Raw genomic sequence first — 114008 nt, forward strand, 5'->3', positions numbered from 1 at the left:
CACTCTGGCCCGCGATGCGCGCCGCCATCGCCGGCCGGGTCAGGGAGAAACCGCGCGACGAATGGGCCGAACTGTTCGCTGCGACCGATGCCTGTGTAGCACCCGTGCTGTCGCTGGTCGAAGCCAGGCACCACCCGCACAACCGCGCCAGGCAAAGCTTTGTCAGGTCCGGCCAGCTCGAACGCCCGTCGCCCGCGCCGCGTTTCTCGCAAAGCCCTCAAACGCTTGCCGAAATGCCGACCCCTGCCCATCGCGAGCCCGCAAGCATCTTGACCCGTTTCGGCTTGCGCAAAGACGAAATCGAGACTCTTGCAAAGGCGGGTGTACTCGGCCGATAACCGGAGAATAGAAATCAACTTATCTCGGGTGAGCTCATGACAGGATCGCAAAAGGATGTCATTCGCGACACCGACGCCGAGGCGATCAGGCTGGCGAAAACCTTGATCCGCGCGGCGCGCTTCGGCGCGCTCGCGGTAATCGAGCCCGGCACCGGCGCACCGCTGGCAAGCAGGGTGGGCGTCGCCACCGACATAGACGGTGCGCCGCTGATCCTGATCTCGATGCTGTCCGCGCACACAGGTGCCCTTGTCGCCGATCCGCGTTGCTCGCTGCTGCTCGGCGAACCCGGCAAGGGCGATCCGCTGGCGCATCCGCGCATCAGTCTTGGATGCCGTGCGCTGCGGTTGGAGCGGGGATCGGCCGATCACATCCGCGCCGAACGGCGCTACCTCAACCGCAATCCGAAGGCGAGGCTCTATGCCGGGCTCGGCGACTTCTCGTTCTTCCGACTCGAGCCTGAGCGCGCCAGCCTGAATGGCGGCTTCGGCAAGGCCTATCTTCTCGGCCGCGACGATTTCATCGCCGGCGGTGCCGTTGTCGAGGAGTTAGCCGGCAGCGAACAGGCGGCGCTCGACCACATGAATGCCGACCATCGCGACGCGATTGCCCTTTATGCCCGTTACTTCGGTCGCGCCGAAGGCGACGGCTGGATCGCCACTGGCTTCGACCCCGATGGCATGGATCTCGCCGCCCAGGATGCGACCTGCAGGATTTTCTTTCCCCAGCCTCTGCAAACCGCGCGCGACTTGCGTCCGGTGCTTGTCGACATGGCCAAGGCGGGACGCGCGGCAGAGCAAGAGCGATAGTTGATCGCGCGCCGGCGAAAGCAACGCTTGAGATTTAAACGAAATGATCTACCCTTGTAGTGACGCTGATTCAGCAGCGCCAATCGACATCTGAAAATTGTGGAATCAGGCGCCATTGCCCCCTGGCGCCAGGATGAGCCAGGACCCTTGGGGGATCTATGATCTCAAATAAGCTAATCGCCAATGCGGAATCGGCGGCCGCGTTTCTCGCTCTGATGGGCAACGAAAAGCGTCTGCTGATCGTGGCCCATCTGATCGACGGCGAGATGTCGGTCGGCGCCATTGCCGATAAGGTGCAGCTCAGCCAGTCTGCGCTTTCGCAGCATCTTGCCAAGCTGCGGGGGCTCGACCTCGTCGAAACCCGGCGCGACCGCCAGATGATCTATTATTCCTGCAAGTCCGAGGCGGTGCGCGAATTGCTGCGGATGCTGGAAGGCATTTTCGGCGACGGCGACCTTTCCCAGATGGCCTATCGCTTGCGCCGCGCCGGGGCTTGACCCGCGGCCCCGGTCGCTGGTTGCCTCGCTGCCGATCCGCAGAGCAGTTCCAGGAAACGCATGAGACGGTCGGGCTCGGCGACTTTGCCGTAGCCCTCCGTCCGGAATTGCGTCGAAACAACATGATGGAGCATTTTGCCGTTTCGATGAAACGGTGAAATGCTCTGTCTGGCGAGGCCTGCATGAACTTGATCCCTATCGACGATCACCGGGACCCGCGCGTCGCCGCCTATCTCGACATCCGCGAGCGCGACCTCATTGGCCGGCATGGCCGCTTCGTCGCCGAAGGCAAGGTGGTGCTGGACCTCCTTCTGTCGACCGGGCGCTTCGCCGCCGAATCGGCCCTCATCCTCGAAAACAGACTGGCTGGCCTGCAAGCGATCTTGCGCAAGGCGCCCCCGGATTTTCCAGTCTATGTCGCCGATGGCGAGGTCATGGACCGGATCGCCGGCTTCCACATGCATCGCGGCATCCTGGCGATCGGCGTCCGCGGCGATCCGGCACCCGCCGAGGTTTTGGTGGGAACCTTGCCTCGGCGCGCCTTGGCCATCGTCCTGGTCGGCATATCCAACCACGACAATATGGGGGCGATCTTCCGCAATGCCGCGGCCTTCGGCGCTGACGCGGTGCTGCTCGATCGGACCTGCTGCGATCCGCTTTACCGCAAGGCAATCCGCGTTTCGGTCGGCGCGGCGCTGACAGTTCCCTTCGCGTCCTTCGGCGATACCGGAACTTTCACTGCGACGCTCGATCGGCTTGGCTTCAGCCAGTTCGCTCTCTCGCCACGCGGAAATGTCGACATCCGCGCCGCGGAGCGTTCGGCCCGGCTGGCGCTCTATCTCGGCACCGAAGGCGAAGGCCTGCCGACGGATCTGCTCGCCCGGCTGCACACGCTGCGGATCGGCATGGCTGAAGGCTTCGACAGCCTGAACGTCGCCGCCGCGTCGGCAATTGCGCTACATCACTTTTCGAATTGCTAATGCATGTCGCCCAAAAAGGCGCAGCGGTTTTGGGACAACGACATGCATCAAGCAAATGCTGAAAGCGCGTCGCCTGATTACCTTTCGGAGCGACGCGCTTTGGAGCAATTCCAGGAAAAGTGTGACCCGGTTTTCCGTCCGGAATTTGCGTCAAAACAAAGAGATGGAGCGTTTCGCCGTTTCCGTGAAACGGTGAAATGCGCTAGGCGGTTCAAGGGAAAAGCGGCTTCAGTTGGCCGGGCCGGCTTTCTGCAAGGCCCTCACGCGGTCGGCAAGGCTGATGCCGCGTCCGCCTTGCTGGCCCTCGCTCGCTAAGGCCTTGGCGATAGGTGAATCCGGCCCGTCGAGTCTCATCGTCAGGTTGACGACCTCGGCCGCCAATTCGTTCATTTGTTCCCGAAGGCCGGCGCCGGAGCGTGCGTCACCCGCCGATTCGGCTTTTCCTGCCCCTGAGGCGGCGAGATCGGTTTTCAGCTGCTTGTTCTCGCGTGCCAGCGCCGCGAGCCTCGCCTCCAGCCGTTCCCGGTCGCCCTCGAGCTTGGCGATTGCCTTGTCGACATCGTCCCTTTTCACATCGGCGCCGGCGGCGAGCCGTGCGACGCCGTTGGCGGCGGCGGGCTCCTTCAAACGCTCGCGCAGTCGAGCGAGGTCCTTCTCGCGCCTGTCGAGCTTTTCCTCGCGGTCGGCAAGCGTCGCGAGCAGCCGCTCGACCTTCTTGTCGAGCTCGGCCGTTTTCGTCTTCTCGGCCTTCAATGCTTCGCGCGCGGCCTTGCTTTCCGACGCGATTTCCTGGTTTCGCCTGTCGGCCTCCTTGCGCTGGCTGCGTAACATCGCGATGTCGCTGGCGAGTTTTTCCAATTCCGATTCGCGAGCAACCAGCTCGATCTGGCGATTCGAGGACGAGAAGCTGGCGTCGTCATACATCTGCCCGAGCTTTTGCAGCTCCAGCGCGCGCTTCTCCAACGCCCGCTCCGTCTGCGCCTGCTTTTCCGACAGGCGATGCAGATCCTCCTCGCGTTGCCTGAGCTCCGCATTTTTGGCCTGCAGATCGGCAAGCGCCTGGTTCTTATCCTTCGTTTCGACCGCGAGCCCCTTCAGGGCCTCGCGCCCGCGACCGATCTCGACCATCTGCTCGGCCACCTTCTCCTGCAGGTTCTTGGCGACTATCTCCAACCGGCGCGTCGTCATGGCGTATTCCGCCCGAACCCGGTCCTTGTCCGCCTGGATTTCGGCGGGCGTCAGCGGCAGCGAGGCTTCGAGGCGCCTGCGTGTCAGGACGACAGCACGCCGCCAGACCGCCGGCGCGACCAGCGACACCAGAAAGACGGCGCAAAGGAAACCGAGGACGAAGAACAGGACCGACTGGACCAAGGCGTGCTATCCACTTACGGAGCGGCGATCGCTGGATTGTGTCACCTTGGCATGGCGGAAATTCAACGCCGCGGCAAGGGCGAGCCGCGGCGCGATCAACACTGTCCGAGCGATTGTAGCCGGCAGAATCCTATCAGAACGGGTTCCAGGTCGGTCTTTCGGTGAGCTTCAGATAGCCGAGATTGACGCCGAGACGGGCGCCGACGCCGGTACGGATCGGCACGATCAGCACCCGGTTGCTCTGCAGCACGTTGAAGCCGACGCCGGCAATGACATAGGCGGAGCCGGCGACGCCGCCGAAGCGGTTATAGAGGCTGCTGATGTCGTCGAGGTTATAGACCAGCATCATCACCCGCGATCCCTCGCCACCGAAGTCCCAGCCGAGCGATGGACCTTGCCAGAACACCTTATGGTCGCCGGCATTCTTGGTGTAGAGGGTCCCCTCGCCATAGGTCAGGCCGCCGATCAAGGCGCCGGATCCCTCCTCGCCCAGCAGATAGCCGTTGGGCAGGCCGTAGGAGGCAAATATCTTCTCGACGACGGTGGCCAGGCCGCCGGACGTCTCGCCGAAGAATTTATGACCGGAATCGACGATCTCTTGCGCGGTGTACTGTTGAGCCCGTGACGCCGAGGTCGAAAGGACAAGAGCCCCCAGGAATGCGATTGTCATGGTGAGGACGCGGACGAACGTCCGGTCGTAGTATCGGGAAAACATGCTTCCAAATCTCCGTCAGGGAGCACTTTCGCCGACGCCTCGCACCCCTGCGGCTCTTGGCGGCCGTTCAAGGTGGCTATCACGGGCAAACTATGCCGTAATCCTTTTTCAACCATTAAGCTGTCACAGGAAGATGGCGGTTCGAAGGCTGCGCTTTCGCTCCAGCGCCGGGTTTTCCGCCCGTGAACGCATCATTTTCGCCGTCGACAATTTGGGATTTGTTGATGCGCGCTCGGGCGCTGTGTATTCAGAAAGCCTTGGAAAAGAGCGTGATTCGCGTGGGCAGCGCGAAACGATCGCTCGGCCATGACAACTGACTTGAAGCAGGGATTTCGCCGATGGCCGAGCTCTTTACCCTTTCCGCGCCCGATCTCGCGGCGCTGCTCTGCAGCCGTGTCTGCCACGACATCATTTCGCCGGTCGGCGCAATCAACAACGGCCTCGAACTGCTCGACGAGGGCGGCGCCGACGAAGACGCCATGAAGCTCATTCGCCAGAGCGCCAGGAACGCCTCGGCGCGACTGCAGTTTGCCCGCATCGCCTTCGGTGCCGCGGGTTCCGCCGGCATGATGATCGACACCGGCGATGCCGAGGCGGTGGCCATCGCCTTCCTGAAGAACGAAAAGCCGGAACTGGTGTGGAACGGTCCCCGCGCGCTCTTGCCGAAGAACAAGGTCAAGCTGCTGCTCAACCTCATTCTCGTCGCCAACGCGGCCATACCGCGCGGCGGCAGGCTAGTGGTCACGCTGGAAAGTCTCGAAACCGAGCCGCGTTTTTCACTGTCGGCCAGCGGTCCGATGCTGCGCGTGCCGCCGAAATTCCTCGAACTGCATTCCGGCCACAAGCCGGAGGAGCCGATCGACGCCCATTCGGTCCAGCCTTACTACACGCTGCTCCTGGCGCGTGAGGCCAACATGACCATCTCGATCCACGCGACCGCCGACGAGATCGTGCTGACGGCTGCATAATAGCAAGAAAAAGACAAAGTATCTCTTGCTGCCAATTGTGCGCCAGCAGTGCAGGCGCACAATGCCCGCGTCCACCGCGGGTAACGGCGTCATGGTCCAAAGGGGCGCCACACGCTTCTTTGGAAAAACTTTACCTAACGGCTTTTCGGCTTCTTTACCGGATTGGCCTACGGTGCATTCCGGTTACCCGGATTGCCGGTTCGGCAGATGGCAGAGAGGACCCCGGACATGAAGCGCTGCCTGTTCGTCGATGATTCGAGCGTCATCAGGAAGGTCGCAAAACGCATTCTCGGCGGCTCGGACATGATCGTCGTCGAGGCGTCGACCGGGGTCGAGGCTGCCGAAATCTGCGCCGGCGACATGCCGGATGTGATTGTCATCGATGGCGGCCTTGCCGACATCCAGGCAGTGGACCTCATTCGCCGCATCCGCGCAATCGAGGCCCCCGCCAAGCCGCAGATCCTGGTCTCGCTGGTCGAGGTCGATGTCGCGGCGATCATGCGTGCCAAGCGCGCCGGCGCTCAAGGATATCTGCTGAAGCCCTTCAACCGCGCGCAACTGCTTGAAAGCTTCCGCTTTCTGAAAATAGCCGCCTGATTCGCCGGCAGCGGTTTCATACAAAAAACCCGGCCTGAGCCGGGTTTTCTTCGAAACCGTTTGGATCGCTTACGCGCTGACGCGGATGTCTTCCGGCTCGCGCAGCACATAGCCGCGGCCCCACACCGTCTCGATGTAGTTCTGGCCGCCGGACGCCGCGTCGAGCTTCTTGCGCAGCTTGCAGATGAAGACGTCGATGATCTTCAGTTCCGGCTCGTCCATGCCGCCATAGAGGTGATTGAGGAACATTTCCTTGGTGAGCGTCGTGCCCTTGCGCAGCGAGAGCAGTTCCAGCATCTGGTATTCCTTGCCGGTCAGATGCACGCGCTGGCCGCCGACCTCGACCGTCTTGGCGTCGAGATTGACCACCAGGTCGCCGGTGGTGATGACCGACTGGGCGTGGCCCTTGGAACGGCGCACGATGGCGTGGATGCGCGCCACCAGTTCGTCCTTGTGGAAGGGCTTCGTCATATAATCGTCGGCGCCGAAGCCGAGGCCGCGCACCTTGTCCTCGATGCCGGCCATGCCTGAGAGGATCAGGATCGGCGTCTTGACCTTGGAGAGGCGCAGCGTGCGCAGCACTTCATAGCCCGACATATCGGGGAGATTGAGGTCCAGAAGGATGATGTCGTAGTCGTAGAGCTTGCCGAGGTCGACACCTTCTTCGCCGAGATCGGTCGTATAGACGTTGAAGCTTTCCGATTTCAGCATCAGTTCGATGCTTTGTGCGGTTGCACTGTCATCTTCAATCAGCAGAACACGCATTTCATTCCCCTTTTCTGCTGCCGGACCATTTTCACGACCCGTCCGGGACCGGAGCAGTGATTGCCTGAACAGAAGGTGCCAGCGATTGGTTAACAAATCCTAATTTCGTGTCGTTCACGATACCAGATTTTTTAACCCCTTTCTACACCCACTTGAATCTAATAACGAATCACAGACCAAATCCGCTAATGCGCTACATTAAAAAGTCAGCCTAAGTGACTCTAGAGACTCGCAGGCCGGGCTTCCCACCGCAGCCGGAATTTTTACCCGGCCTTAAGTCCTCGCCCGTATGATTAACAATGCCCGTAAACGAATGGTTACCGCCGGCAAAAATCTTTAGGGCTTTGTTTCCTATAGCCCAGGGAAAACCGGGGGAAACGGGCGGCGCTTGGGTCGTTCCGGGCGGACTGGACGATATGCAGGTGTGCGTTTTGCGGAGTATCGAGTCATGAAGTCACGTGAAAACCTCGTTCGGCTGAAACAGTTTCAGGTGAATGAGAAGCGGCGGCAGCTCTTGCAGCTGGACATGATGATCGCCGAGTTCGAGCGCATGGCCGTCGAGTTGGAAGCGCAGATCATCGCCGAAGAGAAAAAAGCCGGCATCACAGACATCAACCATTTCGCCTATCCGACCTTCGCCAAGGCGGCTCGCCTTCGCCGCGACAACCTCAGAAATTCACAAAGCGACCTCGCCCAGCAGCGAAGCACCGCCGAATCATTACTCGGCGAAGCTGAAGCGGAGCTGTCCAAGGCGGAAATGCTGGAATCGCGGGACACCAAGATCCGCGACGCCGAAACAGGCGGCCGCAGCGCGATGATCGGCTGATCGCCGGCATATTTGCAGCCATTGCCGGCACCATACCGGCATGTTCAGAACAGACGACCGGTCGAATCGGCCTCGCCGCCGGCTTCAGGGGGCCGCCATCTCGCCATGATCAGCCAATGCCCGGGCGCGGGCATCCTTGATTTCCGGCGCATGCTCCTCCGCCCACGACCGGATTTGGCTGAGCAGCCCCGCCAGGTTCTGGCCAAGCTCCGTCAGTTCATACTCCACCCGTGGCGGAATGACCGGAAACACCTCGCGCCGCACAAGACCGTCACGCTCCAGCACACGCAGTGTCTGCGTCAGCATTTTGGGCGTGATGCCTTCCATCTTGCGCGCCAGCTCGCCATTGCGCAGCCGGCCCCGCCGCAACGCGCAGACGGTGAGATAGACCCATTTGCTGGCCAGCATCTCGAGCACGGTATGCGACGGGCAGGTGCGCCGGAACGCATCGTAGCCGAGGGGTGCGCTATCACTATCCATAGGGTGCCTATATATAGAAAATGTACATACTAGACAATAGACTATTACTATCCAAATGATAGCGGCACATCCATCCAACAGGAGACGTTCATGCGTGCCGTTGTCCAGAATTCCGTCGGCGGACCCGACGTCCTTTTCGTCGCCGAACAACCCGACCCCTCGCCCAGGCCCGGTGAAGTGCTGGTCCGTGTCAAGGCGGCGGGCATCAATCCGGTCGATGGCGCGGTGCGCGGCGGGTTCTACCCGCTGCTCGGCGAGCCGCCATTCATTCTCGGCTGGGACATTTCAGGGACCGTCGCGGCGCTCGGCGCCGGCGTGACCGCCTTCAAGGTCGGTGACGACGTGTTCGGCATGCCGCGTTTCCCCAAGCAGGCCGGCGGCTATGCCGAGCTGGCGAGCGCACCGGCGAACGAGCTCGCGGCCAAGCCCGCCGCGATCGATCATGCGCATGCCGCGGCGTTACCGTTGGCCAGCCTGACCGCCTGGCAAGGCCTCGTCCGCCATGGCGGACTGCAAGCGGGACAGCGCGCGCTGATCCATGCCGGCGCCGGCGGCGTCGGCCACCTGGCGGTGCAGATCGCCAAGGCGCGCGGCGCTTATGTCGTCTCGACCGCCAGTCCAAACAAGCTTGGTTTCGTTCGCTCGCTCGGCGCCGACGAAGTCATCGACTACACCAAGGAGGATTTCGCCCAAACGGCCGGTGACTTCGACCTCGTGCTGGAGCCGCTCGGCGGCGACCACGCCGAGGACTCGCTAAGAGTCCTGCGCGACGGCGGCGTACTGGTCTCGCTGCTCGACGTCCGCGACACCACCAAGGCACATGCGAAAGAGCGGAATATCCGTGTCGAGCGCATGTCGGTGGTGCCCGACCGCGAAGGCCTTGTCGAACTCGCCAGGCTGGTCGACGCGAAGAAGCTGTCGCCGCACGTAGCAAAGGCCTTCCCGCTCGATCAGGCGGGCGCCGCCCATGCCTTCCTCGCGACCCGGCCGATCGGCAAGGTCGTGCTCACGGTCTGAGGCTTTTGCGAAAGCGAAAAGGGCGCGGTGTTCCGCGCCCTTCGTTTACGCCTGTTCGGCCTAATGCCGATATTGCTGGATCCGCGTGGTGCGCAGCCCGGCAAGGCCGTATTCGTCGATCGATGCTTGCCAGGACAGAAATTCCTCGGTGGTGAGCTTGTAGCGCTGGCAGGCTTCTTCAAGACTGAGCAGGCCGCCGCGCACCGCAGCGACCACTTCCGCCTTGCGCCGAATAACCCAGCGCCGCGTGTTAGTCGGCGGCAGATCGGCGATCGTAAGAGGGCTGCCGTCGGGCCCAATGACATATTTGACTCTAGGTCTAACCAGATCGGTCATCGTACTCTCTACTAAAAACTCAAAGACCCAATCCCCGCCACAGTACCGCCACAGCTTTAAAAATTGCCTAAGCGAACCCTAATGACTAGGTAAGGATCGTGAACGCCCGGTTAGGATTTCTTTTAGAATTTGAAGCACCGGCCTCCGGGCCCCGATTTTTGCCGATTGACCCGCTCTGGACGGTAAGCTGGCGCACACGTGGCGCTTGACCTATATTCCGGCCATTGGCATTGAGCGCCGCATTGTGAAAGCCACCATGAACAGCCTCGATCTTCCCGGCCGCCCTGAAGCAACCCGCGTCGTCGTCGCGATGTCGGGCGGTGTCGATTCGTCCGTGGTTGCCGGCATCCTGAAGCGCGAAGGCTATGACGTCGTCGGCGTGACGCTGCAGCTTTACGACCACGGCGCGGCCACCCATCGGGCGGGTTCCTGCTGCGCCGGACAGGATATCGACGACGCGCGCCGTGTCTCGGAGACGCTCGGCATTCCCCATTACGTGCTCGACTACGAGGAGCGCTTCCGCAAGGCGGTCATCGATCCCTTCGCCGAGAGCTATGTCGCCGGCGAAACCCCTATCCCCTGCGTTTCCTGCAACCAGACGGTGAAGTTCGCCGATCTTTTGGCGACCGCGCAGGACCTCGGCGCCGACGCTTTGGCCACCGGTCACTATATCCGTTCGCGCGCCAACGGCGCGCATCGTGCGCTCTACCGGCCGGTCGACGCCGACCGCGACCAGAGCTACTTCCTGTTCGCCACCACGCAAGCGCAGATCGACTATCTGCGCTTCCCGCTCGGGGGCCTGTCGAAGCCGCAGGTGCGCGCCATTGCCGAGCAGATGGGGCTCACCGTCGCCGCCAAGCAGGACAGCCAGGACATCTGCTTCGTGCCGCAGGGCAAATATTCCGACATTATCGCCAAGCTGAAGCCTGCGGCCGCCAATCCGGGTGACATTGTCCACATCGACGGTCGCGTGCTCGGCCGCCACGAAGGCATCCTGCGCTACACGATCGGTCAGCGCCGCGGCATCGGCATCGCCTCCGGCGAGCCGCTCTATGTCGTCCATCTCGACGCCGACCGGGCGCGCGTCATCGTCGGCCCGCGCGAGGCGCTGGAGACCCACAAGATCTATCTGCGCAACATGAACTGGCTGGGCGATGCAGCCTTGTCTGACGTGCCGGCCGGCGGGATCGAGCTCTTCGCCAAGGTCCGCTCGACCAGGCCGCCGCGTCCGGCCGTGCTGCATCACCGCAACGGCGTGACCTCCGTAGAGCTGGCCGACGGTGAATCGGGCATCGCGCCCGGACAGGCCTGCGTGCTCTACTCCGACGACGGCAACGAGGCACGCGTCTTCGGCGGCGGCTTCATCGAGCGCTCCGAGCGCGGCGCGGAGGCCGAGGCCATGCTGTCCAGGCTGGCTGCCAGGCCGGCGCAGATCCCGGCCGAATAAAATTCCGCTCAGCCCGGTTTTCAGGCTGCCCGGCCTTTACCGAGCGGTTCCCGCTGCTTCAGGACAGGCTCAGGCGGATGAGCCGGTATGGATCACCGTGCCGGCGGTCAGGATGCGCAGTACCCTGATCGCTTCCTCGCCGTCGGTGCGCGGCTCGGCGCGGGTTTCGATGCATTGCATGAAATGGGCAAGCTCGCGGGTCAGCGGCATGCCTTCGCCGACCGGCACATAGGAAGGCTCGTTGGCCGTGAAGGCCCACTGGCCGCTGTCCTGCCAGACCGCGTGGCGGTAGACGGCAAGCTTGCGCTCCCAGGGCTCGACATCGTCGAACACCGCCATCGCCTTGGTGCCGACCACCGTCAGCCGCCGCTCGCGATAAGGATTGAGGCGCGAGGCGAAGAGGTGGCTGCGCAGGCCGTTCGGAAAGCGCATATGCAGATGCGCGAAGTCGCTGAGATTGTCGAGCAGCGCTGCCCCCTCGCCCCTCACCTCGATCGGCTCGGTGCCGGTGATGGCGAGGATCATCGACAGATCGTGCGGCGCCAGGTCCCAGAGCGCATCGTTCTCGGTATGGAACTTGCCGAGGCCGAGGCGGTGCGAATGGATGTAGCGCACCTCGCCGAGCTCGCCATTGTCGATCAGCGCCTTCAGCGTCTCGAACGCCGGGTGGAAGCGCAACACATGGCCGACCATGAAAACGCGGCCATTGTCCTTTGCCGCCATCACCGCACGCTCGGCGTCTGCGACCGTCAGCGCGATCGGTTTTTCCACCAGCACGTCCTTGCCGCTTTCGACGGCGCGCACCGCGGTGTCGGCATGAAATTGCGGCGGCAAGGCCATGACGATGGCGTCGATGTCGGCGCGGTCGAACAGCTTGTCCGGCTCGATCGCCAGGCAGTCCTGCTCGCTGGCGAACCCCTCTGCCCGAGCGCGGTTGGCGTCGGAGACGGCATGCAGCGCGCCAAGCGCCTTGAGGGTGCGGATATGGTTGCTGCCCCAGTATCCGCAACCGAGGACGGCGATGCGCGGCTTCATTCGCTCAAACTCTAGAATTTCATGGCCGAGACATAGCGACGTGCCCCGCCGAACTCAACCCCGAGGCATGCGCTGAGTGTCTCACCGGCAAAGCTTTTCTGGGATGAGATTGTGCCGGCCAGATTATGCCGACATGTCGCCGCTTCCAAGCTTGACAGGCTCACCCTCGCAACCTTATATCCGCGCGACCTCGGCGAACGCCTCGAAATACCCACGGTTTTTTCGAGCCATTTGCCACCCTGGCGGGGTAGCTCAGTTGGTTAGAGCACGGGAATCATAATCCTGGGGTCGGGGGTTCAAGTCCCTCTCCCGCTACCAAATTTCTCGAAGCCATTGTAATTAAGCGCTAAATTTCAAGGTAAGCCCAAAACAGCCGCCGAGTAACCGTTGTCTTGGTCTGTTCATTCCGTGGGCGACGGCACCAGATCAAGTCGCGGAGAAGGGCTCGCGCCTGCTGTTGCTTGGTCCATTCCAACGAGTGCCGGACGCGTGTAGCGCCGCGAGGGAAGCTCCTAGGAGCGCACGCCGTTCCCGGATGTGGGCAAGATGCTGCCAAAGTTCCTCACGCGCCAAAGCACCCCGCAGGGCATCAAGCCGGTGATGGTGGCTGATTGCGATGAACAGGTCGTCACCAGCTCTGCATTTCTTCGCCTCGCACATCCGGGCAACAACCAGACTGGCTACTCGGTGCTCCCCGCCAAACTCGCGACGCAAGGTCCTGCCAACCGTTGCGGGAATGACCAGCCTGATGCATTCAAGGTCGGCAAGGCCGATGTCCTCGACCACTATCCCCGCGATCCTGCGCCATAGCTTTGCGGGATCGACCTTCAACAGGGTCACGGCGGCTCGGGTAGCCAGATCGACATCACCCCGACGAATGCCCTTCTGCATCGCAGACATAGCGACCCATGGCGACGTGTGCAGTGGCTCGGGAGTTGGGGCTTTGTAGTCGGACGCCAGCATCCGGAAGGCGGGATCGGCGGGGTCAAGCAGCGGTAGGGGTTGCAACATCTCGGTCTCCCAATTTTGAGGGAGGACCACAACCTGTTTCCCACCATTAGGCATGGCAGACTAGCGCCAAGCATGCGAACTAAATCGACCCGTTTTGCAGCTTCCCACTCGCCAGCGTGAAGGACTGGCGACCCGGACTTAGCGACTGCTGGTTAGGCTGTGCTCAAGACTGTTTAGGCTACAGATGCGGATCAGCCATCGTCCGTCGGCTTGCCGCTGGAACACGTTCAGCGAGGTCCCCAAATCCTGCCCGTCTGAGTACTCGGTCAAGCACCAAGCAAGATCGCCTGAAACGCCTGCCTCGACAACTCTGAGTTCCTTGTCCTCGCCGCCGATCTTCACCCATTCTGAGTGGAGAGCCTCAATCGCCGCCCGTCCCCGCGCGGGAGGCGCGTAGGGCGAGAAGGCTTCACTGTCATCGGTGAAGATCACGGCGCAACCGGCAGCGTCTTTCGTGCGATAAGCAGCGGCGTAAGCATCGTAGACGGTTTGCAACTCCTCGCGGATCGACATCGGGTAACCTCACACCAGTGGGCTTCGAGCTTAGCCGATAGATGCTGTCCGTTGGAGCATTGGCCCCATCAGACAGGCACTCCCGCTAGACGAAAGCCGTCAAGGACGAACGCCCTGTCCTCACCAAGAGCACACATCTTTGCGCAGATGTGAGCGTGCACAGCTGTATCAAAAGTCTCCGGTGCCTCCTGTACTATCTGCCGCGCTTCGTCTGTCCTTCCGAGGTGAGCTAGGCAGGTTGCCTCGTTTAGTTTGAAAAAGTAGGGCGCATCGATCAAGGTTCTGTACGCTGCGAGGGCGGCATCCATATCACGCGCTAGGTAGTAGCAGTCCCCGAGGCTGGAAACGAATGCAGGAGGTAGAAGCGGCTCCAGCTTGCATGCTCGCTTGGCGAGTTCCAGCCCCTCTTGGTGCCGACCTGCGAAGGACATGATCCAGCCCCGCGCGAGCAGGACATTGACGTCCCGAGGGCTCATCGCCGCTGCCATGTCGGAGTAACGCATAGCCTCACCGATCTGACCGGCCATCGCAAAACATGAGGCAACGCTGGTGAGGACGTACGGGTCATTCTTGTCGGCTATGATTGCCTGTTTCGCGAACTGTTGGGCCTGCCGATCAAGCTGAGCATCGGTCGATGAGTTAGGCTCGCTAAACCGCCAATAAGCGTACAGCAGGGCGAGCGCAGCATGCGCGGGCGCATAGTGAGGATCGATGCGAATGGCTTCAGTCATGTGTTCGCGAGCAAGCCGCTCATCGCCGTTGCGCCAAGCTGCATGAGACTTGAGCCATGATGTATACGCCGACACGCTCGTCGTGGGATTTTTCGCGCGTTTGGTCCCGGCGGCATCTTGCAAATTGAAAAAGAGCCGACCGAGAACGCAATCGACGATTTCATCTTGCACCGCGAATATGTCGGTCATTTCGCGGTCAAACTTCTCGGCGAAGACGTGAGAGCCGGTTTGCGCATCGATCAGCTGAACGGTGGCGCGCATACGCTGTCCTGCCAGCCGAATACTTCCTTCCACCACGAAATCTACCCCCAATCTGCGGCCCACCTCGGCCAAGTCTATTGAGCTGCCTTTATAGGTAGACGCGGTGTTCCGAGCTACAACGGCTAAGTTCTTGAACCGGCTCAATTCGGTAATGATGTCCTCAGTGATCCCGTCCGCGAAATAGTCTTGTTCGGGGTTACCCGATATATTGACGAACGGCAGAACCGCGACGGTTGTGAATTCCTCGCCGCTGGTTGGCGCAACGGCATGCGTCGCTCCAGCGGGAGTTACCGCGAAGGCCCTGATGGGTGTACCTATGTTCTTAAGTTGCAAGTGGCCGAGGTCTTCCGCAATGACATCAACCTTGCCGCGAATTTCGTTGTACACTTTGTCTGACATGCATATGCCACCGGGGCGAGCTTGGCCCTCCAGCCGTGCTGCGATATTGACGCCGTCGCCATAGATATCGGAACCTTCGCCGATCACATCCCCCAGATTTATGCCGATCCTGAGAGTTACTTGATGCGCTTCCGGCAACGCGACGTTCGCCTCCGCCATTTTCTGCTGAAGCTCAAGCGAACCGGCCACTGCGTTCACGGCGCTGGCGAACTCTATCAGAACGCCGTCACCCATCAGCTTGACTACGCGTCCCCCGTGAGATCGGATCACCGGCTCAAGCACGCTCTTTCGTCGATCCTTGAGGACTTTCAGAGTGCCGACTTCGTCCGCTTCCATCATTCGGGAATAGCCGACTACGTCAGCGACGACGATGGCTGCCAATCTGCGTTGCACCGATCCATCACTCACCTTGGCATCCCCTTGGAGAACACTACTCGTTCTTGGATGGCGAGTTTGGGCCCGCGTAGCCTTTGGTTGGCTGCCGTGTCCAGCGGCCATCCCGCGAGGAAGCGCACCTCGAGCCTTCGGGCAACTATCGCTCAGCATGCGAACTAAATCGACCGAAAAACGGAAGCTTTCGCTCCACAGGGACATTGGATGGCCTGTTCGGGGACACGCTTGCTGCTGAGTATGTCTCTTTCCGATAATCCACCCTGCAGTGCCAACCTGAGGACACCTCGAAATTCTAGGATGTTCAAGTAGCCAACCGGCTGACATGCATAGGCTATCTGTCGAGGCGGGCACATCGAGCGGAGACTTGCGAACGTTGTCTCTATTCTGGGACGACCGTGTCTCGCTATATCCCCGCTTCGTCCCGCGAAACGTGCTGTCTCTAAGCAGCGGCAATGATTTCAAAAGGTATTGGAGGCAGTGTTGCTAACGGAGAGAACGGTCTCCCGCTACCAAATTTCTCGAAGCCATTGTAATTAAGCGCTAAATTTCAAGGTAAGCTCAAACATGCGTTTTTTGGAACATCTAACGATTTGAATTTGCGTATATAATTGTTCGTTGTTTGGCGCTGGCCGTTACCATCTCGGTGGCTGCTTTAATCCGCCCATGGGTCGGCGAGCCGCCGGCGGCCGAGAGGACTGCAGCTATTCGCGTCCAAACGTGACAGGGCGTAGACCAGTCACGCTTAGCCCTCCTTTCAACACAAGCGCTTGCTGGATCAGGCCCCGGAAGGAACGTCCATAGCTCGCCGGCCACGCGTGGCGTCCGCGATCATCGAGCCCTATTGCTCGGTGCAAACAACCAGGGGCATCGTCAAGATCCCTCCGACTGTCTATTCCGCCGCCAGCGCCGCCACTTCCCGTCGGAAAGGCAACGTGTCGCCGATATCGGGTTCGTCCAGTTCGCGGGCGAAGCGGTGGCCTGCATAGGTCGCCCAGGCGATAGGTCCCGGCGCTTCGGCATCGCCGATGACCTTGACCGAACGAATGCCGTTGCCGGCCCATTCGTTTTCGCGCGCCTTGAGATCGCGCCAAACGGCGTCGTCCTGATTGCGTGATGTGACCAGGACGACGGCATCGGCCGTTAACTCCTGTTTCGCGCCGGTATAGACGCAGGCCGTGGTAACGCCGCCCGGGGCGATACTCGTGACGGTCCTGTTGAGGACGATATTCACTCCGAGTTCCGCCAGGCGGCGATGGATCGCCCCTTGCTCCAGCGTGTTGCGGGTCCAGTCGGAGACATAGGCCGATGGCGTCAGCAGGGTCACCTCCGCTCCCCGACGCGCCATCAGCTCGGCGAGAACGCCGCCCATATAGTAATGGTCGTCGTCGAACAGCACGACGTTGCCGGAGGGAATTTCGCCGCCCATCAGATCGTCGGGCGTGTAGACCGGCATGGCGGGATCGATCGGCATCGGCACGACATGGGCGCGCGCGACGCCGTCGCGCCGCCAGGTCGAGCCGGTCGCGACGGCGACGTTCTGGAAGCCGAAGGACAGGATATCGTCCGCCGACAGCCGGCTTTCGAAATAGATGTCGACATTCGGCATCTGGCTGAGCTGGTACTGGCGATAGTCGCGCACCCTGCCCCAGGCCGACAGGCCCGGCAGCAGGCATTCGCGCGCCACGCGGCCGCCGAGCTCACTGCCGGCTTCCGCTATCGCCACCCGGTAGCCGCGTAGGCCGAGCGCGCGGGCGGCCTCCAGTCCGGCAGGTCCGGCGCCGACGATCAGCACGCTGTCGCTGTCGCCCTTTGCCTGCATGCGCTCGGGATGCCAGCCTTTGCGCCATTCCTCCATGAAGGTCGGGTTCTGCGTGCAGCGCGAGATCGACATCGTCATGTCGCCGGTGACGCAGATGTTGCAGCCGATGCATTCGCGGATGTCCTCGATGCGGCCCTCCTCGACCTTCCTCGGCAGGAAGGGATCGGCGATCGACGGGCGCGCGCAGCCGATGAAGTCGAGCGTGCCGGACTTGATCATCCTCACCATCACGTCGGGCGAGGTGAAGCGGCCGACGCCGACGACCGGCTTCGAGGTCAGCTTCTTGATGCCGGAGACCAGGCTTTCCTGCGCCGCCTCTTCCTTGAAGCGCGACGGCCCGGAGCAATCCTCCCAGGCGCCATGGGCGAGATCCCACAGATCCGGCAGATCGGCATGCATCTCGATCATGTCGCGCACCTCGGAATTGGCGAAGCCAAGCTCGCCGATCATCTCGTCCAGCGACAGCCTGAGCGTCAGGCCGCAAGTGTCGCCGATCGCGTCCCGCCCTTCCTCGATCAGCTCGCGCATCAGCCGCGAGCGGTTTTCCAGCGAGCCGCCATATTCGTCGTTGCGCTGGTTGGTGGCGGTCGACAGGAAGTGCTGGATGATGCCGAAGCCGTGCGCGCCATAGAGGCACACCAGGTCGAAACCCACCTGCCTGGCACGCTTGAAGGCGTTGCGGTGCCAGCGGCGCAAATCGCGGATGTCCTGCTTGTCCATGGCGCGCGCCTGCACCGGGTCGTTGGTGAAGGTGCGGATCGGCAGGGCCGACGGCCCGCGCGGGACCTCCTTGGTGTAGAGGTTGGGACCGTTGATACCGGAATAGGCGAGCTGGATGCCGGCCAGCGCCCCGTGCTCGTGCATGGCATTGGCCATCTTGGCCAGCGCTGGAATGTCGGCGTCATCCCAGAGCCGCAGCTCGATGAAGGGCGTGATCTCGGAGGTGTGGTGCATCTCCGTCTGCTCGGTGAAGATGACGCCCCATCCGCCTTCGGACTTCATGCGGCGCATCTCGGCCGCGGCGGAAGGATCGCGATAGCCGCCGCCATTGCAATGCGGAACCTGATAGAAACGGTTCTTGGCGGTCACCGGACCGATCTTCATCGGCTCGAACAGAATGTCGTAGCGTGGGTCGCGCATCAAACTTCCTTCCAGTCGGCTCGGCGCTGCCGATGCTCTGGAGACTACTCATAAGTTGGCGCCGGCGCGGGAAAACTACGGAATTCTTCTGTGCGGATTAGGACGCGCCTAACCGCCGTTGCGCGGATTAGTCTCAAATGAACCGGCGCTGAGCCAAATGCGACTTCAGGCCCGGCGCCGCGTGATGCTACACAGCCTGTGGCGGCAACGAGACAAGAAAATGGACAGCATCAGGATCCTCGAACGGCTGATCGCCTTCCCGACAGTGAGCCGCGACTCGAACCTCGACCTTATCGGCTATGCGGCGGACCTGCTCGGAGCAAACGGCATTGCCTGCCGGATCATCCATAGCGCCGACGGCCACAAGGCCAACCTCTTTGCCACCGTTGGACCGGCCGACAAGCCCGGGATCATGCTGTCCGGCCACACGGACGTCGTTTCCGTCGACGGCCAGAACTGGACGCTGCCGCCATTCGCGATGACGGCGCGCGACGGCAGGCTTTACGGGCGCGGCGCGGCGGACATGAAGGGTTTCGTCGCCTGCGCGCTCGCGGCGGGCCTCATGGCCTCGAAGATGACGCTTCGCACGCCCTTGCACCTGGCGCTCTCCTACGACGAGGAAGTCGGATGTCTCGGCGTGCGCGACCTGATCGAAATGCTGAGCGCGGCGCCGCAACGCCCGCTGCTGTGCATCGTCGGCGAGCCGACCAGCATGCAGGTGGCGACCGGGCACAAGGGCAAGCTCGCCGCTCGCGCCATCTGTAGGGGACGCGAAGGCCATTCGGCGCTGGCTCCGCTGGCGCTCAACGCCATCCATCTCGGCTGCGACTTCGTGCGCGCCTTGCGTGACGAACAGGACCGGCTGGCCAGCGAAGGCGCTCGCGACGGCGACTACGACATTCCCTACACGACCGTGCATGTCGGCAAGATCAACGCCGGCGTGGCGCTCAACATCGTGCCCAACCTTTGCGAGGTCGATTTCGAGATCCGCAACGTTGCCGCCGACGATGCCGCCGGCATTCTCGACAGGCTGCGCATTGCTGCCGCGCGCATTGCCGCCGACGCCGCTTCGATCGCCCCCGAAGCCGCAATCGACATCGACATCAACAACACCTATCCAGGCCTCGACACGCCGCCCGCTTCGGAAGCGGTGGCCTTCGTCAAATCGCTGACCGGCGCCAACAGCACGATGAAAGTCGCTTTCGGCACGGAAGGCGGATTGTTCAGCCGCGATCTCGGTTCCCCCGCCGTCGTCTGCGGACCGGGTTCGATGGCGCAGGGGCACAAACCGGACGAATTCGTCAGCCTGGAACAGCTGCGGCGCTGCGACGAGATGCTGGAAAGACTGCTGTCGCGGCTCGCCGACGGCTGGCCGTGACCGTCCTCATTTGACGATGCGCTCGGTGCCGAAGACACCTTGCTCGACGACGAAGCGGCGACAATGGTCGATGAAGGCCTGCACCGTCAGCGTGCGGTGCTCGGCGTTCGGGAGCGCTATTCCCATCATCAGCGGCCTGAGATCGCCCAGCAGGGGCACGAAGACCAGCAATTTGCCGTCCGGTGACATGGTGTTGAGGGGCCGCATATTGGCGATGCCGTAACCGAAGCCATTGGCGACCATCGAGCGCATCACGGCGATGTCGCCGGTGCGCTCGGCGATCCTGGGCCGCAGGCCCTTGGGTTGGAAAGCAGACAGGAAATACTCCCGGCTGTAGGGAAGATCGAGCAGGACCATCGGCTCATCGACCAGTTCCTCGGGCGTGATGCCCGCCCTTCCCGCCAGGCGATGCGCAGCCGGCAGCATCACATAGGCGGGCAGCTGCATCAGCGGCTCGAAGGTCATGTCCTGCGACAGTTCGAGATCGTAGGTCAGCGCGGCATCAATTTCGCCACGCTGCAGCATCTCGAACAATTGCCCCTGGTTGCGCTCGAACTGCCGGACGCGCACATCCGGATAGGCGTCCTCGAATTTACGGCGCAACGCCGGCAGCACGATCTGCGCGAAGGTGAGCAGGCAGCCGATCGCCAGCGGTCCGCGCACTTTCTCGGCGATATCGCCGGCAATGTCGTGCAGCGCGTCGGCGTCGTTGAGCAGGCGCGCAGCTTCCTTGAGAAACAGGCGACCGCCTGCGGTCAGAGCGAGGGCATGCGAGTGCTTGCGCACGAAGAGTTGGACGCCGAACTCGGCCTCGAGCTGGGCAATCGACGCCGAGATCGACGGCGGCGAGACATTCACCTGCTCGGCCGCTTTGGCGATAGACCCCGCTTCGCCGACGGCGACGAAATACTCGAGTTGTCTGAGCGTGAAGCGGAGCGGCATGGGCGGCTATGATGACCGTTTGATCGCAGCAATCAAGTCGTGGCCGCTCCTCAGTACTTGATCCAGGTGGTCTTCAGCGCGGTGTATTTGTCGAGCGCGTGCAGCGACAGGTCGCGCCCGAAGCCGGACTGCTTGAAGCCGCCGAAGGGCGTCATCGGGCTCAGCGCATCGACGGTGTTCACGGAAACCGTGCCCACCCGAAGCCGCTCGGCGAGGCGATGGGCGCGCGACAGGCTGTCGGTCCACAGCGATGCCGCCAGGCCGTAGATGCTGTCATTGGCAATCCGAAGTGCTTCGTCTTCGCTGTCGAAGGCGATGACCGACAGCACCGGACCGAAGATCTCGTCACGGGCAAGCGGATCGTCGGGCGAGACATTGTCGAAGATGGTGGGCTGCACGAAGCTGCCGCGCCCATCGACGGCAACCCGATCGCCACCGGCAACCAGCCTGGCCGACTTCTTGCCGCCATCGATGAAACGCATCACGGTAGCGGCGTGCCGCGCGTCCACCATCGCGCCCATCCTGGATGCCGGATTGAGCGGGTCGCCGGGTTGCGTCGCCGCCGCGCGCTCCGCCAGTTTCTCCACCAGCGCATCCTTGACGCTGCGCTGCACCAGCAGCCGGGAATTGGCCGAGCAAACCTGTCCCTGGTTGAAGAAGATGCCGAAGGCGGCCATGTCGGCCGCCGCATCCAGATCGCCGCAATCCGCGAACACCAGATTGGGGCTCTTGCCGCCGGTCTCCGGCCAGACCTGCTTCATGTTCGACTGGCCGGAATATTGCAGGAACATCTTGCCGACGGCTGTCGACCCGGTGAAGGCAAGGCAATCGACATCCATATGGCGGCCAAGCGCCTGGCCCGCGGTCTCGCCAAGGCCGGGCACCACATTGAGCACGCCGGCGGGCAGCCCCGCCTCCATGGCAAGCTCCGCCAGCCTGAGCGCCGAGAACGGCGATTGCTCGGCCGGCTTCAACACCACCGAATTGCCCGCCGCCAGCGCCGGCGCGCATTTCCAGGTCGCCATGTCGAGCGGGAAATTCCACGGCACCACGGCGCCGACCACGCCGAGCGGCTCGCGCCGCACCAGAGCGAGGTCGCCCTGGCCCGTCGGCGCCACCTCGTCATAGACCTTGTCGATCGCCTCTGCGTACCACTGGAAGATCGCCGCCGAGCCGGGCACGTCAATGGTTGCGGCGTCCCTGACCAGCTTGCCCATGTCAAGCGATTCCAGCAGAGCAAGCTCCTGCAGGTTCTCGCGCAGCAACTCAGCCAGCCGCAGCAGCACCTGCTTGCGATGCGCGGGGCTCGTTCGCGACCAGACGCCGGCCTCGAAACTGCGCCGCGCCGCAGCGACGGCAAGGTCGATCTCCTCTTCACCGCAGGACGCGACCTCGGCGAGCGTCGCCCCCGTGGCCGGATTGATGCTGGCGAAGGTCCGGCCGGAGCGTGCCGGAACCGCCTTGCCGTCGATGAAGGCCTTGTCGCGGAAACGGATCGCCGACGCCTTGCCGACCCATTCCCTGTGGCTGAGTTCGCTCATGCTGGCTCCAGAACTGGTCGGACTACTCGTCGCCGGGAACGCCGTAGCTCGGCGCGTCGGACGGGTTGAGGGCGCGGGTGACATAGGCATCGAGCTGCGGCTTGTAGATCTCCCACAGCCCTGCCAGCTGCTCGATCGGACAGTCCTCGGTCCAGTCGCAACGCAGGTCGGCGACCGGCCATGACACATCGCGCACCAGCTTCATGCCGGCCGAGCGGACAGGCCCCGCCTCGCCGCCGGCACGAAGCGCGGCGCGCATCGTGGCGATCAGCCGATCACCGAGATCGCCCTCGGAAGCGAGAAAGGCGTCGACCATCGCTTGCGGAACCTTGTCATTGGCAAGCAGGTTGCCGCCGCAGGCGACGTCTTCGCCGCGCGCCTCGGCCCAGATGCCGAGCGCCTTCGGTCCCGAATGGATGGCGCTGCCGCCGCCCATATCGACCGCCAGCACCTGACGGTATTCGCTGAAAGCGGCCGTGCGCTTGATGATCGCGACGGCCTCGGTGGCGGAAGCGCCGCGGCCCATCAATTCCAGCGCGCGCGGCCCGAGCGTCGGGTCGGTGACGTTCTGGCTGGCGACTGCGCCGACGCCGGCCTGCGCGTACGCACAACGGGCGGCGACCGCGGGCGACGACGACGACACCGCTACACCGAACATGCCAGTGCGCCTGCAACGCGCGACGATGGAGAAGGTCATGCCGCTCAATCCGGAATCACGGCGGTGCCGTCGATCTCGACCAGCCATTCCGGCCGCGCCAGGGCCGACACGACCACGCCGGTCGAAACCGGGTGGACGCCCTTGATGTATTCGCCCATCGTCCGGTAGACGGCCTCGCGATGACGGACGTCGGTCAGGTAGACCACCACCTTCACCAGATGCTCCATCGTGCCGCCGCATTCCTCGATGAGCTGCCTGATGTTCTGCATGACCTTGTGGGTCTGCTCGACCGGATCGTGACTGTCGATGGTCCTGGCGGTGTCGAGATCCTGCGGGCACTGGCCACGCAGATAGACGGTCCGACCGCCGCGCGTGACGACCGCCTGGCACAGATCATTGTCGAGCTTCTGCTCGGGATAGGTATCCTTGGTGTTGAATTTGCGAATTCGCGTGTGCGCCATCTTGGTCTCCATCAGGTCTGGCTTGCAGCGGTCGTCAGCTTTGCTCAGGCATCCACGGGTTCGCGCGTCGCGGCGGCGTGGTAGGCCAGATATTTGCGCTGCGTCGAAATACGGTCGGCCACGTGCTTGGCGTCATGCCAGACGCCCCAGATGAAACTCGACCCCCTGCGCGACTGCCAGGGCAGCCCAAGGAAATAGATCCCAGGCTCCGTCGAAACTCCGCGCTGGTGCCTTGGCCGGCCCCTTTCGTCGAAGGCATCGACCTTCAGCCAGCTGTAATCGACGGCAAAGCCCGTCGCCCAGATGATCGCCGTCACCCCGGCCTCGGCCAGATCGAGCTTGGCGATCGGATTGGTCACGCATTCCGGATCCGGGTCGATCCGCCGGGCCTCGGGCTCTTGCGGAAGGTCGAGACCGTTGCGCGCGACATAGGCGTCGGCTTCGTCCAGCAGCGACATCAGGCTGGCGTCGCCGCGGGCAATGTTTTTGGCAAGGTCGGGCGCGAAGCTCATCACGCCGTCCTGATACGTCTTGGTCATGCCGACCAGCGTAAGCCCCTGCGCGGCCAGACGGCGGAAGTCGATCGTTTCGCCGCCGCGTGCGCCGCTGACCGCGATCGTGACGTGCTCCGTGCCGGGTCCCGGGGTTTCGAGATCCCATTTGCCGAGCACGCCCAGCCACCAGCAGAAGTCGCGCCCGCGATAGGCGCGCGGCGGTCGATCGTGCGGACCGACCGAGAGATAGACGCGTTTGCCCGAGCGCTGCAGCTCGTCGGCAATTTGTACGCCCGAGGATCCCGCTCCAACCACCAGCACCGCGCCTTGCGGCAATTGCGCGGGATTGCGGTAGGCGCTGGAATGAATTTGCAGAACTCCCGCATCGCCGGGAACAACGGGCGGAATGACGGGGACCTGGAATGGCCCGGTTGCGGCGACGACGCTGTTTGCCTCGATCACGCCATCCGAGGTTTCGGCGCGAAATCCCGGACGGCCGACATTTCTTTGCACGAGTTTGACCTCGACGCCGCAGCGGATCGGCGCATTGATCTGCTTTGCGTAGGCGACAAAATAGTCGGCGACCTCCTCCTTGGAAGGAAAGCCGTCGGGACCCGTCAGCGGAAATTCCATGCCCGGGAAGCGATCATGCCAGGCCGGGCCATTGGCAACTAGGGAGTCCCACCGTTGCGAGCGCCAGCGCTCGGCAATCCGGCTGCGTTCGAGAACGAGATGAGGCACCCGGCATTTGCTCAGGTGCTCGCTCATAGCCACCCCCGCCTGGCCGCCGCCAACGACAAGCGTGTCTATCTTCTCAACCGACATGCTCAGTCCTCTTCTGACCAATCGACAGCTTCCGCCGCGCAGGATAAAACGATCTCGGGCAGTTGGCGGATGGGAGTCAGGCTGCGCCATCCGACCGCTTCGCTACTAGCGCCCACAAGTAGCAGCACGTGCCGGCGGGCGCCCATAACGAATCTCCGAAGTCACGCGTAACCATTTCCGAATTTCTCGCGCCGATAGACGCACCTAGAGTCCTGCCGGTCGGATCGACAGCGCCGCACGAGGTGGCGAGCGAAGCCGGATATATGTCGGCACGGCGGGGTTTCGGTGCAGCGATGCGCCTTCGCGGCGGCCCGTTCCGCCATGCCTCGGACGCCGGCATCATCGAAGGGCTGGGCATGAAGACTGAAAGTTTTGACTACATCGTCGTCGGCGCGGGTTCGGCCGGTTGCGTGGTGGCCAATCGGCTGAGCGCCGATCCGTCCGTCCGCGTCTGCCTGATAGAGGCCGGCGGCAGCGATGACAGCCTGCGGGTCAAAGTGCCGGCTGGCATCCTGTCGCTCTACGGCAACCCGAACTACGACTATTGCTATGTCGGCGTGCCGCAGCCCCGTCTCAACAACCGTAGCATTCCAGTCAACCGCGGCAAGGCGCTGGGCGGATCGAGCTCGATCAACTCGATGGTCTATATTCGCGGCGCCGCCGAGGACTATGACGAGTGGGCCAGCCTCGGTTGCGACGGCTGGGCCTATCGCGATGTGCTGCCCGTGTTCAGGAACTTGGAGCGCAATCTGCTCGCCCAGGATCCGCGCTATCACGGCAGCGACGGCGAACTGCTGGTCGACAATCCGCGCGATCCGAACGTGCTTTCCGGCATGTTCGTCAAGGCGGGCGAAAATGCCGGCCTGCCCGTCAACACGGACTTCAACGCCGAAAGCCAGTTCGGCGTCGGGATCTACAACGTCACGCAGGACAGGGGACGGCGCTTCAGCAGCTTCAGCGCCTTCATGCGTCCGGTGCTTGGTCGCAAGAACCTGACTTTACTCAGCCAATGCGAGGTGGTCGACCTTGTCATCGCCGAGAGGCGCGCGACCGGGATCCGCGTGCGGCATGACGGCGGGCAAAAGATACTTTCGGCCAGCCGCGAGATCGTGCTCTCGGCCGGCGCCATCAACTCGCCCAAGATCCTGATGGCGTCCGGCATCGGCCCGGCAGCCGAGCTCGGGCAGATCGGCATCACGCCGGTTCTCGACCTGCCGGGCGTCGGCAAGAATCTGCAGGACCATGTCGACGGCATGATCACCGTGCGCTCCAGGAGCACCAGGACGCTTGGCCTCTCGCTTGCCAACCTGCCCCGCATCGCGGCAGCGCCCTTCCAGTATTTCGCGCGCCGCAAGGGCATGCTCACCACCAACTATGTCGAAGCAGGCGGCTTCGCGAAAACCAGGCACGCGAACGGCCTGCCAGACATCCAGTTCCACTTCGTGCCGGGCTATCGCAGCCATCGCGGCAGGCTGATCGAATACGGCCACGGCTACGCCATTCACACCTGCGTGCTCAGGCCGAAAAGCGTCGGCGAAATCAAATTGTCACGCGACAGCACTCGCCGGGACGTCCTCATCGACCACCGCTTCTTCACACATGATGACGACGCCATGGTGCTGGTCGAAGGCATCAAGATCGCGCGCCGGATTTTTGCCTCGTCCGAGTTCGACGAAGTGCGGGGCAAGGAGATGCTGCCGGGCAAGGATGTCCGGACCGATGACGAGATCCTCGCCTATCTGCGCGCCGAAGCGCTGACGGTCTATCACCCGGTCGGAACCTGCAAGATGGGAACGGACGCGATGGCAGTGGTGGACCCGGCAACGCTGAAGGTGCGGGGCGTGGACGGGCTCCGGGTCGCGGACGCCTCGATCATACCGAAGCTGATCGGCGGTAACACCAACGCGCCAAGCATGATGATCGGACAAAAGGCCTCGGAGATGATCAGAGGCTCGGCGCGGAACGGCGGCAAATAGGTCACCGCTGTTTCGGCGACCCGTCGCAAACGTCCGGGATTGGCTGAAGCCTCCCGCCGTCGTCATGCCAGGGCGAAGGAGGAGCGAAGCTCGGTCGCGAAGACCTAATGATCCTCGTCGATCTCGTCGTGCAGAAGGCCCAGGATGCGGCGCTTGAGCGCGATGAAATCGGGTTCGAGGATCACGTCCATCGAACGTGGCCGCGGGATGTCGACCTTGATCTCGGCCTTGATCTTGCCGGGCCGCGCCGTCATCACCAGAACGCGATCGCCCAGAACCAGCGCCTCGTCGATATCGTGGGTGACGAAGAGCACCGTTTTCTGCTGCCGCTCCCAGACGCGCAGGAGCAGCTTCTGCATGGTGCCGCGCGTCTGGCTGTCGAGCGCGCCGAAGGGCTCGTCCATCAGCAGAACGGCCGGGTCGTTGGCAAGGGCGCGCGCGATCGCCACGCGCTGCTTCATGCCGCCGGACAGCTGCGCGGGGTAGTGATCCGCAAAGGGCGCAAGGCCGACCTCGTTGAGATACTGGTCGACGATCTGCCTGCGCTGCTCCGCGGGCAGTCCCTTGCGCTTCGGCCCATACTCGATGTTGGCGCGCACCGTGAGCCAGGGAAACAAGGTGTAGCTCTGGAACACCATGCCCCTGTCGGGGCCGGGTTCGATCACTTCCCTGCCATCGACCTTGATGACGCCCGAGGTCGCGTCATTGAGGCCGGCGGCGAGATAGAGCAGGCTGGATTTGCCGCACCCCGAAGGGCCGACGATGACGCAGAATTCGTTCTTGGCCACCTTCAGCGACACATCGTCCAGCGCCAGCACGCCGTTGACGTCGCCATAACGCAGTGTCACGTCTTCGATGGCCATCGCGGTGCCGGTCGAACGCACATCGCCGGTTGCATGGGCGGTGCCGGCTGGATTGCTCGCCTTGACGGTTTCGGTCATTGCCATCCTTGATCCGACTGCGGTTTGCAAGGTTGCGTTCAAAATCAAGGTGCCCATGGCGCGACCCTCGCTCGAATAATGCGGAATGCCGTGTCGGTGATAAGACCCAGAAGCCCGATCGCGGCGATCGCCATGAAGATCACATCGACCTGGAAGCCGCGCATCGCCTTGAGGCTGATATAGCCAAGGCCGCTCGATGCGGCGACGAGCTCTGCCACGACCAGATAGGTCCAGGCCCACCCCATGGTGACGCGAAGCGTGTCGAGGATCGTGGGAAGCGCGGCGGGAAAAATCACGTGCCACACCGCTTCGCTGCGCTTGGTACCCAAAGTGTAGGAAGCGTTGACCAGATCCCTGGAAACGCCGCGCGCGCAATCGGAAATCATCACGAGCTGCTGGAAGAAGGTGCCGAAGAAGATGACCGCGATGCGCTGCTCGATGCCGATGCCGATCCACAGGATGAACAGGGGCACGAAGGACGTCACTGGCAGGTAGCGGATGAAATTGACCAGCGGCTCCAGCGGCGCCTGCACCGCCCGGTAGGTCCCCATCCACAGTCCCAGCGGCACTGCAATCACCGAGGACACGATGAAGCCCAGGATCACCACCTTGGCGCTGGTCAAAGTGTGGTAGAAAAGGCTGCCGTCCAGGGACATGCGGTAAGTCGTCTCGAGCACGGTCCCGGGCGTCGGCAGGAACATGTTCGGCACGACGCGGCCATAGGACAGCAAAGCCCAGCCGCCGATCACGACCACCCACATCGCCAACGCGAGTGTCGTTGCGGTGCTGGCGGGAATGTTGGCGAATGGGGTCGTCAGGCGCGTCCACGCCGTCCGCCTCTGTGCCATAGGATGGCCTCCGTTGATTTGGGCGCGCAATTTGGCGCTCGAGAAACGGGCCGGCTCGAAACGGCCGGCCCGACGATCTCGAGGGCTCACTGTTCCTTGATGAAACCGGTGTCCAGGATGGTTTTGGCGTCGATCGTCATCTTGAGCTTGCCGGCCTTGCCCCAGATGTCCTGCGCGAAGTTCACCAGGTCGGACGCCTCGCTCTTCTCCGGCGTGCCGAAGAATTCCAGGTTGCGGGCGCGGTCGTAGTAGCGCACGCCCTTGGCCCCGGCGGCGAAATCCTCTGGCTTCTCGAGATAGCCGCCAATACCCTTGGCCATGATCTCATAGGCCTTGTCCGGGTTGGTCTTGATGTATTCGACCGCCTTGTAATAGCCCTTGATGAGCGCCTTGACGTCCTCGGGATGCTTCTCGATCAGGTCGCATTTTAGCGCGATCACGTCCACGATCAGGCCGGGGGTGGTCGTGGAATCGATCAGCACCTTTCCCTTTCCGCCCTTGCGGACTTCGGTGAGGTGCGGCTCCCACGTCACGGCGGCGGGAACCTGGCCGGCAATGAAGGCCGTCGCGGCATCGTCGGCGGTCATGTTGGTAACGCTGACATCGTCCTCGGTCATGCCTTCCTTTTTCAGGAGCACGTTGAACCAGAATTCGGAAACAGAGCCCTCGTTCAAGGCGACGGGTTGGCCTTTCAGATCCTTGAGCGACTTGACGTCGGCCTGCGTGACGACGCCGTCGCCGCCGTGGCTGTCGTCGAGCGCAAGGACGTATTTGAAGCAGAGCTCGTCCGAGCGGTATTTCATCAACTCGTCGACAGTGGAGGCGGCGCCGTCGAGGTCGCCGCCGGCCACTGCCGCCATGTAGAGCGCTGATTCTTCGATGACCTTCAGGTCGACGTCGACGCCGGCTTCCTTGAAGTAGCCGAGGTCGCGGGCAAGAAACAGCGGTCCGTAACCCACCCATGTGGTCATGCCGAGGCGAATGGCGCCCGCGTCGGCAGGGGCGGCAAGCGCCAGGCCCAGCAGGCCGGCGCTGACCGTGGCTGTCAGGCAGTTTCGGAGTGTCTTCATGGTCGTGGTTCCCCTATGGATGTTGGCCGGCATCGGCCACATCAAGTGGCGCGCGCCAAGCTGTGTTTCGGCAGCCGCTCTCTTGTTAAGCGTCGTCTCCCAGGCGGGCCTTGTTTTTTTCTAGGTCCCGCAAGAGAGCATCCGGGCCGGACCGCAAAAAGAAGTCTTTTTCTGTCCTTTGCTTCGCCGAAACCGAAGCGGCGGGCCTGTGGGTGTCACCGGCAGCGCGCTGTTGGGGCGAAAGCGAGGCTCCAATGCCATCGCTATGACCGACGCGATATGCAAATGGCGCCGATTCCGAGTCTGGGGAACCCTGGTAGCGGTCTCCCGCTACCGCTCCTTACTTTTTGCTCTCGCTCGCGCTTAGACCTTGCGTTCCTGCAGGATGTTGCCGCCGTCCACGACGAGAACGGCTCCGTTGACGTAACTGGCCGCGTCGGATGCCAGGAACAGCACGGCGGCCGCGACTTCATCGGGGCTGCCGGCGCGTCCGAGCGGGGTGTTGCGGGCGGCGGCGAGTTCCTCCGGCGTCGAGGCGCCCGTTGCGATCCACCCAGGCGCCACGGCGTTGACCGTCACGCCGCTGCGTCCGACCTCCAGGGCAAGCGCATGCGTCAGGCCGAGCATGCCGGCCTTGGCGGCGGAATAGGCGGCCTCGCCTTCGTTGGATACGAAAGGTCCCGTCACCGAGGCCATGTTGACGACGCGCCCATGGCCCCGTTGCACCATGCCGGCCAGGAATCCGCGCGTGCTCAAAAAGGCGGTTTTCAGGCTGACCTCGATGCCACGGTCCCAGTCGCTTTCGCTGAGATCGAGAAATCGCCGCTGCAGCGCGGGCTGGGCAACCGTGCCCATCCCGGCATTGTTGACGAGGACGTCGATTGCACCGACCCCGGAACGAAGACGCTCGACATCGCCCGAGAGCGTCAGGTCGGCTACAAAAGCGCGGACATCCAGCCCATCCGCCCGCAGTTCCTCTGCCCGTTGCTCGACGCGAGCGGACGAAGCGGTGATGGCGACCGCAAGGCCGGCTTCGCCCAGCGCACGCGCGGTCGCGATGCCGATGCCATCGGCGGCGCCCGCGCCTGTGACCAGCGCCTTGCGGGATTTGCGAAACACGACCATTTCCCCTCCACGATGCAGGCGCCAACATGTCGGCGCGGGCAATCATCGCCGTGACGAAACTGAGCCCACGATCGGTTCAGTAGCCGGCGCTTACGCCGAAATCGATCGAAAGCGCGGCCCCGGTGATCGGCGCCGCGCCAGGCTGGCAAAGATAGTGGATGAAGGACGCAATCTCTTCCACCTGAATGAACCTTGCTTTGTCCCCCTGCGGATAGTGCCCCAGAAGCCGGCGCTTGTAGCCGTCGGGGTCGTCTCCACCATAGGTCCTGGCCTGGTATTCGATCATCGGTGTTGCCGTGTCGCCCGGACAAACGGCGTTGACCCTGATGCCGTGCGGAGCGAGTTCCAACGCGAGAGCCTTGCTCAGCAGCACCAGTCCGCCCTTCGAGGCGCAATATACAGCCGCCCCGTTGTTGCCGACGATGCCGGCGTCGGACGCGATGTTGACGATCACGCCTTGCACCGCCGCCAGATGAGGAATGGCCGCCGAGATCAGAAAGAACGCCCCCTTGAGATTGACGTCCAGCACCAGGTCCCACTGGTCTTCCTCGACCTCGTTTGCCGCCCCCTCGAGCCAGACTCCGGCGGCGTTGACGAGAACGTCTAAGGCGCCGCCCCAGTCTCTGGCCTTGCCCACCACGTTACGGCAGGCGACGACGGAGCGGATATCGAGAGGCAAACCGATCGCATCAGCCCCGGTCGCGGCAATCTTGGCCACGGCGGCGTCGAGCCTGGCGCCGGGAAGATCGGCAAGCGCGATCCGTTCGCCGTCAGCCGCGAAGCGCAATCCGGTCGCGAGGCCCATTCCCCCGGCGCCGCCAGCGATCAGGACCGTTCTGCCAGCCATTCGAAAACCTCCACAAACGCCGCCCAGGGACAGCGGAAGCCATCGCCTCATCCCATGTCCCTCAAGCCATGTCATTGCGACATGTCGCATGGACCAGTCGGGCAAGACAATGGTCCCAGAGCTCCGGTCCTCCCGCCCGCGATCATCCCAACTCAAGCGTCGTGATGCCGAAGACCATCGACGGGGCGCTGCCGGGCTTGCCGCCCTTGTACATGCGTGTCGTCGTGAAGCCCGGAAGCAGGCCGGCGGCCTGCAGCGCGGCTGTGAATGCAACCTGGCTGGCCGGCACGTCGATATGCAATGCCTCGCCGGCGATTGCCTCCGAGAGGTTCGCCACCAATGCCAGGGCCAGGTCCGTTCCGTCGGCGAACAGCGGCCCGATCTTGAAACCCTCCCGGCACCGACGCGCCACGCCGTAGCCGGCAATGCCGGCTGGTCCGGCACAGAGCAGCGCGATCCGCGGCGGCTGCAGCCACTCCCGAAGGAAGGCTTCCCGCGGCGCCGGGAAGCACTGGCGATCGTAGGCAAATATCTCAGCCATGCCGGCGGCCGTCACGGGCCGTATATCGGCGCCACCAGGCAATCCGGCGGGGCGGCCGCTGAAGCGGACGGTCTCATAGGCAGGCACGAAACCCATGCGCTGGTAGTTGGCCCGCTGCTCGGCCACCCCGTCCAGACCGATGATGCGATTGCCGAGGCGCGCCATGCCGGCGTCCCAGACCGCTTTGCCGTGGCCTTCGCCGCGCCGGTCCGGCCGGCAAATATAGAGGCCGATGAAGCCGAATCCCGAGCCGTATGCGACAGCTGAAATGCCGGCCACCATCTCACCGCCGACAAAGGCGCCGATGAACCCCTCCGGATCAGCCGTCCGCAGCGCGGCGGCATCGCCGATACCTGGATTCCAGCCCTCCCTCGCCGCCCAATCGACGAGCGTTCCCACTTCACTGGCGGTCAGCGTCCGGATCGTTCTCGGCATCGTTTCCCTCTTTGGCGGCGACCGCATCTTGGTCAGGCATCAAACCACCAGGATAGGCCGCGCGGCGCCCCTGTCGCCAGCGGGTCATTGACCAATGCTCGCGATGGTCGCGTCCGTAGCGACCGCATCGCCGGCGACGACTTCCCCATCGTTGTTCCAATGGGCAACTGGACACAACCGGCGAAGATCGGGAATCTTCATTTGTCGTTGCTTGGAATCGCATGGAGTACCGCAGGAATGCCGCTGAGTGCCGCAGAGATCGCCCGTCATCCGGCAGTGCTTCGCGGTGTCCAGGAACAGTCACGCACGCTCATCCACATCTACCAAACAAGCCCGCGGCTGGCCGCCGTATTCGCCACTCAGCAGCGCTGGCTCCTCGGTCATGTCGGCCTGGCCTTGCATTTCCGGCGTGATCCCAATGACCGCCGCACCGAAATGACGATTGCGCGTTTCATCGACGTGGTGCGCCGCAATTCCGTGGCCAGCCGCAACACCGCCGAGGCCTTCGTCAAGGAGATGCTGCACTACAACATCGCCGAATATATTTCTGTCAGCGGTGACGGCCGCGCCCATCCCTTGCGGGTCACGCAGGCCACCATCGAGACGTTCATCGGCTGGATTCATGCGCATCTGAAAACGCTCGACCGCATAGACGGCGGAAGCCGGCTGACGAGCTTTCTCGATCGACCGGAGATGCTGTCCACGTTGCAGCCGCTGATCGCTGACGGATTGCTGACCTGCGCGGATGTGCGGGAACCAAGGCAGACTTTCTCGTTGTTTATCTGGCTAAATAACGGCGGCATCGCGATGGATTGGCTGATGTCCGGCATCGATCCGGAGGACGCCCATCTCGACCGGATACCGACCAGCGTCATTTCGATCAGTGAATTCGCCCGCTGGCTAAAACTCTCACGCACCCATCTGGCGCGGAAACTCCACGATGCCGAGGCGCTCGGCAGCATCGGCTGGGTCGGTCAGCGCGGGCATTCCGTGATGTGGGTTTCGCGGCAGTTCTTCGACGAATACATGGCCGTCCAAGCGTCCAAGCTCGCCGTTGTGGACGAGGCCTTCGAGGCCAGTATGTCGGCTGTGAAAGAGCGCTGACACGCAAAACCGGCGTCGAATAGGCGGTCTATCCAGCCTTCAGGATAGCGGAAAAACGCGGATCGAAGGCCCGGCTGATCGGCTCGGCCGCGGCGCCCACGGCGATCGCCCAGGGATCCGTGGTGCCCAGTTGCAGGCGCGGCAGGCGCCGGCCCGGACGATCCGCGATCGACGGCAGCAGCGGATGCATAGCCTGAAGCAGAAGCCTGGCCAACGCCTCGGGCGCGCTGCTGGTGAGGATGACGGTCAGCGGATCGAAGATCGTTTCAATCAGATGCACGCTCCAGCGCAGGTCGGATGCGGCTCTTTCCACCCAGCCCATGACCCTCGGATCTTCAGCAAGCGCCAGCGCGCCGAGCTTCTCGTAAAGCCCCCTCTCGGTGGGGTCTATGCCGAGATGCTGGTAGAGCGAGGCGAGCGAGGCCCGGTGCTCCAACGGCGTCGAGCCGGGGCCGGCCGGCGAAAGCAGCGCCATGCCGACCTCGCCCGCGTTGCCGTTGCCGCCGCTATAGAGTTCGCCGTTGAGGATCAGCCCCGCGGCTATGCCGTAACCGACATAAAGGCAGACGGCGTGGTCGACGCCATGCGCGGCGCCGACGATCCGCTCCGCCGTTGCACAGGCCGCCGCATCGTTCTGCAAGCCGACATCCAGTCCGGTGCCGTTTGCCAGCGCTTCCACCAGCGGAAATTGCTGCCAGGCCGGCATCATCCATTTGTTGTCAGGGTTCTTTAGCCCGAACGGCCCCGGCATGGCGACGCCGAGCCCCACCAGCCGCCGCTCGGACTGGGCAAACAACGAAGCCAACTCGCCTCTGACGCGGCCGACCAGGCCGAGGATGATCTCGACCCCGGCCGAGGGCTCGTCGAACGGGAGGCCCGCCTCGGCACGCGCGATCACTTTGCCGACGAGGTCGACCACGACGACGCGTGTCAAATGCCGGTCGATCTGCAGTCCGACGGCAAAGGCGCCCTCGGGCACCAGCCGGTAGGGCGTGAAAGGCTGCCCCCGGCCCTTGCGCACCGCATCCAGCGCCACGACCAGGCCATCCTGCTCGAGATCCTCGATGATGTTGGAAACCGCCTGCTTGGTAAGCTGCGTCGCCCGCGCCAGGTCGGCACGCGAAAGCGCGCCGTTGAGCCGCAGCGCCTCGATCATGACGCGGCGGTTATGTGCGCTCGTGCCTTCCTGGTTGGTGCCGCTTTTGGCACGGATCGGGCTGATGTCGTGCACTGTCGTTTCCCCTCTTGACTCCATTAAAGGATTGATCGACTAATTAAGTCAAGCGAATTGACTTAATGGTGAAACCGGGACGATTGGAAGAAAAAGACGGCGTGGCTCCGAAGCTGTCGCCGCGCACCGTTCCGGCAGATCCGGTCACAACGCGATGCGAATTCGAGGAAGCGGCGCAGCCTTTGCCGTCCACTCGCAGCTGTCGAAAATGGGAGATGACAAATGCTGAAATCGATCGGTAAGACACTTCTGGGCGCGGTGTTCGTTGGCGGACTGTTCGTCCCGCACGCCTTCGCTGAAACCACCCTGAACGCGCTCTTTATGGCGCAGGCCGCCTATAGCGAGGCCGACGTGCGCTCCATGACGGAGGCCTTCACCAAAGCCAATCCGGACATCAAGGTGAACCTGGAATTCGTCCCGTATGAAGGTCTGCACGACAAGACGGTGCTCGCCCAAGGCTCCGGCGGCGGCTACGACGTGGTGCTGTTCGACGTCATCTGGCCGGCCGAATATGCCACCAACAAAGTGCTGGTCGACGTGTCGTCGAAGATCACCGACGACATGAGGAAGGGCGTGCTGCCCGGCGCCTGGACCACCGTCCAATACGACGGCAAGTATTACGGCATGCCGTGGATCCTCGACACCAAGTACCTGTTCTACAACAAGGAAATCCTTGAGAAGGCCGGCATCAAGGCGCCGCCGAAGACCTGGGAAGAACTCGGCGAGCAGGCCAAGATCATCCAGGACAAGGGCCTGTTGAAGACGCCGATCGCCTGGAGCTGGTCACAGGCCGAAGCCGCGATCTGCGACTACACCACGCTGGTCAGCGCCTATGGCGGCGACTTTCTCAAGGACGGCAAGCCGGACTTCCAGAACGGCGGCGGCGTATCGGCGCTGAAATACATGGTCGACAGCTACAAGTCGGGGCTCACCAATCCGAATTCCAAGGAATTCCTGGAAGAGGACGTCCGCAAGGTGTTCGAGAACGGCGATGCCGCCTTCGCGCTGAACTGGACCTACATGTACAACATGGCCAACGATCCCAAGGACTCCAAGGTCGCGGGCAAGGTCGGCGTCGTGCCGGCGCCGGGCGTTGCCGGCACCAGCGAAGTCTCGGCCGTCAACGGCTCCATGGGCCTTGGCATCACCGCGGTGTCGAAGCATCCCGACGAAGCCTGGAAGTACATCGAGTTCATGACCTCGCAGGCGACGCAGAACCAGTATGCCAAGCTCTCGCTGCCGATCTGGGCTTCGTCCTATGACGACCCGGCCGTCACCAAGGGCCAGGAAGAACTGATCGCCGCCGCCAAGCTCGGTCTGGCCGCCATGTATCCGCGCCCGACCACGCCGAAATATCAGCAGTTGTCCACCGCTTTGCAGCAGGCCATCCAGGAATCGCTGCTCGGCCAGACGACGCCGGAAGACGCGCTGAAGACGGCTGCCCAAAACAGCGGCCTCTGATCCATCACGCACCATTTGCGGGCGGCCTCGCGCCGCCCGTATTGTTTCTGGACCGACGAAGCAAGAGAGGCGCCTTGGATGTCAGGCACCTGGATGACGACTCGCGCGTGGCTGTTGATGCTGCCGCTTCTGGTGATCATGGTAGCCGTCATCGGCTGGCCATTGGTCGATACCGTCAGGCTCTCCTTCACCGACGCCCAACTGGTCGGCACGGCGGGCAACTATGTCGGCTTCGACAATTACGCCAACATGCTGACGAGCTCGAACTTTACCCGCACCTTGGTGACCACCACCTGGTTCGCGGTCATCTCTGTCGCCGCCGAAATGGTGATCGGCGTGCTCGCGGCCCTTCTGCTCAACCAGGAATTCCGCGGCCGCGCCGTGCTGCGCGGGCTGATGATCCTGCCCTGGGCGCTGCCCACCGTCGTCAACGCGACGCTCTGGCGGCTGATCTACAATCCCGAATACGGCGCGCTGAATGCAGCGCTGACGCAGCTCCACATCATCGATGACTACCGCTCCTGGCTGGGTGAGCCGGGAACGGCCCTGGCGGCGCTGATCGTCGCCGACTGCTGGAAGAATTTTCCTCTTGTTGCGCTGATCGCACTGGCCGCCCTGCAAGCGGTGCCACGCGATATCACCGCCGCGGCATTGGTCGACGGCGCCGGCCCCTTCGCCCGTTTCCGCTTTGTCATCCTGCCCTATCTCGCCGGTCCGTTGATGGTGGCGCTGGTGCTGCGCACCATCGAGGCCTTCAAGGTCTTCGACATCATCTGGGTCATGACGCGCGGTGGGCCTGCCAACAGCACGCGCTCGCTGTCGATCCTCGTCTATCAGGAGGCCTTCTCCTTTCAGCGCGCCGGCTCCGGCGCATCGCTGGCCCTGATCGTCACCTTGCTCGTCACCGTGCTTGCCGTCGCCTATGCGACGCTGGTGAGGAAGACCGCCGGGAGCGCTGCCTGATGGAACGCAAGAGCCCGGTCTTCACCGCTTTCATCCATATCTGCGCCATCCTGCTCGCAGTGGTGATCCTGGCGCCGCTCGCCTGGCTCTTCGTCATGAGCATATCGCCGGCGGCCGATCTTGCGGCCAAGCCGTTGCGCTGGTGGCCGCAGGCTGCCGACTTCTCCCGCTATGCGCAGCTTCTGTCGAGGGCCGAAAACAGCGCCGGCGCCGCCTTCACCGCATCGCTGCGCAACAGCCTGGAGGTAGCCGGCATGGCGACGCTTGCCGCAATCCTGCTTGCGGTGCCCGGCGGCTGGGCCGTCTCGCGCACGCCTTCGGTCGGCTGGTCGCTGTCGATGGTGATCGCCACCTACATGTTGCCGCCGGTGGCGCTCTCCGTGCCGCTCTATATGGGCCTGTCCTATCTCGGCCTGCTCAACAACGTCTTTGGCCTCGCGCTGATCTATCTGACGATTCTCGCGCCCTTCACCACCTGGCTGATGAAGTCGGGTTTCGATTCCATCCCGCGCGAGATCGAGGCCGCGGCGATGATCGACGGCGCGGGACTGCTCCAGACCTGGCGCATCATCACCCTGCCGCTGGCGGCGCCCGTGGTGGCGACATCGGCGCTGTTTGCGGTGCTGCTTGCCTGGGATGAGTTCTTCTACGCCTTGCTCTTCACCTCCGACCAGCGGGCAAAGACGTTGACCGTCGCCATCGCCGATCTCGCCGGCGGCCGCGTCTCCGACTACGGACTGATCGCCACCGCCGGCGTGCTCGCGGCTTTGCCGCCGGTGCTGATCGGCCTCGCCATGCAACGCGCGCTGATCTCGGGTCTCACCAGCGGCGGCGTGAAAGGATAGTGATGACTGCGCAAAACAAACGCCCGGCAGGGCTTGTCGCGATCGACCGCGAGATGGCGCGCCAGCATGAGGATGCGCTCGCCTCGTTCGAAGACAATGATGAAATAGCCGCCAAGGTCGCCGCGTCGATCAGGCGGAGCGGCAGGCTCGTCCTGCTCGGCATGGGCGCCTCGCATGCCGTCGCCCGCGCCGTCGAGCCGCTCTATCGCGAGCATGGCATCGATGCTATCGCGCTGCCGCTCTCGGAGCAGCTTGGACAGCCGCTGCCGCTTGTCGGCAAGACGGTCGTCGTCACCTCGCAATCCGGGGAGAGCGCCGAGGTGCTGCGCTGGTTTGCCGAGACCGGCGAACACGCCGAAACCTTCGGCCTGACGCTGGAGGCCGGTTCCTTCCTCGGTCGGACGGTGCCTTGCCTCGTCGGCGCCGGCGGGACCGAGCTCGCCTTTGCCGCGACCCGCAGCCTGACGGTGACCTTCGCCCTGCATCTCGCCATCCTGGCCGCGCTCGGCGAGGATCCTGCCGCAGCGCTAGCCGTGCTCAAGGCCCCGGAGACGATTGCAATCGATGCGGCACTGGCAGCGCTTGGCGATGTGACGACCGTGGTCACATCGGGCCGCAGGCTCCAAGGCCTAGCCGAAGCATTGGCGCTCGGCCTCACCGAACTGTCGCGCCTGCCTTGCTATTCCCTCGAAGGCGGCCAGCTTCGCCACGGGCCGATGGAGATGCTCGGCCCGAAAGTCGGCATCGTCCTGTTCCGCGGGAAGGATTCGACGGCGGACCTCGTTACTGCCATGGCAGTCTCCGTCGTCGAAGCTGGCGCGCCGCTGATCGTCTTCGACGCTTCGGGTATGTCGCCGGTCGCGGGCGCCGTCACATTGACGTTCAAGCCTGCCTCCGGGCTGGCGGCAATCTTTGCCATGCTGCCGGTGGCTCAGCGCCTGATGATCGCCTTCGCCGATTCCCGCGTCGGGAATGCCGGAACGCCGGTGCGCACCTCCAAGGTGACACGGAGCGAATGATGCGGCCGCTTGCGGTTATCGGCAACGTCAATGTCGACCTCATAGTCGGCCCGGTCGCGCCGTGGCCGAAGGCAGGCACCGAGACTGTCGTCGACCACGACGATCTGCGTGTCGGCGGCCAGGCAGGCAACACCGCGCTTGCCTGGCAGTCGCTGGGCATCGATTTCGAGATCGCCGCCAATCTCGGCGACGACCAGTTCGGCCGCTGGCTGCGAGAGGCGTTCGGATTGCGTGCGCAAAAATGGCCGGTTCGTCCCGAAGGCACGACGCTGTCGGTCGGCATGACCCATCCCGACGGCGAGCGCACCTTCTTCACCACACGCGGCCACCTGCCCCGCTTCAGCTTGGGCGACGTGCTCCGCGTGCTCGATGGAAGACGGCTTTCCGGCGGCTATGCGTTGCTCTGCGGTTCCTTTCTGACCGACGACCTTGCCCGCGACTACGGCGCGTTTTTCGACTGGGCCGAAGCGCATCGGATCGCAGTCGCGCTCGACACCGGCTGGCCGATCGACGGCTGGTCGGAGGCGAATTGCGCGGCGGCGCGCGGCTGGCTGTCGCGTTGCGAATTGGCTCTCTTCAACGAAGTCGAGACGACGACATTGGCCAATCTGGCCGACCCGGCGGCGGCGGCGCGCAGGATCCGCGACGGCATGAAGGGCGGAGCGACGGTCGTCGTCAAGCGCGGACCGGACGGCGCGATCGCCATCGGCGCGGACGGCGAGCTTGTTGAGGCGGCAGCACCTCGCGTCGCCGTCGTCGACACGATTGGCGCCGGCGATGTCTTCAACGCCGCCTTCCTGGCCGCGCTGGCACAGGAGCGACCGCTGAAGAATTGCCTGTCCGCCGCCATCAGCGTGGCGTCACGCGCCATCTCAACCTTGCCCCGCGACTATGGCGGGCCGATCCAATTCGAGGATGCCGTCCATGAGCGCGCTTGAAATCCGCGATGTCCGCAAGAATTACGGCAGCGTCGAGACGCTGAAAGGCATCGACATCGCGCTCGAGAACGGCGAGTTCCTGGTGCTGCTCGGCTCCTCGGGCTGCGGCAAGTCGACCCTTCTCAACATCATCGCGGGTCTCGCCGAGGCAACGAGCGGCGACGTGTTGATCGGCGGCCGCTCGGTGCTTGGCGTGCATCCCAAGAACCGCGACATCGCCATGGTCTTCCAGTCCTACGCGCTCTATCCGAACCTGACCGTTCACCGCAACATCGGCTTCGGCCTGGAGATGCGCAAGGTTCCCGTCGCGGAGCGCGACAAGGCGGTGCGCGAGGCGGCGAGACTCCTGCAGATCGAGAACCTGCTCGATCGCAAGCCCGGCCAGTTGTCCGGTGGCCAGCGCCAGCGCGTCGCCATCGGCCGGGCGCTGGTGCGCAAGCCGCAGGTGTTCCTGTTCGACGAGCCGCTCTCCAACCTCGACGCCAAGCTGCGCCTCGAAATGCGTACCGAGTTGAAGCGTCTGCACGAAATGTTGCGAACCACGGTCGTCTACGTCACCCACGACCAGATCGAGGCGATGACACTGGCGACCCGGATCGCCGTCATGCGTGACGGCCGCATCGAACAGCTCGGCACGCCTGAGGAGATCTACAATCACCCTGCGACGCTCTATGTCGCGGGCTTCGTCGGCGCGCCGGCGATGAACACGCTGGAAGCGGTTGTCGAGGACGGCAAGCTCGCGGTCGCCGGCACGGATGCGTTGCTGGCGTTGCCGGCGCGCTACGCGAGCGCGGCCAGCAACGGCGCTCAGGTCATTGTCGGAGTGAGGCCGGAAGCGCTCCGTCTTGGGCCGGGCAGCGGCGCGGATCTGTCGCTGCCGGTCGAGATCGACGTCGTCGAACTGACCGGCCCCGAGCAGGTAACCACCGCCCGGGCCGGCACCCAACAGCTGACGGCGACATTGCCGCCGCAAGCCCGCGTCGCCAAGGGCCAGCCATGCGCCTTTGTCTTCGACGCGGACGCGCTTCGCCTGTTCGATCCGGCCACGGGCAAGGCGTTTTGAGGAATTCCCCGCACGGCCAGTGAAAACCGACGCTGAAAGGCGTCAGAACGCTGCGGCGTCACCACATTCGACAGGCCGTCCGCCCGCGTCGACTGGACCGTGTCTCCGGCAATCGCAAACGGCGCGGCTTTTGGCGACGCCGTTTCGGTTTAATCGATGTCGAACGAAACGCCCTGCGCCAAGGGCAGCGCTTTGGAGAAGTTCACCGTGTTGGTGGCCCGGCGCATATAGGCCTTCCAGGCATCCGAGCCGCTCTCGCGGCCGCCGCCGGTTTCCTTCTCGCCGCCGAACGCCCCGCCGATCTCCGCGCCCGACGTGCCGATGTTGACGTTGGCGATACCGCAGTCCGAACCGTCGACGCCGAGGAAACGTTCCGATTCCTGCAGGTCGCGGGTGAAGATCGACGACGATAGGCCGGCGCCGACGGCATTGTGCTGGTCGAGCGCCTCGTCGAAATCGGAATATTTCATCACATAGAGGATCGGCGCGAAGGTTTCTTCCGTCACCGGAGACACCTGCTTCGGCATCTCGACCAGCGCCGGATGCACGTAATAGGCGTGCGGATAGCTGTTCTCGACGCGCGTGCCGCCGGTCACCTTGCCGCCATGCGCTTCAGCTTCCTTCAGCGCCTTCTGCATGTTGTCGAAGGCCGCCTTATCGATCAGCGGACCGACCAGCGCCTTGCCTTCCAGCGGATTGCCGACCGAGACGGACTGGTAGGCCTTCTTCAGCCGCGGCAGCAGCGCGTCATAGACGCTGTCATGCACGAACAGGCGCCGCAGCGTCGTGCAGCGCTGGCCGGCGGTGCCCATGGCACCGAAGGCGATGGCGCGCAGCGCCATGTCGAGATCGGCGGTCGGGCAGACGATGCCGGCATTGTTGCCGCCGAGCTCCAACACCGCACGGGCAAAGCGCTTGGCGAGCCTCGGACCGACCTCACGACCCATGCGGGTCGAGCCGGTGGCCGAGACCAGCGCCACCTTGGGATGGTCGACCAGCACCTCGCCGGCGGCGCGGTCGCCGATCAGAACCTGCAGCAGACCTTCCGGCGCGTCGGCGCCGAAGCGCTTTGCCGCACGCTTGAAGATCGCCTCGCAGGCAAGTGCCGTCAGCGGCGTCTTTTCCGACGGCTTCCACACCACCGAGTCGCCGCAGACGAAGGCCAGCGCCGAATTCCACGACCACACCGCGACCGGGAAGTTGAAGGCCGAGATGACCCCGACCACGCCGAGCGGATGCCAGGTCTCCATCATGCGATGTCCGGGGCGCTCGGTGGCAATGGTCAAGCCATACAATTGCCGGGAGAGACCGACGGCGAAATCGCAGATGTCGATCATCTCCTGCACTTCGCCCAGACCCTCGGACGGGATCTTGCCGACCTCGATCGACACCAGCCGGCCGAGCTCGTCCTTATGCGCGCGCAATTCCTCGCCCAGCAGCCGCACCAGTTCGCCGCGTTTCGGCCCCGGCACCAGCCGCCAGGACTGGAAAGCCTTGTGCGCGGCATCGATGGCCTTGCCGGCATCGGCGGCCGAGATCGATTTCAGCGCCGCGATCTGTTCGCCCGTTACCGGGCTGCGCACGATCAGGTTGCCGCCCGAAAGCGTATTCCCGGCGACGCCCAGTTTCTCAAGAAGTGACGCCGTTTCCTTCGCCAATGTCATTTTTTTCCCTTTCAGATCCCGCCTCTCATAGAGCGGAAGTGGAAGCCATGCGCCATGTGGTGATCCGTGCCGTCGGGCACAGCCGGGCGCATTCATGGCGTGGCATTACTCGTTTCAGGGAGAAACCGCCACCCCGGCATGGTCTAAGCCCGGCGCGCAAAATTGGGCCAGGCAGCGAAGCCGGATCAGCGCGCCTTCTGGATCGAGGGCTTTTCGCTGCTTTCCTTGATCAGGCGATCGATATGCATGCGGATATGCGCTGCTTCGGCGGCGGTGTTGGCCAGCGCGATGGCGCGGTCGAAGGCGATGCGGGCTTCCTCGTTGCGGCCAAGCTGCATGAGCAACCCGCCCCTCAGCCCGAAGAAATGAAAATAGCCCGACAGCCGCTCTTCCAGCGGCTCGATCATGGCAAGCGCCGCTTCCGCGCCGCGTACCTTGCTGACCGCGACGGCGCGGTTCAGCGTCACCACCGGCGACGGCTGCATCTGCTCCAGCAGACCGTAGAGCAAATCGATCTCGGTCCAGTCGGTATCTTCGGCCGTTGCCGCGCGAGCGTGAAGCGCCGCGATCGCCGCCTGCACCTGGTAGGGACCGGGCTTGCGATGACGCAGCGCCTTGTCGACCAGCGCCAGGCCCTCGTCGATCATCTTGCGGCTCCAAAGCGAGCGGTCCTGATCCTCGAGCAGGACGATCTCGCCGTTCTCGTCGAAACGCGCCGGTGCCCGTGCATGCTGCAGCAAAAGCAGCGCGGTCAGCCCCATGATCTCCGGCTCGGCCTGGAACAGCCTCAGCAGCAGGCGGGCAAGGCGGATCGCCTCTTCGCAAAGCGGCGCGCGGGCCGGCGCCTCGCCGCCATTGGTCGAGTAGCCTTCGTTGAAGATCAGATAGACCATGGCCGCGACAGCGGCGAGCCGTTCCGAGCGCTCTACGGCGCCCGGCGTTTCGAACGGCACGCCGGCATCGGCAATTCGTGCCTTGGCGCGTGTGATGCGCTGCTCCATGGCGCTCTCGCCGACCAGGAAAGCGCGCGCGATCTGCTTGACGGTGAGGCCGGAGACGATGCGCAACGCCACTGCGATCTGTTGCGTTGCCGGCAGGTCGGGATGACAGCAGATGAACAAGAGCCGCAATATGTCGTCGCGGTAGTGCGCGCCGTCCAGCCGCTCGGCCATGTCGCCTTCGGCGTCGTCCAGATCGGAGATCTGATCCTCTTCCGGCATCGGCGCCTGCTTGGCGCGCTTGCGCACCGCGTCGATGCCGCTATTGCGGCCGACGAAGATCAGCCAGGCCGCCGGATCGCGCGGCGGCCCGTTCTGCGGCCAATTCTTGAGTGCCCTGAGACACGCATCCTGGAAAGCCTCTTCCGCGGCGTCGAGATCGCGGAAGTAGCGCAGCAGCGCGCCCATCGCCTGCGGACGGGCGTTGCTGATGGCGGCGCTTATCCAGGCAAGCTCTGTCATACCGCGACCTTTTTCGGGTTGAAGACCGAAACCGGCCGGATCTCGTAGGAACCGCCGCTCGGATTGACCTCGGAGAGTTCGCGGGCGAACTCGACGGCTTCATCTAGATCGCGGCATTCGAGCGTGTAGAAGCCGAGGAATTGTTCCTTCGTCTCGGCGAACGGCCCATCGAGCACGATCGCTTCGCCCTTGACCTTTCTCAGTGTCGTCGCGGCAGTCGTCGGCAAAAGGCGCGCCACCGGTCCGAGCCGGCCGGCCTTGGCGTATTTGTCCTGCACGTCGAGAAGCTTTGCCATGACCTCGTCATCCTGTTCCTTGCTCCATGAGCACACGACGTCTTCGGAGGCGTAGCAAAGAATGGCGTAGAGCATGGCAGGTCCCTTCCGTATCAAAGGACGCGACAGTAGGACCCTTCCCGACACAAGGTCGATAAAAAAATTTGACGGCGATCACGGGCTTGGTGGGCTTTCGCGACTGACCGTCAGGCGCCGTGCACCTGCAGCCATCTGAGCACCAGCGTTTCTTCTTCGTCGAGGCCGGACATCAGGCGTTTGCGCTTGTTGGCCTCCGCCATTTCGTCAAGCAGGCGCCCCTCGGCCCACGCCTCGAACACCAGCGGATGAATATAGCATTTGCGGCAGACGGCCCGGCTATTGCCCAACCGGTCGGCGACCTTGTCGACAATGCTGTTGATCACCCGGTTTTGCTGCCCTTTGCTGTCCGGCAGCTCAGTGCGCGCAAACAGCGACGCCGCATGAATGGTGCCGCCCCAGGTGCGGAAATGCTTGGAGCTGAATTCGGCGCCGCAAGCCTCGCGAATGTAGCCGTTGACATCCTCCGAGCGCACCGGCCGCCGATCGCCGTCTTCATCGAGATATTGAAACAGCTTCTGTCCCGGTAGGTCCTGGGCCCCGCGCACGATCTTGGCGATGCGGCCATCCACCAGCTTCAGCTTCCACTCCTTGCCGGATTTGCCCTTGAAGGCGAAGCGCAGGCTGGAACCGGTGATCTCGACATGGCGGTCGCGCAACGTGGTCAGCCCGAAACTCTTGTTGTCGCGCGCGTAGGCCGCGTTGCCGATGCGGATCATGGTGTTGTCGAGCAACCAGACCACCGAGGCGACGACGCGCTCCAGAGGCAGCCCGTGCTTGCGCAGATCGGCATCGATCCGCCGCCTGAGAACCGGCAGGCTTTCGGCGAAGGCGACGAGGCTGGAATATTTGACGCCGTCGCGTTCCTCGGTCCATTGTGGATGATAGCGATATTGTTTGCGGCCGCGTTGATCCCTCCCGGTTGCCTGGATATGGCCGTCCGCATCGGGCGATATCCACACATCCGTCCATGCTGGTGGAATGACGATCGCCTCGATGCGGGCAAGCGTCGCTTCGTCGACGGCTTTGCCATTGGCTCCCAAATAGGAGAACCCCTTGCCTTTCCTCAATCTGCGGATGCCGGGGTCGGTATCGCTCACATATGTCAGCGACGCGCTCTCGGCGGAGGTCTGCCCACCGTTCCTCCGCGTTTCCTCGTCCCGCACTGAACGGTCCGAGGAAGATTGCGACTGCTGCAACATGCCGGCTCCGTGAAATAGTCCGTAGATAAAGCCGCGTGCCGGTGACTGGTTCCGAAGGGCGCTTCAGCCCTGCCGGTTGGCAGATAGATCTACCATCCACAGCCCGCCGTCGTCGGCATGGGCGGGAAAATACCCTCGACCGTCGGGTACGGCCTCGAGGATCATTCCCGACTCGTCCGCCAGATAGTCGTAACCGATCTGCTGCAGCTGGCGATGCGGATCGAGACGGTTGTAGAGGTCGCGACGCGCCGCGCGCCGCTTTGGCTCGATCATCTTCAAATGATAGAGATTGAGACCGCTGTCCTTGAGGCTGAAGTCGATGTTGTCGGGAAACCAGGCGCCATGCAGATCCTTCGATCGATAGCGGTCAGGATGGTAGGCGCAAAAAAGCCTGTGCTGCATTTTCTGGCCCCAGGCTCCGTCGGTTCTGTAGCTGGCCGGCGTATACATCTCCCGGCAGCGGAATCCCCATGCGACATGCCTGGACCCGCTGGTCAATCGACCGATGCGGCTGGCGAGAGCATTTTCCATCCTTTCGTCGGGATCCATGGCCAGGACCCAATCGGCGCCCGCCTCATGGGCCGCGGCGATAAGCGCGCGCCGCCTTCGCGGCTCGCTGCTGAAAACCTCGTCCGAAGCGCGATCGTCATAGGCGATCCAGCCGTCGACGACAGGGTCGAGATTGGCGATGAGGTCCGGCACGAGATGCTGATCGTAGCGATAGCTGAAGACGGCGACGATTTTCCGCCGCGACCAAAACAAGCGACCGCGGCGCCGGCGCGGCGGCTTCATCTCGACGGTGATCATCGGCGGCAGCCCGTCTTGTCGCCATACCGGGCACCGACATATGCCCCCACGGATTTGGCGAACAATGCCAGCCACGCGATCGGCAGCGACAGCCTTGCGAAGGTCCTCTCCTTGCCGGACAGCCCCTCCTTGGCCAGCTTGCCGACATTGCGCCGGTCCCGGAACACCTTCCGGAAAGGGCGCGCTTCGAGGGATCCAAGATAGGCGCCGTAGCGGCGCCCACGCCGATACTGGTCCGCAAGCAATCCAAACAGGCGTGTCTCGTTGCGATGGACGGTCAGGATCCGCGGCTCCCAGACCGGCCGCAGGACTTCCGGCAGCCTGGCCATGAATTCGGTGTCCTCCCCCGACGTCATCCGCTCGTCGAACGCCCCGTATTGATCGAACAGCTTTCGATCGAACGAAACACCGTAGCGCTGCGCCCTTTCACCGGAAAGGCCCGGCAGGCGTCGCATATGGGTGACGAGATGCGCCGCGCAGGCGACCAGATTGCGGGGATGGCTGTTGACGATGGCGCTTGCCACCGCCGCGTCGCCCTCGCGGTGTCGCCGCAGCCGGATTTCGGCCCATCGCGGGCACGCCAGGCAGTCATGCGCGAGAAAGGCGACGAACCGAGCCTGCGTTGTAGCGATGCCGAGATTTCGTGCGGCGCCGGCAAACAGCCGCTCCCCGACCTCGATGACCTTCACGTCGATGCCGTCATTGGCAAGAAGCGCCTTGGCGTTGCCGCCGCCGGAATTCACGACCACGATTTCGAGCGGAATACTCTGGTCGAGCACCGACCTTACCGCGGCTGCCAGGTCAGGGGGTGCCCGGTAGCCAATCACCACGACTGCGAGCTCCGGCCTCTCGGCCATCAGGCGCGTTGCAGTTGGCCGGCCGGCGCCGAAAACCGGCGACGCAGCGCGATCTTCAACCGATAGCGCATGCAACGCCAGACATCCGCGCCGGCCCGTGGCGCGGCCTCGGCCACCGTAAGGAATCTTGCCGCCGTGTCGATATCGCCGCGCGCGTAGTGAACGCGCGCTATCTTCAGAGCGACGAGGCCCTCCCTGGTCTTCAGGGACCGCTCTGCGATGCCGCAGGACCGGAGTCGGCGCAGCGCCAGCCGCCATTCGAGAAAGCGCGCGGCAGGTCTGACCGTGAAACGATCGTCGGAACGCTCCGCCGACACGAAATAGATGAAGACGGGTTGTGTCACGACCGCAAGCGAGGCCTTGGCCATCACGCGGGCCCAAAACAGCGTGTCTTCGTCGTAGGCAAGGCCGGTCGGGAATCTTGCTTCGCCGATAGCGCGCCGTGACAACAGGGCGCTGCCGACCGCGATCGATCGTATCCGCCCTTCGAGATAGGCGCAGGCATTGCCAGGCCCGCTTGCAGTGTAGCCGCCCGGCATTTTGTTCGACCGCTCCTCGCCATTCACTCGCCGGCGGTAGGCACCAACCACCATGTTGGCCCCGGGTTGCGCCCTGGCCTTGGCCAGCAGCATGCGCAGCCCGCCTTCCAGATGGACGTCGTCGGCATCGATCATATAGATCCAGGGAAAGCGGGCCTGCTCCAGCGCCAGGTTCCTGGAGCCGCCGGCGTCGCGACAGCTCGACTTGATCACGCGCAGCGGCAAGGCAAGCCGCAACGCCATTTCCGTGGCAACGGCGGCAGTGGCGTCGGTCGAAGAATCGTCGACCAGAAGCACTTCGCCGATAATCGCTTTTTCCGGCGCAAGCGACACGAGCGTCCGGGCAATCGTCCGAGCCGCATCATGTGCCGGAATGATGACGCTGACTGCTTCCAATGCCCTCTCCGCGCCACTGCCCATTCGCAAGCGCCCGTCAGTTCCTTGCCAACCCCGACGCGCAGATTACCGGCCGCATTTGTGCTTGAGAAGCGGCTGTAGGGCAATCGGGATCGTCATTCATACCTTCTCGACGGCGACCGGGATGACATCGACCGCCTGCTCGCCGACCTGACCGCCCGTCGTCTTCAGCACGCCGACGATCGGCGCCACGTCGGAATAGTCGCGGCCGTAGCCGACGGTGATATGGTCGTTGCTCGCCCGCATGCCGTTGGTGGGGTCGAATTCCTGCCAGCCGGTATCGCGCCCGCACCAGGCCTTGACCCAGGCATGCATGGCATCCGCGCCTTCGAGCCGCGGTTTGCCCTTTGGTGGAATGGTGCGCAGGAAGCCGCTGACATAGCCTGCCGGAATGCCAACCCCGCGCAGGCCGGCAATCATGATGTGCGAGAAATCCTGGCACACCCCGCGCTTCAGCGCAAAAGCGTCGCTCGCCCGGGTCTGCACCGTCGTTGCCTTGCCGTCATAGGTGAAATCGCGATGGATGCGGTTGCAGAGATCGACCGCCGTGGCAACCGCCGAGCCGGCGAGGCTTTCGCGCGCATAGGCAGTGATCGCCGTATCGAGCCCGGCATGGTCGCTGGCGGCGAGGAAATGATGGGGCGCGGTGGGCGACAGGCTGCGCACGGCTTCCAGTTCCGCCTTCAGGCCATGAATGTCCGGCGAGACGTCGAGCCCGGGTTCCGGCCGCGAGACAGACACGCGCGCGCTCATCCGGATGTCGAGCGTCTCGTGCGCGTCGCGAAAGGCGATCGACGTGACGTTGTTGCCGAAGAAGTCGGAAAAATCGGCACGCTCGGCAGGCGGCGGCTGGAAGGACAGCGAGGCGGCGATCACCCGCTGCACCCCGGCAATCGTCTGCGGCAGGACCCGCACCTGATGCCGTCCGCCGCCGGCGGCGGCGGCGTATTCGTAATGCAGATGAAGCCTGATGTCGTAAAGCATCTAACCGAAATAGGCCCTGGAGAGGCTGTCGTAGAGGTCGCCGATCTGGCCGGCGAGGTCGTCGAGCACCTTGGCGCTCATATCCGACGGCTCCATGACGGCGATTGCCGTGTTGAGCTGCAAGATTTCCTTGGCGGCTGCCGACATGTGTCCCTCGCCGCCGATCGAAGGCAGCATCCCGATCTCGGCCTTCAGTCGCTCGAGCTGGAACAGGATGGATCGAGGGTTGAGCGGATCGAGCGCGAGCAGGTCGATCACCGTGCGTCGCCCGGCCTGCACCGGATACTGCCGGCGGTGGGTCATGACGCTATCGCCGATCTCCAGCATCATGTCGAGCGCGCCGTCGGGCGCCCCGTGCCTGGTCAGGCGGCCAAGCGTGCGGGCAATCTGGATGCCGCGTTCCAGCCGGCGACCGATCTCCAGGAAGCGCCAGCCGGTGAAGCGGTACATATTCTCGTGCAGCAGGCCGGAGAAGCCGGCGAGCTTGCGCAGCATGACCGTCATCGCCCGCGTCGCGTCGTCTCCGGGCGCGACCGTGTCCGCGAACTTGTGGATGGTCTTCGACAGGTCCTTCAGCGCCAGCCAGCCATCGGGCGAGAAACGATCGCGAATCTGGCCGGCGCTGTAGACTGCGCTGTCCAAAGTCCCGATCAACCCCAGCGGTACCGCCGTTTCGACGTCGATGCCGAACGGCTCGAGATAGTCCCTGATGTCGGCAAGCAGCGGCATGTCCGGATCGGACGTCTCGGCGAGCCGCACATGATAGGCGCGCAGCACACGCACCGTGTCTTCCGATCGCTCGATATAGCGGCCGAGCCATGTCAGGTTCTCCGCCGCGCGGCTTGGCAGGCTACCCGGCATAGTGCGGGTGAAGCCCTCATGCTCCTGCGGCAGCAGCGTTTCGCGCTCCACCGGCCTGTCGCTGACCACCCAGACATCGGCCGCCTGGCCGCCGCGCTGCATGGCGATCGCGGTCGGATCGAGCGAGAAGCCGACGCGCGCGAAGCCGCCCGGCATCACCGTCCAGCCTTCGGGCGTGCGCGCCAGATAGACTCGCAGGCTGGCGGGCCGCGGCTCAAGCAGGCCGCCGACGAACACCGGCGTGGTCGACAGCGTCACCGCTTCCTGGCCGACGAAACCGGCGCCCTCCGCCTCGATGCGCGCGACAAGCTCGGCTCGCTCGTCGTCCGACAGGGACGATCCGAGCCGGGTCGCGCCGTCGTCCTCGAAGGCAAGCCTGGTCAACAGCGCCGGGCCGACCACCATGCGGTCGATATTGGCCAGCACATGACTTCGCTCGGCCTCCTGCCCGCACCACCATGTGGCGATGTTCGGCAGGCTGAGATCGTCGCCTTGCAGTTCCCGTGCGATCCTGGGCAGGAAGGACAGCAGGGCCCGCGTCTCCATCAGACCCGAGCCGAGCGCATTGACGGCGGAGACCGAGCCGCGCCGGATCGCCTCGACCAGCCCGGGCGTGCCGATCTGCGACTCGGGCCTGAGTTCCAGCGGATCGGCAAAAGCGGCATCGAGCCGCCGCCACAAGACGCCGATCGGCATCAGACCGGAAACCGTTCGCACCATCAGCCTGCCGCCGGACACGGTCAGGTCCTCGCCCTCGAGCAGCATGATGCCGAGATAACGGGCAATGTAGGCGTGCTCGTAATAGGTTTCGTTGAGCGGTCCCGGCGTCAGGATGGCGACTCGGCCGCCGGAGTCCTTGGCCATGCCGTTCAGCGCGTCGCGGAAGCGGCGAAAGAAGCCGGCAAGCCGATGCACATGCATCTCGCCGTAGATGTCCGACAGCGCCCGCGTGGTGGCGACGCGGTTCTCAAGCGCGAAGCCCGCGCCCGACGGCGCCTGGGTGCGATCGCCCAGCACCCACCAGCGGCCGTCCGGTCCGCGACCGAGCTCGAAGGCGACCATGTGCAGGAAATGCCCGCTGGCCGGCCGGACGCCGGCGACGGGGCGCAGATATTCAGGGCTTGCCGCAATCAGCCCAGCCGGCAGGATGCCCTTCTCGATCAGCCGGTTCGGCCCGTAAATATCGGCGAGAATCGCCTCGAACAGGTCGGCGCGCTGGACGAGGCCGGCGCTGATCCCGGCCCATTCCTTCTCGTCGATCAGCAGCGGGACATGCGCCAGCGGCCATTCGCGCTCATTGGCGCCGGCCTTGTCATAGACGCGATAGTAGACGCCGGCATCGCGCAGGTACTGGTCGGCGCGGGCAAAGCGCTGCCCAAGCCGCTCCGCTCCAAGCCCGTCCAGCGCGTCGATGAAGGAGCGCCAGGCCGGGCGCGCATTGCCCGCGTCGTCGACCATCTCGTCGGCGACGCCTTCGATCGGCCGGTAGCGTTCCAGCAGGCTCTGTGCCCGTGGCCTGCCGCCCGCCCGTTTCTGATTCCCCTTGGCCATTGTCGATCAGAGTCTCGCCGGCCGCCTCAGGTCAAGGGTCATGGGGAACTCTTCAGAAGCTTCTTCGTCACGCGGCACGTAGCCGCCCGGCGTATGGCCGCGCGGTTCGAACCGGGCAAGCCGCCGCGCCTCGGCCTCGTTGCCGTTGACCGGGAACGTGTCGTAGTTGCGGCCGCCCGGATGCGCGACATGGTAGACGCAGCCGCCGACCGACCGGCCCGACCAGCGGTCATAGATGTCGAACACCAGCGGCGTGTTGACCGGCAGCGCCGGATGCAGGCCGGAAGCCGGCTGCCAGGCCTTGAAACGTACCCCGGCCACCGCGACCTCGCGATTGTCGGTGACTTTCATCGGCACGATGCGGCCGTTGCACACGATGGCGTGACGCTCTGGATTGAGGCCTTCGGTCCTCACTTGCAGCCGCTCGACTGAAGAGTCCACAAAGCGGACGGTGCCGCCGATGGCGCCCTGCTCGCCCATCACATGCCAGGGCTCCAGCGCCTGCCTCAATTCCAGCTTGACGCCGGCATGCTGCACCTCGCCGCAGAAGGGAAAGCGGAATTCGAGCTGCGCGGCAAACCATTCGGGGCGGAAGTCGAAACCGTTGAGCTTCAGGTCCTCCAGCACGTCGAGGAAATCCGCCCAGACATGATGCGGCAGCATGAAACGGTCGTGCAGCGAGGTGCCCCAGCGCACGAAACGGCCGTCGAGCGGGTTCTTCCAGGCGCGGGCGATGATCGCGCGCACCAGCAATTGCTGGGCGAGCGACATGCGCGCATTGGGCGGCATCTCGAAACCGCGGAACTCGACCAGCCCCAGCCGGCCGGTCGGACCGTCCGGCGAGAATAATTTGTCGATGCAGATTTCCGAGCGGTGCGTGTTACCGGTCACGTCGGTGAGCAGGTTGCGGAACAGCCGGTCGACCAGCCACGGCAAGGGCGCAGGGCCGTTGTCGGGATGCGGCACCTGCGCCAGCGCGATCGAGAGCTCATAGAGGAAATCGTGACGCGCCTCGTCGATGCGCGGCGCCTGGCTGGTCGGGCCGATGAACAGGCCGGAAAACAGGTAGGACAGCGAGGGATGCCGTTGCCATTGCAGCACCAGACTCTTCAGGAGATCCGGCCGGCGCAGGAACGGGCTGTCGCTCGGCGTCGCGCCGCCGACCACGACATGGTTTCCGCCGCCGGTGCCGGTGTGGCGGCCGTCGATCATGAACTTGTCCGTGCCGAGCCGCGATTGCCTTGCTTCCTCGTAGATCGCGGTGGTTGTCGCGACGCAGTCCTGCCAGTTGGCGGCCGGATGGATGTTCACCTCGATGACGCCGGGATCCGGCGCCACGCGGATCACGTTGAGGCGCGGATCGTGCGGCGGAGCATAGCCCTCGATATGCACCGGCAGGCCGATGGTCTTTGCAGCGTTCTCCGCTGCCGCCACCAGTTCGAGATAGTCCTCCAGCGCCTCGACCGGCGGCATGAACACGCAGAGCCGGCCGTCGCGCGGCTCGACCGAAAGCGCGGTACGCACCGCGCCGCCAATCTCGGTGATCTCCTGCTCGACTCGGTCCTGCTGGCCGGTCGTGGCGGTGAAGGACACTGCCTGCTGGCGGCGCGCCATTTCGTCGGCGCCCTCGAGTTCGGCCGGCGAAGCTTCGGGCAAAATCGCCTCGCGCGGCGGCAGCGGACCGCGCGGCACGGATGGATCGACCGGCACGATGTAAGGGAACTGCGCCGGCGGCACGTAGGGCAGCGTGCCGAGCGGCAGGCGGTAGCCGACCGGTGAATCCCCCGGCACCAGGAACAGGCGCCCGCGCCTGGTCTTCCATTTCTCCGAACGCCAGCGGTGTCCCGCGGCCTCGCTGTTCCAACGCTGCACCGGCAGCACATAGCCCGACGGCTTGGTCAGGCCGCGCTCGAAGACGCGCGCCATGCGGCTGCGCTCTTCCGGGTCCTCAAGTTTCGAATTGGAGGGATCGACATTGTCCGGCAGCTTGCCTTCCTTGAGCAGCCACTCGCCTGGATCCTCATAGGCCTCGCTGACCATCGCCTTGTCGATGCCGAGCTCGCCTGCGATTGCCGTGAGCAGGCTTTCGGCCTGCTCCGCTCCGACCGGGATCGTGCTTTTTTCGCGCGCGATCAGCGACGGGTCGCGCCACACCGGCTCGCCATCGGTTCGCCAATAGAGCGAGAAGGTCCAGCGCGGCAGGCTCTCGCCCGGATACCATTTGCCCTGACCGTAGTGGAGAAAACCGCCCGGCGCAAAACGCTCGCGCAGCCGGCGGATCAGTTCGTCGGCCTTGCCGCGCTTGGTCGGGCCGACGGCCGCCGTGTTCCATTCGGCGGACTCGAAATCGTCGATCGAAACGAAGGTAGGCTCGCCGCCCATGGTGAGGCGCACGTCGCCGTCTCTCAGCGCCGCGTCGACCTTTTCGCCCAGCGCATCGAGCGCTTCCCAGCTTTCGTCCGAAAACGGCTTGGTGATGCGCGGATGCTCGGCGATGCGGTCGACCCGCATGTCGAAGCCGAAATCGACATTGGCGAAGCTCGCCATGCCGGAGATCGGCGCCGCATTGCGGAAATGCGGCGTTGCCGCCAGCGGCACATGGCTCTCGCCGGTGAGCAGGCCGGAAGTCGGGTCGAAACCGATCCAGCCGGCGCCCGGAATATAGACCTCGCACCAGGCATGCAGGTCGGTGAAGTCGACCGCGGTTCCCGGCGGTCCGTCGAGCGCCACCAGGTCGGGCTTGAGCTGGATCAGATAGCCGGAGACGAAGCGGGCGGCGATGCCGAGATTCCTGAGGATCTGCACCAGCAGCCAGCTTGAATCCCGGCACGAGCCCTTGGCCGCGGCCAGCGTCTCTTCCGGTGAGAAGACGCCTGTCTCCATGCGCACGATGTAGGCGATCTCGCGCTGGAGGCGGGCATTGAGATCGACGAGGAAATCGACGGTATTCCTCGGGCTGTGGTCGATCGTCGCCAGGAAAGCCGACAACAGCGGACCGGCCGGTTCCGGCGTGCGGTAGATGGCGAGATCGTCCCTGATCTCTTCCGGATATTCGAACGGAAACGTCTCAGCCGCCGGCTCGACGAAGAAGTCGAACGGATTGTAGACCGTCATGTCGGCAACGAGGTCGACTTCGATCCTCAATTCGCGCACCGGCTCCGGGAAGACGAAGCGGGCTAGGAAGTTGCCGTAGGGGTCCTGCTGCAGATTGACGAAGTGGTTCTTCGGCTCGACCTTCAGCGAATGGCTGAGCACCTTGGTGCGCGAATGCGGCGCCGGCTGCAGCCTGATGACCTGGGGACCAAGCACCACCGGCCGGTCGTATTTGTAATGGGTCAGGTGATGGACGGCTGCCAGAATTGCCATGGGTCCCCGGAGAATGGCGTTTTACCGCCAGACCCTGACACAAGTCCTGGGCATTCTCCAAGCAGAGATGTTGCGCTGCACCTAATTTAAGCAGCATTGCCGCCTTAGAAAAACGCCTGGATCCCTGTCTGCGCCCTTCCGAGGATCAGCGCATGCACGTCATGCGTGCCCTCATAGGTGTTGACCGTCTCAAGGTTCTGCGCGTGGCGCATGACGTGGTAGCCGATCTGGATGCCGTTGCCGCCATGCATGTCGCGGGCGTGGCGGGCGATGTCGAGCGCCTTGCCGCAATTGTTGCGCTTGACGATGGAAATCATCTCCGGCGCCATCTTGCCTTCGTCCATCAGCCGGCCGACGCGCAAGCTACCCTGCAGGCCGAGCGCGATTTCGGTCTGCATGTCGGCGAGCTTCTTCTGGAACAGCTGCGTGCCGGCGAGCGGCTTGCCGAACTGCTTGCGGTCGAGGCCATATTGCCGCGCCCGGTGCCAGCAATCCTCGGCGGCGCCCATCGCGCCCCAGGAAATGCCGTAGCGCGCGCGATTGAGGCAGCCGAACGGGCCGCCGAGGCCCCTGGCGTTGGGCAGCAGCGCGTCTTCGCCGACCTCGACGCCTTCCAGCACCACCTCGCCGGTAATTGACGCCCGCAGCGACAACTTGCCGCCGATCTTCGGTGCCGACAGCCCCTTCATGCCCTTTTCCAGCACGAAGCCACGGATCTCGTCCTTGCCGTTGTCGCCCTTGAGCTTCGCCCACACGACGAAGACATCGGCGATCGGCGCATTGGAGATCCACATCTTGGAGCCGGAGAGCCTGTAGCCGCTCGCGGTCTTCTCGGCACGCGTCTTCATGCCACCCGGGTCGGAACCGGCATCCGGCTCGGTGAGGCCGAAGCAGCCGATCCACTCGCCCGAGGCAAGTTTCGGCAGGTATTTCTTACGCTGCGCTTCCGAGCCATAGACATGGATGGGGTACATGACCAGCGACGACTGCACGCTCATCATCGACCGATAGCCGGAATCGATGCGCTCGACCTCGCGCGCCACCAGGCCATAGGTGACGTAGTTGGCGCCGAGCCCGCCATATTCTTCCGGAATGGTGATGCCGAGCAGGCCCGCCTCGCCCATCTCGCGGAAGATCGACGGATCGGTCTTCTCCTCGGCATAGGCTTCCTCGATACGTGGCGCCAGCTTGTCGGCAGCGAATGCCGCCGCGCCGTCGCGCACCATGCGCTCATCCTCGGAAAGCTGGTCCTCGATCAGGAAAGGATCGTTCCAGACGAAAGCATTTTTCTCGGCGGCCATGGCCTTGGGCTCCCAGTTTTTGGTGTGCCCGGCTTATCCGCCTCCGCAAGTGAAAAATCAAACAAATTTGCATCAAGCATCAATGAGCGTTAGTAATTGATCATGAACCTCCAGCGCCGTCTCCTGCCGAACACCGCGGCCCTCGCCGCCTTTGAGGCGGTTGCGCGTCTCGGCTCCTTCACCGCGGCCGCCCGCGAGCTCGATCTGACGCAAGGCGCCGTCAGTCGGCAAATCAGCCTGCTGGAAGACCAGTTCGGCCGCCGGCTGTTCGAGCGCGATAGCCGCAATGTCCGCTTGTCCGCGGCAGGCGAGATCTATGCCGAAGCGGTGCGCTCGGCGCTCGGCCAGTTACGCGACGCAGCGCTTGGATTGATGAGCAATCGGCATAGCGGCGTTCTCAATCTTGCCATCCTGCCGACCTTCGGCACGCGCTGGCTGATGCCGCTGATCCCGGATTTCGTCGCCGGGCACCCGGACATCACCATCAACTTCGCCACCCGCATCGGCCGTTTCGACTTTGCCCGCGAACGGCTGGACGCCGCCATCCATCACGGCATGCCCGACTGGCCGGACGCCGACTGCACGCTTTTGATGCGCGAAACCGTGATGCCGGTGGTTTCGCCGCAATTCCTGGCCACCCACGACATCGCCGCGCCTGCCGATATCAGCCGCCTGCCGCTGCTGCACATGGCGACGCGTCCCGGCGCCTGGAGCGAATGGTTCAAGGAGCAAGGTCTGAGCGCGCCGACCGGCCCCGGCATGCAATTCGAGCAGTTCGGCACCGTCGCACAGGCCTGCATGGCGGGGCTCGGCGTGGCGCTGCTGCCGGAAATCCTGATTGCCGGAGAATTGCAGCGCGGCCAGCTGCTGCCGGCACCCGGCCAACCGATGCAGAGCCGCAGCGCCTATTATCTGGTCGTGCCGCATGACAAGCGAGGCCACATGCCAGTGGCCAGTTTTCGCGACTGGCTGTTGGGTCAGATCGGCAAGGAGCCGGCTGTCCTGGCGTGGTAGCTATTTGCGCTTCATCGCCTCGGCGAGCGCCGCGCCGAACGCGCCTTGTGAGGGCCTTTCCGGCTGACGCTGCAGCACCGGCGAGCGCGGCGCCGGCTTGCCGCTGTCACGCGGGCCACCACGAGGCGCCCCACCCTCGCCGCCATCCTTGCGCATAGAAAGCCCGATGCGCTTGCGCTTGATGTCGACATCGACGACCCGCACCTTCACCACATCGCCCGCCTTCACCACCTCATGCGCGTCCTTGATGAAGCGGTCGGCCAGTTGCGAGACATGCACCAGCCCGTCCTGGTGCACGCCGATATCGACGAACGCGCCGAAGGCCGCGACATTGGTGACGGTGCCCTCGAGAAGCATGCCGGGCTTCAGGTCCTTGATGTCGTCGACGCCGTCGGCAAAGGTCGCGGTCTTGAAGCCGGGGCGCGGGTCGCGTCCAGGCTTTTCCAGCTCGGCGATGATGTCGCGCACCGTCGGCAGGCCGAAGCGCTCGTCGACGAAGACGCGTGGGTCGAGCGCCTTGAGCGCGGCGCTGTCGCCCATGAGCGAACGCACGTCACGCCCGCAAGCGGCGACGATCTTCTTGGCGACGCCATAGGCTTCCGGATGCACCGCAGAGGCATCGAGCGGCTCGGAACCGTTGGGGATGCGCAGGAAGCCGGCGCATTGCTCGAAGGCGCGTGGCCCGAGACGAGCCACTTTGAGCAGGTCCCGGCGACTGGCGAAAGGCCCACTGGCGTCGCGATGCGTGACAATTGCCTCGGCGAGCGATGGCCCAAGTCCCGACACACGCGCCAAGAGTGGGGCGGATGCCGTGTTGAGATCGACGCCGACGGCGTTGACCGCATCTTCCACCACCGCTTCCAGCGAGCGGCCGAGCCGATACTGATCGACATCGTGCTGGTACTGGCCGACGCCGATCGACTTCGGCTCGATCTTGACCAGCTCGGCCAGCGGGTCCTGCAGGCGTCTCGCGATCGATACCGCGCCGCGCAGCGAAACATCCAGGCCCGGGAACTCTGCCGCCGCGGTCGCCGAAGCCGAATAGACCGAAGCGCCCGCTTCGCTGACGATCACCTTGAGCGGCTTCGGCCCGGAGCCTGCCGGCAGCTCCGACAGCATGTCGGCCACGAGTTTCTCGGTCTCGCGGCTGCCGGTGCCGTTGCCGATCGAGATCAGCTCGACCTTGTGCTGGCGGATGAGTGCGGCAAGTTCCGTCTGGGTGCCGCGCACATCGTTCCTCGGCGGGAACGGATAGACGGTCGTCGTCGCCACCAGCTTGCCGGTCCCGTCGACCACCGCAACCTTGACCCCGGTGCGAATGCCGGGGTCGAGCCCCATTGTCGGCCGCGAGCCGGCGGGTGCCGCAAGCAACAGATCCTTCAGGTTGCGGGCAAAGACGTGGATCGCTTCGTCCTCGGCCCGCTCGCGCAGGTCGCGCATCAGATCGAGCGTGAGGTGCAGCGACAGTTTTATCCGCCAGGTCCAGCCGGCGACTTCCATCAGCCATTTGTCGCCCGGCAGATTGCCGCCGATCGCATAGGCGTTGGCGATCATGCGCTCGACCGGTTTCACCGGCGATTGATCGACCGGTTTCACCGGCGATTGATCGTCGGCATCGACCTCGATGTCGAGCGACAGCACCTCCTCGTTGCGACCGCGCAGCATGGCCAGGGCACGGTGGCTTGGCACATTCGCCCAGCGCTCGACATGGTCGAAATAGTCGGAGAATTTCGCGCCGGTCTCCTGCTTGCCGTCGACGACCTTGGCGCGCAGGAAGGCGCGTTCCTTCATATAAGCGCGCAGCTTGCCGACAAGGTCGGCATTCTCGGCAAACTGCTCCGACAGGATGTCGCGCGCGCCTTCGAGCGCCGCCTTGGCGTCGGCCACCTCTTGCGTGACATAGGCCATCGCGAGCTCCGCCGGCACCGCCGACCGGTCGGCCAGGATTGCCTCGGCCAGAGGCCCCAGCCCGCGCTCCCTGGCGATCTCGGCTTTGGTGCGGCGCTTCGGCTTGTAGGGCAGGTAGATATCCTCGAGTTCGGCCTTGGTGCCTGCCGCCGCGATCTTGGCCTCTAGTTCCTCGGTCAGCTTGCCCTGCTCGCGGATCGAGCCAAGGATCGTCTCGCGCCGCGCGTCGAGCTCGCGCAGATAGGCGAGCCGCTCGGAAAGGTCGCGCAACTGCGTGTCGTCGAGCCCGCCGGTGACTTCCTTGCGGTAGCGCGCCACGAACGGAACCGTCGCACCCTCGTCGAGCAACCCGATCGCCGCGGCCGCCTGCTCCGGCCGCGAACCGATCTCGGCCGCGATGATTGCTGCAATGCGCTTGATGTCCGGTGCCATGCTCGTTCCTGCCGTAAAGAGCGGCGACCATAGGCCGGGACAGCGGCTCCGCCAACCGCGCCGGTTTCACTCGGCGTTGAAGGTCCACAGAAAACAGCCGCCAGGACGAGCTCCGGGTCGGCTCAGACCATCCGGCTCAACGCCTCCAAGAACACCACGATATCCACGTCCAGCTTGTCGTCCACCGGTTCCGGCTGCGACGACATCTTGGCGATGACCACTTCCGTCTTCGGGTTGACGTAGAGCCATTGGCCGTGGATGCCGATGCCGCAGAAGGCGCCGCTGTCGTGGCCGGTCTGGTACCATTTGTTGCGGTAGCGCCCGTTCGGGAACAGGAACACCATCGTGCCGCGCTGCCAGGCCTCATGGCTGCCGCCGGTGGCGACCGTGTCGCGGACCCAGGCTTCCGGCACGATGCGGCGGCCATTGGCCGTGCCGCCCTGCCGCATCATCTCGCCGATGCGGGCAAGGTCGCGCGGCGTCATCGACATGCCGCCGGCGGTGCGCGCCGTGCCTTCCATATCGACCGTCACCGACATCTCACTCGCAGCACCCAGCGGCAGCCACAGTTTTTCGCCGAGCAATTCGCTAACCCGCTTGCCGGATGCGCGCTCGACCAGGATGCCCAACATGTCGGAATTCGGTGAACGGTAACGGTAGGTCTCGCCGTGCGATTCGGCGAGGCGCTGCAGCGTCAGCAGAAACGTCGTAAGGCTTTCCGACCCGCCGCCGGGATTCCACAGCGTCGCCCGGCGGTAGCGGGCGAAGGCGCTTTCCGGATCGAGATAGGCTTCCTCGAAATCGAGGCTCACCGTCATGTCGAGCACGTTACGCACGCTCGCGTCGCCATAAGCCGAGCCCGTGGCTTCGGGAATGTATTTTGTCACCGGCGCGCTGGGGTCGAATATCGCCTCGCCTTCCAGTATGCCGGCGAGGATCGCCGTCACCGACTTGCTGATCGAAAAGATGATGTGCCGGGCGCCGAACGGCATATGCGGCGCCGACCAGTCACCGGCCGGCTTGCCGGCCTTCAGGATCGTCAGTGCGTCCGTTTCGGAGCGCTTCAGGAAGCTTTCGACGGTTTCACTGCCGCTGGCGAGCGCTATCTTTTCCTCGAGCAATGCGCCGAGAGATTTCGCCTGCTCCTCGCCGCCGGGCGCCGCCGCGACATGCGCGCTCGGCACCAGCTCGCCGACATTCTGGAAAGACCATCGGTTGAACGGCGCCAGGCGCCAGGTATCGAGACGCACATCCTTGCGGGCAAAGCCGTATTGGGTCTCGAACGCGGTTTTGCCGGTCATGATACTCTCCCGGTGTCTGTCTTGAGGTTTTCAGGCCAGCGCGGCGGCAATGGCATGCACGGCCTTCTGCGTCGCCACCGAATAGGCGGAGTTGAGGAAATCTGGATAGGTCGAGAGCTTGACCACGACCATCCTGTGCTCCCAGCTCATATGGATCATCTGGCCGAACACGCCGCGGCACATCAGCGAGCGTGAGCGCGAATCCTCGATCCAGAACTGGTTGCGATAGCTGCCGTCCGGGAGGCTCGGGCTGAAATTCGGCCCGTGCCTGCCGGTGCGCGTCGCCTCGATCCAGTCGGCCGGGATCACCCCGCCGCCATTGTCGAGGATCAATTGCCCGAAGCGGCCATAGTCGCGCAGCGTCGCGTTGAAGCCGCCATCGGCCAACGCATAGCCGGCGCTGTCGACGGTGAAGCAGGCGCTTTCGTCGGCGCCGAGCTTTTGCCAGAGCTCTTCGGAGACAAGTTGCGCCAGGCGCTTGCCGCTCGCCCGTTCCATGATGAAGGCGAGCACGTCGGTCTCGATCGAGCGGTATTCGAAAGCCTCGCCATGCGGGCGCACCTTGTCCTTCAGCCGCAGGATTAGCTCGAACAGATGCGACGGCCACGCAAAGTCCGGATCGCTGCCCGGCGGGATCGGCTTCCAGCCGGTCGCGACATCGACCTGGCCGATCTCGGAATAACGATCGGTGTATTCTTCGGAGAAGCGCACGCCCGTCGTCATGTCGAGCACGTGCTGCACGGTGGCGCCGGCCCAGCCGGTCTCGCCGAGTTCCGGCAAATAATCGGTGACCAGCTTTGCCGGATCGATCAGGCCACGCCCAACCAGGATGCCGCACACCGAGCCGGTGACCGATTTCGCCATCGACTGCGACAGATGCAGCGTGCGCTCGTCCATGCCGTTGAAATAGCGCTCATAGGCAACCTTGCCGTCCTTCAGAACCAGGAAGCCGTCGGCATAGGTTTCGTCGAGCAAGCCGGCAAGCGTCGTCGGCGCTCCGCTGCTGTCGACCACCGGCAGATCGTCGAGGTCGACCTCCGCGCGCTCGAGGCGATGGCGATGGCCGCTGCCGCGCCACACCTCGACCGTCGGCAGGAATTCGCGGATGTGCTGGAAGGCCCAGCGGTTCCAGGGCGGCCGGTCCCAATCGAGCCTCGGCGGGACCAGCTTCGGCGGCGAACCTTGCATGATCGGCGGCCGCGCGTCGGAGTTGCGGTACGATGTCATCAAATCCTCCCTGGACACACGAAGGGGAGGCCGGAGCCTCCCCTCCTCTCATGCGTTGCGCGGGATTATTTGCGCAGGTTGGTCCAGATCTTGTTGTAGATCTCCACCACATCCGGCGGGCACGGCGGCACGAATTCCGGCGTCGGCGAACCGGCTGGCGGACTGATCTCCGGCGAGTTGGCGAACTCCGCCGGCAGGAATTTGTGACTGCCGGCGATGCCATTGTCGTAGCCGGCAAACTCGGAGATCAAAGCCGCGTTCTCAGGCGCCATGACGAAATCCTGGAACAGCTTGGCGTTCTCCAGGTTCTTGGCGCCCTTCAATACGGCGACATTGTCCATCCAGCCTTCGACGCCTTCCTTCGGATAGGCATATTTGATCGCCGAGATCTTCTGGCGCGAACGGTACGCCGCGCCGTTCCACTGTTCGGTGACGATCACGTCGCCGGAGGTGATCTTGGTGATGGTGTCGTAGCTGAAGGTCTTCCACGACGGCTTCGCGGCCGTCAGAATCTCGTTGATCTTCTTCAGATTGGCCTTGTCGGCGCCGCAGCGCGGCACGCCGGCATAGCGTTCGGCTGCGTGCATGACGGTGTTGACGTCGTCGAGCACATTGATCTGGCCCTTCAGCTCGTCCGGCGGGTTGAACAGGATCGCCAGCGTGTCGATGTCGCCCTTGAACTTGTCCATATTGACCGCGAACGTCGTCGTGCCGAACTGCCAGGGTGCAGTATAGTGGCGGCCCTTGTCCCAGTAGACGTCGACGAAGCGCGGATCGATGTTCTTGCCGTTCGGCATCGCGTTGGGCTCGGTCTTTTCGAGCAGGCCCTCTTCGACCATGATCTTCACGGTGTAGTCGGACGGCACCACGATGTCGTAGCCGGAATTGCCGGCGCGCACCTTGGACAGCATCGTTTCGTTGGAATCGTAGTCGTCCAGCGTCACCTTGACATTGTACTGCTTCTCGAATTTTTCGATCAGCTTGGGGTTGGTGTAGTCGCCCCAGTTGTAGATATGCAGTTCGCCGTTGGCGAGCGCCGGCACGGCCCATAGCAGAACGGCCGCGGAAACGGCCGCCATCAGTTTTCCAGACATTTTTGTTCTCCTTGCCTTCCCATTGTTGTGTTGGAGCTCTCGAGTCATTTTGCGCGTCGCCGCGCGATCAGGAACGAGATCGAGACGAACAGGATCGACACCATAAGCAGAATTGTGGAGATGGCGTTGATCTCCGGCGTCATCGGTCGCCTGATCTGGTTCCAGATGTAGAGGGGCAGCGTCGTCTGGCCGGGACCGGCGACAAGCTGCGTGATGGTGAAATCGTCGAAGGAGACGATGAAGGCGAGTGCCGCGCCCGACATGACGCCGGGAACCAGCAGCGGCAGCGTGATGCGCCTGAAGGCGTTCCACGGTGTCGCGTAGAGGTCCGCAGCCGCATATTCCAGCGTCAGGTCCATGTCCTCCAGCCGCGCCCTGACCGGCATATAGGCGAAGGGGATGCAGAACACGGTGTGGGCGAGGATCAGATTGCCGATGCCGAAATTCAGCCCGAACGTGCCGGCGATCAGCGCGAAGAAGGAGAGCGTCGCCACCGCCGTGATGATCTCCGGCACCATCAGCGGCAGGTTGATGACCATGAAGGCCGCGGCCAGCCCGCGCCATGGCTTGACCCTGGTCATGCCGATCGCCGCCAGCGTCGCGCAGATGGTCGAAACGATCGTCGCGGTCACCGAGATGATCAGCGTGTTCTTCGCGGCGCTATGGAACTCCTCGTTGAGCAGCGCGCTGCCATACCAGTTGAGCGTGACGCCTTCCCAATGCGTGACCAGCGAGCCGCTGTTCAGCGAGAAGATCATCAGGATCAGCACCGGCACATAGAGCACCAGCAGGCAAATGACGGCGATGGTGCGGAAGCCCGGCTGGTCCTTGATGTCCATGGTGCGCGCGTCAGCCATGCTGCACCTTCCCCGAGGTGTTGCGGACATAGAAGAAAAGCGCCACCAGCACCGCCGCCATCAGGATCAGCGCTTGCGCACAGCCGAGCGGCCAGTTGCGTCCCGAGCCGAATTGTTGCGCGATGAGGTCACCGATCATCAGGTGCACGCCGCCGCCCAGGATCAGCGGTGTCACATAGGCGCCCAGCGCCGGGATGAAGACGAGCAGGCAGCCGGCGATGATGCCGGGCTTGGACAGCGGGATGATCACCCGCCACAGCACCTGCCGGCGCGTCGCATAAAGATCACATGCCGCCTCGATCAGCCGGAAGTCGAGTTTCTCCAGGCTGGAATAGAGCGGCAGCACCATGAACGGCAGGAAAGCGTAAAGCAGGCCGAGCTGGATGGCGAAGTTGGTGTAGAGCATCGTGATCGGCTTATCGATCACGCCAAGCGCCAGCAGCGCGTCGTTGATCAGGCCCTCGTCGCGAATGATGAACATGATCGCCAGCGTGCGCACAAGCAGGTTCGACCAGAATGGAATGGTGATCAAGAGCACCCACCAGTTGCGCTGCGCCGGCGGCCGCGTCGCCATGAAATAGGCGGTCGGAAAGCCGAGCAGCAGGCAGATCACCGTCGTCACCACCGCGAACAGGAACGATCGCAGGTAGATGATCAGGAAGTCCGGTGTGAACTGCAGCGTGTCGTCGAAAATGTCGCGCTGGAACAGGAAGTTCAGATAGGCGTCGGTCGAGAACTGCCATTGCACGCCGCCATAGGGCGCGGCGACGAGGAACGAGTAGACGCAGATGATGATGAGCGGCAGCACGCCGAAAATGCCGATGATGACCAGCGCCGGCAATGACAGCAGTCTGTTGCGCCGCGCGCCGGCCTTCACCGCCCTGGCTTCGAACAGGGCCGCCTTGGAGGGCGTGACTTGGGAGGGCGCGGTTGGGGAGAGCGTGGCTATCGTCATCAGTCTTTCAGGACGCGCGCGGCGTCCTCCTCGAACTGGATGCCCACCTTGGCGCCGGTTCCGAAGGTCACCGGGCTCGAACGGCTGTTCTGGTGGCGCACGATGAAGTTTTCGCCGCCGTCGAGCTTCACATGATAGTGGGTGTCGGTGCCGAAATAGACGATGTTGGAGAGTGTGCCGGCGATCGTGCCCTTGGCCGGATCGGGCACCAGATCGGCGTGCTCGGGTCGCACCACCAGCGTCACCTCGCCGGTCGGATCGAAGCCTTCCGGATAGCCCGCGGCGATCGTCGCGTTGCTGGCGAACTTGACCGTCGCCACGCCGGCCTGCTTCGACACCACCGTGCCGGGCAGGAAATTCGTCTCGCCGATGAAGTCGGCGACGAAGCGTTCAGCCGGCCGTTCGTAGATGTCGCGCGGCGTGCCGACCTGCAGGATCTTGCCGGCCGACATTACGGCGATGCGGTCGGACATGGTCAGCGCTTCCTCCTGGTCATGCGTGACGAAGATGAAGGTGATGCCGGTCTCGTGCTGCAGCCGCTTCAATTCGATCTGCATTTCCTTGCGCAGCTTGTAGTCCAGCGCCGACAAAGGCTCGTCGAGCAAAAGCACCTTCGGCTGCGGAGCAAGCGCCCGGGCCAGCGCCACGCGCTGCTGCTGGCCGCCCGAAATCTGGCTGGTGCGGCGCGCCTTCAAGGCCTCCATCTTGACCAGCTTCAGCATCTGGGCGACACGCGCCTCGGTCTCCGCCTTCGGCTTGCCGAGCATTTCCAGCCCGAAGCCGATATTCTGCGCCACCGTCATGTGCGGGAACAGCGCGTAGCTCTGGAAGACCGTGTTGACCGGGCGTTTGTAGGGCGGCAGCGGGGCGATGTCCTGGCCGTGCAGCAGGATCTCGCCGGCGGTCGGAAAATCGAAGCCGGCAATCAATCTCAGCAGGGTCGTCTTCCCGCATCCGGACGGGCCGAGCAGTGTGAAAAACTCGTTCTCGCGGATCGACACCGACACCGTGTCGAGAGCGGCTACCTGGTTTTCGCCAGCTCCAAAAACCTTGCGAACACCGCGAACTTCGATCGCGTTCTTACCCGGCTGTTCCGGCACGATTACCCCATTGAGAGAGCCTGCTCTTGGCGGCAGGTGTGTTCCTGGTTGATTGTCGCCATAAGCCAGCGGCTTGGCAACTGCGCAGCAGTGACTCGATTTGGACCCCTAGTTCAATTAAGCAATTCCTATGCCATCGTTAGGCTTGGTAGGTGATCTTCCCCCCACAGATGGTGGTGACCGGCTGAACGGTGTGCAACGCTTCCGGCGACGTCGCCTCGATGTCGGCCGACAAAACGACGATATCGGCGAGGTAGCCGGTCTTGAGGCGACCCTTGCGGTGCTCCATGAACTCGGCATAAGCGCCCTCGGCCGTGTAGCCCTCAATGGCTTCCTGCAATGAGAAGCTCTGGTCCGGCATTCCTTCTGCCCAAGGTTTGCGCATGACTGCCGCCTGGATGGACAGGATCGGATCGACCGGCGAAACCGGCCAGTCGGACGCGAACACCACGCGCGCGCCGGCGTTTTTCAGCGTGCGCCAGGCATAGCTTAACGGCCATTTGTCGCGGCCGATGCGCGAGATCGTCGGCTCCAGCGGGAAGTTCAGCGCGCCCGGCGGATGCGCCGGCTGCATCGACGCCAGCACGCCGAGTTCGGCGAAGCGGGGCACGTCGGAAGGCGTAGTGACCTCGATATGCTCGATGCGGTGCCGGCTGTCGCGCCTGCCGTTCTTCTTCAACGCCGCCTGGTAGCCGTCGAGCACGGCCCGCACGGCGCCGTCGCCGATCGAATGCACCGCGATCTGCAGCCCGCGCTTGTCAGCCTCGACCGCTACTTCGGCGAAATGCTCCGGCGAAAACAGCGGCTCGCCGCGCCATCCGGGCCGGTCGGCATAGTCGTCGACCATCACCGCCGTCCAGGAATCCAGCACGCCGTCATAGAAGACCTTGACCATGCCGGACGACAGCCACTCGGAATTGTAGCTCGCGGCCATCCGCGAGGCTTTTTCCAGCATGTCCAGTTTCATGAAATTCTTGAAGTGGAACGGGATCTTGGTGCGACAAAGCAGTCGCCCCTCTTTTTCCAGCCCGGCCAGCAGCTCGAGCTGGTAGAGATTGCCGTCCATATTATGAATCGAGGTGATGCCGTGCCTGGCGCACCATTGCAGGCCGCGATGCATCAGGTCGCGATCGGCTGCCAGTTCCTTGGCGGAAGGATACGGATCCGGCTCGGCACCCTCGAGGCCGAGCCGCGTCCGGTTCGCCCCGTAGTGATCGAGGACCGGCCCGAAGGCCTCGCCCTCGCGCAACTCGCCGGCGGCAAGACCGTCCTTGCCCATGACGACCTCGTTGCCCTGGCCGACCTGCCTGCCGTGCAGTAGCCCGGCCTCTTCCAACGCCTTGGTATTCGCCCACATCGTGTGGTGATCGGAAGCCGACATGGCGAAAGGCCGATCAGGAATGATGCGATCGAGATCATGCCGCGTCACCGGCTCCGGCAGGATGGCATAATCGACGCCGGCGCCGATCAGAAGCCCGGCGTCCGGACGCTTCGCCGCGAAATCCTGGATCGCGTCGCGCAGCGCGTCGAAGCCGTGCACGCCGGCCAAATGCAGGTTGTCGAGCTCGGCCGCGCCGCCGAAGAGATGCATATGCGCTTCGATGAAGCCTGGCAGCACCGAGCCGCCCTGGGCATCGACGACGCGCGTGCCGGGGCCTTTGTAGTCACGCACACCATCGCGATCTGCGATCGCAATTATCCGGTCGCCTTTGACGGCAATGGCCTGTGCGCGAGGGGTATCCGGATCAATCGTCAATATGCTGGCGTTCTCGACGATCAGATCGGCCGTTTGCGGCATCATTTTCTCCCCTTTGTGCCTAGGCTAGCAGAGTATTGGCGTCTGGCAAGCCGTCCCATGCTGGCCTCAGACAACAATTTGCGATGCCTCTTGGCGGCGTCGGAAACCTCTGCCACAACGCTGTTCGAGACCCACCGAAACCTGAACCCGAAGAGCGAGCCAACTCCCAAAATGAAGACAGTTTTCTCTCCTCTCCACGCCGGCCATGCCGGGCAGATGGAACTGGTCACGTCGGCGATCGTGCCGGGTTTCGAGAAGCCGTCGCGAGCCGAATTCATAAAGGCGCGGGTGGAGAGCGAGAAGCTCGGGCCGATCATCGGACCGGTCGAACACGACCTCGCCGCCGCCAAGCGCGTGCATGATGCCGGCTACATCGATTTCCTGCCGACGGTGTGGCCTGAATGGGTCGCCGCCGGTTTCAAGGGATCGGCCATGGGCTTCACCTGGCCAACGCGCGGCCTGCGCGGCGACGTGCCGCCGAAGCGCGTCGATGCCCTGCTCGGCTATTACTCCTTCGATGCCGGCGCGACCTTCGTCGAGGGCACCTGGGCGGCAATCAAGTCTTCCTATGACGTCGCGTTGACGGGCGCTGCCCTGGTCAAGGGCGGCGAGCGCGCCGCCTTCGCACTCTGCCGCCCGCCCGGCCACCATGCCGGCGCGGCCTTCATGGGCGGATATTGCTTCATCAACAACGCCGCGGTCGTTGCGCAATGGTTCCGCGACCAGGGCGCCAAACGCGTCTCGATCCTCGATGTCGATTACCACCACGGCAACGGCACGCAGGAGATCTTCTACCGCCGCGGCGACGTCCAGGTGCTCAACCTGCACGGCGATCCGATGGTCGAATATCCGTTCTTCCTCGGCCATGCCGACGAGCGCGGCGAAGGCGACGGCGAGGGCTTCAACGTCAATTACCCGATGCCCTTCGGCACCAGCTGGGACGGCTGGAACGCGTCGCTGGAGGACGCCTGCGCCAGGCTCGCGGCCTACGCCCCCGACGTGGTCGTCGTCTCGCTCGGCGTCGACACTTTCGAGAAGGACCCGATCAGCCAGTTCAAGCTTAAGAGTGAGGATTACCCAAAGATCGGCCGCCGCATCGCCAAGCTCGGCCTGCCGACATTGTTCGTGATGGAAGGCGGCTACGCGGTGGAAGAGATCGGCCTCAACGCCGTCGGCGTGCTGACGGGGTTCGAGGAACGCTAAGCCACGTCCGGTCGAAGGACATACGCTCTCGGGTACAACCGGGGGCGTATTTTTTTGCGTCCCTACCGGGAAATCAACGGTTCAATTCTACGTCGAAATCATCGCCGGCAACGCGAAGACGGGCCGCTGAGTCGCGGCGCGAGTCCGTTAGATTCAATTTTGTCAAATCGCGTTTGATGTCGGATTCATCTGCGGGTAGATTAGACCCGAATCAGCCGGTCCATGGGGGGCGCGGCGACCACCCAAAGTCTCAAGTTCCGGCGCCAGGCCGGTACCAGACGCGGACGGTTTCGCGTTCCCTAGAGGGATTCGGCGCGGTTGGGCGCCGTTCGCGCCCGTGGGTGTGTCTTCGTAAACGTGACGCGTTTCGGGTCCGGCCGTTGGCTTCGCCAGCACCGGGCACAAGGATCGATTCCGGCAAGAATCCAACAATACAAATGAGCAGTCCCGCCGCGCTTCTCCAACCCGATGCTTCAGGCTCGCGCCTGACGTCGCGCGGCGATCTGACCAGTTTCTTCATGCAGCTTGCCGCCGATATCGGCGCCGACAGCTACATGCTGGTCGCCATCGTGCATGACCAGGATCGCAACGATGCGCGCATCGTTTCCTCGAACTGGATCTTCGATGCCATCGAGCTGATCGGCAAAAGGCTGATCGCCAACCTGGCGCTGGGTCCCTTGACCGTGGCTCCCGGGGTCCGCCCAAGCCCGTTGGTGGCGGCGCACGCACCTGACGCAGGTGCATTGCTGACCGGCGAAGAAGCCCGCCTGCTCGACGTGCTCGGTCACGCCGAAATCTATTCGTTGCGGCTCAATGTCGGCCGGCAGCGCCTGTTCGTGCTGTTCTCGGCCGCCGAGGCGGACAAGATCGATCTGACCGCCCTGATGAAGGCGCAGCTCAAATGCTGCTATGCGCTTTCCAGTATTCCGCAGCTGATCGCGGCGGCATCCATGCAGGATCCGCTGTCGGACCGCGAGCGCGAATGCCTGTTCTGGGTTTCGGAAGGCAAGACCACCGACGAGGTGGCCCTCATCCTCGGCGTCTCGTCGAACACCGTCAACAGCTACATCACGCACGCCATCCAGAAGTTCGCGGCCAGCAACCGCGCGATGGCGATCGCGACGGCGATCAGGAGCGGCATCATTTGAAGCACGCACAGGTCAAAGAGGCCGCCGCGGCCCTTTTCAACGATCAGCGCAATCCGTTCGGCGCCTTCTCGCTCGGCTCGGAGACCCATCACGCGGTCACCATTCCGGATGCCGTGCGGCGTTGCCGCTGGATCGCGGTCGATATCAACGCCTCGGCCTTCGGCCTCTATTTCGTCAGCCCCTCGCCCGAGCGCGCGCGCCTGGTCGCGTGTTTCGATTCCGACTACCCCGGCACCGCGGTCGCGACCAAATTCATCTCCGGCGCCAATGGCGAGGACGTGGTGCGCCACAGCCGCATCTCGACGGCGCCGCGCTGGTGGGCCGACGACGGCAACGCGGGGTCGCGACAGATCTTCCAGTCGCTCGCCTGGGCCGAGCCGACCGCGCCGCTGGCGCCAGGCACCAACGGCATCGCCCTTCCCGTGCATGCCGATCGCGGTCAATGCGGGCTGGTCGTCTTCCTGGGGTCGGAGATCGCGCTGTCCGACGACACGCTCTGCGAGATCCACGCCCGCTCTTTCGCGCTTTTCGCGGCGGTCGCCCGCATCCGCCCCAGCGACACCGGCCGGATGCGCTCGATCTCCAAGCGCGAGCTCGAATGCCTGAAACTGACCGCCAACGGCAACACCAGCGAAGAGATCGCGAAACTCCTGAAACTGTCGGTGCATACCGCCAACCAGTATCTCACCCAATCGACGCAGAAGCTCAACGCGGTCAACCGCAACCAGGCCGTCGCCAAGGCTTTGCGGCTCGGCCTGATCGAATAACAGCGCTAATGCATCGCCCAAAGTGCGCAGCGGTTTTGGGAGAACGACATGCATCAAAACAGAGACTTAAAGCGCGGCGCCTGAATCCGTTTTCGCGCGATGCACTTTAGAGCAATCCAGGAACTACTCCAGCGTGGCGCTTTGAACGTTTCGGGGCCGCTGTAATCAAAAAGCGAGCGGCTCGGTCCGGCGGATACGCGCCTCTTCGGTCGCGTCCTCGAGCAAGGCCGTGTTGTGCTCGGGCGTCTCGCCGGGCTTCTCGAACGACACGTAGTTGACCACCACGGACGCCCCGTCCTCGGTCAGCGTCAGCTGGAAATAGACCGTGACGCCACGCGGCCGCAATTCCAGATCGAGCACGATGCGCGGGTTGCCGCTCCAGTCGACATGCGCCTCGCCGCCATGGCCGAGCCTGAGCGTGCCCGGCCGGAAGTAAAGCTCGGCGGCCGAATCCACCAGGTCCGACAGGCAGGCGAAATGCTCGAGCCGGATGAAGGCGATATAATCGGCAACGTCGATGAGCCTCAATTCGCCCACCACAGGCTCGATGGCGCTGGCGACGATCAGCTCGCGGGAGTTGGCGTGTGGTTGCCGGTCCATGGATTAGCGGCGTCCGTTCATTGGGTTGCTTTGCGCGCGGCCTTCTTCGAGTAGACGATCCGCACCAACTCGGCGACCGCCTGGTAGAATTGCGACGGGATCACGCTATCAACTGAAACTTGCTTGTACATGGAGCGCGCAAGCGCCACGTCCTCGAAGATCGGGATATTGTTCTCCCTGGCGATCTCGCGGATCTTGAGCGCCACCAGATCCTGTCCCTTTGCCAGCACGATCGGAGCGGAATCCTCCTCGCGCACATATTTCAGCGCGATCGAATAGTGCGTCGGATTGGCGATCACCAGCGTCGCGCGCGGCACCGCCGTCATCATGCGTCTGCGCGCCCGGTCGCGCGCTAGCGAGCGCAGCCGCGACTTGACGATCGGATCGCCTTCCGACTGCTTCATCTCGTCCTTGACCTCCTGCTTGGTCATGCGCAGGTCGCGCCGCCAGTGGAACCGCGACCAGACGATGTCGACCACCGCGATCAGCCCCATGACGAAGACGATCGCCACCAATATGTCGACGAAGATGCCGCGTATGACCAAGCCAAAGGAGACTGGGTTGGTGATCATGCCGGCGAGCAGCTTGCGATGGTCTTGCGAGAGCGTGAAGGTCAGGACAGCAATCGCGAAGCCGAGCTTGGCCAGCGACTTCAGGAATTCGACCCATCCCTGCATGCCGAACATGCGGCTCCAGCCCTTGACGATCGAGATGCGCGACAGCTGCGGCCTGATCCGTTCGCCGACGATTTGCGGCATGTTCTGGAAAATCGAGGCGCCGATGCCGGCGACCGTCAGCAACACCAGCAGGCTGACGACAGCGCGGCCGATCTCGGCCATCACCTGCTGATAAAGCGAGATGACATCGGTCTCGCTGTCCATCGGCCAGGCTTCCGGCTTTTCCAGGAACGTCGACAGAAACATGCCGAGATCGACAACCGCGTCCTTGGCGTAGAAGACCGCGAAGACCAGTATGGCGAGGAAGGACGCAAAGATCGCGGTCTCACGCGAATGGGGCAGCTTGCCCTGCTCGATCGTGTCGCGGATCTTCTTTTCTGTGGCTTCCTCGGTTTTGGATTCTTTGTCGACGGCTTCAGCCATGGCGTCCTGACCGGGCGATTATCGTCAGGCGGCTTCGGCGGTGGCGATCTGCGTCGAAGGCAGTGCGAAAGCCCCTTCGCGCGACAGCCGGATGGCGGCGACCGATATGCTCTTGCGTGCCGCCATGATGTCGGCAAGCGCAATGCCTTCCGATCCTTGTCCGAGTTCGGATTCGATCATGCGGCGAGAGCGCGCGCCGATCGCCGATAGCGCCGATTCGGCGAGTTCCGGCGCGGCGCCGCGCAGCGCCAGCGTGACGAGCTCCGTCGAAAGCCCGTCGAACAGCAGAACCCGGGCTTTCTGCGGCAGCAGCGGCAGATCGTCGAAGGCGAACAGCCGCGACCTGACGCCGGCGAGATCGGGCGTGCCGGCTTCTTCCAGGTCCTGCATGAGGTCGTCCAGTTCCGGCTTCGCCATTTCGTTGAGCACGCTGGCGACGCGTTCCTGGCCGGCCGAGGTGTCCCTGCTCGTCTTCTGCGACAGGACGGTTGCGCGCAGCTGGTTCTCGACGATGCGGGATGCCGCGTCCGGAATGCTCGCCATCGTCACCATGCGCTTGATGATCTGGCTGCGCATCGGCTTCTCCATGGTGAGCAGCACATTGGCCGCTATCTGTGGCGCGAGCTTCGACAAAACCATGGCCGACGTCTGTGGATGCTCGCTGGCGAGGAAGGTGCCAAGCCGTGCCGGCTCGAGCTTCTCGAGATCCGGCCATATCGGCGCAGGTCCTTCCGAAACCGGCTCGAACTTCTTGTCGCCCATGATGGCGCTCATCTCCTCGGGCGACAGCGATTCGTTGAGGATCGTATCCATCCGATCGGCTGAATCGAGCAGGCCCGCACCCTCGGTGAACTCGGCTTCGAACTCGGCGACGATGCGCTCCAGATCGGCCTGCGGAATCGTGCGCAACAGGCGCGCGCCCTCGATGAGCGCTTTGAGTTCATCCTGCTTGAAGAATTTGAGCAGCCGGCTGGCCGCAGGCTTGCCCATGGCCACCAGAATGGCCGCCGCCTTTTGCGGGCGCGTGAGCGCCAATGCCGTCGTCATGCCTGTTGCCCTCGCTGCCGCCCGCTCGCCATCCTCAGGCGCTCCTTGCCGCGGCGATGATCTCGGTGAGCTTGATGCCGAACCGCGTCGGATCGCTTTCCAGCACGGTGATCTCGCCGCGCGCGATCTTGCGGCCGTTGACCACCACGTCGACGGGCTCGCCTATGCGGCGATTGAGGGCGACCGTGGAGCCCTTCTGCAATGCCATCAGCTCCGACACCGGCATCTCCGTGCTGCCGAGGATGATCTGCACGTCGACCGGAATGGTCATGATGATCGAGGAATTGGCACCCGACTGAAGGGCGGCATCCGGGCGATTTTCCTCTTCCCGCAGCACGCCGCGCAGTTCCTCGATGGCGCGGTCAAGTTGTTCGTCGGGCTGGTCGGGTTCGGCTTCCACCTTGGTTTTTGCCATCTGTCGTCTCCATGAATCCTGGGCCTGGCGTCAGCCCGGCATCAGTCCGTCGATGAAATCCTGCCCGGCATCATGCGGGTGGCTGATGCGGACGGTGTAGTTCTGCCCCAGCTTGCCGAACGCGCAGACAAACAGTGTTTTGTCGCGAGCGCTGAGCTTGGCGTTGAGCTGCGCGTTCTCCTCGAATTCGATCACCTGGCCGGGTTCGAACGCGGCGAGGTCGCCGAGCGTCAGCCTGGCGAGCGGCATCGTCGCCTCGAGCCGGACGGTCGAGCGCATCACCTCTTCGGAGAAGCGGGCCCGCCAGCCGAATGCGTCGGCCTCGCCTTCGTCGGTCTTGGCGGTCGCGCCACGTGTCGACAGAAGAATGCGCTGTGGAATCATGACCGTGATCGTTCCGGTATCGGTCGGCGTGGAGACGCCGAATACGATGCGGACCGCGGCGCCGTCGCGCAGCACGCGACGCCTTGCCTCGCCGCCCGACGTTGCCCTCAACACCGGCAGACGCAAATCCAGGGAGCGTCTGCCGGATCCGTTGAGCGCCGTCGCGACTTCCTGGAACACGGTGGTCGCGACGTCGGCTTCGATCTGCGACAGGTCGCGCTCGATCGGCGCCACCGGCTGGTCGGGGTCGCCGCCGAACAGCGCGCTCACCATCACGGCGACCGCTTGCGCATCCATCACCAGCGTCATGGCGTCGGCCGAGGTCGGCGAGCCGACAATGGTCAGCGCGAAAGCGTCGCCGGCGCGCGCGCGCGCCTCGGGAACGCGGCTGACTTCCACCGCCTGCAGATCGACCGTAACCGGCGCGCCGAGCTCGCCTGCAAGCGCCTTCTGCAGCAGCGGCAGCGCCCGCTCGGCCATGCCGCGCCCGACGCCGATCACCTGCGCTGCCTCGCCGCTGTCGCCGACGAGACGCTCGATGATCAAGGCCCGGGTTTGCGAAGGACTGGCGGGACTTGTCATGACGGCAAGCGGCCCTGTCTGAGATACCGCATGCTCAGGCCGCCTTCTTCTCGGCGGCGCCGGCATTCATGGTGCTCTGCTCCACGGCATCGATCGTCGGACGCTCGTAGGAGGATATGGTCTTGCGGCCGAACTCGATCGCCACCTGCGGCAAGGCGCCGTTCATGTACGCAAGCAGCGTCTGCTTGACGATGATGTAAAGGCGGTTCTTCTTTTCGCGCACCGTCTTGATCTTGGTGGCGACCGGGCCGACCACGGCATAGGATAGGAAGATGCCAAGGAAGGTGCCGACGAGTGCCGCACCGATCAGGCCGCCGAGGATTTCCGGCGACTGGTCCAGCGCGCCCATAGCCTTCACGACGCCGAGCACGGCCGCGACGATGCCGAGCGCCGGCAGGCCATCGCCGACCGCGACCATTGCGTGATAGGCCTTCAGCTTGTCGGTGCGGATCGTCTGGATCTCTTCGTCCATCAGCGCCTCGATCTCATGCGAGCGGGCATTGCCGATGATGATGATGCGGCAGTAGTCGCAGATGAAGTTCGTAAGATCGTGGTTCTTCAGCACCGTCGGGAAAGCCTGGAAGATGGCTGACTCTTCCGGATTGTCGATATGCGCCTCGACCTCGCTGCGCGACTTGGAGCGCAATTCGCGCATCAGGCTGTGCAGCACGCCCAGTGTCTCGAGGTAGTCGCGCTCCTTCGGCACGGCCTGCTTGAAGGCCTCGAGAATGCCCTTGCCGGTGTCCTTGACCGTCTTCATCGGGTTGGCGACGAGGAAGGTGCCGAGCGCGGCGCCGCAGATCACCACGGCTTCCCATGGCTGCAGCAACACATGCAGATGGCCGCCCATGGCCATGAAGCCGCCGAGGACGCAGCCGAGCGTCACCACAAGTCCGATCAGAATGCCCACGACAGGTCCTTCCGCATGTCACGTCGTGGATCAGGGATATCCTTCGTGCCTTGTGTGAGGCTTGAATCGAAGGCAGCGGACGCGATTCAGCTTCGCGCAAGGAAGTGACGCTATTGTTCTGGAATAGCTTCGGCCGGAGGCGCGTCCTTGCTCGATACCTACACCAGCTATCAGTTGATTGCCAAAGACATCACCAAATCGATCGATCGCATCGAGCAACAGCCAACGGTCGATCGCGAGACCCAATATTATCTGGCCAACATCACCAAGGTGAAATCGATCGACGATTTCGTCAACAACGACCGCCTGTTCAAATACGCCATGAAGGCCTACGGGCTGGAGGACATGGACTACGCCAAGGCCTTCATGGTCAAGGCGCTCAAGGAAGGTGTTTCCGATCCGGACAGTTTCGCCAACAAGCTGACCGACAAGCGCTACGCCCAGTTCGTCAGCGCTTTCAATTTCGCCGCCAACGGCGCCGATACAACCGTCTACAATAAGGCGCAACAACTGGTGACCAACAATTACGCGCTGCAGGTCCAGATCGGCGCCGCGCAGGCGGGGCTCTCCTACTACCAGAGCGAAACCGCCTATTACGTCACCAACATCTCCAAGGTTAAATCGATCGATGACCTGATGGGGGACAGCCGCCTGCTGACATATGCGATGGCCGCATTCGGGCTCGACGCCCAAACCGAACCGGCAGCGACCGTCAAGGCGATGCTTGAAGGCGGCGTCAGCGATCCCAACAGTCCCGCCAACAAGCTGACCGACAAGAGCTACGCTAACTTCGTCTCCGCCTTCAACTTCGCCCAGTATGGCGATCAGACGACCGCACGCGACGATGTCCAGCTGGCGGTGCCGAATGCCTACGTGGCCGGAGCCGGATTGACGTCGATCAAGCCTAGCGCCGACTACATCAAGGGCGAGGCCGATTATTACGCGGCAAACATTTCCAAGGTGAAATCGATCGACGACCTCATGGCGAACAAGCGCCTGCTCACCTTCGCCATGGCTTCCTACGGACTGGATGCGTCGTCCGAAACGCCACTGCAGATCCGCACCATGCTCGAGGGCGGTGTCAGCGACCCCAACAGCCCGGCGAACAAGCTGACCGATAAGCGCTACGCCAACTTCGTCACGGCCTTCAACTTTGCCCAGTATGGCGATCAGACCACGTCGCGCGACGCGGTGCAGAAAGACACGCCGAAGATTTATACGACAGGGTCGACGCTTGGCCTGATCCCGCCCAATGCAGACTACATCAAGTCGGAGACTGCGTACTACCTGGCGAACGTCACGAACGTGAAATCCATCGACGATCTGATGGCCAACAGCCGGTTGTACAATTACGCCCTCTCCGCTTATGGGCTCGATCCGTCCAAGCAGAGCAAGGATCTCATCCGCAGTGTCCTCACCGGCGGCATTCGCGACCCCGACAGTGTCGCCAACAAGATGACCAACAAGGCTTATGCCGGGCTCGCCGCCGCCTTCAACTTCGAGCAGTACGGCGAAGCGGCCACCACCATCAATCCGGCGCAGCAGCCGACCATCGACAAATACATGCGCCAGACGCTGGAGGAGGATGCCGGCCAGACCAACGAGGGCGTCCGGCTGGCGCTCTATTTCCAGCGCAAGGCGCCCGACATCACCAGCTGGTACGACGTGCTGGCCGACACCGCGCTCGCCAGCGTCGTGCGTACCGCGCTCGGCCTGCCCGATTCCTTCGCCACCGCCGATATCGACAAGCAGGCGCAGTTGTTCGAGCAGAAGCTCGACATCGCGGATTTCACCGACCCCGCAAAACTCGGCAAGTTCCTGACCCGTTTCACCAGCATGTACGAGATCAACCACCCGACCTCGACGGCCGTGACGTCGGTCAGCGTGCTCTTCGCGCAGCCGACCGCTGTCGGCATCTCCACCGACCTGATGATGGCCATGCAGCAGCTGAAGTCCTGAGAAGATTATGCCGGACAGTCTTTACGTCGCCCTCTCCTCGCAGATCGCGCTCGAGCGTCGTCTCGACACCATTGCCGACAACGTCGCCAATGCCTCGACCATCGGCTTTCGCGCCACCGGCGTGAAGTTCGAGGACGTCGTCTCCGGCACGGGTCCCAAGTCGGTTTCCTTCGCCTCCTCCGGCAAGACCTATCTTTCGGGCGCGCATGGAGCGATGTCCGAAACCGGCAACCCGTTCGACTTCGCCGTCCAGGGGGACGCCTGGTTCGCCATCGACACGCCCGCCGGCATGGTGATGACGCGCGACGGCCGGTTCTCCATGAACGAGAACGGCGAATTGATGTCGATCGAAGGTTATCCGGTGCTGGACGGAGGCGGCGCGCCGATCCAGCTCGATCCGCGCAACGGCCCGCCCAAGGCAGGCGCGGACGGCTCGCTCAGGCAGAACGATCAGTTGGTCGGAGCCATCGGCCTCTACAATTTCGACCCCGGCGACAATTTTGTCCGCTATGGCAATTCAGGCATCGTTCCGGCGCGCACTCCCGAACCCGTCGCCGATCGTTCCGACATCGGTGTCGCGCAGGGATTTCTGGAAGAGTCGAACGTCAACCCGGTTCTGGAAATGACCCGGTTGATCCAGGTTCAGCGTGCTTTCGAGAACACGGCGGCGCTGATGCGGCAGACCGATTCCTCCACCGACGATGCAATCAAGACGCTCGGCTCGAAGTGACGGCATGACGACCGGTCCGTCCCTGTTGCGCGCTTCCGAGAGCCCGGCGGATACCGGACGGACGGACAGGCTGGCCGCGCTCGAACGCGTCTGCCGGCGGTTCGACGATCCGCAGGTGCTGCTGTCGCGCGGCGGCCGCATCGCCGAGATATCGCCGACGCATTACAGGGTTCGGGGCTTGTCCGGAATTGCCAGGCTCGGCGACATCGTGGAGCAGCGCGGCAAGGCCGGCGCCCGACGCGGCGAGATCATCAAGATCGGCAGCGACGAGGTGGTGGTCGCGCCCTTCGAGCGCAGCGCCGATGCCGGCATCGGCGACGCCGTCTTCCGCCGTGGCCCGCTCGCGGTCGCGCCGCATCTCTCCTGGCGCGGGCGCGCCATCGACGCCTTGACGCGCGCCATCGACGGCGGCCCGCCGCTGATCAGGTCCAATGCGGCAGGCGCCGCGGACCGCGTGACGCCCGGCGCCCTGTCGCGCCAGCGCGTCGGCACCGGCTTCCTCACCGGCGTCAGGGTGATCGACATCTTCACGCCGCTCTGCTTCGGCCAGCGGCTCGGCATCTTCGCCGGTTCCGGCGTCGGCAAGTCGACTCTGCTTGCAATGCTCGCCGGCGCCGAGGCCTTCGATACCGTGGTCGTGGTGCTGATCGGCGAGCGCGGCCGCGAGGTGCGTGAGTTCCTCGAGGATACGATCGGCGCCGAGAGCATGGCCAAGACCGTCGCCGTCGTCGCCACCAGCGACGAAAGCGCCATGATGCGCCGGCGCGCGCCCGACACCGCCATGTGCGTGGCCGAGCATTTCCGCGACCAGGGTCATCGTGTGCTGCTGGTACTGGATTCCATCACCCGCTTTGCGCACGCGCTGCGCGAGGTCGCGACGGGAACCGGCGAGCCGCCGGTTGCGCGCGGCTATCCGGCCTCGGTCTTCACCGACCTGCCGAAGCTGCTCGAGCGGGCCGGTCCGGGCGCCGAGGGAAAGGGTTCCATCACCGCCATCATTTCCGTGCTGGTCGACGGCGACGATCACAACGATCCGGTGGCCGATTCGGTGCGCGGCATCCTCGACGGCCACGTCGTGCTCGACCGCGCGCTTGCCGAGCAGGGTCGCTACCCGCCGGTCAATCCGCTGTCGTCGATCTCGCGCCTTGCCGACAAGGCCTGGAGCGCGGAGCAGCGCATGCTGGTGACAAAGCTGAAGTCGATGATCGCGCGCTTCGAGGATACGCGCGACATCCGTCTGCTGGGTGCCTACCAAAGCGGCGCCGATGCCGAGCTCGACGTCGCGGTGCGCCAGGTGCCGCTGATTTACGAGGCGCTCACCCAATCGCCGAGGGACCGCGCATCGGCCGATCCGTTCGCCGACCTCGCCCGCCATCTCAAGGGGAAGCTGAATGGCGATCAAGGAGACTGAGCTCCAATACACCGAGCGCATGTTGCGCGAGATGCTTGCCGAGGCCGAGGCGGCGGAGAAGGCCCTGGCCGATGAAGCAAGGGTCGCCAGGAGCAAAGCCGCGCGCGCCAAGACGGAGAAGGCGACGGCGCTGTTGAGGAGCAGCTCCAGGCCGCGACCGCCCGGGACATCGGCCGGGACCGCCGACGTGGCGCAAGCCAGCCGCGATTCGTTGCTCGACGGACTTTTTCCCCGCGCCGAGTGGCCGCAGCCGCCAAAAGCCCAGTTCCCGCGCCTCGTCGACAGGAGCTCCGACCGCCGCAGCGATGTCGTCATCGCCGCGCTCGGCATTACGCTCGGCCTGATCTGCGCATTGTTTCCCTGGTACATCTTCTTCAACCAGGAGCAGTTCGGCGTTCAGGCCATCAAATTCGGCGGCAGCGGCAGCAATTCCGGACGCGAGGGCGGTGGCATTGTCGCCCAACGCAGTGGACCGCTGACGGCCAAGGACATTCCCAATGCCGATATCGACCTGCTTGCCACCGGGACGGTGCAGGACGATCCCGCGCCGCCACCCGGCGACCAGCCCTTCCCGGCCGCCCCTTCCGAATTCAAGATGGTGCATGTCGCTAATGGCCGCGCCATGATCGAGGACGATACCGGTCTGTGGCTCGTCCAGCGTGGCTCGGTGCTACCCGATTCCAGCCGCGTCGCCTCGATCGAGCAGCGCGGCGGCAAGTGGGTGATCGTCACCAGCACCGAAAAGGTGATCCAGCTCTCGAAGTAACAGCACCGGGCGCAGTAGCCCGACCCGCGCAAGGTCCGCGCAAGACTGGCCGCCTAGTCTTGTGCTCACTTGCCCGGGAGATTCCCATGGAACCCGTAAACCTTTTTGATCTCGCCACGCGGCAGTCGCAATGGCTGGCCGTGCGCCAGTCGGCGATTGCCTCCAACATCGCCAACGCCAACACGCCGGGCTACACGGCCAATGATGTCGAGCCGTTCGAGAAGGTCCTCGACCGGACCGCGGTGACGCTTGCCGCCACCCAGGCGGGCCATCTTGGCGCCGAAACGGCCAATGCCGGCTTCAACGTCAAGCCGGAGGAGGCCACCGGTTCGATCATGCCGTCGAAGAACACCGTGGTACTCGAGCAGGAGTTGATGAAGGCCGGCGAGGTCCGCCGCTCTTTCGAGCTCAACACGGCGATCGTCAAGGCTTTCCATTCGATGATGACGATGGTGGTGAAGAGCTGACCATGGACGCGCTGACAGCAGCCCTCAAAGTCGCGGCATCCGGCCTTGGCGCCCAGTCGGAGCGGCTGCGCGTGGTCTCGGAGAACCTCGCCAACGCCCAGTCGACCGGCAACACCCCCGGCGCCGATCCCTATCGTCGCAAGACGATCACCTTCCAGTCCGAGGTCGACCGCGCCACCGGCGGCTCGCTGGTGGAAGTCAGTTCGATCGCCCGCGATCCGTCGGATTTCCCGATCGAATTCCAGCCCGGCAACGAGGCCGCCAATGACAAAGGGTACGTCAAGATGCCCAACGTCAACACGTTGGTCGAAATGGCCGACATGAGCGAGGCGAACCGCTCCTATGAAGCCAACCTGCAGGTCATCAAGCAGGCTCGCGATCTGATTTCCATGACCATCGACCTGATGAGGAACCAGTAATGATCGGCGGTATCGGGGCAATACAATTCAAAACGGCGGTCGATGGAGCGGAGTCGGCGTCACCGGGTCTGCTGCAGGGCGGCGTCGGAACGCAGGCCAGCGAAAGCGTCGGCAGCACCTTCGCCGAAGTTCTCAGCCATGCCGCGACGAAGACCGTCAACACGCTGCAAGGCGCCGAACAGATGTCGATACAGGCCCTGAAGGGCGATGCCGATACGCGCCAGGTTGTCGATGCGGTGCTGAGCGCCCAGCAGGCGCTGCAAACGACCATCGCCATCCGCGACAAGGTCGTCTCGGCCTATCTCGAAATCAGTCGCATGAATATCTAGGACGGCATCATGAAAGCGCTCGCCATCGCCGCCACCGGCATGAACGCCCAGCAGACGAATCTGGAAGTCATCGCCAACAACATCGCCAACATCAACACTACCGGTTATAAGCGGGCGCGGGCCGAATTCTCCGACCTGCTCTATCAGGTCGACCGCACTCAAGGGGTGCCCAACCGCTCCAACACCTCGCTGGTGCCGGAAGGCGTCTCGATCGGCCTCGGCGTCAAGACGACGGCGGTGCGCAACGTCCACACGCAAGGCGAACTGACCAGCACCGGCAACAGCTTCGACCTGGCGCTGACCGGCAGGGGCTGGTTCCAGATCGAGGGTGCCGACGGCGGCACGCTCTACACCCGCGCCGGCGCCTTCAACACCAACGCCACCGGCCAGTTGGTGACCGTCGACGGCGCCAGCGTCATTCCGGCGATTACCGTGCCGACCAACGCCGTGGAGGTGATCGTCAACAAGACCGGCCAGGTCTTTGCCCGCATCGACGGCCAGACCGACCTTCAGCTGCTCGGCCAACTCCAGATCGTCAACTTCGCCAACGAGGCGGGCCTGGCGCCGCTCGGCGACAACCTCTTCCAGGAAACCTCGGCTTCGGGTCCGGCCAATGTCGGCGTTCCGGGCGATCCTGGCTTCGCCACCATCCAGCAAGGCTATCTGGAATCATCCAACGTCGATCCGGTGAAGGAAATCACCGAGCTGATCTCGGCGCAGCGCGCTTACGAAATGAACTCCAAGGTCATCCAGGCCGCCGACGACATGGCCTCGGTGGTCTCCAAGAACATCAGATAACGGACGATGGCGATGCCGATCTCCTGCCAAGCATTCCGCCGCGCCGCGCTGGCCATCGCGCTGATGGCCGGCGGCATGCCGGCGTTTGCGCAGGAGACCTCCGGTCACTCGGCAACCGAGATCGCCGCCGGCCGGGCTGTCGGCGAGGCCGTGCTGATCCCCAACCGGGTCATCTATCCCGGCGAGACCATCGAGCCCGCTGCGCTCAAGCAGGTGACGCTAATCCCCGGCAAGCACAAGCCGGATGGCATGGCGACCAGCTCCGAGGAACTCGCGGGCAAGGTCGCCAAGCGCACGCTGCTGCCCGGCCGCTACATTCCCGTCGCCGCCGTCCGCGACGCCTGGCTGGTCGAGCAGGGAGCTTCCGTGCAGGTCTATTTCACCGCCGGCGCGCTGACCATTTCGGCGGCCGGCGTCACGCTGCAGCCGGGTGCTGCCGGCGACCAGATCAAGATCCGCAACATCGACAGCGGCAAGATCATTTCCGGCACGGTCATGGCCGACGGCACCATCAAGGTCGGCGCTTCGTGATGCGCGTGCTTGTCCTTCTGCTGAGCGCCGCCATCGGCCTTCAACCAGCATTGGCGGATGGGCTGACGCCCAAGGCCAAGCGCGAGCTGGCCCAGAAAAACGGCGGCGTCTACGACGACCCCGAATACGATCCTGCCACCACCCAGCGCATGTTTCGCGTTTCCACCGGGCCAAGCACCTTGCCGCCGGGCCAGGTCGCCGCGCGCATCAAGGACATCGCCCAGCTGCAGAGCGCGCGCGACAACCAGCTGGTCGGCTACGGCCTGGTCATCGGCCTCGCCGGCACCGGCGACAGCCTGCGCAACTCGCCCTTCACCGAACAATCGATCCGCGCCATGCTGGAGAACCTCGGCATCGCCACCGAAGGCGGCAGCGCGCGAGCCAAGAACGTGGCCGCGGTCATCGTCACCGCCAACATGCCGCCCTTCGTCCAGTCGGGCAGCCGCATCGACATCGACGTCTCCTCGATGGGCGATGCCACCTCGCTTGCCGGCGGCACGCTGGTGATGACGCCGTTGAAGGCGGCCGATGGCGAGATCTATGCCGTCGGTCAAGGCTCGGTGATCGTCGGCGGCTTCACCGCCCAAGGCCAGGCCGAGCAGCTGACGCAAGGCGTGCCGACCGCCGGCCGTGTGCCCAACGGCGCCATCGTCGAGCGCTCGGTGCCGGCCGAGTTCGATGATCAGAGCGTGCTGACGCTGCAACTGCGCAATCCCGATTTCTCGACCGCCATCCGCATCGCCGATGCCGTCAACGACTACACCTCGCAACGCTTCGGCGTGCGGGTCGCCGCGGAGCGCGATGCCCGTACCGTGCAGATCAGGCGACCGAAGAATGTCTCCGCGGCACGCTTCTATGCCGAGATCGAAAATCTGGTCGTCGAGTCGGACGCCCCTGCCCGCGTCGTCATCGACGAGCGTACCGGAACCATCGTCATCGGCAGCAATGTCAGGATCTCGCGCGTGGCGATCAGCCATGGCACCCTCACCGTGCGGATCACCGAAGCGCCGAAGGTGGTCCAGCCGGAGCCCTTCTCCAGGGGCCGGACCGCGATCGAGCCTTTCACCGCCATCGAAGCGAGCCGGCCCGACGCGCGCGTTGCCGTGCTCGACGGCCCCGACCTCGAGACGCTCGTTTCAGGCCTCAACCGCCTCGGCGTGAAGCCCGACGGCATCATCGCCATCCTTCAGGGCATCAAATCGGCCGGCGCCCTGCAGGCCGACCTGGTTCTCCAATAGGCAAGCCGATGACCGCACTTCTCTCCCCCAAGACACGCCGCCTCCTCACGATGATGGCCGCCGCGGCGACTGCCGCGTATCTTGGCAGCGCAACTGTCGGCGCGGAGGAAGTTCGGCAGGTTCTGCCCGGCGGACAGGCGCCGCTCGAGTCGGCCCAGTTTTCACGCGTGAAGGAGCCTGTTCAGCCGGCTGCGGTCGCAGGCGAAAAGGCGCCTGACGAAAGCGAGATCCAGCGCTTCTGCTCCAACATCGCGGACGCCGCGCGCGACCGTCGCTACGCCCTTCAGGCCGAGGAATTGAAGCAGCTGCAGGCCGGTATCGACGAGCGCATGAAAGCGCTGGAGGCAAAGCGGGCCGAATACGAAGAATGGCTGAAACGCCGCGAAGTGTTCCTGGCGCGCGCGGAGGACGGCGTCGTCAAGATCTATGCCGGCATGAAGCCGGACGCCGCCGCCGAACGGCTGGCAATGGTCAATGCCGAGCTTGCGGCGGCCATTTTGATGAAGCTCGATTCGCGCAAGGCCGGCGTCATCCTGAACGAAATGGACCAGAAGGCGGCGGCGACGCTCACCGGCATCATGGCCAGCGCGGCGCGAAGGGTTGATCCGTCATGAAGTTGAAGGTGCTCGTTCTGGTCTCTGCCGCGGCGCTGTCCGGCTGCGGGACCAATTTCAAGGAAATCGGCAGGGAGCCCGCTCTGTCGCCGGTTGGTTCCGGTATCGGCGAAGGCGGTCCCGGCCCTTACAGCTACCCCGAGCCGCCGGCGGCGCGGCCCAGGAAATTCTCGCTGTGGGATGACCGCCAGAGCCGGCTCTTCACCGATCCGCGCGCGCTGCGCGCCGGCGACATCCTGACCGTCAACATCAAGCTCAACGACAAAGCCAACTTCAAGAACCAGAACGACAGGAGCCGCACAGCTGCCCGCAAGCTCGGCTATGACGTCACGCTCGGATGGGACGGCAGAAGCACCAGCGGCAAGGGCGACGCCGGCTTGAGCTCCAGCACCGAGACCAACGCCGACGGCGAGATCAAGCGCTCGGAAAACCTCGAACTCAACGTCGCGGCTGTCGTCACCGATGTCCTGCCCAACGGCAATCTGATGATCAGGGGCTCGCAGGAGGTCCGTGTCAACTACGAGCTTCGGGTCCTCACCATCGCCGGCATGGTGCGTCCGTCCGACATCGGCGCGGAGAACACCATCCCCTATGAGCGCATCGCCGAGGCACGCATCTCCTATGGCGGCCGTGGCCGCGTGAGCGAGGTCCAGCAGCCGGCCTATGGCCAGCAGATCCTCGATCAGGTTCTTCCTTTCTAGGGCCGGGAGAGCGAAGCCGTGGCGAATGTCGAGCAGGCACAGCCCAGGAAGGGCCCTTCACTGGTGATCCAGCTCGCCATGCTGCTGGTCGTGACGGCTGCCGCCGTTGGCATGGGCTGGGTGTCCGGCGGCTATCTCAAGCAAGGCGAAACACCGGCGCCGGTGCCCGCGGCGTTGGAAAACGGCGGCACCGCGGAAAAGTCTGCCGAAGCTGGCAAACAGGCCGTCGGGCCGACGCTGGTTCAGCTGGCGCCGATAACCACCAATCTCGCATCGCCGTCGGAGGTCTGGATCCGGCTGGAGGCATCGCTGCTCTACGATGCTCCCCAACCGCCGGAGATGACCGAGCAGATCCACCAGGATCTGCTGGCTTACGTGCGCACGATCAAGCTGCATCAGATCGAAGGCGCCAGCGGCTACCAGCATCTCAAGGCCGATCTCGACGAGCGCGCGGCGCTGCGCAGCGGCGGCCACGTCAAACAGGTTCTCGTCAGGACGATGCTGCTCGAATGAGAAAGTTCCTCATAGCCACGGCGCTCATCGTCGTCACCACGTCCGTCGCGGCGGCCCAGCAGCTCGATCTTGGCGGCATCGGCAAGGCCGACGGCACCACCGTCGGCTATCTGATCCAGATGTTCGGCCTGCTCACCGTGCTTTCGGTGGCGCCGGGGCTTCTCATCATGGTGACGAGCTTCACCCGCTTCGTCATCGCCTTCTCGATCCTGCGCGCCGGGATCGGCCTGCAGTCGACGCCGGCCAACCTGATCCTGATCTCGCTGTCGCTGTTCATGACCTTCTATGTCATGGCGCCGACTTTCGACCAGGCCTGGAATACCGGCGTGAAGCCGCTGATGGACAACCAGATTACCCAGGGCGAGGCGTTCGAGAAGATCTCCGGCCCGTTCCGCGACTTCATGCTGCACAATGTGCGCGACAAGGATTTCGACCTCTTCGCCGACCTCGCCCGCGAGCGCGGCCAGACCGTCTCGCGCGAGACCGTCGACCTGCGCATCCTGGTGCCTGCGTTCATGATCTCGGAAATCCGGCGCGGCTTCGAGATCGGCTTCCTCATCGTTTTGCCGTTCCTCGTCATCGACCTGATCGTCGCCACCGTCACCATGGCCATGGGCATGATGATGCTGCCGCCGACGGTCGTATCGCTGCCGTTCAAGATCCTGTTCTTCGTGCTGATCGACGGCTGGAACCTTCTGGTTGGCAGCCTGGTGCGCTCCTTCACGTAGAGCGTTCCCCGTTTCGCGGCAACGGCGAACCGCTCTACTTTCTTCCATTGACGCAATTCCGGACGGAAAACCGTTTGACACTTTTCCTGGAATTGCTCTGACGCCGCAAAAGACCCAGCGCCATGCTGGCTCGAATTTTAGGCAATATATTTTCGATTAACCCTGCGATTTAGCTGTTTGGTAGGGACTGGCCCGCATATTGCTCGCAGATGGCGGGTGATCGGGTTTCAGAGATCATTGGCATGATGCCGCACCGTCATACCGGACATGCCGGTATGTCAAAAAAATCCGTGTAAAAATAAGGTACGAGTACCATGGCCAGTATCATGACCAATTCCGCCGCGCTGACCGCGCTGCAGAGCCTGAACAACACCAACAAGCAGCTCGAGACCACCCAGGCCCGCATTTCCACCGGCTATCGTGTCGCGACCGCTTCCGACAACGCCGCCTACTGGTCGATCGCGACGACCATGCGCTCCGACAACAAGGCGAACTCGGTCGTGCAGGATGCGCTTGGCCTCGGCGCCGGCAAGGTCGACACCGCCTACACCGCGATGAACTCCGCCATCGACGTCGTCGATCAGATCAAGCAGAAGGTTCTGCTGGCCAAGACTTCCAGCGCGGACGATCGTGCGAAGATCCAAAGCGAAATCGCGTCCCTTCAGGCGCAGCTCACGGACAACATCGGCGGCGCTAACTATGCCGGCTCGAACCTGCTGCAGACCGACTCCTCGTCGACGACCAGCACGAAGCTGACGGTCATGACCTCCTACAACCGCGACTCGACGGGCAAGGTGACCACGGGCACGCTCGATGTCCTTTTTTCCAAAACGCGCCTCGTAGACTCGATCACCGGCACCAAAACCGGCGCGCTCGACAAAACGTTCACCACGACCGGTGCCGGCGCCGCCACGGTCTCGATCCTGACTCTGGACGTGTCGACGGCAACCCTGGACAGCACGGATTTCGATGACCTGATGACCGGCGTGGAAGCTGGCCTCAAATCCATGGCCAGTGGCGCGGCCGAACTCGGCGCTGCCAAGTCGCGCATCGATATGCAGAAGAGCTTCCTGTCGAACCTCTCCGACTCGATCGACAAGGGTGTCGGCGCTCTGGTCGACGCCGACATGAACAAGGAATCGACCCGCCTGCAGGCCCTCCAGGTCCAGCAGCAGCTCGGCGTCCAGGCGCTGTCGATCGCCAACGGCTCGTCGCAGTCGATCCTGTCGCTCTTCCGCGGCTGATCGTTCACCGCCAACGAGATATTTCGCATCGGGCCGCGCCGCCAGCGCGGCCCGATTTTCATTGTCAAGACGTTACCGTTTTCCGTTTTCAAGGCAGGTTTTAACGTGCCATTAACCATGGCGCGGTAGGTATGGTTAACCAATCGCTATGACGGGCAGACCAGTTGGTCTACAGGCGTGAAGCCCCCGCCGAAGGTTGACCGACGTGCGCGACGCATATCTGCTTTGAGAAGGGGTGTATCTTGGCAAGCATCATGACCAACGCTGCGGCGCTGACTGCGCTTCAGAGTCTCAACGCCACCAACAAGTCTCTTGAAGAGACGCAGGGCCGCATCTCCACCGGCTACCGCGTCGCTCAAGCCAGCGACAACGCCGCCTACTGGTCCATCGCCACGACAATGCGCTCCGACAACAAGGCGAACTCTGTCGTGCAGGATGCGCTCGGCCTCGGCGCCGGCAAGGTCGACACCGCCTATACCGCGATGAACGGCGCGATCGACGCTGTAGAAAAAATCAAGGACAAGGTGCTGCTCGCCAAGACCTCAAGCCCGGAGGATCGGGCCAAAATCCAGAGCGAGATCGCGACATACCAGGCCCAGCTTGTCGACAGTGTCAGCGGCAGCAGCTATGCCGGCGCGAATCTCCTGCAGACCGACTCTGCGGCGACCGTGACCAAATTGACGGTGATCTCGTCGTACAATCGCGATTCCACCGGCAAGGTCACGACTGGCTCGATCGACATTGCGTACGCCAACATACGGCTGATCGACACGAACGCCACTCCAACCGGGGTACTCGACAAGAACGGCACAGCGTCCACCAAGTCGATCCTGAATATCGACGTCACAAATCTAACCGGAGTCACCGGCACGAGCGAATCCCAACAGTTCGACAACCTGCTAACGGACGTCGAAAAGGCGCTGGGCCTGATGGCGGATGCCGCGGCGGAATTAGGCGCCGCCAAGTCGCGCATCGACACTCAGAAGAGCTTCCTGTCGAACCTCTCCGACGCCATCGACAAGGGCGTCGGCCAACTCGTCGACGCCGACATGAACAAGGAATCGACCCGCCTGCAGGCGCTTCAGGTGCAGCAACAGCTCGGCATCCAGGCGCTCTCCATTGCCAACAGCAATTCGCAATCGATTCTGTCGCTGTTTAAGAACGGTTAAGCGCCCGATCCCCGCTGACCCCAAAAGGCCGCGCCTCGGACGCGGCCTTTTCGTTTCCGCCTATCATCCTCGCACAAGCTTCACGGTCTAGTCTTCCGACGGACAGTCATGCTGGGAGCGGTTGAATCGTGCCGGAACAGATCCAGAGCATCATCGCGAATTTGAAGAGTTTCGGCGTGAGGCGTCTGGCGCTCATGGGCGGCATCGCCGCCCTGGTCATGGCCGTCATCGGCATCGCCTCCGTCTATCTCAACCGCCCGGCCTACGAGACGCTCTATATCGGCCTGGAGCGTTCCGACGTGAACCAGATCGGCCTGGTTCTAGCCGATGCCGGTATCGGCTTCGATGTCGGCTCCGACGGAACCTCGGTGCTGGTGCCGGCCGGCACCACCGCGCAGGCGCGCATGCTGCTTGCCGAGAAGGGCCTGCCGACCAGCGCCAATGCCGGCTACGAGCTATTCGACAATGTCGGCTCGCTCGGCCTCACGTCGTTCATGCAGCAGATCACCCGCGTGCGCGCGCTGGAAGGCGAGATCGCGCGCACCATCCAGTCGATTTCCGGCGTCAAGGCGGCGCGCGTTCACATCGTCATGTCCGAGCGTGCCAATTTCCGCCGCGACGAGCAGCAGCCTTCCGCTTCGGTGGTCATCCGCTATGCCGGCAACGACGCCGAAAAGAGCGCCATGTCGATCCGCCACCTCGTCGCCGCCGCCGTTCCGGGCCTCTCGGCCGATAAGGTCACCGTGCTCGATTCCAACGGCAATTTGCTGGCCACCGGCGACGACCCCTCCAACACCAGCGCCGCGCGCACGCTCGGCGTCGAGCAGACGGTCGAAGCGCAGATCGGCGACAACATCCGCCGCGCGCTTACCCCTTATCTCGGTCCCGACAATTTCCGCGCCAGCGTCAAGGCCGACGTCAACACCGACACGCGCCAGACCGAGGAGACGATCTTCGACCCGAACTCACGCGTCGAGCGTTCGGTGCAATCGGTGAAGACCAACGAGGCCAGCAACCAGAAGCAGGCCTCGACTCCGACCAGCGTCGAGCAGAACCTACCCGAGACCCAGACGACGACCACCGAGGGGCCGCAGTCCACTTCGCAGAACGACCGCAAGGAAGAGATCACCAATTACGAGATCAACTCCAAGAAGATCGCCACCGTCTCCAACGGCTACACGGTCAACAAGATGTCCATCGCCGTCGTCATCAACCAGGATCGGCTGAAGACCATCCTCGGCAAGGACGCCACGCCGGAGCAGATCGCCAAGCGCGTCGCCGATATCCAGAAGATGGTGGCCTCGGCGACCGGTTTCGACGACAAGCGAGGCGATATCATCGACGTGTCGGCGGTCGAGTTCATCAACGGCCTCGACGGCGAGCCGATCGATCAGCCGGGCATCCTCGCCTCGATCGGCACCTATACCGGCACGCTGATCAACGCCGGCGCCTTCATCGTCGTCGTTTTCCTGGTGGCCTTCTTCGGCCTGAAGCCGATGGCCACGGCGCTGACGGCATCGGCAAAACCCGCGGCCCTCGCCGGCCCAAGCTTCGACGACGTGCAGCGCTCGCTGCCGACCCCCGATGCACCGATGGCCGCGATCACCGCCGAGACCCCCGCTGGCGGCCTGCCCGGCGCGCGCGCCGGCGCAACGCCGCTCGATGATCTGCGCCAGAAAATCCGTCCGGCGCCGCAGGAGCGGCTTGCCCGCATGGTCGACCTCAACGAGGAGCGCACCGCGCAGATTCTGCGCAAATGGGCCGCCGCCCCGGAAGCCGTGGGTTAGGTCATGGCCTCGGCAGCCCTGTTCGACCTCTTGCCCGATTTTGGTTCGCGGACACAGCATGCGAACCAGGCGCCGGCCGCACGCGATGCCGAACCTATGCCGCCCGCGCCGCTGCAGGCCGATATCGGCGCGCTGATCGCCGAGGCGGTGGCCGAGGCGGAGGCAGCGCTCGAGGCGCGCCTTGGGCTCGCCCATCAGGTGGCGCTGGAAGCCGAACGCCAGGCCAGCGACGATGCGGCGAAAGCATTCCTTGATAGCTTCGGCGGCGATCTCGGCACTGCTGTCGCCACGCGCATCGAAGCCATGGAGCAGCGCGTTGCCGAACTTGCCGGCGCAACCGTCGCCCGCATTATTGGCGGCCTTCTCAGCGACGACCTCCAGCAACGTTCGCTCCAGGCCCTCTCGCGCGCCATCAGCACCGCAATCGCCGACAACGAGGCTGTACGCATCGGTGTCCGAGGACCGCTGTCGCTGTTCGAACCGCTGAAGGCGGCGCTCGGATCGCGCGCCGTCAATCTCGACTTCACCGAGGCGCCGGGCTTCGACCTGACCGTCACCATCGACGAAACGGTGTTCGAGACGCGCATCGCCGAATGGTCGGCGTCCCTGTCGGAGGTCCTGTCGTGAGCGCCATCGATCACGCCGAACCCCGGCACGAGATCATCATCGTCAAGCGCAATCACGACGGTCATGACGACGATCACCATGGTGGCGTATGGAAGATCGCCTTCGCCGATTTCATGACGGCGATGATGTGCTTCTTCCTCGTCATGTGGCTGATCAACGCCGCCAACGAGCAGACCAAGGCAGCCGTCGCCAGCTATTTCAATCCGGTCGAGCTGATCGATCGCAATTCCAGCCGCAAGGGCCTGGAAGACCTCGGCGACGGCCCGAGCAAGGTCGGACTGACCTCGGACAACCCGCAGGATGGCACGACCAAGGCCGGCGACGACGGCAAGGGCGGCGCCGGCTCCTCCGAACGCCGGCAGACCAAGGAAGGGGCGCAAGACGCCGCTGTCTCCGACGAGAAACTGTTTGCCGATCCCTATGCGGTGCTGGCCGAGATCGCCGCCGATACGGGAGTAATGCAGAACGTCAGCGCCAAGGGCGAGGGCGGCGCCCAGGCCGCCGGCCCGGCAACCGGCGCCTCCGGCGGCGTATCCTATCGGGATCCGTTCGCGCCGGACTTCTGGTCGCAGCAAGTGGCCACGCCTGGCGCCGAGGCCACCGCCGAACGCGCCAGGATCGACGGTGATCCGATCAAGTCCGGCGAGAAGGTCGCGACAGTCGCGGTGCCGAAGGTGAGGGCCGTTCCGGCTGCTCCCCCGCTCACGGCCGCGCCGCTGGAGCCGCTGGCGACCCAGGGCAAGGCCGACGCCAAGAGCGGGCAAAAAGCCGCGCAAGGCGAGGTCGAGAAGCCATCGAGCGAAGCGAACAAGAGCGAGAAGACACAGGGCGAGACAGCAAAGGCCGACAAGCGCGAGGCTGCAGCCGCGGGCGCCAAAGCCGAAGCGGCGAAGGCCGAAAAGGCTGAGCCCGAACAAGCCGCCGACCCCGAACAAGCCGCCGACAAGGGCGACAAGGCGCCAAGCAAAGCCGCCCTCCAGGAAATGGCGGACATCAAGAAGGAGCTCGCCAAGGCATTCCTGCCGGGCGAAAAGCTCGCCGACGGCGTGTCGGTCGAGGCCACCGACAAGGGCGTCGTCATTTCGATCACCGATCAGCTCGATTTCGGCATGTTCGAGATCGGCTCGGCCATGCCGCGCCGCGAGCTGGTGCTGGCGATGGAAAAGATCGGTCGCATCATCAACCAGAAGAAGGGCACCATCACCATCAGCGGCCACACCGACGCGCGGCCGTTCCGCAGCGACACTTACGACAACTGGCGGCTGTCCACCGCGCGCGCCCATTCGGCCTATTACATGCTGGTGCGCGGCGGCGTCGACGAAAGCCGCATCACCGAGGTCGCCGGTTTCGCCGACCGCCAGCCCAAGATCGCCTCCGATCCGATGGCTGCCGCGAACCGCCGCATCGAAATCCTGATGGCGGCCGGCGGATGAGCGGCGGAACCGTCATCGGCCGCGCGATAGCGGTGGTGCTTGTCGCCGCAGGACCACCATCGGCGGCTTTCGCGCAGGACGCGCTGCAGCCCTATCAGCTGGTGCGTTCGCTGCAGCTGATACAGGACCGCATTGCCGGCGGTGATCATGCCGCGCTGCCGATGCAGGCAAAACTCCTCGAAATGACCGACGCCCGGATGCGCAACGCGAATGCCGCGGATTTCAAGGAGCCGAAGAATTTCCGCGCTTTGCTGGTCTATGGCATGAGCGGCGGCAATCCGGTGACGGTCGCGGCTGCGGCTTCGCGCGCCATAACCGACCCCCAAAGCCTCGCCATCGCCAAAGGTGTCATCGCCTACCTGAACGGCCAGCCCGCCGAGGCGATCGAAACCCTGAGGCCTGTCGACCCGATGAGCGTGCCCACCGATCTCGGCGCCTTCCTGGCGCTGGTCAAGGGCTCGCTGCTTGCGACCGACGAGCCTGCCAAGGCGCTCATTCTGCTGGACGAGGCACGCCTGCTCAGCCCCGGCACTTTGGTCGAAGAGGCAGCACTTCGCCGCTCCATTGGCATCGCGGCGGCGCAGGGCGACGCCGCCAGGTTCGCGCTGGCTTCGACGCAATATGTCGCGTCCTATCTCCATTCGCCTTACGCCAGCCAGTTCGCCGATGCCTTTGTTTCCGGCGTCATTACGCTGCATATGGCGATCAGCCAGGACAAGATCGCTGACATTACTTCGATGATGGATCCCGAGCGTGAGAAAGTGATCTACCTGCGCATCGCGCGCCGCGCCGCGATCGACGGGAAGACGGATCTGTCGGCTTTCGCTTCGGCCAAGGCGGAGCTGGGCCGCAACGGCAACGGCAACCAGGACGACCCGCGCACCCAGCTCTATTCGAGCCTCTCCACCGTAACATCGGCCAGCGTCGACGACGTGCGCGCCAAGCTCGGCAAGATCGACCGCAGCCAGCTCTCGCAGAGCGACCGCGCCTTGCTCGACGCCGCGCGAGCCGTGGTCGGCGAGGTCGTGGCGCCGGTGAAGTCGGCCGCCAGGGCCGAGGCCGCGCCCGCCGTCGCGGCAAAGGGCGACGATGCAAAATCCGCGGCCGGCGCAGACCTGCCTCCGGTGGAAGGGGCGATGCCGGACCAGCCGGCGCTCGCGGCGGGTGATCAAGCCACGGACGCACCGTCCGTGGCTTCGCCGCCCCCTGCCCCGCAACCAGCGCAGCCAATCGCCGTAACGCCGGCACCGCCGGTGCTGGCTGATACCGCACCGGTGGTGCCGGCGTCCGCGCTTGCGACACCCGCCGATGCGCACGACCCTATCGATGCGACGGTGTCCAGCACGCGCCGTCAGCTCGACCAGATCGACCAACTCCTCGGAGCAGCCCCAAGATGACCAGCGTCAACCAGACCCTGCCGGGCTTCGCTTCGACCCAGTCCCAGCCCCGGCAGCAGGCCGCCGGCGGCAAGGATGGGGATCAGAATTTCGGTGAGATGGTGCGCGGGACCGAGAAGCCGCAGGACAGGCATACGAGCGGACCGGTTATGCCGGACGCTCGTCCGGCAAAGCGCTCGCCAGCCAACAACGCCAAGGATGAGCCGGACCCGCAAGGGAAAACCGGCTTGCAAAGAGCAGCGTCGGGGAAGTCCGCGAAGACGAACGGCCAGGCCGAGCAGGCGAAGCCTGCGGCGAGCAAGGATAGAGCGGCGCAAGCCAGCGATACCGCGCCGCTGCAGGACCGCTTGCCGTTGCTGATGGCGCTGAGCGACATGAAGCATTTCGCGCAATCGTCGGGCACGGGCGGCGACGCTTCCGCTGGCGGTGAAGAGGACGCTGGCGAGCACGGATCGCCGGAGCTGCGGCTGCGCGCGGGCAAGCGTGCGGCGGCCGACATTTCCGGCGAGCCGCTATCGCGATCCGCCCGCTCGAAATTGGCGGAAGATTCCGGTCCCGATTTCGGTCAGAAGCCGGCAAAGACGGAAGTGGCCCTGCCGGGCCGTCGCGGCGCCAATGCTTTGCCGATGCAAGGGGACGAGCCTCAGGCCGATAGCACATTGCCGCCGCAGGGCTGGCGGCCGACCCCCGTTTCCAAGGCTTCGCAACAGTCTCAATCCGCGCAGCAGACACTGGCCAAGTCATCTCCTTCGGCCGGGCGCATGGACGTCGTCAGCCAGCAGAGCTTCCCGGCGCCGGCGCAAAGCCCGATCAGCCAGACGGCATCCGGGCTGGTTGAAGCGCTTGCTTCCGACAATGGCGTTCAGCAGGCCTTTGCGAGTGCCTCGGCAGGCTTGCAGACGACCAATTCTGTTGCCGTTCCGACACATGTGCTGAAGATCGAGCTACACCCGTCGGAGCTCGGATCGGTCACCGCCAGCTTGCGGCTCTCGGGGGAGCAGCTTTCGATTGAGATGAAGCCCGAGACACACGAGGCATATCGCCGTCTCACCACCGACAGCGAAGCCATCATCAAGTCCATGCGCAGTCTCGGCTTCGATGTCGACAAGGTTACCATCCTGCAACCCTCGATCGCAACGCATGCTGCCAGCCGTGCCGATGCTAACAGCGCCATGCCGATGTCGACAGGTCGCGACCAGCCTTCGTTCCAACCCGGGAACTCGGGCGGCAACGGCGCGGGAGGCGGTCGGCAACCGGGAAGGAACGAGGGCAATGGCGCAAAGGAATTCGGGCGTGCCGCTTCGCCTCTTGGCGAGCGCGCTGGCGACGATATGTTTATCTAGTTTCGCTGCCGGCACGGCCAACGCCGCCGCCAATCCCTGCGAGCCGGAGATCCTGCGCGCCGCCGATCGCTACGGCGTGCCGGCCGGCATTCTCTATGCGGTCGGCCTGACCGAGACCGGAAAGAAGGGCAGCCTTCAGCCTAATGCCTTGAATATAGAGGGAAAAGCTATCTTTCCGCGCAGCCGCGGTGAAGCACTCGCCAGATTCGAGAGTGCCCGCCGCGAGGGCAAGACATTGATCGACCTCGGCTGCATGCAGATAAACCACCATTATCACGGCGATCATTTCCGCAGCGTCGACGACATGCTCGACCCGCATCAGAACGTCGACTATGCGGCACGCTTCCTGGCGAGCCTGCACGCCCGGCATATGACCTGGTCGATGGCTGTCGCCCGCTACCATGCCGGTCCCGACAACGACCCGGCGCAGAAGGTCTATGTCTGCCGCGTCATCGCCAACATGGTCGCCACCGGCTTCGGCAAATGGACGCCGAATGCCAGCGCCTTCTGCAACCAATAGTTGATAGCAACTGAATGCCGATCGGCCTTCGTCGGCCTATCCGCGGGCGCCGATATTCGCCTGCCGGCAATTGGCGCGAATACCCTGCACAATCGCCTTTATTACGGCTCCCAAAAAAACTCCCAAGAAAATAGCTACAAGAAATGATGGTTTTTCAGGATTCGTCGAGCCGGATACCCCTTTCCGCACGGGGCAGATGAGCTGATTCGGGGGCGGGTCGATGATCGTAATCGTTGATGAGCGAGAGCTCGTGACTGAGGGCTACTCCTCCCTTTTCGATCGCGAGGGCGTCGCCACCGCGGGCTTCGCGCCCGGCGAATTCGGCGAATGGGTGAGTTCCGCCGCCGACACCGACCTCAGGTCGGTTCGAGCCTTCCTCATTGGCGACTGCCGCGACGGTGCGATATCGCCGCGCCAGATCCGCGACCGCACCGGCGCGCCGGTGATCGCGCTGAGCGAGCAGCACTCGCTGGAACATACGCTGCGGCTGTTCGAGAGCGGTGTCGACGACGTCGTGCGCAAGCCGGTCCACATCCGCGAGATACTTGCCCGCATCACCGCCATCCGTCGCCGCGCCCACGAGGAGGCGGCCTATACCGAAGTCGGTGCGATGCGCATCTTCATGGATGGCCGCGATCCGGAGATCGACGGCGAGCCGCTGCCGCTGCCGCGGCGCGAGCGGCGCATCCTGGAATATCTGGCCAGCAACCGCGGCCGGCGCGTGACCAAGACGCAGGTCTTCAACGCCATCTACGGCATCTTCGACGAAGAGGTCGAGGAGAACGTGGTGGAGAGCCACATCTCGAAGCTCCGCAAGAAGCTGCGTGAGAAGCTCGGCCGCGACCCGATCGATTCCAAGCGGTTTCTCGGCTACCGGCTGGTGTTTTGATGGCCGCCCAAGGCTCATCCCGCACCAGCCTCGCGCAAGACACGAGGCATAGTTTTATGGCCTCCTACCCAGGCACTGCGGAGATGTATCGATGAGCCTCTACGGAATGATGCGAACCGGCGTTTCCGGGATGAACGCGCAGGCCAACCGCCTCTCCGCGGTGGCCGACAACATCGCCAACTCGGACACCACCGGCTACAAGCGCTCTTCGGCCGAGTTCTCGACACTGATTATGCCCGGCACCGGCGGCGCCTATAATTCGGGCGGCGTGACGACGACGATCCGTTCAGCCATCGGCACGCAAGGCGTCATGACATACACCACCTCGGTGTCGGACCTTGCCGTCAACGGCGATGGCTTCTTTGTGGTGCAGGATGCCAGCGGCACGCCCTATCTCACCCGCGCCGGCTCCTTCGTTCCGGATGCGCAGGGAAGACTGGTCAATGCAGCGGGCTACCAGCTCATGGCCTACAGCTACGCCAATGGCGAGCCGGCCGCGACCGCCAACGGCTTCGAAGGCCTCGTGCCGGTGCAGATCTCCGACCAGCAGATGACGGCGACGCCGAGCACCGAGGGTCTCTTTTCCGGCAACTTGCCGGCCGGTGCGACGCCGCCCTCCGGCCCACTGCCTTCCACCAACGACCCCAACGCGGAATACACGTCGAAGACCTCGCTGGTCGCCTATGACAATCTCGGCAACAAGAAGCTCCTCGACGTCTATTTCACCAACACCGGTACCGGCACCTGGGAGGTCTCGGTATTCGATCAGTCGAAGGCGACCGCAGGCACCTCCTTCCCCTATACGGGCGGGGCGCTGGGCTCGGCCAACCTCACCTTCGACACCACCACGGGCAAGCTGACCGGCGGGACGGACAGCGTCTCGTTCACGGTACCCGGCGGCTCGACGCTGGACCTCGATCTCTCCCAGCTGACGCAGCTCGGCACCGGCTTCACCGTTGCCGATGCCAAGGTCAACGGCAATGCGCCGAGCTCCATCCAGAAGGTCCAGATCGGCCAGGACGGCGTGATGTACGCGCAGTTCGAGGACGGCTCGACCAAGGCGCTTTACAAGATTCCGCTGGCCGATGTTCAGAGCCCCGACAACCTCACCGCCATGCCTGGCAACGTCTACGTGCAGAGCACCGATTCCGGCGCGGTTCACATCGGCTTTGCCAATGAGGGCAAACTCGGCTCCATCGTTTCGGGAGCACTCGAAAATTCCAACGTCGATATCGCCGAGGAACTGACCAACATGATTGCGGCGCAGCGCAGCTACACGGCCAATTCCAAGGTCTTCCAGACCGGTTCGGACCTGATGGACGTCCTCGTCAACCTGAAGAGATAAACGACGGGCGCCGCCCGTGAAAGATCAGCATGTCGCTTTCCTCCGCACTAAGCATTGCCCAGTCGGCGCTCCTGGCCACGTCCAAGCAAACCAGCGTCGTATCGCGCAATGTGGCCGATGCGTCGAGCCCGGACTATACCCGTCGCATTGCTGTCGTAACCAGCACGGCGCCCGGCGCCCGGTCGGTGGAAATCCAGCGCACCGCGAATGACCTCCTGTTCCGGCAGAACCTTTCGGCGCTGTCGGCATGGAGCGGCCAGAGCGCGCTTTACAACGGCATGGATCAGCTCGATCTGTCGGTGAACGGGGTCGACAACGCGTCGTCCCCCTCGACCGCAATCGCCAACCTGCAGAAGGCCCTGCAACTCTACGCCACCACGCCCTCGAATCAGAACCTCGGCGCCAGCGTCGTCGACGCCGCCAAGCAGGTGGTGAATTCGCTGAACAGCGGCACCAAGGCGATCCAGGACTTCCGCACCCAGGCGGACAGCCAGATCGCCACCGCGGTCGACGATCTCAACTCGCTGCTCAGCCAGTTCCAGGACGCCAACAAGGCCGTCATTTCGGGCACTCGTTCCGGCACGGACGTGTCCGATGCGCTCGACCAGCGCGACGCGCTCCTGAAGAAGATATCGGAATATGTCCCGGTCTCGACCTTCACGCGCGGCGACAACGACATGGTCATTACCACCAAGGACGGCTCGACGCTGTTCGAGACCGTACCGCGCTCGGTGACCTTCACGCCGTCGGCCGGCTACACGGCCGGCACGCCCGGCAACACCGTCTACATCGACAACGTGCCGGTTTCGCCGGGCACCGCCGACAGCACCACCGCCGACGGCAAGCTTGCGGGCCTTTTGAAGCTGCGCGACGGCGTCGCCTCGACGATGCAGAGCCAGCTCGACGAGATCGCGCGCGGCCTTGTCACGGCTTTTGCCGAAACCGCGCCATCGCAGCCCAATGCGACGGGCCTGTTCGCCTGGTCCGGCGCGCCGGCGATTCCGGCCGCCGGCACCCTGGTTGACGGCCTCGCCGGCTCCATCAGCGTCAACGCCGCCTTTGATCCGAGCGCCGGCGGCAATCCCACGCTGCTGCGCGACGGCGGCGCCAACGGCGCGGCCTATGTCGTCAACACCGGTGGCGCATCCTATTCGGACCTTCTGATCAGCTACGGCAACAAGCTGGATCAGCCGATGGCATTCGATACTTCAGCCGGCGTCACCGTCAGCTCCGGCGTCTCCGACTACGCGGCCAATGCCATCGGCTGGTTCGAAGGCGTGCGCCAGCAGGCCTCGATCAATGCCGAGAGCAAGCAGGCGCTGGCCGCACGCACGGCCGAGGCGCTTTCCAACGACACCGGGGTCAATGTCGACCAGGAGATGTCGCTGCTTCTCGACCTCGAGCACACCTATCAGGCCTCGGCGCATATGATGAAGACCGTAAGCGATATGCTGGACGCGCTGATGAGCGCGGTAGGATAATTCATGAAAGCGACAGCCGTCTCCTCAGCTGCAATCTCCAACGCGCTGCGTTACCAGCAAGCAAGGATGCAGGCCGACCTCGTCAAGGCGACGAAGGAATCACAGACCGGCACGGTCGCCGATGTCGGCCTGGCGCTCGGCAACCGCACGACCCAGGCCGTCACCTTCCAACGCGATCTCGACCGGCTGAACGGCATCGTCGATTCCAACGCGCTCGTCGCCGCGCGCTTGACATCGACCCAGGATTCGCTGGGCCAGATCGCCGATACCGCGCAGAGCTTCCTGTCGGCGCTGACCAGCGGCGTGTCGGGCGACTCCTCGACCAATATCCTGCAGACCGCCGGCGCCTCGGCGCTGCAGCAGATGACGAGTATCCTGAACACCAGCGTCAACGGCGAATATTTGTTTGCCGGCACCAACACCGACGTCAAGCCGATCGACGATTTCAACGCCGCCGGCTCGCCGGCCAAGGCTGCATTCGATGCCGCCTTTTCGAGCTATTTCGGCTTTACCCAGACCGATCCGTTGGCAGCCAACATCACCGCCGCGCAGATGGACGACTTCATCACCACGAAGGTCGAGCCGCAATTCCTGGGCTCCGGCTGGCAGGCCAACTGGTCGAGCGCCACCGACGATCAGATCACCACCCGCATTTCGCTCAACGAAACCACGCAGACCTCGGTCAGCGCCAACGTGCAGGGCATCCGCAAGCTCGCCATGGCGGCCGCCATGGTCAGCAACCTGATGACCGGCAACATCAGCGAGGCCGCGCAGAGCGCGGTCGTCGGCCGTGCGCAGGCGCTTGTCGGCGAAGCCATCGGCGGCATCACCCAGGTGCGGGCCGAAACGGGCCTCGCCCAGCAGCGCGTCTCCGATGCCAGCGACCGCATGAAAACCCAGGTCGATCTGTTCGAGAAACATATCGTCGATCTCGAAGGCGTCGATCCGGCGGAAGCGGCGACCCGCGTCGCCGACCTCACGCAGCATATCGAGACGTCCTTCGCCTTGACCGCGCGTCTGCAGCAACTCAGCCTGCTCAACTATCTGACCTGAACATTCACACCGGAACGCCAGAGCGCCGACGATGTATCAATTCTCCTACGCCGACATCCAGACCGACTCCGTCGCCGACGCCAAGGACCGTGAGCGGCAATTGCTCACCCGCTCGATCGACATGCTGGCCGCGGCGGCCGCCATTGGCCCCGAGTCGATGGAAGCGATAGAGGCGCTGCATTTCACCAATCGCGTCTGGACCACATTCGTCGAGGATCTCGGCTCCGACGACAACGCCCTGCCCAAGGAATTGCGCGCCAACCTGATCTCCATCGGCCTGTGGCTGCTGCGCGAGACGGAAGACATCCGCCAGGGCCGCACCAACAATTTCGAAGGATTGATCGAGGTCTCACAGATCATCCGAGACGGTATCCAATGACCAACACGCTGAAGATCTCGCTGAAGCCGAACGAGAAGATCTACATCAACGGCGCCGTCATCCGCGTCGACCGCAAGGTCACCATCGAGCTGATGAATGAGGTGCAGTTCCTGCTCGAAAGCCATGTCATCCAGGCCGACCAGGCCTCGACGCCGCTCAGGCAGCTTTATTTCATCGTGCAGATCATGCTGATCAATCCGGCCGGCGCCGCCGAGGCGCGCGACATGTTCCGCCGCTCGCTGCCGATGCTGATTGCAAGCTTCGACAACCAGGACATCTGCAAGGGTCTCAAGCAGATCGACCGCATGGTCGGCGAGGACGATATCTATGAGGCGCTTAAAGCGATCCGTGCGCTCTATCCGCTCGAGCGCAAGGCGCTCGAGGACGATGACGACATTCCCGAGACGCCCCGCGCATTGGCTGTAGGAGCATAAAAATGGCCGTCGACATGACGACAACGATCCCGGTTGGCGCCAACCAGGCCAGCCAGAAGACCTCGAAAACGGCTGTCGACTACCAGTCGTTCCTCAAGCTCTTGATCGCCGAGATGAAGAACCAGGATCCGACCAAGCCGATGGATTCGACGCAGTACGTCGCGCAGCTCGCGACCTTCTCCCAAGTCGAGCAGTCGGTGCAGACCAACACCAAGCTCGACCAGATCATGCAGTCCTCGGCATTGTCGCAGGCGGACGCGCTGATCGGCCGCTCGATCACCTCGGCCGACGGCAAGACCACCGGAACGGTGGCTTCGGTGACACTCGCCAGCAGCGGCCTGATCGCCGTGTTGCAGGATGGCACCCAGGTTCCGGTCGGACCGGGCGTGTCGATCAAGCCGGCCGCCTAGCCGATTTCGCATAGGGTCAGCCCATGAATGAGGCCGACGCCCTCGATATCGTCCAGTACGCGGTGTGGACGGTTCTTACCGCTTCCGCCCCTGTGGTGCTGGTGGCGATGGCCGTCGGCATCGGCATCGCGCTCATCCAGGCGCTCACCCAGATCCAGGAGATCACGCTTACCTTCGTGCCGAAGATCGTTGCCATCATGCTTGTGGTGGCGCTGACCGGCCCGTTCATCGGCAGCCAGATATCGGCCTTCGCCAACGTCATATTCGAGCGCATCGAACACGGTTTCTGACGCCAGGTCGTGGCAGGCGTTGGGTGGTCGGCGCGCAAGCCGCAAGATCGCTTGCGGCGGCGTCTGTAGCGGCTAGATTGTAAGCGCGCCGGCATTGGCCGGCGCCGTTGTCCCGGGCGATTTTCAGGAAGCGATGCATCAGGCAAGAACGGCCGGCCGGTCATGTGCGGAATAGCCGGCGTCTGGCGCAAGCGTGATCCGATCGGCGGCGGCGATCTTTCCGACATAGCCCGTATGATGCAGGCATTGGCGCATCGCGGTCCCGACGATCACGGCAACTGGAACGACGCCCGCCTGGCGCTCGGCCACCGCCGCCTGACCATCATTGACCCGTCGCCGGCCGCGCGCGAACCGATGCTGACCGCCTCCGGCGATGGCGTGCTGTGCTACAATGGCGAGGTCTATAATTTTCGCGCGTTGCGCAAGTCACTGGAGGCGGAGGGCCTGTCGTTTCGCACGGTGTCCGACACCGAGGTGGTGCTTCAGGCATTGCACCAATGGGGCCCGCAAAAAGCGGTGCCGCTGTTCGACGGCATGTTCTCCTTCGCCTATTTCGATGCCCGCGACGACGCCTTGTGGCTTGCCAGGGACAGGCTCGGCATCAAGCCGATGTCGATCGCTGACACCGGCGAGCGCGTGTTGTTCGCCTCCGAGGACAAGGCGATCCTGGCCTGCCATGACTTCGCGCGCCGGATCGACACGCGCGAGCTGACACTGCGGCTGGCCTGGCAGAGCCGCGATTCGAGCTACAGCGTCTTCGACGGCATCGAGCGGCTGCCGCCGGCCGGGCTGTGGAGGATCACCGGGAACGGCATCGAGAAGCACCGCTTCTGGCATGTCCTCGACGCCCTGGAGCCCGCGCGCATTGCCGGCGACAAGACCTCCGACGCCGGACATGTAGCGACCCTGCGGACGTTGCTCGAGGAAAGCGTCGAACTGCATTGCATTGCCGACACCGGCCTTGCCACCGCCTGCAGCGGCGGCGTCGACTCCGGCCTGATTACCGCGCTTGCCAAGCGCTTCAGGCCCGAGATGCATGGCTATGTCGTCGACCCGAAGCTCGGCCGCAGCGAGGCGCAGGACGCCGAGCGGACCGGTCGCCATGTCGGCGTCAGCCTGCGTCGGGTGCCTCTCGACCAAAACCGGTTCTTCGAACTCTGGCCGCGAGCGGTCTGGCATCTCGAAACCGACGGCTGGCATGCCAGCCACGCGGCGCTGCTGGCGCTGGCCGAGCAGTGCCGCGCCGACGGCGTCAAGGTGCTGCTCACCGGCGAGGGTTCCGACGAGCTTTTTGGCGGCTACAAATGGCAGGCATCGACGATCCGGCTCTGGCGCCACCAGTCCTGGCTGCAGCGCCTGTTCCGCTCCAAGGCGAGGCACGACCGCAAATTCGCGGAACTGCGCCGCGCCCCGTTCAGCAACTCGACCGGTCGCGGCTCGCACTCGGACCGCACCGTCGCGCTCCGGGCGCTGTCGCCCAAACTGAACTTTCTGCAGACAAAGCTGTTCGACCGGCTGGAAGGCGTCGCGCCGCTCAGCGACCGCGCCTTCCTTGCAAGCTGCCTTTACGACCTCTATTCGCACCTGCAGGATCTGCTGCATCGGCACGACCGGTTGAGCATGGCGGCTTCGGTCGAGCTCAGGGTGCCGTTCCTCGAGAACCGGCTCATCGACTTCGCCATTCATTTGCCGCGCAGGCAGAAATTCCGCGGCGGGACCGGCAAGTGGCTGCTCAAGAAGGTCGCCGAAGGCCATTTGCCGCGCGAAAACATTCGTGCCCCGAAGAACGGTTTCGATATAGCGGCCGCCTTTTCGGCCGGCACGCAAGGCTTGTTGCGCGGCGGTCTGCTGCGCCACGCGATGAAATGGTCTTCTCCCGAATTGGACGACCTCATCGACATGGCAGGAAGCCATGAAGCGTCGCGCCTGCGCCTCGTCGGCATGGAAATGCTGCTCAGGCTTTACGTGGAAGGCGACACGGCAAGCGCCCTGACCGAGGCCCTGCATGCCGAGGCAAAAAGCGCGAGATAGCGAAAAGTTGGTCCAGACCGGCGAGATGCTTGGTTTAAACCTTCGCCGACGCATTTTCGCCTTTGCCATCCTATTGTTGGATCGCACTCTTTGGCGAATCGTCGACCCGTTCGGGCGCGACGAGCGGATACAGCGGACGAAGGCGCAATCATGATCGACGACGAGCCGGAAAGCGAACGCGTCTCGGCGCTGGCGCCGTTCCGGCACGGCATCTTCCGCGCCGTCTGGTCAGCCAGCCTGGTGTCGAACTTCGGCGGCCTGATTCAGGGCGTGGGCGCCGCCTGGATGATGACCACGATCGCCACCTCACCCTATCAGGTGGCGCTGGTCCAGGCCTCGACCACCTTGCCGATCATGCTGTTCGCGCTCGTTGCCGGCGCGATCGCCGACAGCTTCAACCGCCGCAAGGTCATGCTGGTGGCCCAGACCTTCATGCTGGTCGTCTCGGCGCTGCTGACCTTGTTCACCTGGTTCGGCTGGATGACGCCGTGGACGCTGCTGGCCTTCACCTTCCTGATCGACAGCGGCACGGCGCTGAACAGCCCATCGTGGCAGGCATCGGTCGGCGACATGGTGCCGCGCGCCAAAGTGCCGGCAGCGGTGGCGCTCAATTCTCTGGGCTTCAACATCACGCGCAGCGTCGGGCCGGCCATCGGCGGCGTCATCGTCGCCGCTGCCGGCGCGGCGGCCGCCTTCGCCGCCAACGCCATCAGCTATGTCGGCCTGATCGTCGTGCTGTTCCGCTGGAAGCCGACGCTGCCCGAACAAACCCTGCCGCGCGAGTCGCTGGGTGCCGCCATGGGCGCCGGCCTGCGCTATGTCGCCATGTCGCCCAACATCGCCAAGGTGCTGGTCCGCGGTTTGGCCTTCGGCTTCAGCGCCGGCGCGGTGCTGGCGCTGTTGCCGCTGGTGGCGCGCGATGTCGTCAAGGGCGACGCGCTGACCTACGGCATCATGCTCGGCGCCTTCGGCATCGGCGCGGTCGGCGGCGCGCTGATCAGCGTGCGACTGCGGCAGCTGCTGTCCAGCGAGGTCATGGTGCGCATGGCCTTTTGCGGCTTTGCTTTGTGCGCCTTCAACGCCGCCGTCAGCCAAAATGCCTGGCAGACGTCGGCGGGCCTGCTCATCGGCGGCGCCTGCTGGGTGATCGCGCTCTCGCATTTCAACGTCACGGTGCAGATGTCGACGCCGCGCTGGGTGGTCGGCCGGGTGCTGTCGATCTACCAGACCGCGACTTTCGGCGGCATCGCGCTGGGTAGCTGGATCTGGGGCGTCGTCGCCGACGCGCATGGCGCGGAGATCGCGTTGATCGCGGCGGCGGTAGCCATGCTTGCCGGCGGCGCCGTCGGTTTCCTCCTGCCGTTGCCGCGACAAACGGTGCTCAACCTCGATCCGCTCAACCGTTTCAAGGAGCCGATGCTGGCGCTTGATCTGAAGCCGCGCAGCGGCCCGATCGCCATCATGATCGAATACGTCATCCGCGAGGAGGACGTGCCGGAATTCCTGGCAACCATGGCCGAGCGCGGCCGCATCCGCCGCCGCGACGGCGCCCGCAACTGGACGCTCGCACGCGACGTCGAAAATCCCGGCATCTGGATCGAGCACTACCACACGCCGACCTGGGTCGAGTATATCCGCCACAACCGGCGCGCCACCCATGCCGACGCCGTGGTCGGCGAACGCATCCGCGCGCTGCACAGCGGCGAGAACCCGCCCCGAGTGCGCCGCATGATCGAACGCCCGACCACCGCGGGCACGACCCTTGTCTCGCCCAAAGGCCCGATCGATCACTGATCGCATGTCCGGAATGGCGCGGAGAAGACAGTGAGAGTGGTTCGGCTGAACCCGTGCTAGTGGCCCGTGATGCTGTCGGCCAGGGCGGCAAGCTTCGAGGTATGCGCAAGCCCCTCAGCCTCGCGCTTATCGGCGATGCGATAAAGCTGGTACATCGCGTGGACGCCCAGCCAGCGAAACGGCTCCGGCTCCCAGGGCCGCACCTTGCGGTTGACCCAGGGCAGCCGCGTGAGCTCGGTATCCTGGCCGAGCACGAGATCGGTCAGCGTGCGTCCCGACAGGTTGGAGCTCGACACGCCGAGCCCGACATAGCCGCCGGCCCAGCCGATGCGTGTGGTGGGGTCCAGGCCTGCCGTCGTGCACCAGTCACGCGGCACGCCGAGCACGCCGCACCAGGCGTGATCGATGCGGCATCCTGCCGTCTGCGGCAAGAGCGTGGTCAGGATCGTGTGCAGCTGGTCGATCGTCGCCTGTTGCGTCTGCCCGTTGACGTCGGTGCGCGAGCCGTAACTGTAAGGCACGCCGCGACCGCCCATGGTGATGCGTCCCTCGCGCGTGCGCTGGGCATAGCAATAGGCATGCGCGGCATTGCCGAGCAGTTCATTTCCCTCCCAGCCGATCTTGCGCCAGAGTTCTTCCGGCAGCGGCTCGGTGACGATCTGCGCGCTGTTGAGCGCCAGCCACGTGCGCTCTTCGCCCGGGATACCGGCGGTGAACCCTTCCGTGGCGCGGATGATGGTTTCGGCCCGCACCGTGCCGCGATCGGTGGCGACGCTGCCCTTGGCGATGGATGTCACGGTGGTCTTTTCGTAGATCGGCACGCCGAGACGTTCGACCGCCGCCGCCAGCCCGCGCACCAGCTTGGCCGGCTGCACCCGCGCTTGGCCGCGGATGACGAAGCCGCCCATGACATTGCGGATGTCGATACGTGCCCGTGTCGCGGCCGCGTCGAGCAGTTCGATCCGTTCGGGCTCGGCATCCCAGGAGCGGATCGTCTCGCACTCCTCGCGCACGCGTTCCAGCTGCGCCGGATTGGTGGCGACCGTCAGATTGTCGACGCGGCGGATGTCGGCATCGATCCCCTCTTGCGTCGCCACCCGGATCACCTCGTCGACGCAGCCGGCCATCGCCTTCTGCATGGCGGTGACGCCTTGCCGTGTCGAGGTCTGCAGATACTTCTCGCGCGACCAGCCGAAGCCGCCCGACAGCCAGCCGCCATTGCGCCCCGACGCGCCGAAGCCGGCGAACTCCCGTTCGATGAGCACGATGCGGAGCGACGGCTTCGCTTTCTTCAGGTAATAGGCGGTCCACAGCCCGGTATAGCCCGCGCCGACGATCGCGACATCGGCCTCGATGTCGCCGGGCAAGGCAGGACGCGGCGCGGGGATCGCACCCAGATCCGCATACCAGAACGAGACGTCGCCGTTGCGCATGACTTGCATGGGATGGCTTCCGGGAGTGGTGGGCGTCTTATTGGCCGGGCCGCCGATCGGGTCAACCCTCGCCGGACAGGTCGCGGCGCGCCTTGTCGAGCTCTTCTGCATAGCGCCGCATCAGATGGCTTTCAGTGAGCAGGCCAAGCACGATGCGCTCGTCGAAATCCTCGACCACCGCCAGTTCTTCGGCCCCTGTGCGCTGGAACGTCTCGGCGGCGGTCTGGACATTCATGGAGGGCACCAGCACCGCATCCTTGAACCGGGCGAGCGCGCTCACCGGCGTCTCGCCGTCGGAAAGGTCGCTGTGCAGTTCCGGCACCACGAGCATCCCGACATATTGGTCGGCTTGCTCGACAGCGATGACGCGCTGCCCGGAGCCGAGCGGGATTTCCTGGCGGAATTCGGAGAGCGTGGTCGAGGCGGGAACGGTGCGGACATCCTTGCGCATCATCGAGCCGACGGTGAGGCTGCGCATCCAGCCGACGTCATGGGCACTGCGGATCGTCTCGCCGCGCAGATGGAAGCGCCAGGTCGAGAAGGAGTAGCCGAAGGTTTCCCGCACCAGGATCGCCGACATGATCGAGGCCGCCAGCACCACGCCGGTGAGCGTCAGGTCGCGGGTAGATTCCAGCGCCAGGAACGTCATGGTCAGCGGACCGCCGACGACGCCGACCGCCAGCGAGGTCATGCCGACGACGGCGGCCACCGCCGGGTCGATGCCGGCCGACGGCGCGGTCAGTGCCATGACGCCGGCAAAGACCTTGCCGAGCAGCGCGCCCAGGAACAGCGACGCAAAGAACAGGCCGCCGCGGAAGCCGGAACCGAGCGAGATGGCGGAGGCCGCCAGCTTCATCACGAAGACGCTCGCCACCACCGGAAGCGCGTAGTTCATGGCGAACTCGCGATGCAGCGCGCCGTGGCCGCTGGAGAGCACTTGTGGTGTGACCAGCCCGAGCAAGCCGACGAAGATGCCGCCGATGAAAGGCCTGACCGAGGCGTCGATCGACAACCGCACGAAGAGCCGCTCGACGATACTCACCAGATGCATGATGGCGATCGACGCAGCCCCGCCAAGTAGCCCCAGCAGCAGGAACGGCACATATTCGCTTGCGGTCAAATTCGGCAAGCCTGAGAGCTCCAGCGGGAACGGCACGCCGCCGAACACTTCCGCCGTCAGCGAGGCACAGATCGCCGCCGTCATTACCGGCGCCACATTGGCGACGGAGTAAATGCCGATGACCAGCTCGAAACCATAGAAGGCGCCGGTCAGCGGCGCGTCGAAGGCGGCCGAGATCGCGCCGGCCGCGCCGCAGCCGACCAGGATGCGGACGTCGTTGCGACGCAGGTGGAAGGCGCGCGCCAGCCGCGAGGCGATGCCGGAGCCGATCTGCGTGTAGCCGGCTTCCAATCCGACGGAGGCGCCGAAACCGCTGGAAATCATGGTCTGCACCACGATGACGAAAGTGTCGGTGAGCGACATGCGCCCGCCATAGAGCGCGTTCGCCTCGATCGGGTCGACCGGCGTGCGGAATTTGCGTTTTCGCAGCCAGATCACGGAAAGGCCGAGCAGCAGGCCGCCGATCGCCGGGAACATCGCCTGCACCGGATTGGCCAGCGAGAACATGGCTGAAAGCCGGCCGCCCGGCTGCACGTCGAAGAGCAGGTAATGCATGCCTTGCACCAGCGCGCTCATGCCGGTCACCAGCGCGCCTGCGATGACGCCGACCATGCCGGCCATCAGCACGATCACGATGCCGCGCGCCTCGAGCACGGGGATCGAGCTGATCAGCACCGCGCGAAGCCGGCGGGCGTAGACTTGCGGATCGTTTCTGGCAGGCAACGGAGCGGCTCGCCGGTGTGCGAAGACTAATTACGAAGATGAAGTGCTGCCGTGCCTGATACGCGCGGCGGCTTTGCGTGGCAATCGCAATGCCGACCGCTTGTGGCGCCATTTTTGGCGTCGCGCGAATTGGCCCTATGGAAGACTTGCCGCCGGAGCGCGGGCGAGAGGTTCAGTCAGCCAGCGGAATGGTCAGCGGCCCGCAATCGTCTTCCGCGACGAAGATCGCCAGCAGCTCAGCCGGGTTGCTGGCGCTGGCGTTCTCGGCGAATGAGTGGATCGCGCCGGGTGCTTCGAACCAGGTCTGGCCCTTCGTGTAGGTGACAGCAGGCTCGCCTTCCATCTGCGAACGCAGCGCACCCTTGATGACGAAGGCCGTGACCGAGCCGGGATGGCGGTGGCCCGGCGTATAGGCGTTGGGAGGGAATTCGACCAGCGCCGTGGTGATCGAATGCCCCGGCACATTCGGCAGTTTTTCGCAGGACAGCGGCTTGACCGTCGTGGTCGGGCGCGCCGCGGCCCCCTCCCCGGGGTCGACCCCCATCATGTGAATATGTGCGCCAATTCCGCCAGCGGCGGTGATTGCCCTGTTGTCATGGACGACGGCCATGCCAAGCAGCCCAGTGGCGATAGCCGCGACGCCAAGCAGCGTCAGGCCTCGGGAAGACGTCAGGCCTCGGGAAGAAGTGACTTCGATCATAACAGCGCTTTCCCTGCTTACGCGGCGAGACGAAAGCCGGCGCGCCAGCCGAGCTCACTGACAGCCTTATCGGTCGTGATGTGGCCGTTCGGCTCAGCGACGTTGAACGCGCCTTGCTCTCCCCGCTCCACGGCTACCAGCGCTGCGTAAGCGGCGGCATCGACATGCACCGCCGGGGCCGCGGCGGCTTCCGCGCCGGTGCCCGGCCCGTAGAGATGGCCGTAGCGCAGCACGATGCCGGTCATCGGCGAAGCGCCGAGCACATGTTTCTCCAGCGCGACGACGCCGCCGACGCTGATTGCGCGGCCGCCTTCGGCTCCGCTGTCCAGCGGATCAGTCTCGGCATGCGGTTCGGATCCCGGCGCATAGACCCAGGCGATGCTTTGCGCGATCAGCCGCTTCGCCCCGGCCGCCTTCGCCGCGTCGACGAGGTTTCGGGTACCCTCATCGCGGATGCGGGCGTTTCTTACGCTCGCCTCGGCCATACGCGACGGATCGAGCCCAAAGCTGTTGGATGACGATTTGCGGCTTGGCCGCCGTCACCGCCGCGCGCAATCCGTTCGCATCGAACACATCGACCACCGCCGGATCGGCGCGAAGCGCTCGAAGACCCTCGGTCTTTGCCGCGTATCGTGTCGTCGCCGTCACTTGATGACCCGCCGCCAGCAGCTGCGGAATCAATCGGCGGCCGATCGCGCCCGAACCGCCGGCAAGAAAAATACGATAGCCCATCGTCTTTCACTCCTTGTCGCGATAATATCAGCATACGAACAACATATAAGAGCTCTGACATCATGCGCAAGGGGTATCCATCCATTCCAGCTCCCGGTGAAGGCAAGCGCGGCGAGGAAGGCTATCTGGGATATCTGCTGCGCCAGGCGGCCGGCGCTTACCGACTGAAGGTAGAGCGGGCGCTCGATCAATTCGGCGTGACGCAAGCGCAGTTCGCGGCCCTCACCATGGTTTCGGCCTATCCCGGCATATCCAACGCCGATCTGGCCCGGCTCGCTGTGCTGACGCCGCAGACGGTGAGCGTGATCGTCGGCAATCTTGAAAAAGCCGGTTCGCTCGTCCGTCGGCCGCATGCAGTGCACGGCCGCATCCAGCATCTCGACCTCAGCGACAGCGGCCGCGCCTTGCTGAAGAAATGCCGGGGACGCGTGTACAAGCTGGAAGACGAACTGACCGCCAGGCTCTCCGCCGAGGAGGAACGCACCGTGCGGCGCTGGCTGGTCGCCGTCGCGACCGCGGATGCGGCCCAGTCGTGAAAACCGGTCGCTCAGGTCGGCGCGCCGCCGTCGGTTTCGTATAGTGTAAGCTTGCGATCGCCGATGCCGAGCTCGGCCCAGCTCGCGCGCCACTCAGCGATATGCGCCGATTTGAAATGCGCTTCGAGCGCTGCGCGGTCGCTCCACGCTTCCGAAACATGGATGAGCCCGGCGTCCAGAACGTCCTGCGCGTAGGAATAGCCGAGGCAGCCCGGCTCGGCGCGGCTGGCCAGGATCATTCGTTGCATCACAGGTTTTGCCTGTTCGAGCCTGTCGGCTGGCAGCCGAACCGTGCCGATAATCAGGATCATGCGCATTTCCTTTCGCAGGGCCGCAATGAGGTCCCCTAGCCACTCTCCCACCTTCGCGCAAGCTTGGCCGGTTACGTTCGAGGACCTGCCCTGTGCGTGGCGGTTCTGGATTTCGGGGACGACATGGCGATCAGCGAAACACTTCCGTCCGGCCTGGTGGCCAAGAACGGTCGCGACGTCTTCTTCGCACTCGGCATCGTCTTCATCCTGGCGGTGCTGTTCCTGCCGATTCCGGCATTCCTTATCGATATCGGCCTAGCCTTCTCGATCGCGCTTTCGGTGCTGATCCTGATGGTGGCGCTGTGGATCCAGCGGCCTCTCGACTTCTCGTCATTCCCGACCGTGCTTTTGATCGCCACCATGCTGCGGCTGTCGCTCAACATCGCCACCACGCGCATGATCCTGTCGCATGGCAACGAGGGCACGCATGCCGCCGGCTACGTCATCTCGGGCTTTTCCAAGCTGGTGATGTCGAGCGACTTCGTCATCGGTCTCATCGTCTTCATGATCCTGATCGTGGTGAACTTCATCGTCATCACCAAGGGCGCCACCCGCATCGCCGAAGTCGGCGCCCGCTTCACCCTCGACGCCATCCCGGGCAAGCAGATGTCGATCGATGCCGACCTCTCCGCCGGCATGATCGACGAGAAAACGGCGCAGCTGCGCCGCCGCGAATTGGAGGAGGAATCCTCCTTCTTCGGCTCGATGGACGGTGCCTCGAAATTCGTGCGCGGCGACGCCATCGCTGGCTTGATCATCACCGCCATCAACATCGTGGGCGGCATCGCCATCGGCTATCTGCGCCACGGCATGGGCCTTGGCCAGGCGGCCGATGTGTTCATCAAGCTGTCGGTCGGCGACGGCCTGGTCACCCAGATCCCGGCCCTTATCGTCTCGCTCGCCGCCGGCATGCTCGTCTCCAAGGGCGGCACGCGCGGCTCAACCAACCAGGCGGTGTTCGGCCAGCTCGGGGCGCACCCGCGCGCGCTCTATGTCGCGGCTTCGCTGCTGGTGATCCTCGGCCTGATGCCCGGCCTGCCGCTGTTCCCGTTCTTCGCGCTCGCCGGCGCCATGGCCAGCCTCGGCTACATCATCCCGCTGCGCCAGAACCGCGCGCTTGCCGCGGCCGAAGCATTGGAGACCCAGGAGAAGGCGAACAAGGTCGAGGAGGAAAAGAACTCGGTCAAGGCCTCGCTTGTCACCGCCGAGATCGAGCTCCTGATCGGCAAGCAGCTTTCGACCAGGCTGG

General features: G+C 64.1%; 109 protein-coding genes and 1 tRNA gene (2 of these 110 cut by a window edge). 58 read left to right on the forward strand and 52 right to left on the reverse strand.

The features are described 5' to 3' along the window. The 4 genes from F3H96_RS05570 to F3H96_RS05585 all read left to right on the forward strand — a co-directional run. Positions 1-338, forward strand: partial view of a CaiB/BaiF CoA-transferase family protein gene (locus F3H96_RS05570; RefSeq protein WP_149790932.1) — the final stretch only. Its footprint begins 850 nt before the window's first position; 338 of the gene's 1188 nt are visible here — the last part of the coding sequence; the start codon falls outside the window, past its left edge; it ends in the stop codon at positions 336-338. A gap of 36 nt (positions 339-374) precedes the next feature. Further along, a complete protein-coding gene (locus tag F3H96_RS05575) occupies positions 375-1145 on the forward strand; it encodes a HugZ family protein (RefSeq protein WP_149790933.1) in 771 nt (256 codons plus the stop codon). Positions 1146-1303: 158 nt separating this feature from the next. Then, positions 1304-1642 carry a metalloregulator ArsR/SmtB family transcription factor gene (locus tag F3H96_RS05580; protein ID WP_149790934.1) on the forward strand — a complete coding sequence of 113 codons (339 nt, stop codon included), beginning with the start codon at positions 1304-1306 and terminating at the stop codon, positions 1640-1642. 182 nt (positions 1643-1824) lie between these two features. Continuing rightward, positions 1825-2622 carry an RNA methyltransferase gene (locus F3H96_RS05585; protein WP_149790935.1) on the forward strand — a complete coding sequence of 266 codons (798 nt, stop codon included), beginning with the start codon at positions 1825-1827 and terminating at the stop codon, positions 2620-2622. A 228-nt stretch (positions 2623-2850) separates the two neighbouring features. Here the strand turns inward: F3H96_RS05585 and F3H96_RS05590 are convergent, their stop codons facing one another. After that, a complete protein-coding gene (locus tag F3H96_RS05590; protein WP_149790936.1) occupies positions 2851-3993 on the reverse strand; it encodes a hypothetical protein in 1143 nt (380 codons plus the stop codon). A gap of 133 nt (positions 3994-4126) precedes the next feature. Beyond that, a complete protein-coding gene (locus F3H96_RS05595) occupies positions 4127-4663 on the reverse strand; it encodes an EipA family protein (RefSeq protein WP_244619923.1) in 537 nt (178 codons plus the stop codon). A 383-nt stretch (positions 4664-5046) separates the two neighbouring features. On the opposite strand from F3H96_RS05595, the gene F3H96_RS05600 reads away from it, so the two are divergent. Then, positions 5047-5676 (forward strand): histidine phosphotransferase family protein, encoded by a 630-nt coding sequence (locus F3H96_RS05600; protein ID WP_149790938.1) that lies wholly within the window; start codon positions 5047-5049, stop codon positions 5674-5676. 228 nt (positions 5677-5904) lie between these two features. Further along, positions 5905-6273 carry a response regulator gene (locus F3H96_RS05605; protein WP_149791167.1) on the forward strand — a complete coding sequence of 123 codons (369 nt, stop codon included), beginning with the start codon at positions 5905-5907 and terminating at the stop codon, positions 6271-6273. Positions 6274-6342: 69 nt separating this feature from the next. Here F3H96_RS05605 and ctrA read toward each other — a convergent pair whose 3' ends face one another. Then, on the reverse strand, positions 6343-7038 hold the full coding sequence (gene ctrA / locus F3H96_RS05610; protein WP_006203583.1) for a cell cycle two-component system response regulator CtrA: 696 nt from the start codon (positions 7036-7038) through the stop codon (positions 6343-6345). 448 nt (positions 7039-7486) lie between these two features. Here ctrA and F3H96_RS05615 point away from each other — a divergent pair, with 448 nt between their 5' ends. Continuing rightward, positions 7487-7864 (forward strand): flagellar export protein FliJ, encoded by a 378-nt coding sequence (locus F3H96_RS05615; RefSeq protein WP_149791168.1) that lies wholly within the window; start codon positions 7487-7489, stop codon positions 7862-7864. Positions 7865-7948: 84 nt separating this feature from the next. Here F3H96_RS05615 and F3H96_RS05620 read toward each other — a convergent pair whose 3' ends face one another. Beyond that, positions 7949-8344 (reverse strand): helix-turn-helix domain-containing protein, encoded by a 396-nt coding sequence (locus F3H96_RS05620; RefSeq protein WP_149790939.1) that lies wholly within the window; start codon positions 8342-8344, stop codon positions 7949-7951. 90 nt (positions 8345-8434) lie between these two features. Between F3H96_RS05620 and F3H96_RS05625 the strand changes: the two genes are divergently transcribed. Continuing rightward, on the forward strand, positions 8435-9361 hold the full coding sequence (locus F3H96_RS05625) for an NADP-dependent oxidoreductase (protein WP_149790940.1): 927 nt from the start codon (positions 8435-8437) through the stop codon (positions 9359-9361). Positions 9362-9421: 60 nt separating this feature from the next. Here the strand turns inward: F3H96_RS05625 and F3H96_RS05630 are convergent, their stop codons facing one another. Continuing rightward, positions 9422-9697 (reverse strand): DUF1153 domain-containing protein, encoded by a 276-nt coding sequence (locus F3H96_RS05630; protein ID WP_006203587.1) that lies wholly within the window; start codon positions 9695-9697, stop codon positions 9422-9424. Positions 9698-9953: 256 nt separating this feature from the next. Here F3H96_RS05630 and mnmA point away from each other — a divergent pair, with 256 nt between their 5' ends. Beyond that, a complete protein-coding gene (gene mnmA / locus F3H96_RS05635; protein WP_149790941.1) occupies positions 9954-11144 on the forward strand; it encodes a tRNA 2-thiouridine(34) synthase MnmA in 1191 nt (396 codons plus the stop codon). Between the two features lie 69 nt (positions 11145-11213). Here mnmA and F3H96_RS05640 read toward each other — a convergent pair whose 3' ends face one another. Next, entirely contained in the window at positions 11214-12179 is a 966-nt protein-coding gene (locus F3H96_RS05640; RefSeq protein ID WP_149790942.1) for a Gfo/Idh/MocA family oxidoreductase, read from the reverse strand. A gap of 241 nt (positions 12180-12420) precedes the next feature. Between F3H96_RS05640 and F3H96_RS05645 the strand changes: the two genes are divergently transcribed. After that, positions 12421-12497 (forward strand) — tRNA-Met (locus tag F3H96_RS05645). 228 nt (positions 12498-12725) lie between these two features. Beyond that, complete coding sequence (locus tag F3H96_RS05650) at positions 12726-12989, forward strand: hypothetical protein (RefSeq protein WP_149790943.1); 264 nt, start codon at positions 12726-12728, stop codon at positions 12987-12989. Positions 12990-13328: 339 nt separating this feature from the next. Here the strand turns inward: F3H96_RS05650 and F3H96_RS05655 are convergent, their stop codons facing one another. The 3 genes from F3H96_RS05655 to F3H96_RS05665 form a co-directional block, all read right to left on the reverse strand. Beyond that, a complete protein-coding gene (locus F3H96_RS05655; protein WP_149790944.1) occupies positions 13329-13703 on the reverse strand; it encodes a DUF4440 domain-containing protein in 375 nt (124 codons plus the stop codon). A gap of 68 nt (positions 13704-13771) precedes the next feature. After that, positions 13772-15502, reverse strand: a complete 1731-nt coding sequence (locus F3H96_RS05660) for an adenylate/guanylate cyclase domain-containing protein (protein WP_188131300.1) — start codon at positions 15500-15502, stop codon at positions 13772-13774. A gap of 874 nt (positions 15503-16376) precedes the next feature. Further along, the gene (locus tag F3H96_RS05665) at positions 16377-18446 is read right to left on the reverse strand and encodes an NAD(P)-binding protein (protein ID WP_149790946.1); all 2070 of its coding nucleotides are present in this window, start codon (positions 18444-18446) and stop codon (positions 16377-16379) included. 220 nt (positions 18447-18666) lie between these two features. Here F3H96_RS05665 and argE point away from each other — a divergent pair, with 220 nt between their 5' ends. Then, positions 18667-19824, forward strand: a complete 1158-nt coding sequence (argE, locus tag F3H96_RS05670) for an acetylornithine deacetylase (protein ID WP_149790947.1) — start codon at positions 18667-18669, stop codon at positions 19822-19824. 6 nt (positions 19825-19830) lie between these two features. Here argE and F3H96_RS05675 read toward each other — a convergent pair whose 3' ends face one another. Genes F3H96_RS05675 through F3H96_RS05695 form a run of 5 tightly spaced genes read right to left on the reverse strand, consistent with a single transcriptional unit; the run spans position 19831 to position 24745 of the window. Beyond that, a complete protein-coding gene (locus tag F3H96_RS05675; protein ID WP_149790948.1) occupies positions 19831-20766 on the reverse strand; it encodes a LysR family transcriptional regulator in 936 nt (311 codons plus the stop codon). Positions 20767-20816: 50 nt separating this feature from the next. After that, a complete protein-coding gene (locus tag F3H96_RS05680; RefSeq protein ID WP_149790949.1) occupies positions 20817-22307 on the reverse strand; it encodes an aldehyde dehydrogenase in 1491 nt (496 codons plus the stop codon). Positions 22308-22329: 22 nt separating this feature from the next. Further along, positions 22330-23004 carry a DUF1028 domain-containing protein gene (locus tag F3H96_RS05685; RefSeq protein ID WP_149790950.1) on the reverse strand — a complete coding sequence of 225 codons (675 nt, stop codon included), beginning with the start codon at positions 23002-23004 and terminating at the stop codon, positions 22330-22332. Between the two features lie 5 nt (positions 23005-23009). Next, positions 23010-23426, reverse strand: a complete 417-nt coding sequence (locus F3H96_RS05690; RefSeq protein ID WP_149790951.1) for a RidA family protein — start codon at positions 23424-23426, stop codon at positions 23010-23012. A gap of 44 nt (positions 23427-23470) precedes the next feature. Further along, entirely contained in the window at positions 23471-24745 is a 1275-nt protein-coding gene (locus F3H96_RS05695) for an NAD(P)/FAD-dependent oxidoreductase (protein WP_149790952.1), read from the reverse strand. 293 nt (positions 24746-25038) lie between these two features. On the opposite strand from F3H96_RS05695, the gene F3H96_RS05700 reads away from it, so the two are divergent. Further along, positions 25039-26721 (forward strand): GMC family oxidoreductase N-terminal domain-containing protein, encoded by a 1683-nt coding sequence (locus tag F3H96_RS05700; protein WP_244619913.1) that lies wholly within the window; start codon positions 25039-25041, stop codon positions 26719-26721. A 104-nt stretch (positions 26722-26825) separates the two neighbouring features. Here the strand turns inward: F3H96_RS05700 and F3H96_RS05705 are convergent, their stop codons facing one another. From F3H96_RS05705 to F3H96_RS05730, 6 genes are all read right to left on the reverse strand, one after another. Next, a complete protein-coding gene (locus F3H96_RS05705) occupies positions 26826-27584 on the reverse strand; it encodes an ABC transporter ATP-binding protein (RefSeq protein ID WP_244619924.1) in 759 nt (252 codons plus the stop codon). Between the two features lie 122 nt (positions 27585-27706). Beyond that, a complete protein-coding gene (locus F3H96_RS05710) occupies positions 27707-28510 on the reverse strand; it encodes an ABC transporter permease (protein ID WP_149790954.1) in 804 nt (267 codons plus the stop codon). A gap of 86 nt (positions 28511-28596) precedes the next feature. After that, positions 28597-29580, reverse strand: a complete 984-nt coding sequence (locus tag F3H96_RS05715; RefSeq protein ID WP_149790955.1) for an ABC transporter substrate-binding protein — start codon at positions 29578-29580, stop codon at positions 28597-28599. A 363-nt stretch (positions 29581-29943) separates the two neighbouring features. Beyond that, the gene (locus F3H96_RS05720) at positions 29944-30699 is read right to left on the reverse strand and encodes an SDR family NAD(P)-dependent oxidoreductase (protein WP_244619914.1); all 756 of its coding nucleotides are present in this window, start codon (positions 30697-30699) and stop codon (positions 29944-29946) included. Positions 30700-30781: 82 nt separating this feature from the next. After that, the gene (locus F3H96_RS05725) at positions 30782-31552 is read right to left on the reverse strand and encodes an SDR family oxidoreductase (RefSeq protein WP_149790957.1); all 771 of its coding nucleotides are present in this window, start codon (positions 31550-31552) and stop codon (positions 30782-30784) included. Between the two features lie 142 nt (positions 31553-31694). Continuing rightward, positions 31695-32528, reverse strand: coding sequence for a GNAT family N-acetyltransferase (locus F3H96_RS05730; RefSeq protein WP_149790958.1), 834 nt, complete (start codon positions 32526-32528; stop codon positions 31695-31697). A gap of 237 nt (positions 32529-32765) precedes the next feature. On the opposite strand from F3H96_RS05730, the gene F3H96_RS05735 reads away from it, so the two are divergent. Further along, positions 32766-33632: a hypothetical protein gene (locus F3H96_RS05735; RefSeq protein WP_149791170.1), complete on the forward strand. Its 867-nt coding sequence runs from the start codon at positions 32766-32768 to the stop codon at positions 33630-33632. A gap of 28 nt (positions 33633-33660) precedes the next feature. Here the strand turns inward: F3H96_RS05735 and F3H96_RS05740 are convergent, their stop codons facing one another. Continuing rightward, positions 33661-34863 carry an ROK family transcriptional regulator gene (locus F3H96_RS05740; RefSeq protein WP_149790959.1) on the reverse strand — a complete coding sequence of 401 codons (1203 nt, stop codon included), beginning with the start codon at positions 34861-34863 and terminating at the stop codon, positions 33661-33663. A 222-nt stretch (positions 34864-35085) separates the two neighbouring features. On the opposite strand from F3H96_RS05740, the gene F3H96_RS05745 reads away from it, so the two are divergent. The 6 genes from F3H96_RS05745 (at position 35086) to ugpC (ending at position 41152) form a co-directional block, all read left to right on the forward strand. Beyond that, positions 35086-36324 carry an extracellular solute-binding protein gene (locus tag F3H96_RS05745; protein ID WP_149790960.1) on the forward strand — a complete coding sequence of 413 codons (1239 nt, stop codon included), beginning with the start codon at positions 35086-35088 and terminating at the stop codon, positions 36322-36324. Positions 36325-36402: 78 nt separating this feature from the next. Next, a complete protein-coding gene (locus F3H96_RS05750) occupies positions 36403-37287 on the forward strand; it encodes a sugar ABC transporter permease (protein ID WP_149790961.1) in 885 nt (294 codons plus the stop codon). Next, positions 37287-38132 carry a carbohydrate ABC transporter permease gene (locus F3H96_RS05755; protein ID WP_149790962.1) on the forward strand — a complete coding sequence of 282 codons (846 nt, stop codon included), beginning with the start codon at positions 37287-37289 and terminating at the stop codon, positions 38130-38132. Before F3H96_RS05750 ends, F3H96_RS05755 begins: the two co-directional genes overlap by 1 nt. 2 nt (positions 38133-38134) lie before the next feature. Continuing rightward, the gene (locus tag F3H96_RS05760) at positions 38135-39151 is read left to right on the forward strand and encodes an SIS domain-containing protein (protein WP_149790963.1); all 1017 of its coding nucleotides are present in this window, start codon (positions 38135-38137) and stop codon (positions 39149-39151) included. Further along, positions 39151-40089: a PfkB family carbohydrate kinase gene (locus tag F3H96_RS05765; protein ID WP_149790964.1), complete on the forward strand. Its 939-nt coding sequence runs from the start codon at positions 39151-39153 to the stop codon at positions 40087-40089. Before F3H96_RS05760 ends, F3H96_RS05765 begins: the two co-directional genes overlap by 1 nt. Beyond that, positions 40076-41152, forward strand: a complete 1077-nt coding sequence (gene ugpC, locus F3H96_RS05770) for a sn-glycerol-3-phosphate ABC transporter ATP-binding protein UgpC (protein WP_149790965.1) — start codon at positions 40076-40078, stop codon at positions 41150-41152. The genes F3H96_RS05765 and ugpC overlap by 14 nt, the downstream gene beginning before the upstream one ends. A 149-nt stretch (positions 41153-41301) precedes the next feature. On the opposite strand, the gene F3H96_RS05775 is transcribed toward ugpC, so the two are convergent. The 11 genes from F3H96_RS05775 to F3H96_RS05825 all read right to left on the reverse strand — a co-directional run bounded on the left by F3H96_RS05775 (position 41302) and on the right by F3H96_RS05825 (position 56532). Continuing rightward, positions 41302-42816 (reverse strand): aldehyde dehydrogenase family protein, encoded by a 1515-nt coding sequence (locus F3H96_RS05775; RefSeq protein WP_149790966.1) that lies wholly within the window; start codon positions 42814-42816, stop codon positions 41302-41304. Between the two features lie 185 nt (positions 42817-43001). Then, positions 43002-44276 (reverse strand): RNA polymerase sigma factor, encoded by a 1275-nt coding sequence (locus tag F3H96_RS05780; protein WP_149790967.1) that lies wholly within the window; start codon positions 44274-44276, stop codon positions 43002-43004. Beyond that, positions 44273-44647, reverse strand: a complete 375-nt coding sequence (locus F3H96_RS05785; protein ID WP_149790968.1) for a YciI family protein — start codon at positions 44645-44647, stop codon at positions 44273-44275. The genes F3H96_RS05780 and F3H96_RS05785 overlap by 4 nt, the downstream gene beginning before the upstream one ends. Positions 44648-44757: 110 nt before the next feature. Beyond that, positions 44758-45849 carry a DNA topoisomerase IB gene (locus tag F3H96_RS05790; protein ID WP_149790969.1) on the reverse strand — a complete coding sequence of 364 codons (1092 nt, stop codon included), beginning with the start codon at positions 45847-45849 and terminating at the stop codon, positions 44758-44760. A gap of 63 nt (positions 45850-45912) precedes the next feature. Continuing rightward, positions 45913-46656: a hypothetical protein gene (locus F3H96_RS05795; RefSeq protein WP_149790970.1), complete on the reverse strand. Its 744-nt coding sequence runs from the start codon at positions 46654-46656 to the stop codon at positions 45913-45915. After that, entirely contained in the window at positions 46653-47513 is an 861-nt protein-coding gene (locus tag F3H96_RS05800) for a glycosyltransferase (RefSeq protein WP_149790971.1), read from the reverse strand. Before F3H96_RS05800 ends, F3H96_RS05795 begins: the two co-directional genes overlap by 4 nt. After that, entirely contained in the window at positions 47513-48448 is a 936-nt protein-coding gene (locus F3H96_RS05805) for a glycosyltransferase family 2 protein (protein WP_149790972.1), read from the reverse strand. Before F3H96_RS05805 ends, F3H96_RS05800 begins: the two co-directional genes overlap by 1 nt. Positions 48449-48568: 120 nt before the next feature. Next, positions 48569-49453: a transglutaminase family protein gene (locus F3H96_RS05810; protein ID WP_149790973.1), complete on the reverse strand. Its 885-nt coding sequence runs from the start codon at positions 49451-49453 to the stop codon at positions 48569-48571. After that, the gene (locus F3H96_RS05815) at positions 49454-51865 is read right to left on the reverse strand and encodes a circularly permuted type 2 ATP-grasp protein (RefSeq protein WP_149790974.1); all 2412 of its coding nucleotides are present in this window, start codon (positions 51863-51865) and stop codon (positions 49454-49456) included. It lies immediately after the preceding gene. A 6-nt stretch (positions 51866-51871) separates the two neighbouring features. Beyond that, positions 51872-55231, reverse strand: coding sequence for a transglutaminase family protein (locus F3H96_RS05820; RefSeq protein WP_149790975.1), 3360 nt, complete (start codon positions 55229-55231; stop codon positions 51872-51874). Positions 55232-55335: 104 nt separating this feature from the next. After that, a complete protein-coding gene (locus tag F3H96_RS05825; RefSeq protein ID WP_149790976.1) occupies positions 55336-56532 on the reverse strand; it encodes an acyl-CoA dehydrogenase in 1197 nt (398 codons plus the stop codon). Between the two features lie 102 nt (positions 56533-56634). Between F3H96_RS05825 and F3H96_RS05830 the strand changes: the two genes are divergently transcribed. Continuing rightward, entirely contained in the window at positions 56635-57546 is a 912-nt protein-coding gene (locus tag F3H96_RS05830; protein ID WP_149790977.1) for a LysR family transcriptional regulator, read from the forward strand. Here F3H96_RS05830 and F3H96_RS05835 read toward each other — a convergent pair whose 3' ends face one another. The 8 genes from F3H96_RS05835 to F3H96_RS05870 form a co-directional block, all read right to left on the reverse strand. Next, positions 57547-59886: a Tex family protein gene (locus F3H96_RS05835; RefSeq protein ID WP_149790978.1), complete on the reverse strand. Its 2340-nt coding sequence runs from the start codon at positions 59884-59886 to the stop codon at positions 57547-57549. Positions 59887-60008: 122 nt separating this feature from the next. Next, on the reverse strand, positions 60009-61187 hold the full coding sequence (locus F3H96_RS05840; protein WP_149790979.1) for a serine hydrolase: 1179 nt from the start codon (positions 61185-61187) through the stop codon (positions 60009-60011). Positions 61188-61217: 30 nt separating this feature from the next. Then, positions 61218-62414: a serine hydrolase gene (locus F3H96_RS05845; RefSeq protein ID WP_149790980.1), complete on the reverse strand. Its 1197-nt coding sequence runs from the start codon at positions 62412-62414 to the stop codon at positions 61218-61220. Positions 62415-62479: 65 nt separating this feature from the next. Continuing rightward, positions 62480-63508, reverse strand: a complete 1029-nt coding sequence (locus F3H96_RS05850) for an extracellular solute-binding protein (RefSeq protein ID WP_188131301.1) — start codon at positions 63506-63508, stop codon at positions 62480-62482. Positions 63509-63552: 44 nt separating this feature from the next. Further along, positions 63553-64365, reverse strand: a complete 813-nt coding sequence (locus tag F3H96_RS05855; RefSeq protein WP_149790981.1) for an ABC transporter permease — start codon at positions 64363-64365, stop codon at positions 63553-63555. Beyond that, positions 64358-65320: an ABC transporter permease gene (locus F3H96_RS05860; protein WP_149790982.1), complete on the reverse strand. Its 963-nt coding sequence runs from the start codon at positions 65318-65320 to the stop codon at positions 64358-64360. The genes F3H96_RS05855 and F3H96_RS05860 overlap by 8 nt, the downstream gene beginning before the upstream one ends. Continuing rightward, positions 65320-66420 carry an ABC transporter ATP-binding protein gene (locus tag F3H96_RS05865; protein ID WP_149790983.1) on the reverse strand — a complete coding sequence of 367 codons (1101 nt, stop codon included), beginning with the start codon at positions 66418-66420 and terminating at the stop codon, positions 65320-65322. The genes F3H96_RS05860 and F3H96_RS05865 overlap by 1 nt, the downstream gene beginning before the upstream one ends. A 139-nt stretch (positions 66421-66559) precedes the next feature. After that, positions 66560-68218 (reverse strand): amidohydrolase, encoded by a 1659-nt coding sequence (locus F3H96_RS05870; protein ID WP_149791172.1) that lies wholly within the window; start codon positions 68216-68218, stop codon positions 66560-66562. A gap of 171 nt (positions 68219-68389) precedes the next feature. On the opposite strand from F3H96_RS05870, the gene F3H96_RS05875 reads away from it, so the two are divergent. The 3 genes from F3H96_RS05875 to F3H96_RS05885 all read left to right on the forward strand — a co-directional run bounded on the left by F3H96_RS05875 (position 68390) and on the right by F3H96_RS05885 (position 71336). Beyond that, the gene (locus F3H96_RS05875) at positions 68390-69421 is read left to right on the forward strand and encodes a histone deacetylase family protein (protein WP_149790984.1); all 1032 of its coding nucleotides are present in this window, start codon (positions 68390-68392) and stop codon (positions 69419-69421) included. A gap of 437 nt (positions 69422-69858) precedes the next feature. Continuing rightward, positions 69859-70569, forward strand: a complete 711-nt coding sequence (locus F3H96_RS05880) for a helix-turn-helix transcriptional regulator (protein ID WP_149790985.1) — start codon at positions 69859-69861, stop codon at positions 70567-70569. Then, positions 70566-71336: a helix-turn-helix transcriptional regulator gene (locus F3H96_RS05885; protein WP_149790986.1), complete on the forward strand. Its 771-nt coding sequence runs from the start codon at positions 70566-70568 to the stop codon at positions 71334-71336. The genes F3H96_RS05880 and F3H96_RS05885 overlap by 4 nt, the downstream gene beginning before the upstream one ends. Positions 71337-71501: 165 nt before the next feature. Here F3H96_RS05885 and F3H96_RS05890 read toward each other — a convergent pair whose 3' ends face one another. From F3H96_RS05890 to motA, 6 genes are all read right to left on the reverse strand, one after another. Then, the gene (locus F3H96_RS05890; protein WP_149790987.1) at positions 71502-71936 is read right to left on the reverse strand and encodes a hypothetical protein; all 435 of its coding nucleotides are present in this window, start codon (positions 71934-71936) and stop codon (positions 71502-71504) included. A gap of 17 nt (positions 71937-71953) precedes the next feature. After that, a complete protein-coding gene (flhB, locus tag F3H96_RS05895; RefSeq protein ID WP_149790988.1) occupies positions 71954-73036 on the reverse strand; it encodes a flagellar biosynthesis protein FlhB in 1083 nt (360 codons plus the stop codon). A gap of 24 nt (positions 73037-73060) precedes the next feature. Further along, positions 73061-74083 (reverse strand): flagellar motor switch protein FliG, encoded by a 1023-nt coding sequence (locus tag F3H96_RS05900; RefSeq protein WP_149790989.1) that lies wholly within the window; start codon positions 74081-74083, stop codon positions 73061-73063. 34 nt (positions 74084-74117) lie between these two features. Beyond that, the gene (gene fliN, locus F3H96_RS05905) at positions 74118-74498 is read right to left on the reverse strand and encodes a flagellar motor switch protein FliN (protein ID WP_149790990.1); all 381 of its coding nucleotides are present in this window, start codon (positions 74496-74498) and stop codon (positions 74118-74120) included. Between the two features lie 30 nt (positions 74499-74528). Next, complete coding sequence (locus F3H96_RS05910; protein ID WP_244619915.1) at positions 74529-75428, reverse strand: FliM/FliN family flagellar motor switch protein; 900 nt, start codon at positions 75426-75428, stop codon at positions 74529-74531. A 70-nt stretch (positions 75429-75498) separates the two neighbouring features. Continuing rightward, the gene (motA, locus tag F3H96_RS05915) at positions 75499-76374 is read right to left on the reverse strand and encodes a flagellar motor stator protein MotA (RefSeq protein WP_112096303.1); all 876 of its coding nucleotides are present in this window, start codon (positions 76372-76374) and stop codon (positions 75499-75501) included. 147 nt (positions 76375-76521) lie between these two features. On the opposite strand from motA, the gene F3H96_RS05920 reads away from it, so the two are divergent. The 32 genes from F3H96_RS05920 to F3H96_RS06075 all read left to right on the forward strand — a co-directional run bounded on the left by F3H96_RS05920 (position 76522) and on the right by F3H96_RS06075 (position 107204). Next, positions 76522-78333, forward strand: coding sequence for a DUF1217 domain-containing protein (locus F3H96_RS05920; protein WP_149790992.1), 1812 nt, complete (start codon positions 76522-76524; stop codon positions 78331-78333). 7 nt (positions 78334-78340) lie between these two features. Beyond that, positions 78341-79063 (forward strand): flagellar basal-body rod protein FlgF, encoded by a 723-nt coding sequence (gene flgF, locus F3H96_RS05925; RefSeq protein WP_149790993.1) that lies wholly within the window; start codon positions 78341-78343, stop codon positions 79061-79063. Between the two features lie 4 nt (positions 79064-79067). Next, on the forward strand, positions 79068-80474 hold the full coding sequence (fliI, locus tag F3H96_RS05930; protein WP_149790994.1) for a flagellar protein export ATPase FliI: 1407 nt from the start codon (positions 79068-79070) through the stop codon (positions 80472-80474). Continuing rightward, positions 80455-81240, forward strand: coding sequence for a hypothetical protein (locus tag F3H96_RS05935; RefSeq protein WP_149790995.1), 786 nt, complete (start codon positions 80455-80457; stop codon positions 81238-81240). Before fliI ends, F3H96_RS05935 begins: the two co-directional genes overlap by 20 nt. 86 nt (positions 81241-81326) lie before the next feature. Continuing rightward, on the forward strand, positions 81327-81707 hold the full coding sequence (gene flgB, locus F3H96_RS05940) for a flagellar basal body rod protein FlgB (protein WP_149790996.1): 381 nt from the start codon (positions 81327-81329) through the stop codon (positions 81705-81707). Between the two features lie 2 nt (positions 81708-81709). Beyond that, positions 81710-82126: a flagellar basal body rod protein FlgC gene (flgC, locus tag F3H96_RS05945; protein ID WP_149790997.1), complete on the forward strand. Its 417-nt coding sequence runs from the start codon at positions 81710-81712 to the stop codon at positions 82124-82126. Then, positions 82126-82455 carry a flagellar hook-basal body complex protein FliE gene (locus F3H96_RS05950; protein WP_149790998.1) on the forward strand — a complete coding sequence of 110 codons (330 nt, stop codon included), beginning with the start codon at positions 82126-82128 and terminating at the stop codon, positions 82453-82455. The genes flgC and F3H96_RS05950 overlap by 1 nt, the downstream gene beginning before the upstream one ends. 9 nt (positions 82456-82464) lie before the next feature. Then, on the forward strand, positions 82465-83253 hold the full coding sequence (gene flgG, locus F3H96_RS05955) for a flagellar basal-body rod protein FlgG (protein ID WP_149790999.1): 789 nt from the start codon (positions 82465-82467) through the stop codon (positions 83251-83253). A 6-nt stretch (positions 83254-83259) separates the two neighbouring features. Further along, positions 83260-83784 carry a flagellar basal body P-ring formation chaperone FlgA gene (gene flgA, locus F3H96_RS05960; protein ID WP_149791000.1) on the forward strand — a complete coding sequence of 175 codons (525 nt, stop codon included), beginning with the start codon at positions 83260-83262 and terminating at the stop codon, positions 83782-83784. A gap of 149 nt (positions 83785-83933) precedes the next feature. Continuing rightward, on the forward strand, positions 83934-85022 hold the full coding sequence (locus F3H96_RS05965) for a flagellar basal body P-ring protein FlgI (RefSeq protein ID WP_244619925.1): 1089 nt from the start codon (positions 83934-83936) through the stop codon (positions 85020-85022). Between the two features lie 8 nt (positions 85023-85030). Next, entirely contained in the window at positions 85031-85636 is a 606-nt protein-coding gene (locus F3H96_RS05970; RefSeq protein ID WP_149791002.1) for a MotE family protein, read from the forward strand. Continuing rightward, entirely contained in the window at positions 85633-86337 is a 705-nt protein-coding gene (flgH, locus tag F3H96_RS05975; protein WP_149791003.1) for a flagellar basal body L-ring protein FlgH, read from the forward strand. The genes F3H96_RS05970 and flgH overlap by 4 nt, the downstream gene beginning before the upstream one ends. A gap of 18 nt (positions 86338-86355) precedes the next feature. After that, positions 86356-86850, forward strand: a complete 495-nt coding sequence (locus F3H96_RS05980; RefSeq protein ID WP_149791004.1) for a flagellar basal body-associated FliL family protein — start codon at positions 86356-86358, stop codon at positions 86848-86850. Then, complete coding sequence (gene fliP / locus F3H96_RS05985) at positions 86847-87578, forward strand: flagellar type III secretion system pore protein FliP (protein ID WP_095766375.1); 732 nt, start codon at positions 86847-86849, stop codon at positions 87576-87578. Before F3H96_RS05980 ends, fliP begins: the two co-directional genes overlap by 4 nt. 314 nt (positions 87579-87892) lie before the next feature. Then, positions 87893-88822 carry a flagellin gene (locus tag F3H96_RS05990; protein WP_149791005.1) on the forward strand — a complete coding sequence of 310 codons (930 nt, stop codon included), beginning with the start codon at positions 87893-87895 and terminating at the stop codon, positions 88820-88822. 242 nt (positions 88823-89064) lie between these two features. Further along, entirely contained in the window at positions 89065-89991 is a 927-nt protein-coding gene (locus F3H96_RS05995; RefSeq protein ID WP_149791006.1) for a flagellin, read from the forward strand. Positions 89992-90119: 128 nt separating this feature from the next. Beyond that, positions 90120-91778: a flagellar basal-body MS-ring/collar protein FliF gene (gene fliF, locus F3H96_RS06000; RefSeq protein WP_149791007.1), complete on the forward strand. Its 1659-nt coding sequence runs from the start codon at positions 90120-90122 to the stop codon at positions 91776-91778. Positions 91779-91781: 3 nt separating this feature from the next. After that, positions 91782-92405 (forward strand): hypothetical protein, encoded by a 624-nt coding sequence (locus tag F3H96_RS06005; protein ID WP_149791008.1) that lies wholly within the window; start codon positions 91782-91784, stop codon positions 92403-92405. After that, positions 92372-93838 (forward strand): MotB family protein, encoded by a 1467-nt coding sequence (locus tag F3H96_RS06010; RefSeq protein WP_149791009.1) that lies wholly within the window; start codon positions 92372-92374, stop codon positions 93836-93838. Before F3H96_RS06005 ends, F3H96_RS06010 begins: the two co-directional genes overlap by 34 nt. Then, on the forward strand, positions 93835-95235 hold the full coding sequence (locus tag F3H96_RS06015) for a chemotaxis protein MotC (RefSeq protein WP_149791010.1): 1401 nt from the start codon (positions 93835-93837) through the stop codon (positions 95233-95235). Before F3H96_RS06010 ends, F3H96_RS06015 begins: the two co-directional genes overlap by 4 nt. Then, positions 95232-96578, forward strand: coding sequence for a flagellar hook-length control protein FliK (locus tag F3H96_RS06020; protein ID WP_149791011.1), 1347 nt, complete (start codon positions 95232-95234; stop codon positions 96576-96578). The genes F3H96_RS06015 and F3H96_RS06020 overlap by 4 nt, the downstream gene beginning before the upstream one ends. Beyond that, positions 96508-97098 carry a lytic transglycosylase domain-containing protein gene (locus tag F3H96_RS06025; RefSeq protein WP_244619916.1) on the forward strand — a complete coding sequence of 197 codons (591 nt, stop codon included), beginning with the start codon at positions 96508-96510 and terminating at the stop codon, positions 97096-97098. The genes F3H96_RS06020 and F3H96_RS06025 overlap by 71 nt, the downstream gene beginning before the upstream one ends. Positions 97099-97318: 220 nt before the next feature. Next, the gene (locus F3H96_RS06030) at positions 97319-97987 is read left to right on the forward strand and encodes a response regulator transcription factor (protein WP_149791012.1); all 669 of its coding nucleotides are present in this window, start codon (positions 97319-97321) and stop codon (positions 97985-97987) included. Positions 97988-98078: 91 nt separating this feature from the next. Further along, positions 98079-99332 (forward strand): flagellar hook protein FlgE, encoded by a 1254-nt coding sequence (locus tag F3H96_RS06035; protein ID WP_149791013.1) that lies wholly within the window; start codon positions 98079-98081, stop codon positions 99330-99332. A 29-nt stretch (positions 99333-99361) separates the two neighbouring features. Then, on the forward strand, positions 99362-100813 hold the full coding sequence (flgK, locus tag F3H96_RS06040) for a flagellar hook-associated protein FlgK (RefSeq protein WP_149791014.1): 1452 nt from the start codon (positions 99362-99364) through the stop codon (positions 100811-100813). Positions 100814-100816: 3 nt separating this feature from the next. Further along, positions 100817-101866: a flagellar hook-associated family protein gene (locus F3H96_RS06045; RefSeq protein ID WP_149791015.1), complete on the forward strand. Its 1050-nt coding sequence runs from the start codon at positions 100817-100819 to the stop codon at positions 101864-101866. Between the two features lie 31 nt (positions 101867-101897). Continuing rightward, positions 101898-102245: a flagellar biosynthesis regulator FlaF gene (flaF, locus tag F3H96_RS06050; RefSeq protein WP_149791016.1), complete on the forward strand. Its 348-nt coding sequence runs from the start codon at positions 101898-101900 to the stop codon at positions 102243-102245. Continuing rightward, positions 102242-102679, forward strand: a complete 438-nt coding sequence (gene flbT, locus F3H96_RS06055) for a flagellar biosynthesis repressor FlbT (protein ID WP_149791017.1) — start codon at positions 102242-102244, stop codon at positions 102677-102679. Before flaF ends, flbT begins: the two co-directional genes overlap by 4 nt. Positions 102680-102681: 2 nt before the next feature. Then, positions 102682-103089 (forward strand): flagellar hook assembly protein FlgD, encoded by a 408-nt coding sequence (gene flgD / locus F3H96_RS06060; RefSeq protein WP_149791018.1) that lies wholly within the window; start codon positions 102682-102684, stop codon positions 103087-103089. Between the two features lie 23 nt (positions 103090-103112). Then, positions 103113-103379: a flagellar biosynthesis protein FliQ gene (gene fliQ, locus F3H96_RS06065; RefSeq protein ID WP_149791019.1), complete on the forward strand. Its 267-nt coding sequence runs from the start codon at positions 103113-103115 to the stop codon at positions 103377-103379. 162 nt (positions 103380-103541) lie between these two features. After that, the gene (asnB, locus tag F3H96_RS06070) at positions 103542-105410 is read left to right on the forward strand and encodes an asparagine synthase (glutamine-hydrolyzing) (protein WP_149791020.1); all 1869 of its coding nucleotides are present in this window, start codon (positions 103542-103544) and stop codon (positions 105408-105410) included. Between the two features lie 150 nt (positions 105411-105560). Next, a complete protein-coding gene (locus tag F3H96_RS06075) occupies positions 105561-107204 on the forward strand; it encodes an MFS transporter (RefSeq protein WP_149791021.1) in 1644 nt (547 codons plus the stop codon). Positions 107205-107260: 56 nt separating this feature from the next. Here the strand turns inward: F3H96_RS06075 and F3H96_RS06080 are convergent, their stop codons facing one another. From F3H96_RS06080 to F3H96_RS30980, 5 genes are all read right to left on the reverse strand, one after another. Further along, positions 107261-108646, reverse strand: a complete 1386-nt coding sequence (locus F3H96_RS06080; protein ID WP_149791022.1) for an FAD-binding oxidoreductase — start codon at positions 108644-108646, stop codon at positions 107261-107263. Between the two features lie 52 nt (positions 108647-108698). After that, complete coding sequence (locus F3H96_RS06085; protein ID WP_149791023.1) at positions 108699-110480, reverse strand: chloride channel protein; 1782 nt, start codon at positions 110478-110480, stop codon at positions 108699-108701. 172 nt (positions 110481-110652) lie between these two features. Beyond that, positions 110653-111180, reverse strand: a complete 528-nt coding sequence (locus tag F3H96_RS06090; RefSeq protein ID WP_149791024.1) for a cupin domain-containing protein — start codon at positions 111178-111180, stop codon at positions 110653-110655. A 17-nt stretch (positions 111181-111197) separates the two neighbouring features. Next, entirely contained in the window at positions 111198-111665 is a 468-nt protein-coding gene (locus F3H96_RS06095; RefSeq protein WP_244619917.1) for a dTDP-glucose 4,6-dehydratase, read from the reverse strand. After that, a complete protein-coding gene (locus F3H96_RS30980) occupies positions 111625-111912 on the reverse strand; it encodes an NAD(P)H-binding protein (RefSeq protein WP_244619918.1) in 288 nt (95 codons plus the stop codon). The genes F3H96_RS06095 and F3H96_RS30980 overlap by 41 nt, the downstream gene beginning before the upstream one ends. Positions 111913-111974: 62 nt before the next feature. Between F3H96_RS30980 and F3H96_RS06100 the strand changes: the two genes are divergently transcribed. After that, on the forward strand, positions 111975-112448 hold the full coding sequence (locus tag F3H96_RS06100; RefSeq protein ID WP_149791025.1) for a MarR family transcriptional regulator: 474 nt from the start codon (positions 111975-111977) through the stop codon (positions 112446-112448). A gap of 11 nt (positions 112449-112459) precedes the next feature. Here the strand turns inward: F3H96_RS06100 and F3H96_RS06105 are convergent, their stop codons facing one another. Beyond that, the gene (locus F3H96_RS06105; RefSeq protein ID WP_149791026.1) at positions 112460-112759 is read right to left on the reverse strand and encodes a putative quinol monooxygenase; all 300 of its coding nucleotides are present in this window, start codon (positions 112757-112759) and stop codon (positions 112460-112462) included. 123 nt (positions 112760-112882) lie between these two features. On the opposite strand from F3H96_RS06105, the gene flhA reads away from it, so the two are divergent. Then, a protein-coding gene (gene flhA, locus F3H96_RS06110) for a flagellar biosynthesis protein FlhA (protein ID WP_149791027.1) crosses the window boundary here: on the forward strand, positions 112883-114008 show its 5' portion. 962 nt of this gene lie beyond the right edge of the window; only the first 1126 of its 2088 coding nucleotides appear in the window; the start codon lies at positions 112883-112885; its stop codon lies beyond the right edge, outside the window.

The sequence above is a fragment of the Mesorhizobium sp. NFR06 genome (genome assembly GCF_900115245.1).
In the GTDB taxonomy this organism is placed as follows: Bacteria; Pseudomonadota; Alphaproteobacteria; order Rhizobiales; family Rhizobiaceae; genus Mesorhizobium.

Coding starts and splice junctions, on each gene's coding strand:
- F3H96_RS05575 (WP_149790933.1), top strand. CDS start 375: ATGACAGGATCGCAAAAGGATGTCATTCGCGACACCGACGCCGAGGCG.
- F3H96_RS05580 (WP_149790934.1), top strand. CDS start 1,304: ATGATCTCAAATAAGCTAATCGCCAATGCGGAATCGGCGGCCGCGTTT.
- F3H96_RS05585 (WP_149790935.1), top strand. CDS start 1,825: ATGAACTTGATCCCTATCGACGATCACCGGGACCCGCGCGTCGCCGCC.
- F3H96_RS05595 (WP_244619923.1), bottom strand. CDS start 4,663: ATGACAATCGCATTCCTGGGGGCTCTTGTCCTTTCGACCTCGGCGTCA.
- F3H96_RS05600 (WP_149790938.1), top strand. CDS start 5,047: ATGGCCGAGCTCTTTACCCTTTCCGCGCCCGATCTCGCGGCGCTGCTC.
- F3H96_RS05605 (WP_149791167.1), top strand. CDS start 5,905: ATGAAGCGCTGCCTGTTCGTCGATGATTCGAGCGTCATCAGGAAGGTC.
- ctrA (WP_006203583.1), bottom strand. CDS start 7,038: ATGCGTGTTCTGCTGATTGAAGATGACAGTGCAACCGCACAAAGCATC.
- F3H96_RS05615 (WP_149791168.1), top strand. CDS start 7,487: ATGAAGTCACGTGAAAACCTCGTTCGGCTGAAACAGTTTCAGGTGAAT.
- F3H96_RS05620 (WP_149790939.1), bottom strand. CDS start 8,344: ATGGATAGTGATAGCGCACCCCTCGGCTACGATGCGTTCCGGCGCACC.
- F3H96_RS05625 (WP_149790940.1), top strand. CDS start 8,435: ATGCGTGCCGTTGTCCAGAATTCCGTCGGCGGACCCGACGTCCTTTTC.
- F3H96_RS05630 (WP_006203587.1), bottom strand. CDS start 9,697: ATGACCGATCTGGTTAGACCTAGAGTCAAATATGTCATTGGGCCCGAC.
- mnmA (WP_149790941.1), top strand. CDS start 9,954: ATGAACAGCCTCGATCTTCCCGGCCGCCCTGAAGCAACCCGCGTCGTC.
- F3H96_RS05640 (WP_149790942.1), bottom strand. CDS start 12,179: ATGAAGCCGCGCATCGCCGTCCTCGGTTGCGGATACTGGGGCAGCAAC.
- F3H96_RS05650 (WP_149790943.1), top strand. CDS start 12,726: ATGCTGCCAAAGTTCCTCACGCGCCAAAGCACCCCGCAGGGCATCAAG.
- F3H96_RS05655 (WP_149790944.1), bottom strand. CDS start 13,703: ATGTCGATCCGCGAGGAGTTGCAAACCGTCTACGATGCTTACGCCGCT.
- F3H96_RS05665 (WP_149790946.1), bottom strand. CDS start 18,446: ATGCGCGACCCACGCTACGACATTCTGTTCGAGCCGATGAAGATCGGT.
- argE (WP_149790947.1), top strand. CDS start 18,667: ATGGACAGCATCAGGATCCTCGAACGGCTGATCGCCTTCCCGACAGTG.
- F3H96_RS05675 (WP_149790948.1), bottom strand. CDS start 20,766: ATGCCGCTCCGCTTCACGCTCAGACAACTCGAGTATTTCGTCGCCGTC.
- F3H96_RS05680 (WP_149790949.1), bottom strand. CDS start 22,307: ATGAGCGAACTCAGCCACAGGGAATGGGTCGGCAAGGCGTCGGCGATC.
- F3H96_RS05685 (WP_149790950.1), bottom strand. CDS start 23,004: ATGACCTTCTCCATCGTCGCGCGTTGCAGGCGCACTGGCATGTTCGGT.
- F3H96_RS05690 (WP_149790951.1), bottom strand. CDS start 23,426: ATGGCGCACACGCGAATTCGCAAATTCAACACCAAGGATACCTATCCC.
- F3H96_RS05695 (WP_149790952.1), bottom strand. CDS start 24,745: ATGTCGGTTGAGAAGATAGACACGCTTGTCGTTGGCGGCGGCCAGGCG.
- F3H96_RS05700 (WP_244619913.1), top strand. CDS start 25,039: ATGCGCCTTCGCGGCGGCCCGTTCCGCCATGCCTCGGACGCCGGCATC.
- F3H96_RS05705 (WP_244619924.1), bottom strand. CDS start 27,584: ATGGCCATCGAAGACGTGACACTGCGTTATGGCGACGTCAACGGCGTG.
- F3H96_RS05710 (WP_149790954.1), bottom strand. CDS start 28,510: ATGGCACAGAGGCGGACGGCGTGGACGCGCCTGACGACCCCATTCGCC.
- F3H96_RS05715 (WP_149790955.1), bottom strand. CDS start 29,580: ATGAAGACACTCCGAAACTGCCTGACAGCCACGGTCAGCGCCGGCCTG.
- F3H96_RS05725 (WP_149790957.1), bottom strand. CDS start 31,552: ATGGCTGGCAGAACGGTCCTGATCGCTGGCGGCGCCGGGGGAATGGGC.
- F3H96_RS05730 (WP_149790958.1), bottom strand. CDS start 32,528: ATGCCGAGAACGATCCGGACGCTGACCGCCAGTGAAGTGGGAACGCTC.
- F3H96_RS05735 (WP_149791170.1), top strand. CDS start 32,766: ATGCCGCTGAGTGCCGCAGAGATCGCCCGTCATCCGGCAGTGCTTCGC.
- F3H96_RS05745 (WP_149790960.1), top strand. CDS start 35,086: ATGCTGAAATCGATCGGTAAGACACTTCTGGGCGCGGTGTTCGTTGGC.
- F3H96_RS05750 (WP_149790961.1), top strand. CDS start 36,403: ATGTCAGGCACCTGGATGACGACTCGCGCGTGGCTGTTGATGCTGCCG.
- F3H96_RS05755 (WP_149790962.1), top strand. CDS start 37,287: ATGGAACGCAAGAGCCCGGTCTTCACCGCTTTCATCCATATCTGCGCC.
- F3H96_RS05760 (WP_149790963.1), top strand. CDS start 38,135: ATGACTGCGCAAAACAAACGCCCGGCAGGGCTTGTCGCGATCGACCGC.
- F3H96_RS05765 (WP_149790964.1), top strand. CDS start 39,151: ATGCGGCCGCTTGCGGTTATCGGCAACGTCAATGTCGACCTCATAGTC.
- ugpC (WP_149790965.1), top strand. CDS start 40,076: ATGAGCGCGCTTGAAATCCGCGATGTCCGCAAGAATTACGGCAGCGTC.
- F3H96_RS05775 (WP_149790966.1), bottom strand. CDS start 42,816: ATGACATTGGCGAAGGAAACGGCGTCACTTCTTGAGAAACTGGGCGTC.
- F3H96_RS05780 (WP_149790967.1), bottom strand. CDS start 44,276: ATGACAGAGCTTGCCTGGATAAGCGCCGCCATCAGCAACGCCCGTCCG.
- F3H96_RS05785 (WP_149790968.1), bottom strand. CDS start 44,647: ATGCTCTACGCCATTCTTTGCTACGCCTCCGAAGACGTCGTGTGCTCA.
- F3H96_RS05790 (WP_149790969.1), bottom strand. CDS start 45,849: ATGTTGCAGCAGTCGCAATCTTCCTCGGACCGTTCAGTGCGGGACGAG.
- F3H96_RS05795 (WP_149790970.1), bottom strand. CDS start 46,656: ATGATCACCGTCGAGATGAAGCCGCCGCGCCGGCGCCGCGGTCGCTTG.
- F3H96_RS05800 (WP_149790971.1), bottom strand. CDS start 47,513: ATGGCCGAGAGGCCGGAGCTCGCAGTCGTGGTGATTGGCTACCGGGCA.
- F3H96_RS05810 (WP_149790973.1), bottom strand. CDS start 49,453: ATGCTTTACGACATCAGGCTTCATCTGCATTACGAATACGCCGCCGCC.
- F3H96_RS05815 (WP_149790974.1), bottom strand. CDS start 51,865: ATGGCCAAGGGGAATCAGAAACGGGCGGGCGGCAGGCCACGGGCACAG.
- F3H96_RS05820 (WP_149790975.1), bottom strand. CDS start 55,231: ATGGCAATTCTGGCAGCCGTCCATCACCTGACCCATTACAAATACGAC.
- F3H96_RS05825 (WP_149790976.1), bottom strand. CDS start 56,532: ATGGCCGCCGAGAAAAATGCTTTCGTCTGGAACGATCCTTTCCTGATC.
- F3H96_RS05830 (WP_149790977.1), top strand. CDS start 56,635: ATGAACCTCCAGCGCCGTCTCCTGCCGAACACCGCGGCCCTCGCCGCC.
- F3H96_RS05835 (WP_149790978.1), bottom strand. CDS start 59,886: ATGGCACCGGACATCAAGCGCATTGCAGCAATCATCGCGGCCGAGATC.
- F3H96_RS05840 (WP_149790979.1), bottom strand. CDS start 61,187: ATGACCGGCAAAACCGCGTTCGAGACCCAATACGGCTTTGCCCGCAAG.
- F3H96_RS05845 (WP_149790980.1), bottom strand. CDS start 62,414: ATGACATCGTACCGCAACTCCGACGCGCGGCCGCCGATCATGCAAGGT.
- F3H96_RS05850 (WP_188131301.1), bottom strand. CDS start 63,508: ATGTCTGGAAAACTGATGGCGGCCGTTTCCGCGGCCGTTCTGCTATGG.
- F3H96_RS05855 (WP_149790981.1), bottom strand. CDS start 64,365: ATGGCTGACGCGCGCACCATGGACATCAAGGACCAGCCGGGCTTCCGC.
- F3H96_RS05860 (WP_149790982.1), bottom strand. CDS start 65,320: ATGACGATAGCCACGCTCTCCCCAACCGCGCCCTCCCAAGTCACGCCC.
- F3H96_RS05870 (WP_149791172.1), bottom strand. CDS start 68,218: ATGCCGCAAACGGCCGATCTGATCGTCGAGAACGCCAGCATATTGACG.
- F3H96_RS05875 (WP_149790984.1), top strand. CDS start 68,390: ATGAAGACAGTTTTCTCTCCTCTCCACGCCGGCCATGCCGGGCAGATG.
- F3H96_RS05880 (WP_149790985.1), top strand. CDS start 69,859: ATGAGCAGTCCCGCCGCGCTTCTCCAACCCGATGCTTCAGGCTCGCGC.
- F3H96_RS05890 (WP_149790987.1), bottom strand. CDS start 71,936: ATGGACCGGCAACCACACGCCAACTCCCGCGAGCTGATCGTCGCCAGC.
- flhB (WP_149790988.1), bottom strand. CDS start 73,036: ATGGCTGAAGCCGTCGACAAAGAATCCAAAACCGAGGAAGCCACAGAA.
- F3H96_RS05900 (WP_149790989.1), bottom strand. CDS start 74,083: ATGACGACGGCATTGGCGCTCACGCGCCCGCAAAAGGCGGCGGCCATT.
- fliN (WP_149790990.1), bottom strand. CDS start 74,498: ATGGCAAAAACCAAGGTGGAAGCCGAACCCGACCAGCCCGACGAACAA.
- flgF (WP_149790993.1), top strand. CDS start 78,341: ATGCCGGACAGTCTTTACGTCGCCCTCTCCTCGCAGATCGCGCTCGAG.
- fliI (WP_149790994.1), top strand. CDS start 79,068: ATGACGACCGGTCCGTCCCTGTTGCGCGCTTCCGAGAGCCCGGCGGAT.
- F3H96_RS05935 (WP_149790995.1), top strand. CDS start 80,455: ATGGCGATCAAGGAGACTGAGCTCCAATACACCGAGCGCATGTTGCGC.
- flgB (WP_149790996.1), top strand. CDS start 81,327: ATGGAACCCGTAAACCTTTTTGATCTCGCCACGCGGCAGTCGCAATGG.
- flgC (WP_149790997.1), top strand. CDS start 81,710: ATGGACGCGCTGACAGCAGCCCTCAAAGTCGCGGCATCCGGCCTTGGC.
- F3H96_RS05950 (WP_149790998.1), top strand. CDS start 82,126: ATGATCGGCGGTATCGGGGCAATACAATTCAAAACGGCGGTCGATGGA.
- flgG (WP_149790999.1), top strand. CDS start 82,465: ATGAAAGCGCTCGCCATCGCCGCCACCGGCATGAACGCCCAGCAGACG.
- flgA (WP_149791000.1), top strand. CDS start 83,260: ATGGCGATGCCGATCTCCTGCCAAGCATTCCGCCGCGCCGCGCTGGCC.
- F3H96_RS05965 (WP_244619925.1), top strand. CDS start 83,934: ATGTTTCGCGTTTCCACCGGGCCAAGCACCTTGCCGCCGGGCCAGGTC.
- F3H96_RS05970 (WP_149791002.1), top strand. CDS start 85,031: ATGACCGCACTTCTCTCCCCCAAGACACGCCGCCTCCTCACGATGATG.
- flgH (WP_149791003.1), top strand. CDS start 85,633: ATGAAGTTGAAGGTGCTCGTTCTGGTCTCTGCCGCGGCGCTGTCCGGC.
- fliP (WP_095766375.1), top strand. CDS start 86,847: ATGAGAAAGTTCCTCATAGCCACGGCGCTCATCGTCGTCACCACGTCC.
- F3H96_RS05990 (WP_149791005.1), top strand. CDS start 87,893: ATGGCCAGTATCATGACCAATTCCGCCGCGCTGACCGCGCTGCAGAGC.
- F3H96_RS06005 (WP_149791008.1), top strand. CDS start 91,782: ATGGCCTCGGCAGCCCTGTTCGACCTCTTGCCCGATTTTGGTTCGCGG.
- F3H96_RS06010 (WP_149791009.1), top strand. CDS start 92,372: ATGGTCGGCGTCCCTGTCGGAGGTCCTGTCGTGAGCGCCATCGATCAC.
- F3H96_RS06015 (WP_149791010.1), top strand. CDS start 93,835: ATGAGCGGCGGAACCGTCATCGGCCGCGCGATAGCGGTGGTGCTTGTC.
- F3H96_RS06020 (WP_149791011.1), top strand. CDS start 95,232: ATGACCAGCGTCAACCAGACCCTGCCGGGCTTCGCTTCGACCCAGTCC.
- F3H96_RS06025 (WP_244619916.1), top strand. CDS start 96,508: ATGGCGCAAAGGAATTCGGGCGTGCCGCTTCGCCTCTTGGCGAGCGCG.
- F3H96_RS06030 (WP_149791012.1), top strand. CDS start 97,319: ATGATCGTAATCGTTGATGAGCGAGAGCTCGTGACTGAGGGCTACTCC.
- F3H96_RS06035 (WP_149791013.1), top strand. CDS start 98,079: ATGAGCCTCTACGGAATGATGCGAACCGGCGTTTCCGGGATGAACGCG.
- flgK (WP_149791014.1), top strand. CDS start 99,362: ATGTCGCTTTCCTCCGCACTAAGCATTGCCCAGTCGGCGCTCCTGGCC.
- F3H96_RS06045 (WP_149791015.1), top strand. CDS start 100,817: ATGAAAGCGACAGCCGTCTCCTCAGCTGCAATCTCCAACGCGCTGCGT.
- flaF (WP_149791016.1), top strand. CDS start 101,898: ATGTATCAATTCTCCTACGCCGACATCCAGACCGACTCCGTCGCCGAC.
- flbT (WP_149791017.1), top strand. CDS start 102,242: ATGACCAACACGCTGAAGATCTCGCTGAAGCCGAACGAGAAGATCTAC.
- flgD (WP_149791018.1), top strand. CDS start 102,682: ATGGCCGTCGACATGACGACAACGATCCCGGTTGGCGCCAACCAGGCC.
- fliQ (WP_149791019.1), top strand. CDS start 103,113: ATGAATGAGGCCGACGCCCTCGATATCGTCCAGTACGCGGTGTGGACG.
- asnB (WP_149791020.1), top strand. CDS start 103,542: ATGTGCGGAATAGCCGGCGTCTGGCGCAAGCGTGATCCGATCGGCGGC.
- F3H96_RS06075 (WP_149791021.1), top strand. CDS start 105,561: ATGATCGACGACGAGCCGGAAAGCGAACGCGTCTCGGCGCTGGCGCCG.
- F3H96_RS06080 (WP_149791022.1), bottom strand. CDS start 108,646: ATGCAAGTCATGCGCAACGGCGACGTCTCGTTCTGGTATGCGGATCTG.
- F3H96_RS06090 (WP_149791024.1), bottom strand. CDS start 111,180: ATGATCGAAGTCACTTCTTCCCGAGGCCTGACGTCTTCCCGAGGCCTG.
- F3H96_RS06095 (WP_244619917.1), bottom strand. CDS start 111,665: ATGGCCGAGGCGAGCGTAAGAAACGCCCGCATCCGCGATGAGGGTACC.
- F3H96_RS30980 (WP_244619918.1), bottom strand. CDS start 111,912: ATGGGCTATCGTATTTTTCTTGCCGGCGGTTCGGGCGCGATCGGCCGC.
- F3H96_RS06100 (WP_149791025.1), top strand. CDS start 111,975: ATGCGCAAGGGGTATCCATCCATTCCAGCTCCCGGTGAAGGCAAGCGC.
- F3H96_RS06105 (WP_149791026.1), bottom strand. CDS start 112,759: ATGATCCTGATTATCGGCACGGTTCGGCTGCCAGCCGACAGGCTCGAA.